118 protein-coding genes, 2 tRNA genes, 1 other RNA gene and 2 pseudogenes (2 of these 123 cut by a window edge) are annotated in these 112468 nt (G+C 63.4%); 51 read left to right on the plus strand and 72 right to left on the minus strand.

The annotated features are described in order from the left end of the window. From I6A82_RS10925 to I6A82_RS11020, 20 genes are all read left to right on the plus strand, one after another. Positions 1 to 2124, plus strand: the 3' portion of a protein-coding gene (locus I6A82_RS10925) for a TonB-dependent receptor domain-containing protein (RefSeq protein ID WP_198094895.1). The gene continues 669 nt to the left of window position 1, outside the view; 2124 of the gene's 2793 nt are visible here — the last part of the coding sequence; the start codon falls outside the window, past its left edge; its stop codon occupies positions 2122 to 2124. Between the two features lie 190 nt (positions 2125 to 2314). Then, entirely contained in the window at positions 2315 to 3181 is an 867-nt protein-coding gene (locus I6A82_RS10930) for a type II secretion system protein N (RefSeq protein ID WP_198094896.1), read from the plus strand. Continuing rightward, complete coding sequence (gene gspD / locus I6A82_RS10935; protein ID WP_332310964.1) at positions 3182 to 5425, plus strand: type II secretion system secretin GspD; 2244 nt, start codon at positions 3182 to 3184, stop codon at positions 5423 to 5425. 65 nt (positions 5426 to 5490) lie between these two features. Then, complete coding sequence (gspE, locus tag I6A82_RS10940) at positions 5491 to 6996, plus strand: type II secretion system ATPase GspE (RefSeq protein ID WP_198095599.1); 1506 nt, start codon at positions 5491 to 5493, stop codon at positions 6994 to 6996. Further along, positions 6989 to 8206: a type II secretion system inner membrane protein GspF gene (gene gspF / locus I6A82_RS10945; protein ID WP_198094897.1), complete on the plus strand. Its 1218-nt coding sequence runs from the start codon at positions 6989 to 6991 to the stop codon at positions 8204 to 8206. The genes gspE and gspF overlap by 8 nt, the downstream gene beginning before the upstream one ends. Before the next feature lie 11 nt (positions 8207 to 8217). Beyond that, positions 8218 to 8688 carry a type II secretion system major pseudopilin GspG gene (gene gspG, locus I6A82_RS10950; RefSeq protein WP_187336335.1) on the plus strand — a complete coding sequence of 157 codons (471 nt, stop codon included), beginning with the start codon at positions 8218 to 8220 and terminating at the stop codon, positions 8686 to 8688. A gap of 23 nt (positions 8689 to 8711) precedes the next feature. Further along, entirely contained in the window at positions 8712 to 9191 is a 480-nt protein-coding gene (locus I6A82_RS10955; RefSeq protein WP_332310965.1) for a GspH/FimT family pseudopilin, read from the plus strand. Between the two features lie 22 nt (positions 9192 to 9213). Then, positions 9214 to 9597, plus strand: coding sequence for a type II secretion system minor pseudopilin GspI (gene gspI / locus I6A82_RS10960; RefSeq protein WP_332310966.1), 384 nt, complete (start codon positions 9214 to 9216; stop codon positions 9595 to 9597). Continuing rightward, positions 9594 to 10262, plus strand: a complete 669-nt coding sequence (gene gspJ, locus I6A82_RS10965) for a type II secretion system minor pseudopilin GspJ (protein ID WP_198094898.1) — start codon at positions 9594 to 9596, stop codon at positions 10260 to 10262. The genes gspI and gspJ overlap by 4 nt, the downstream gene beginning before the upstream one ends. After that, complete coding sequence (gene gspK, locus I6A82_RS10970) at positions 10259 to 11263, plus strand: type II secretion system minor pseudopilin GspK (RefSeq protein WP_198094899.1); 1005 nt, start codon at positions 10259 to 10261, stop codon at positions 11261 to 11263. The genes gspJ and gspK overlap by 4 nt, the downstream gene beginning before the upstream one ends. After that, positions 11260 to 12390, plus strand: a complete 1131-nt coding sequence (gene gspL / locus I6A82_RS10975; protein WP_198094900.1) for a type II secretion system protein GspL — start codon at positions 11260 to 11262, stop codon at positions 12388 to 12390. The genes gspK and gspL overlap by 4 nt, the downstream gene beginning before the upstream one ends. Further along, positions 12387 to 12869, plus strand: coding sequence for a type II secretion system protein GspM (gspM, locus tag I6A82_RS10980; RefSeq protein WP_198094901.1), 483 nt, complete (start codon positions 12387 to 12389; stop codon positions 12867 to 12869). Before gspL ends, gspM begins: the two co-directional genes overlap by 4 nt. Positions 12870 to 12940: 71 nt before the next feature. Next, the gene (gene gspN / locus I6A82_RS10985) at positions 12941 to 13636 is read left to right on the plus strand and encodes a type II secretion system protein N (protein ID WP_198094902.1); all 696 of its coding nucleotides are present in this window, start codon (positions 12941 to 12943) and stop codon (positions 13634 to 13636) included. A gap of 50 nt (positions 13637 to 13686) precedes the next feature. After that, on the plus strand, positions 13687 to 14403 hold the full coding sequence (locus I6A82_RS10990) for a prepilin peptidase (protein ID WP_198094903.1): 717 nt from the start codon (positions 13687 to 13689) through the stop codon (positions 14401 to 14403). A gap of 66 nt (positions 14404 to 14469) precedes the next feature. Further along, complete coding sequence (locus I6A82_RS10995; RefSeq protein WP_198094904.1) at positions 14470 to 14733, plus strand: hypothetical protein; 264 nt, start codon at positions 14470 to 14472, stop codon at positions 14731 to 14733. 27 nt (positions 14734 to 14760) lie between these two features. Then, entirely contained in the window at positions 14761 to 15333 is a 573-nt protein-coding gene (locus I6A82_RS11000) for a helix-turn-helix domain-containing protein (RefSeq protein ID WP_269750377.1), read from the plus strand. A 52-nt stretch (positions 15334 to 15385) separates the two neighbouring features. Then, entirely contained in the window at positions 15386 to 15733 is a 348-nt protein-coding gene (locus I6A82_RS11005) for a hypothetical protein (RefSeq protein WP_198094906.1), read from the plus strand. Between the two features lie 53 nt (positions 15734 to 15786). Then, on the plus strand, positions 15787 to 16215 hold the full coding sequence (locus tag I6A82_RS11010) for a hypothetical protein (protein WP_198094907.1): 429 nt from the start codon (positions 15787 to 15789) through the stop codon (positions 16213 to 16215). Between the two features lie 41 nt (positions 16216 to 16256). Beyond that, entirely contained in the window at positions 16257 to 16778 is a 522-nt protein-coding gene (locus I6A82_RS11015; protein ID WP_198094908.1) for a JAB domain-containing protein, read from the plus strand. A gap of 542 nt (positions 16779 to 17320) precedes the next feature. Next, positions 17321 to 18190 (plus strand): alpha/beta fold hydrolase, encoded by an 870-nt coding sequence (locus I6A82_RS11020; RefSeq protein WP_198094909.1) that lies wholly within the window; start codon positions 17321 to 17323, stop codon positions 18188 to 18190. A 12-nt stretch (positions 18191 to 18202) separates the two neighbouring features. Here the strand turns inward: I6A82_RS11020 and I6A82_RS11025 are convergent, their stop codons facing one another. From I6A82_RS11025 to rsmI, 4 genes are read right to left on the minus strand one after another with little or no spacing between them, the layout of a single operon-like run. After that, positions 18203 to 18808 carry a DedA family protein gene (locus I6A82_RS11025; RefSeq protein WP_198094910.1) on the minus strand — a complete coding sequence of 202 codons (606 nt, stop codon included), beginning with the start codon at positions 18806 to 18808 and terminating at the stop codon, positions 18203 to 18205. Continuing rightward, on the minus strand, positions 18805 to 19776 hold the full coding sequence (gene gshB / locus I6A82_RS11030) for a glutathione synthase (protein WP_198094911.1): 972 nt from the start codon (positions 19774 to 19776) through the stop codon (positions 18805 to 18807). The genes I6A82_RS11025 and gshB overlap by 4 nt, the downstream gene beginning before the upstream one ends. Before the next feature lie 24 nt (positions 19777 to 19800). Continuing rightward, the gene (locus I6A82_RS11035; RefSeq protein ID WP_198094912.1) at positions 19801 to 20154 is read right to left on the minus strand and encodes a YraN family protein; all 354 of its coding nucleotides are present in this window, start codon (positions 20152 to 20154) and stop codon (positions 19801 to 19803) included. After that, on the minus strand, positions 20151 to 20999 hold the full coding sequence (gene rsmI, locus I6A82_RS11040; RefSeq protein WP_198094913.1) for a 16S rRNA (cytidine(1402)-2'-O)-methyltransferase: 849 nt from the start codon (positions 20997 to 20999) through the stop codon (positions 20151 to 20153). The genes I6A82_RS11035 and rsmI overlap by 4 nt, the downstream gene beginning before the upstream one ends. 11 nt (positions 21000 to 21010) lie before the next feature. Between rsmI and I6A82_RS11045 the strand changes: the two genes are divergently transcribed. Both I6A82_RS11045 and I6A82_RS11050 read left to right on the plus strand, forming a co-directional pair. Then, positions 21011 to 22234 carry a penicillin-binding protein activator gene (locus I6A82_RS11045; RefSeq protein WP_198094914.1) on the plus strand — a complete coding sequence of 408 codons (1224 nt, stop codon included), beginning with the start codon at positions 21011 to 21013 and terminating at the stop codon, positions 22232 to 22234. Positions 22235 to 22327: 93 nt separating this feature from the next. Further along, on the plus strand, positions 22328 to 22726 hold the full coding sequence (locus I6A82_RS11050; RefSeq protein WP_198094915.1) for a four-helix bundle copper-binding protein: 399 nt from the start codon (positions 22328 to 22330) through the stop codon (positions 22724 to 22726). A 96-nt stretch (positions 22727 to 22822) separates the two neighbouring features. On the opposite strand, the gene I6A82_RS11055 is transcribed toward I6A82_RS11050, so the two are convergent. Beyond that, on the minus strand, positions 22823 to 23392 hold the full coding sequence (locus tag I6A82_RS11055; protein WP_198094916.1) for a peptide deformylase: 570 nt from the start codon (positions 23390 to 23392) through the stop codon (positions 22823 to 22825). Between the two features lie 48 nt (positions 23393 to 23440). Next, a complete protein-coding gene (gene recR / locus I6A82_RS11060) occupies positions 23441 to 24037 on the minus strand; it encodes a recombination mediator RecR (RefSeq protein ID WP_187336356.1) in 597 nt (198 codons plus the stop codon). 67 nt (positions 24038 to 24104) lie between these two features. Between recR and fmt the strand changes: the two genes are divergently transcribed. Together fmt and truA are read left to right on the plus strand one after the other, a co-directional pair. Further along, entirely contained in the window at positions 24105 to 25007 is a 903-nt protein-coding gene (gene fmt / locus I6A82_RS11065) for a methionyl-tRNA formyltransferase (RefSeq protein WP_198094917.1), read from the plus strand. 8 nt (positions 25008 to 25015) lie between these two features. Next, positions 25016 to 25756: a tRNA pseudouridine(38-40) synthase TruA gene (gene truA / locus I6A82_RS11070; RefSeq protein ID WP_198094918.1), complete on the plus strand. Its 741-nt coding sequence runs from the start codon at positions 25016 to 25018 to the stop codon at positions 25754 to 25756. A gap of 129 nt (positions 25757 to 25885) precedes the next feature. On the opposite strand, the gene I6A82_RS11075 is transcribed toward truA, so the two are convergent. The 12 genes from I6A82_RS11075 to I6A82_RS11130 form a co-directional block, all read right to left on the minus strand. After that, on the minus strand, positions 25886 to 27781 hold the full coding sequence (locus I6A82_RS11075) for an XrtA/PEP-CTERM system amidotransferase (protein ID WP_198094919.1): 1896 nt from the start codon (positions 27779 to 27781) through the stop codon (positions 25886 to 25888). 11 nt (positions 27782 to 27792) lie between these two features. Then, positions 27793 to 28767 carry an exosortase A gene (xrtA, locus tag I6A82_RS11080; protein WP_198094920.1) on the minus strand — a complete coding sequence of 325 codons (975 nt, stop codon included), beginning with the start codon at positions 28765 to 28767 and terminating at the stop codon, positions 27793 to 27795. Next, complete coding sequence (locus I6A82_RS11085; RefSeq protein WP_198094921.1) at positions 28764 to 29984, minus strand: TIGR03087 family PEP-CTERM/XrtA system glycosyltransferase; 1221 nt, start codon at positions 29982 to 29984, stop codon at positions 28764 to 28766. Before I6A82_RS11085 ends, xrtA begins: the two co-directional genes overlap by 4 nt. Next, a complete protein-coding gene (locus I6A82_RS11090) occupies positions 29981 to 31051 on the minus strand; it encodes a FemAB family XrtA/PEP-CTERM system-associated protein (protein WP_198094922.1) in 1071 nt (356 codons plus the stop codon). Before I6A82_RS11090 ends, I6A82_RS11085 begins: the two co-directional genes overlap by 4 nt. Next, positions 31048 to 31878, minus strand: a complete 831-nt coding sequence (locus I6A82_RS11095; protein WP_198094923.1) for an XrtA system polysaccharide deacetylase — start codon at positions 31876 to 31878, stop codon at positions 31048 to 31050. Before I6A82_RS11095 ends, I6A82_RS11090 begins: the two co-directional genes overlap by 4 nt. Before the next feature lie 58 nt (positions 31879 to 31936). Beyond that, on the minus strand, positions 31937 to 33268 hold the full coding sequence (locus tag I6A82_RS11100) for an XrtA/PEP-CTERM system-associated ATPase (protein ID WP_198094924.1): 1332 nt from the start codon (positions 33266 to 33268) through the stop codon (positions 31937 to 31939). A 21-nt stretch (positions 33269 to 33289) separates the two neighbouring features. Then, positions 33290 to 34999, minus strand: a complete 1710-nt coding sequence (locus tag I6A82_RS11105; protein ID WP_198094925.1) for a hypothetical protein — start codon at positions 34997 to 34999, stop codon at positions 33290 to 33292. Then, positions 34996 to 35988, minus strand: coding sequence for an AAA family ATPase (locus tag I6A82_RS11110; RefSeq protein WP_198094926.1), 993 nt, complete (start codon positions 35986 to 35988; stop codon positions 34996 to 34998). Before I6A82_RS11110 ends, I6A82_RS11105 begins: the two co-directional genes overlap by 4 nt. 11 nt (positions 35989 to 35999) lie before the next feature. Next, positions 36000 to 37523, minus strand: a complete 1524-nt coding sequence (locus I6A82_RS11115) for an XrtA system polysaccharide chain length determinant (RefSeq protein ID WP_198094927.1) — start codon at positions 37521 to 37523, stop codon at positions 36000 to 36002. 34 nt (positions 37524 to 37557) lie between these two features. Continuing rightward, a complete protein-coding gene (locus I6A82_RS11120) occupies positions 37558 to 38196 on the minus strand; it encodes an XrtA/PEP-CTERM system exopolysaccharide export protein (RefSeq protein ID WP_198094928.1) in 639 nt (212 codons plus the stop codon). A 187-nt stretch (positions 38197 to 38383) separates the two neighbouring features. Next, a complete protein-coding gene (locus I6A82_RS11125) occupies positions 38384 to 39610 on the minus strand; it encodes a pyridoxal-dependent decarboxylase, exosortase A system-associated (RefSeq protein ID WP_198094929.1) in 1227 nt (408 codons plus the stop codon). Next, on the minus strand, positions 39607 to 41106 hold the full coding sequence (locus I6A82_RS11130; RefSeq protein ID WP_198094930.1) for an acyl-CoA ligase (AMP-forming), exosortase A system-associated: 1500 nt from the start codon (positions 41104 to 41106) through the stop codon (positions 39607 to 39609). The genes I6A82_RS11125 and I6A82_RS11130 overlap by 4 nt, the downstream gene beginning before the upstream one ends. Positions 41107 to 41154: 48 nt before the next feature. Between I6A82_RS11130 and I6A82_RS11135 the strand changes: the two genes are divergently transcribed. The 4 genes from I6A82_RS11135 to I6A82_RS11150 are packed head-to-tail and all read left to right on the plus strand — an operon-like array spanning position 41155 to position 43980. Beyond that, the gene (locus tag I6A82_RS11135) at positions 41155 to 42177 is read left to right on the plus strand and encodes a GNAT family N-acetyltransferase (RefSeq protein ID WP_198094931.1); all 1023 of its coding nucleotides are present in this window, start codon (positions 41155 to 41157) and stop codon (positions 42175 to 42177) included. Positions 42178 to 42227: 50 nt separating this feature from the next. After that, complete coding sequence (locus tag I6A82_RS11140; RefSeq protein ID WP_198095601.1) at positions 42228 to 42479, plus strand: phosphopantetheine-binding protein; 252 nt, start codon at positions 42228 to 42230, stop codon at positions 42477 to 42479. After that, positions 42479 to 43165 carry a hypothetical protein gene (locus I6A82_RS11145; RefSeq protein ID WP_232343422.1) on the plus strand — a complete coding sequence of 229 codons (687 nt, stop codon included), beginning with the start codon at positions 42479 to 42481 and terminating at the stop codon, positions 43163 to 43165. The genes I6A82_RS11140 and I6A82_RS11145 overlap by 1 nt, the downstream gene beginning before the upstream one ends. Then, complete coding sequence (locus I6A82_RS11150; protein WP_198094932.1) at positions 43162 to 43980, plus strand: hydrolase 1, exosortase A system-associated; 819 nt, start codon at positions 43162 to 43164, stop codon at positions 43978 to 43980. Before I6A82_RS11145 ends, I6A82_RS11150 begins: the two co-directional genes overlap by 4 nt. 58 nt (positions 43981 to 44038) lie before the next feature. Here the strand turns inward: I6A82_RS11150 and I6A82_RS11155 are convergent, their stop codons facing one another. After that, positions 44039 to 44476 (minus strand): ferritin-like domain-containing protein, encoded by a 438-nt coding sequence (locus I6A82_RS11155; protein ID WP_198094933.1) that lies wholly within the window; start codon positions 44474 to 44476, stop codon positions 44039 to 44041. Between the two features lie 171 nt (positions 44477 to 44647). Next, a tRNA-Met gene (locus I6A82_RS11160) sits at positions 44648 to 44724 on the minus strand. Between the two features lie 119 nt (positions 44725 to 44843). Between I6A82_RS11160 and I6A82_RS11165 the strand changes: the two genes are divergently transcribed. Next, positions 44844 to 46094: an NAD(P)/FAD-dependent oxidoreductase gene (locus I6A82_RS11165; RefSeq protein ID WP_198094934.1), complete on the plus strand. Its 1251-nt coding sequence runs from the start codon at positions 44844 to 44846 to the stop codon at positions 46092 to 46094. Here the strand turns inward: I6A82_RS11165 and I6A82_RS11170 are convergent. The 12 genes from I6A82_RS11170 to I6A82_RS11225 form a co-directional block, all read right to left on the minus strand. Further along, positions 46091 to 46570 carry a 2'-5' RNA ligase family protein gene (locus I6A82_RS11170; protein ID WP_198095603.1) on the minus strand — a complete coding sequence of 160 codons (480 nt, stop codon included), beginning with the start codon at positions 46568 to 46570 and terminating at the stop codon, positions 46091 to 46093. The genes I6A82_RS11165 and I6A82_RS11170 overlap by 4 nt on opposite strands. 49 nt (positions 46571 to 46619) lie before the next feature. Continuing rightward, positions 46620 to 47591: an endolytic transglycosylase MltG gene (gene mltG / locus I6A82_RS11175; RefSeq protein WP_198094935.1), complete on the minus strand. Its 972-nt coding sequence runs from the start codon at positions 47589 to 47591 to the stop codon at positions 46620 to 46622. Between the two features lie 84 nt (positions 47592 to 47675). Continuing rightward, on the minus strand, positions 47676 to 48932 hold the full coding sequence (gene fabF, locus I6A82_RS11180) for a beta-ketoacyl-ACP synthase II (protein ID WP_187336987.1): 1257 nt from the start codon (positions 48930 to 48932) through the stop codon (positions 47676 to 47678). 132 nt (positions 48933 to 49064) lie between these two features. Then, positions 49065 to 49307, minus strand: coding sequence for an acyl carrier protein (locus I6A82_RS11185; protein WP_187336440.1), 243 nt, complete (start codon positions 49305 to 49307; stop codon positions 49065 to 49067). A 158-nt stretch (positions 49308 to 49465) separates the two neighbouring features. Next, complete coding sequence (fabG, locus tag I6A82_RS11190) at positions 49466 to 50206, minus strand: 3-oxoacyl-ACP reductase FabG (protein WP_198094936.1); 741 nt, start codon at positions 50204 to 50206, stop codon at positions 49466 to 49468. A 48-nt stretch (positions 50207 to 50254) separates the two neighbouring features. Next, positions 50255 to 51193, minus strand: coding sequence for an ACP S-malonyltransferase (gene fabD / locus I6A82_RS11195; RefSeq protein WP_198094937.1), 939 nt, complete (start codon positions 51191 to 51193; stop codon positions 50255 to 50257). Positions 51194 to 51300: 107 nt separating this feature from the next. Further along, entirely contained in the window at positions 51301 to 53088 is a 1788-nt protein-coding gene (locus tag I6A82_RS11200) for an acyl-CoA dehydrogenase C-terminal domain-containing protein (RefSeq protein WP_198094938.1), read from the minus strand. A gap of 38 nt (positions 53089 to 53126) precedes the next feature. After that, complete coding sequence (locus I6A82_RS11205; RefSeq protein WP_187336444.1) at positions 53127 to 53579, minus strand: MerR family transcriptional regulator; 453 nt, start codon at positions 53577 to 53579, stop codon at positions 53127 to 53129. A gap of 236 nt (positions 53580 to 53815) precedes the next feature. Then, positions 53816 to 54343 (minus strand): hypothetical protein, encoded by a 528-nt coding sequence (locus I6A82_RS11210; protein ID WP_198094939.1) that lies wholly within the window; start codon positions 54341 to 54343, stop codon positions 53816 to 53818. After that, positions 54340 to 54702 carry a phosphoribosyl-AMP cyclohydrolase gene (gene hisI, locus I6A82_RS11215; protein WP_198094940.1) on the minus strand — a complete coding sequence of 121 codons (363 nt, stop codon included), beginning with the start codon at positions 54700 to 54702 and terminating at the stop codon, positions 54340 to 54342. The genes I6A82_RS11210 and hisI overlap by 4 nt, the downstream gene beginning before the upstream one ends. Before the next feature lie 158 nt (positions 54703 to 54860). Then, on the minus strand, positions 54861 to 55721 hold the full coding sequence (locus I6A82_RS11220; protein ID WP_198094941.1) for a hypothetical protein: 861 nt from the start codon (positions 55719 to 55721) through the stop codon (positions 54861 to 54863). Between the two features lie 198 nt (positions 55722 to 55919). Continuing rightward, entirely contained in the window at positions 55920 to 56174 is a 255-nt protein-coding gene (locus I6A82_RS11225) for a Rho termination factor N-terminal domain-containing protein (protein ID WP_198094942.1), read from the minus strand. Positions 56175 to 56315: 141 nt separating this feature from the next. On the opposite strand from I6A82_RS11225, the gene purF reads away from it, so the two are divergent. Both purF and I6A82_RS11235 read left to right on the plus strand, forming a co-directional pair. Continuing rightward, positions 56316 to 57776 carry an amidophosphoribosyltransferase gene (purF, locus tag I6A82_RS11230; protein WP_198094943.1) on the plus strand — a complete coding sequence of 487 codons (1461 nt, stop codon included), beginning with the start codon at positions 56316 to 56318 and terminating at the stop codon, positions 57774 to 57776. Between the two features lie 56 nt (positions 57777 to 57832). Continuing rightward, entirely contained in the window at positions 57833 to 58540 is a 708-nt protein-coding gene (locus tag I6A82_RS11235; protein WP_198094944.1) for an SDR family NAD(P)-dependent oxidoreductase, read from the plus strand. A gap of 104 nt (positions 58541 to 58644) precedes the next feature. On the opposite strand, the gene I6A82_RS11240 is transcribed toward I6A82_RS11235, so the two are convergent. The 3 genes and pseudogenes from I6A82_RS11240 to I6A82_RS14700 all read right to left on the minus strand — a co-directional run. After that, positions 58645 to 59037, minus strand: coding sequence for a response regulator (locus tag I6A82_RS11240; RefSeq protein WP_198094945.1), 393 nt, complete (start codon positions 59035 to 59037; stop codon positions 58645 to 58647). Further along, complete coding sequence (locus tag I6A82_RS14585) at positions 58998 to 60026, minus strand: sensor histidine kinase (RefSeq protein ID WP_232343638.1); 1029 nt, start codon at positions 60024 to 60026, stop codon at positions 58998 to 59000. The genes I6A82_RS11240 and I6A82_RS14585 overlap by 40 nt, the downstream gene beginning before the upstream one ends. 36 nt (positions 60027 to 60062) lie before the next feature. Further along, positions 60063 to 60923 (minus strand): annotated as a pseudogene (locus I6A82_RS14700) (GAF domain-containing protein); the annotation flags it as partial. A gap of 223 nt (positions 60924 to 61146) precedes the next feature. On the opposite strand from I6A82_RS14700, the gene I6A82_RS11250 reads away from it, so the two are divergent. Then, positions 61147 to 62355: a carbohydrate porin gene (locus I6A82_RS11250; protein ID WP_198094947.1), complete on the plus strand. Its 1209-nt coding sequence runs from the start codon at positions 61147 to 61149 to the stop codon at positions 62353 to 62355. 36 nt (positions 62356 to 62391) lie between these two features. Here the strand turns inward: I6A82_RS11250 and I6A82_RS11255 are convergent, their stop codons facing one another. The 7 genes from I6A82_RS11255 to I6A82_RS11285 all read right to left on the minus strand — a co-directional run bounded on the left by I6A82_RS11255 (position 62392) and on the right by I6A82_RS11285 (position 72238). Next, positions 62392 to 63795, minus strand: a complete 1404-nt coding sequence (locus I6A82_RS11255) for a DUF2252 domain-containing protein (RefSeq protein ID WP_198094948.1) — start codon at positions 63793 to 63795, stop codon at positions 62392 to 62394. A 104-nt stretch (positions 63796 to 63899) separates the two neighbouring features. Continuing rightward, entirely contained in the window at positions 63900 to 66089 is a 2190-nt protein-coding gene (locus I6A82_RS11260) for a TonB-dependent receptor (protein WP_232343423.1), read from the minus strand. Between the two features lie 415 nt (positions 66090 to 66504). Then, positions 66505 to 68625, minus strand: a complete 2121-nt coding sequence (locus I6A82_RS11265) for a TonB-dependent receptor (RefSeq protein WP_198094949.1) — start codon at positions 68623 to 68625, stop codon at positions 66505 to 66507. After that, positions 68622 to 68843 carry a hypothetical protein gene (locus tag I6A82_RS11270; protein ID WP_187336454.1) on the minus strand — a complete coding sequence of 74 codons (222 nt, stop codon included), beginning with the start codon at positions 68841 to 68843 and terminating at the stop codon, positions 68622 to 68624. Before I6A82_RS11270 ends, I6A82_RS11265 begins: the two co-directional genes overlap by 4 nt. Beyond that, a complete protein-coding gene (locus I6A82_RS11275) occupies positions 68840 to 69994 on the minus strand; it encodes a PepSY-associated TM helix domain-containing protein (RefSeq protein ID WP_198094950.1) in 1155 nt (384 codons plus the stop codon). The genes I6A82_RS11270 and I6A82_RS11275 overlap by 4 nt, the downstream gene beginning before the upstream one ends. A gap of 76 nt (positions 69995 to 70070) precedes the next feature. Further along, on the minus strand, positions 70071 to 72125 hold the full coding sequence (locus I6A82_RS11280) for a TonB-dependent receptor (RefSeq protein ID WP_198094951.1): 2055 nt from the start codon (positions 72123 to 72125) through the stop codon (positions 70071 to 70073). A gap of 23 nt (positions 72126 to 72148) precedes the next feature. Next, positions 72149 to 72238: transfer RNA gene (locus tag I6A82_RS11285), tRNA-Ser, on the minus strand. A gap of 151 nt (positions 72239 to 72389) precedes the next feature. Here I6A82_RS11285 and hspQ point away from each other — a divergent pair. Then, positions 72390 to 72731 (plus strand): heat shock protein HspQ, encoded by a 342-nt coding sequence (hspQ, locus tag I6A82_RS11290; RefSeq protein WP_246449710.1) that lies wholly within the window; start codon positions 72390 to 72392, stop codon positions 72729 to 72731. Positions 72732 to 72740: 9 nt separating this feature from the next. On the opposite strand, the gene I6A82_RS11295 is transcribed toward hspQ, so the two are convergent. Then, entirely contained in the window at positions 72741 to 73583 is an 843-nt protein-coding gene (locus tag I6A82_RS11295; protein ID WP_198094953.1) for an ABC transporter permease, read from the minus strand. Positions 73584 to 73665: 82 nt separating this feature from the next. On the opposite strand from I6A82_RS11295, the gene I6A82_RS11300 reads away from it, so the two are divergent. Next, a complete protein-coding gene (locus I6A82_RS11300) occupies positions 73666 to 74313 on the plus strand; it encodes a GcrA family cell cycle regulator (RefSeq protein WP_198094954.1) in 648 nt (215 codons plus the stop codon). Between the two features lie 128 nt (positions 74314 to 74441). On the opposite strand, the gene I6A82_RS11305 is transcribed toward I6A82_RS11300, so the two are convergent. Beyond that, positions 74442 to 74885, minus strand: coding sequence for a hypothetical protein (locus I6A82_RS11305; protein ID WP_198094955.1), 444 nt, complete (start codon positions 74883 to 74885; stop codon positions 74442 to 74444). Positions 74886 to 75000: 115 nt separating this feature from the next. Between I6A82_RS11305 and parE the strand changes: the two genes are divergently transcribed. Next, positions 75001 to 76989, plus strand: coding sequence for a DNA topoisomerase IV subunit B (gene parE, locus I6A82_RS11310; protein WP_198094956.1), 1989 nt, complete (start codon positions 75001 to 75003; stop codon positions 76987 to 76989). Then, positions 76982 to 78277, plus strand: a complete 1296-nt coding sequence (locus I6A82_RS11315; protein ID WP_198094957.1) for a serine hydrolase — start codon at positions 76982 to 76984, stop codon at positions 78275 to 78277. The genes parE and I6A82_RS11315 overlap by 8 nt, the downstream gene beginning before the upstream one ends. Positions 78278 to 78293: 16 nt before the next feature. Here the strand turns inward: I6A82_RS11315 and I6A82_RS11320 are convergent, their stop codons facing one another. The 3 genes from I6A82_RS11320 to I6A82_RS11330 form a co-directional block, all read right to left on the minus strand. Next, positions 78294 to 79049, minus strand: a complete 756-nt coding sequence (locus tag I6A82_RS11320) for a LysR family transcriptional regulator (RefSeq protein WP_198094958.1) — start codon at positions 79047 to 79049, stop codon at positions 78294 to 78296. 115 nt (positions 79050 to 79164) lie between these two features. Continuing rightward, on the minus strand, positions 79165 to 79563 hold the full coding sequence (gene apaG, locus I6A82_RS11325) for a Co2+/Mg2+ efflux protein ApaG (RefSeq protein ID WP_198095605.1): 399 nt from the start codon (positions 79561 to 79563) through the stop codon (positions 79165 to 79167). Beyond that, complete coding sequence (locus I6A82_RS11330; protein ID WP_198094959.1) at positions 79563 to 80771, minus strand: trans-sulfuration enzyme family protein; 1209 nt, start codon at positions 80769 to 80771, stop codon at positions 79563 to 79565. The genes apaG and I6A82_RS11330 overlap by 1 nt, the downstream gene beginning before the upstream one ends. A 95-nt stretch (positions 80772 to 80866) precedes the next feature. Between I6A82_RS11330 and I6A82_RS11335 the strand changes: the two genes are divergently transcribed. Next, positions 80867 to 82180 carry a glycosyltransferase family 39 protein gene (locus tag I6A82_RS11335; RefSeq protein WP_198094960.1) on the plus strand — a complete coding sequence of 438 codons (1314 nt, stop codon included), beginning with the start codon at positions 80867 to 80869 and terminating at the stop codon, positions 82178 to 82180. Between the two features lie 137 nt (positions 82181 to 82317). On the opposite strand, the gene I6A82_RS11340 is transcribed toward I6A82_RS11335, so the two are convergent. From I6A82_RS11340 to I6A82_RS11390, 11 genes are all read right to left on the minus strand, one after another. After that, positions 82318 to 83439, minus strand: coding sequence for a glycosyltransferase family 2 protein (locus I6A82_RS11340; RefSeq protein ID WP_198094961.1), 1122 nt, complete (start codon positions 83437 to 83439; stop codon positions 82318 to 82320). A gap of 28 nt (positions 83440 to 83467) precedes the next feature. Beyond that, positions 83468 to 84202 carry a DNA repair protein RecO gene (recO, locus tag I6A82_RS11345; protein ID WP_198094962.1) on the minus strand — a complete coding sequence of 245 codons (735 nt, stop codon included), beginning with the start codon at positions 84200 to 84202 and terminating at the stop codon, positions 83468 to 83470. Positions 84203 to 84230: 28 nt separating this feature from the next. Next, positions 84231 to 86195, minus strand: coding sequence for an excinuclease ABC subunit UvrC (gene uvrC / locus I6A82_RS11350; protein ID WP_198094963.1), 1965 nt, complete (start codon positions 86193 to 86195; stop codon positions 84231 to 84233). A gap of 78 nt (positions 86196 to 86273) precedes the next feature. After that, entirely contained in the window at positions 86274 to 86936 is a 663-nt protein-coding gene (locus I6A82_RS11355; RefSeq protein WP_232343424.1) for a F0F1 ATP synthase subunit B family protein, read from the minus strand. Then, complete coding sequence (locus tag I6A82_RS11360) at positions 86923 to 87420, minus strand: F0F1 ATP synthase subunit B family protein (protein WP_198094964.1); 498 nt, start codon at positions 87418 to 87420, stop codon at positions 86923 to 86925. The genes I6A82_RS11355 and I6A82_RS11360 overlap by 14 nt, the downstream gene beginning before the upstream one ends. 62 nt (positions 87421 to 87482) lie before the next feature. Continuing rightward, on the minus strand, positions 87483 to 87710 hold the full coding sequence (locus I6A82_RS11365; protein ID WP_022672292.1) for a F0F1 ATP synthase subunit C: 228 nt from the start codon (positions 87708 to 87710) through the stop codon (positions 87483 to 87485). Between the two features lie 25 nt (positions 87711 to 87735). Continuing rightward, positions 87736 to 88506, minus strand: coding sequence for a F0F1 ATP synthase subunit A (locus I6A82_RS11370; protein WP_198095607.1), 771 nt, complete (start codon positions 88504 to 88506; stop codon positions 87736 to 87738). Positions 88507 to 88595: 89 nt separating this feature from the next. Next, positions 88596 to 88913, minus strand: coding sequence for an AtpZ/AtpI family protein (locus I6A82_RS11375; RefSeq protein ID WP_198094965.1), 318 nt, complete (start codon positions 88911 to 88913; stop codon positions 88596 to 88598). Positions 88914 to 89083: 170 nt separating this feature from the next. Then, positions 89084 to 89464, minus strand: a complete 381-nt coding sequence (locus I6A82_RS11380; protein ID WP_198094966.1) for a YdbL family protein — start codon at positions 89462 to 89464, stop codon at positions 89084 to 89086. 1 nt (position 89465) lies between these two features. Then, the gene (locus tag I6A82_RS11385) at positions 89466 to 89666 is read right to left on the minus strand and encodes a YnbE family lipoprotein (RefSeq protein ID WP_232343425.1); all 201 of its coding nucleotides are present in this window, start codon (positions 89664 to 89666) and stop codon (positions 89466 to 89468) included. Further along, positions 89663 to 92839: an intermembrane phospholipid transport protein YdbH family protein gene (locus I6A82_RS11390; RefSeq protein ID WP_198094967.1), complete on the minus strand. Its 3177-nt coding sequence runs from the start codon at positions 92837 to 92839 to the stop codon at positions 89663 to 89665. The genes I6A82_RS11385 and I6A82_RS11390 overlap by 4 nt, the downstream gene beginning before the upstream one ends. 103 nt (positions 92840 to 92942) lie before the next feature. On the opposite strand from I6A82_RS11390, the gene radC reads away from it, so the two are divergent. Continuing rightward, entirely contained in the window at positions 92943 to 93629 is a 687-nt protein-coding gene (gene radC / locus I6A82_RS11395) for a RadC family protein (RefSeq protein WP_198094968.1), read from the plus strand. A 2-nt stretch (positions 93630 to 93631) separates the two neighbouring features. Here radC and I6A82_RS11400 read toward each other — a convergent pair whose 3' ends face one another. Together I6A82_RS11400 and I6A82_RS11405 are read right to left on the minus strand one after the other, a co-directional pair. Then, entirely contained in the window at positions 93632 to 93931 is a 300-nt protein-coding gene (locus tag I6A82_RS11400) for a CcdB family protein (RefSeq protein WP_187336484.1), read from the minus strand. Beyond that, positions 93931 to 94164, minus strand: coding sequence for a type II toxin-antitoxin system CcdA family antitoxin (locus I6A82_RS11405; protein ID WP_198094969.1), 234 nt, complete (start codon positions 94162 to 94164; stop codon positions 93931 to 93933). The genes I6A82_RS11400 and I6A82_RS11405 overlap by 1 nt, the downstream gene beginning before the upstream one ends. A gap of 133 nt (positions 94165 to 94297) precedes the next feature. On the opposite strand from I6A82_RS11405, the gene purB reads away from it, so the two are divergent. Then, entirely contained in the window at positions 94298 to 95599 is a 1302-nt protein-coding gene (gene purB / locus I6A82_RS11410) for an adenylosuccinate lyase (protein ID WP_198094970.1), read from the plus strand. A 29-nt stretch (positions 95600 to 95628) separates the two neighbouring features. Here the strand turns inward: purB and pspF are convergent, their stop codons facing one another. Continuing rightward, entirely contained in the window at positions 95629 to 96663 is a 1035-nt protein-coding gene (pspF, locus tag I6A82_RS11415) for a phage shock protein operon transcriptional activator (protein WP_198094971.1), read from the minus strand. A 163-nt stretch (positions 96664 to 96826) separates the two neighbouring features. Between pspF and I6A82_RS11420 the strand changes: the two genes are divergently transcribed. The 8 genes from I6A82_RS11420 (at position 96827) to I6A82_RS11455 (ending at position 99886) form a co-directional block, all read left to right on the plus strand. After that, a complete protein-coding gene (locus I6A82_RS11420) occupies positions 96827 to 96979 on the plus strand; it encodes a hypothetical protein (protein ID WP_198094972.1) in 153 nt (50 codons plus the stop codon). A 38-nt stretch (positions 96980 to 97017) separates the two neighbouring features. Then, a complete protein-coding gene (pspA, locus tag I6A82_RS11425; RefSeq protein ID WP_198094973.1) occupies positions 97018 to 97689 on the plus strand; it encodes a phage shock protein PspA in 672 nt (223 codons plus the stop codon). Between the two features lie 4 nt (positions 97690 to 97693). Further along, positions 97694 to 97984 (plus strand): envelope stress response membrane protein PspB, encoded by a 291-nt coding sequence (gene pspB, locus I6A82_RS11430; protein WP_187336490.1) that lies wholly within the window; start codon positions 97694 to 97696, stop codon positions 97982 to 97984. 1 nt (position 97985) lies between these two features. Further along, positions 97986 to 98366 carry an envelope stress response membrane protein PspC gene (gene pspC / locus I6A82_RS11435; protein WP_198094974.1) on the plus strand — a complete coding sequence of 127 codons (381 nt, stop codon included), beginning with the start codon at positions 97986 to 97988 and terminating at the stop codon, positions 98364 to 98366. 30 nt (positions 98367 to 98396) lie between these two features. Next, entirely contained in the window at positions 98397 to 98717 is a 321-nt protein-coding gene (locus I6A82_RS11440) for a hypothetical protein (RefSeq protein WP_198094975.1), read from the plus strand. Positions 98718 to 98767: 50 nt separating this feature from the next. Next, a complete protein-coding gene (locus tag I6A82_RS11445; RefSeq protein ID WP_187336493.1) occupies positions 98768 to 99034 on the plus strand; it encodes a hypothetical protein in 267 nt (88 codons plus the stop codon). A gap of 37 nt (positions 99035 to 99071) precedes the next feature. Continuing rightward, a complete protein-coding gene (locus tag I6A82_RS11450; RefSeq protein WP_198094976.1) occupies positions 99072 to 99311 on the plus strand; it encodes a hypothetical protein in 240 nt (79 codons plus the stop codon). Between the two features lie 158 nt (positions 99312 to 99469). Then, the gene (locus I6A82_RS11455) at positions 99470 to 99886 is read left to right on the plus strand and encodes a SufE family protein (RefSeq protein WP_198094977.1); all 417 of its coding nucleotides are present in this window, start codon (positions 99470 to 99472) and stop codon (positions 99884 to 99886) included. A 9-nt stretch (positions 99887 to 99895) separates the two neighbouring features. On the opposite strand, the gene I6A82_RS11460 is transcribed toward I6A82_RS11455, so the two are convergent. Together I6A82_RS11460 and I6A82_RS11465 are read right to left on the minus strand one after the other, a co-directional pair. Then, entirely contained in the window at positions 99896 to 100210 is a 315-nt protein-coding gene (locus tag I6A82_RS11460) for a (2Fe-2S) ferredoxin domain-containing protein (RefSeq protein WP_332310967.1), read from the minus strand. Then, entirely contained in the window at positions 100195 to 100731 is a 537-nt protein-coding gene (locus I6A82_RS11465) for a J domain-containing protein (protein WP_198094978.1), read from the minus strand. Before I6A82_RS11465 ends, I6A82_RS11460 begins: the two co-directional genes overlap by 16 nt. A gap of 214 nt (positions 100732 to 100945) precedes the next feature. Between I6A82_RS11465 and I6A82_RS11470 the strand changes: the two genes are divergently transcribed. Beyond that, positions 100946 to 102526, plus strand: coding sequence for a SulP family inorganic anion transporter (locus I6A82_RS11470; protein ID WP_198094979.1), 1581 nt, complete (start codon positions 100946 to 100948; stop codon positions 102524 to 102526). Then, positions 102523 to 103176 (plus strand): carbonic anhydrase, encoded by a 654-nt coding sequence (locus I6A82_RS11475; protein WP_198094980.1) that lies wholly within the window; start codon positions 102523 to 102525, stop codon positions 103174 to 103176. Before I6A82_RS11470 ends, I6A82_RS11475 begins: the two co-directional genes overlap by 4 nt. A gap of 57 nt (positions 103177 to 103233) precedes the next feature. Here I6A82_RS11475 and rnpB read toward each other — a convergent pair. The 9 genes and pseudogenes from rnpB to I6A82_RS11520 form a co-directional block, all read right to left on the minus strand. After that, positions 103234 to 103635, minus strand: an RNA gene (gene rnpB, locus I6A82_RS11480) — RNase P RNA component class A. A 5-nt stretch (positions 103636 to 103640) separates the two neighbouring features. Then, positions 103641 to 104330: an N-acetylmuramoyl-L-alanine amidase gene (locus I6A82_RS11485; RefSeq protein WP_198094981.1), complete on the minus strand. Its 690-nt coding sequence runs from the start codon at positions 104328 to 104330 to the stop codon at positions 103641 to 103643. A 47-nt stretch (positions 104331 to 104377) separates the two neighbouring features. Next, positions 104378 to 105226, minus strand: coding sequence for a CheR family methyltransferase (locus I6A82_RS11490; RefSeq protein ID WP_198094982.1), 849 nt, complete (start codon positions 105224 to 105226; stop codon positions 104378 to 104380). Then, positions 105223 to 106311, minus strand: a complete 1089-nt coding sequence (locus I6A82_RS11495; protein ID WP_198094983.1) for a chemotaxis protein CheB — start codon at positions 106309 to 106311, stop codon at positions 105223 to 105225. Before I6A82_RS11495 ends, I6A82_RS11490 begins: the two co-directional genes overlap by 4 nt. 6 nt (positions 106312 to 106317) lie before the next feature. Further along, positions 106318 to 106677 (minus strand): response regulator, encoded by a 360-nt coding sequence (locus tag I6A82_RS11500; RefSeq protein WP_198094984.1) that lies wholly within the window; start codon positions 106675 to 106677, stop codon positions 106318 to 106320. A gap of 62 nt (positions 106678 to 106739) precedes the next feature. Then, entirely contained in the window at positions 106740 to 107174 is a 435-nt protein-coding gene (locus I6A82_RS11505) for a chemotaxis protein CheW (RefSeq protein WP_198094985.1), read from the minus strand. After that, a complete protein-coding gene (locus tag I6A82_RS11510) occupies positions 107171 to 109549 on the minus strand; it encodes a chemotaxis protein CheA (protein WP_198094986.1) in 2379 nt (792 codons plus the stop codon). The genes I6A82_RS11505 and I6A82_RS11510 overlap by 4 nt, the downstream gene beginning before the upstream one ends. Positions 109550 to 109650: 101 nt before the next feature. After that, positions 109651 to 110292 carry a histidine phosphotransferase family protein gene (locus tag I6A82_RS11515; protein ID WP_198095610.1) on the minus strand — a complete coding sequence of 214 codons (642 nt, stop codon included), beginning with the start codon at positions 110290 to 110292 and terminating at the stop codon, positions 109651 to 109653. Between the two features lie 150 nt (positions 110293 to 110442). Then, positions 110443 to 110757 (minus strand): annotated as a pseudogene (locus I6A82_RS11520) (Mov34/MPN/PAD-1 family protein); the annotation flags it as partial. 18 nt (positions 110758 to 110775) lie between these two features. On the opposite strand from I6A82_RS11520, the gene I6A82_RS11525 reads away from it, so the two are divergent. Further along, positions 110776 to 111714: an RluA family pseudouridine synthase gene (locus I6A82_RS11525; protein WP_198094987.1), complete on the plus strand. Its 939-nt coding sequence runs from the start codon at positions 110776 to 110778 to the stop codon at positions 111712 to 111714. Between the two features lie 74 nt (positions 111715 to 111788). Continuing rightward, positions 111789 to 112468, plus strand: the 5' portion of a protein-coding gene (gene rpoH, locus I6A82_RS11530; RefSeq protein ID WP_187336507.1) for an RNA polymerase sigma factor RpoH. 235 nt of this gene lie beyond the right edge of the window; only the first 680 of its 915 coding nucleotides appear in the window; it begins with the start codon at positions 111789 to 111791; its stop codon lies beyond the right edge, outside the window.

The raw sequence follows: 112468 nt of genomic DNA on the forward strand, positions 1-112468 counted from the left end.
CAGTTCGGCTATACCTATTATGGCAGCGATCTGGACGTCATCGGCTATGATGACGGCACGCGCAGCCGCGATCTCGGTTCGCTGCGCAACGCGCTCGATACGCGCAGCCCGATCACGCAGCAAACCTATAGCGAGGGGGACCTCTCCTCGCTTGCCAAGCTGGTGCCGGTTTCGGCCACCGGCGTGCTGCAGCGCAATTTCGAAATTCCGGCCAATGCGAGCTTCGATGCCAGCGGCGGCTTTTCCTTTTATGCCGGTGATACGCGCATCGGGGTGATCGCCAATGCCGGGCTCAGTAATGGCTGGCGCACGCGGGAAGCAACGCAGCAGATTGCCGACGGCCCGACGTTCAATCGTAACACGCAGGTAGTGCGGACCGAAAACAGGATTGTCGCAAACGGACTGCTCGGCATCGGCGCCGAGTTCGACAGCTACAACAAGATCCGGTTCACGAACCTTTACATTCACGACACGTCCAAGTTGGCCCGCCGCTCGGGTGCCTACACCTTCAACACGGGGGATGTGCTGACCCGCGTGGGCGATCCGTTCGATGTGATCGAAAGCCAGACCAGCTACATCCAGCGCCAGCTGATCAATTCGCAGATCGTGGGCGAATTCCGGTACGGCGACATCTCGGTTGATGCGCGGGCGTCCTACGCCAATTCCAAGCGCAATTCGCCGCTTGAATGGACCATCCCCTACTTCTTCCGCGCCAGCCAGTTTGCTTATGTGAACGATCTGCGTGCGTCCCCGCCTAGCATCGGTTTCAGCGATCTGAACGAGGACGTCTGGAACGGCGGGTTCGACGTTTCCTATCCGCTACCGACCGCATTGAACATCGTGCTGTCCGCGGGATATAACTACACCGACACGAAGCGTGATTTCGTCAATCGCACCCTGGAGTTCCGCGATGGCGGAAACCAGATCGCAAACGAGACGATCCTGCCGTTCGTGCAATTGCCGATCCAGTATCTGCTCTCGCCCGGCTCGATCGATTACAACAATATCTATCTGAACGAGACGTCGGTCGATACGCTCAACATCCAGTATCGCGGCGATCTGACCGTCAATGGCGTCTATGCCAAGGCGGAGGTCGAGCCGGCCCAGGGTGTGCGCATCGAAGCAGGCGTTCGCTATGAAGATGGCAAGCAGGCGATCACGCTGGTCGATTATTTCGGCACCAATGCCAGCGGCGATTTCGTGCGCGAGCTTAACAACGATTACTTCCTGCCCGCCGCGACGCTGACCTGGAATTTTGCGGACAACTACCAGTTCCGGCTGAGCGGTTCGAAAACCATTGCCCGCCCGCAATTCCGTGAACTGGCACCCATTCCCTATCAGGATGTCGAATCCGATCGCCGTTTCTCGGGCAATCCCTTCCTGATCGACAGCCAGCTCTACAACGCCGAAGGGCGTGTGGAATATTATCCCGGGCGCGGAGAGCGTGTTTCGATTGCCGGTTTCTACAAGAAGATCGACAACCCGATCGAAACCATTGCGGACGTGAACGAAAACCGGCTGAGCGCCACCTTCGCCAACGCACCGAGCGCCAATCTTTACGGCGCGGAGTTCGAGCTGGTGAAATTCTTCCCACTTGAATTCCTTGGCGGTGATATCTTTGCCACCAAGCGCCTCGTGCTGTCCGCCAATTACACCTACAGCAAGTCAAACATTCAGGCGAACGAGAGCGACACGGTGCTGGTCTATCGCCCGCCAAACAACTCGCTCGCGCTGCCTTCGAACCAGGTGTTCGTCGACGGGCGGCCGATCACTGGGCAGTCCGAGCATCTGGCCAATGTGCAGTTCGGTTTCGAAGACACCGACATGCTGCAACAGCTCACCTTCCTGCTAACCTATGCGAGCGACCGGGTGAGCAATCGTGGCCCGCGCAATACCGGCGGCGGCATCGATCCCGACATCGTGGAGAGCCCCGGCCTGCGCCTGGACATCGTCGCCCGTCAGGGTTTCGATATCTGGGGCCAGCAGTTCGAGATGAAGTTCGAGGCGCGCAACATCACCGGGCGCGATTTCTACGAACGGCAGTTCGGCGATGGCTACACCGTGCTGAACAACGTGTATGAAGTGGGCACCACCTTCGCGGCAAGCCTGTCTGCACGCTTCTGATCCTGAAGGCGGCCGGCCATCGTGTCCGGCCGCCAGAAAACGACATAGCGTGGATCCTTAAGACGCAACGGGCCGTAACAATCATTACTTTTGCCTGTCATGGCTCTGTCATGCTAGAGGCATAGCGCGGAAGGCGTGGAGGATGGGTGCGATGCCGGGGGGCGTTGCTCGAAACGGGCTGGGAGTATCCGTGCGAAGTTTGTTCGACACCGGTTTTCGCACAGATCGTCTGCGCTCGCTGCCGCGACCCAGTCCTTTCGCGCTGTTGTTCAGTATCGCGCTGCTTGCTTTTCTGGTCCAGCTTGCGCGGCTCGTGTGGGCCATCGTGACGCCGGTTTCGCCGGTCGGCGATTGGAGGCCGGCAAGCGCGGTCGTGCTGCCGCTCGCCACGCGCCAGGCGCTGTTCAGCGGCTTCAATCCGTTCGCCCGCGCCAGCGCTGCCGATCAGGGGCCCGCCATCATTACCTCGCTGCAGATCGAGCTGTTCGGCATCTTGCTGAACGGAAGTTCCGGGCTCGGCTCTGCGATCATCGCGGGAAGCGACGGCGTGCAGAACAGTTATGCCGTAGGCGAGGAAATCCAGCCCGGCGTCACGCTGGCGGGCGTTGCCTTCGATCATGTCATCATCAGTCGGGGCGGCGCGCAAGAGCGCGTCTATCTCGATCAGTCCGTGCCGGCGGAGGTTGTCGGCTCCGGCGATCCGCCCGGCACCAGTGCAAGCCCAGCTGCCCAGCCCAGCCCGTCCGGGGCAACGGTATCGGGCGCAGGCAATCCTGCGCGCACCGCAGAAAACCTACAGAAGTTCGTGGCGCTGAGCCCGCGCACCGTAAACGGAAAGATTACCGGCGTGGTCGCCGCGCCCAAGGGTGACGCCGCCGGATATCGCGCCATGGGCTTTCTGCCAGGCGACATCATCACGTCGGTCAATGGCCGCAAGATCACCTCCGCGTCGGACGCCGCCTTCGCCCAATCGCAGATCAAACCCGGCGCGCGCCTTTCGCTCATGGTTGAGCGCGGCGCGCAGACCGTCCCTGTTGCCCTGAATCTGGAGCAGTAATTGCTACGCAAGTTTTCCTTGATTGCCGCCGCGTTCATGATGGTGGTCGCCGAGCCGGTCTCCGCGCAATATGTCATGAACGTGCGCGATGCCGATATCCGCGCCTTCGTGCAGGAGGCCGCGCGGGTGACGGGGCGCACCTTCATCGTCGACAGCAAGGTTCAGGGCACCGTCTCGGTCGTGACCGAGCGGCCTTTGAGCCGTTCCGAATATTTCGAAATCTTCCTGTCCACCCTGCGCGCCAACGGCCTGGTCGCCGTGCCGACCAGCGGCGGTGCTTATCGCATCCAGCAGTCCGAAGGGGCGGCAACGCAGCCGAGCCGCGTCGGCAGCCGCGCGCGCTCGGCCAGCGAGTTCGTGACCGAGGTGTTCCGCCTGCGCTCGATCGATGCGGCGCAGGCCGTCGAGACGCTCCGCCCGCTGGTCAGCCGGGAAGGTTCGATCACCGCCAACCGCAGCGCAAACAGCCTGATCGTCGCCGATTATGCCGACAATGTCCGGCGCATGCGCGAACTGATCGGCCGGATCGACCGGGACAATAGCGCCACGCGCGTCGTCAACCTGCAGAACGCGGACGCCAATGAAATTGCCCAGTCCCTGCAGGCGCTCGCCACGCAGGGCGTATCGGGCGAGGGCGCAGTGGCCCCGGTTTCGGTGGTGCCCTTCCCCACCAGCAACTCCATCGCGCTGCGCGGAGACCCCACGGCGGTGGCCGAGTTTGTGCGGATCGCGCGGGATCTGGACCAGCGTTCGCGCAGCAACAGCGAGGTGAAGATCTACCGGCTCGATTATGCCGATGCCGAGACGCTTCTGCCAGTGCTCCAACAGCTCGTCGGGCAGCAGCAGAGCGCAACGGTAACCGCGCCAAGCGCGGACATCCCCGCGCTCGCGAGCCGGGTGACCGAAGGATCACCCACCGTCTCTTCTGGCCGCGCAGCAGCCGTCAGCACGGTCACGACCAGCAGCGGCGCATCGGGCAACGGCGTCGCCGGGCGGCGCCCCGCGATCGTCACCCGTTACGAGGGCACCAACGCCATCATCGTTGCCGCCGATCCCGATACGCAGCGCACGCTGGGCGAGGTTATCCGTCAGCTGGACGTGCGGCAGGACCAGATCCAGGTCGAAGCGATCATCGTGGAAATCTCGGATTCGCTGGCGAAGGAGCTCGGCGTCCAGTTCCTCTTCGGCGACAATAATGTCGGCTATGGCGTCACCAATTTCTCGAACATCAATCCCAACATCCTGGATATCGCGGGCGGCGTGCTGGCCAACCAGCTCGATCAGCAAACGACGGTCATCAACGGTGATGTCGTCACCACCAGTAACGGCAGCGCCACCGGCAATCTGCTGCGCCAGAATGCCGCGCAGGCGGTGCTGGGCGCACGCGGCGGCTTCCTCGGCCTCGGCATTCCGCTCGGCGGCGGGGGCATTCTCGGCGCGCTGATCAACGCGGTGCGCGCGGACACCGAGTCAAACGTGCTCTCAACCCCCTCGCTCACCGTGAACGATGGTCTGGAGGGATCCATCCTGTTCGGTCAGGAAATTCCGGTTTCCACCGGCGAAGCGCTGTCCAACAATTTCGACAACGCCTTCCGCACCATCCAGCGCCAGAATGTCGGCATCGAACTGATCGTGACGCCGCAGGTGAATGCGGGCGACGAGGTGCGGCTCGATCTGAAGCAGGAGGTCAGCTCGATCGCCGGGCCGGTGTCCGACAATTTCAACGAACTCATCATCAACAAGCGTGAAATCAAGACGACGCTGACCGTCGGCAATGGGGAAATTGCCGTGCTGGGCGGCCTGCTCGATGACAATGAACGCCGCACGATCGAGAAGATTCCCTTCCTTGGTGATATTCCCATCATCGGGGAACTGTTCAAATCGCGCGGGCGCACGCGGGTGAAGACGAACCTTCTCGTGTTCATCCGCCCGACCATCCTGCGCAGCCGCGCCGACCAGGCGAAGATCGCCGCACAGCGTTACGGCTATCTGCGTGCACAGCAGCTCCTGCGCCGCCCAGACGAGGAGCCTTCACTCGATCAGCTGGTCCGCGACTATCTGAATACGGTGCCGCCCGGCGGGCCCTATCTGTATCAGCAGGGCGATCAGCTTTACGGGGCAGCCGGTCCGCTGCCGCCCCCGCCTGTCGGCACGGTGGTGGTTCCGGTCGAGGTACCGGCATCGACCGCGCCGGGCAGCGAACTGCCTGCGGTGGAAACCTATACCGCGGAGCCGGGGCAGTGAGGATCGGGCGCGGCAAACCGGCGGATGATGCGGCGGAGCCTGTCCCCGCCAGCGGGATTCCGGATATGCCGCTGACAGACAATGCGGGCGAGACCGCGTCGCACGCGCCGCTGCTCGACATTCCCTATGGGTTTGCGCGTGAACATGGCGTGGTGCTGCTGAAGCAGGAGGACAAACGCCTTTCCGTCGCGCTGCGCGAGGGTGCCGATCCGATGATTCTCCTCGAGGTGCGCCGACACCTCGCCATGCCGTTCGACGTGGATTTCGTGAACCAGCAGGCCTTCGACAAACATCTGAGCGACCATTACGCGATGGATGGCAGCGCTGCCGAAATGGCGGGATCGCTCGATATCGGTTCGGACGGGATCGGCGATCTGCCCACCGCCGACGATCTGCTGGACAGCGCGGACGATGCCCCCGCGATCCGCCTCATCAACGGCATCATTGCCGAGGCCGCGCGCCAGGGCGTGTCGGACATCCATATCGAGCCCTATGAGACCGGCCTTGTCGTGCGCATGCGGATCGACGGCATGTTGCAGGAAAAGCTGCGCATGCCGCCTCACGTCGCGCCCGTGGTGGTCAGCCGGATCAAGGTGATGGCGCGGCTCGATATTGCCGAGCGGCGCATCCCGCAGGACGGCCGCATCGGCCTGACGCTGGGCGGCAAGCTGCTCGACGTGCGTGTCTCCACCCTCCCCAGCCGCGCGGGCGAGCGGGTGGTGCTGCGTATCCTCGATAAGGACAATGCCGGGATCGATCTCGATCTGCTCGGCATGTCCGAAAATGCCGAGGAAATCCTGCGCGAGGCGCTGGCCGAGCCCAATGGCATCATCCTCGTCACCGGCCCCACCGGTTCGGGCAAGACGACCACGCTCTACGCAAGCCTCAAGCAGCTGAACGACGGCAGCCGCAATATCCTGACGGTCGAGGATCCGGTGGAATATGCGGTCGATGGTGTCGGTCAGACGCAGGTCAATCCAAAGGTCGGCATGAGCTTTGCCGCGGGGCTGCGCGCCATCCTGCGGCAGGACCCGGACGTCGTGATGATCGGCGAAATCCGCGACCGCGAGACGGCGGACATCGCCGTGCAGGCCTCGCTCACCGGCCACCTCGTTCTTTCCACCGTGCACACCAATGACGCGATCGGCGCGATCACGCGTATGCGCGACATGAAGGTAGAGCCGTTCCTCCTTGCCTCCACTCTGCGCGCCGTCCTGGCACAGCGGCTGGTGCGGCGACTGTGCCCGGAATGCCGCAAGCCGGTGGAGGCCAGCGGCAGCGTCGCCTCGCTGCTCGGCTTCGACAGCGGCACCATCGTTTATGAGCCCGTCGGCTGCCCATCGTGCAACAATACGGGCTTTGCCGGACGTATCGGTGTGTTCGAGGCGGTGCGTGTCGATGAGACGATCCGCCGCCTGATTAACGATAATGGAGACGAGGCGATTATTGCGCGGCATGCCTTTCTGAAACAGCCGAATCTGTCGAGCGCCGCGCGCAAGCTCGTCGCCAGCGGCCAGACCACGCCCGAAGAAGCGATCCGCATTTCGCGGCGCGAGGATGTGGATGCCTGATTTCGCTTATGTCGCGCTCGATCCGGCAGGCAAGGAACGCCGCGGAAGGATCAGCGCGGCAAACGACGATGCCGCGCGTGAGCGCTTGACCGGCCGCAGCTTCTACGTCGTCAGCTGTGAGCCGGCGCAGGCCAAGACCGCTGGACAATCGCTCAATCTCAATTTCGGCGGCCGCAAGCTCGGCACCAAACAACTCACGCTGTTCACCCGCCAGCTCAGCTCGCTGATCCAGGTCAGCCCGCTCGAAGAGGCGCTGCGCACGATCAGCCGCCAGAACGAGAAGGAACAGGTCCGCGACATTCTCGGTAACGTCCATTCCGGCGTACTAGAGGGCCAGCGGCTGTCCGAGGCCATGAAGCGCGAGCCAAAGAGCTTTCCGCCGCTCTACCGCGCGATGGTTTCGGCCGGCGAGACCTCCGGATCGCTGCCGCAGATCGCCGAGCGGCTCGCCAACCTGCTCGAACGGCAGGCGGAGATGCGCGGCAAGTTGATCGGCGCGCTTGCTTACCCCATCGTACTCGCGATCGTCGCCATGCTGGTGGTGGTCGGGCTGATGGTCTCTGTCGTGCCGCGCGTGGTCGAGCAGTTCGACAATGTCGATCAGCAATTGCCGCTGATCACCCGGATCGTGATCGGTATATCCGCTTTTCTCGCCGCCTATTGGTGGGTGATCGCGCTCCTCATGGTGGCGCTCGGCGTGCTCCTCTGGCGGATGCTGAAGGAGCCGAAATTCCGCTACGGCTTCGATGCGATGCTCCTGCGCCTTCCGCTGCTCGGGCGTCTGCTGCGCGATCTGCACGCCGCGCGCATGGCGCGCACGATGAGTACGATGGTCGCCTCCCGCCTCCCCGTCCTCGAAGGTCTGCGTCTGACATCGCAAACCGTGCGCAACAGTGTCCTCAAGGAAGCGACCGAAGGCATTGTCGAGGCGATCCGCGGCGGCGGCAGCTTGTCGGGCGCCATGCGCAGTGCAGGCGTATTTCCGCCACTGCTCGTGTACCTCGCGGCGAGCGGCGAAAGCAGCGGCCAGCTCGATACGATGCTGGAGCGTGCCGCCGATTATCTGGAGCGGGAATTCGACAACTTCACCTCCACCGCGCTATCGCTACTCGAGCCGCTGATCATCGTGGTGATGGGCGGCATGGTCGCCGTCATCATCCTGTCCATCCTGCTGCCTATTCTGCAGCTTCAGAATTTTACCGGAGCCTAGAGGTCCCCCTTATGTTCAAGTCCTTCCTCAAGCGCGCCCTCGCCGCCCGCCGCCGCAAGCTGCTGGGCCCAGAAGCGAATGGCTTCACCCTGGTGGAGCTGATGGTGGTGATCTTCATCATCGGCCTGCTCGCCACCGTCGTCATCATCAACGTGTTGCCCAGCCAGGACCGCGCCATGGTAACGAAAGCGCAGGCGGACATCGCGATCCTGGGTCAGGCGCTCGAACAATATCGGCTCGACAATCTCACCTATCCTTCGGCCGGGGATGGCCTTCAGGCGCTGGTTTCCGCTCCCGCAGGCCTCGCCCAGCCCGCGCGCTACCGCCGCGGCGGCTATATTCAGCGTTTGCCGGAGGATCCCTGGGGCCGCCCCTATCAGTATCAGAACCCCGGACCGGACGGCGGCCCGGCAGTGTTCTCCTTCGGCGCGGACGGCGCGCCTGGCGGCAGCGATCTGGACGCCGACATTTATCAGAAGTGATCAGGCGCCGGAAAAGCCGGGACGTGACAAACACCGCTCCGCCTGCAGTGCCCGGTAGCGGCAGCGAACGCGGCTTCACGCTAGTCGAACTGATGGTGGTGATCTTCATCATCGGTCTCGGCGCCGCCGCGGTGGTGCTGAACCTGCCGGGCGACGAGCGTGCCATCAGCGACGATTCCAGCCGGTTCGCTGCGCGCGTCGCCGCCATTCGCGACGAGGCGATCCTGCAATCGCGCGGCATGGCTGTGTGGGTTGCGCCATCGGGCTACGGCTTCGAACAGCGCGTGAACGGGGCGTGGGAGCCGGTGAACGATCATGCGATGCGCAGCACGAATTGGAGCTCGGGCACGCAGGCGGTCACTGGCGAGAGTGACGGTCAAGCGCGCATCAGCTTTGACAGCACTGGCCTTCCCAGCGGCCCACTCGACGTCAAACTGGTGCGCGGAGACCGGGAGACGTTGGTGCGTGTCGATGGCGCCGGAGAGGTAAGCGTCGGTGGGTAAGCGCCGCCCCTTACAATCTGAAGTGTCTGCGAAGCCATCTCATCGGAACTCCGAACAAGGCTTTACGCTGCTCGAGATGATGGTCGCGCTCGCTGTCTTCTCTCTGGCAGCGCTCGCGCTCATCAGGCTGCAGGCCTACACGATCCGCACGGCAAGCGATGTCGAGCGCGTGACCATGGAGCGGATCGTCGCGCAGAATATCGCCACCGATCTGCTCACCGATCCGTCACCGCCATCGCTCGGCACCGAGCAAGGTGTACAAACCAATGGCGGCGTTCCCTGGGCTTGGCAGACCGAGACCAGCATGACCGCCGATGCGCGCATCATGCGGATCGATATCGGCGTGGCCAGTCCGGACGGCGGATCGCCCTACATCCTCACGGTCGTGCGACCGCTCCAGCTGTGACAGCGCGCCCGGCCCGCCCCAATGGCTTCACGCTGATCGAGCTTCTTGTCGCGCTGTTCATCTTCGCGCTGCTGTCGACCGCCGGGCTGACGCTGCTGCGTACCAGCACGACCGGACAGGAAGTGCTGCAGAACCGTCTGGAGCAATTGTCGATCGTGAACCGCACCGTCGGCGCCTTGTCGGCAGATCTTTTGCAGGCGGTGCCGCGCATGGCGCGCAACGATCTGGGCGATCCCCTGCCCGCTTTCACCGCGGGCGGCAGCGCGGTGCCGGGCGAACTGTTTGCCTTTACGCGCGCAGGGTGGAGCAATTACGATCAGAGCCCGCGCTCCTCATTACAGCGGGTCGCCTACAGCCTGCAGGACGGCGCGCTGCGCCGCACGGGCTGGCCGATGCTCGATGGCGCCGCGCCGGGTCCGCCCGCGACGCTGATGAATGGCGTCGAGACCGCGACGCTGCGCTATCGCGGCTATGACGGCAGCTGGCGCACCGACTGGACGCCCGCCGACCCTGCCGAGATGCCGCGCGCGGTAGAGCTGATCGTCAAGCCCACGGGCATGGCCGAGATACGCCTCAGCCTGATGGTCGGCCCGCAAGGCCGCACCGATCCCAATCAGCAGAACGCGGATTTTACACCCGAAAGTCCGGCGGATTTCTTCCGATGAGCGCGCCAGATGCCCCGCCGCCGCGTCCGCCCGAAAATGGCGTGGCCCTGCTCACCGTGCTGCTGCTCGTCGCGGTGATGGCCGTGATTGCGGCGACCGCGCTCGACCGGTTGCAGCTTTCCACCCGGCTTGCCGCCAACGCCGGTTCGGTGACACAGGCCCGCGCTTTCGCCCTTGCCGCCGAACAGATCGCCACCGCGCGGATCGAGGATCTGGTGGCGGCAGACGCGGCGCAGACCACGCTGCAAGGCGGCTGGATGGGCACCCCGCGCGAGCTACCGATCCCCGGCGGTACAGCGGTGGCCACCGTGCGTGACGGGGGCAATTGCTTCAACCTCAACAGCCTGGTGAAGGAAGATCGCAGCGGGGCATACATCTCCGCGCCCTTCGCCTTGCAACAGTTCGTGAAGCTAATGGAAACCGTCGGGATCGGACGCGACGCGGCTTATGTCATCGCCACCTCTGCCGCCGACTGGATCGATAGCGATCAGGCGCCGATCCCCGGCGGCGCGGAGGACAGCTATTATCAGGGACTGGAGACGCCGTATCGCCCGCCCAACCATCTGATGCAGAGCGCCAGTGAACTGCGCGCGGTGAACGGGGTGACGCCGGAATATTGGCAGCTTCTGAAACCCTGGGTCTGCGCGCTGCCGGTGGCCGAGCTGTCGCCGATCAACGTCAACACCCTGTTGCCCGATCAGGCGCCTTTGCTCGCCATGCTGATCCCGCAAGGCAATCTCGATCTACGTGCCGCGAGCGCCTATCTCGCGCGGCGGCCGGAGGGCGGATGGGGCAGTAAGCCGAATTTCTGGTCCGCCCCCTTCCTGAAAGAACTCGACCCGCGAAACGAAGCGACCACCCAGACGAAGCTTAAAACGGAATGGTTTACCCTCGACGCCGTGATCTCCTTAGGCAATAGCGAGGTAAGGGAGCGGGCGCTGATCGATGCGCGGCAGGCACCCGTCCGGGTTCTTTGGCGCGATTGGGGGGAAGATACATGAGCGGCGCTGACGGCCTGATCGTCACCCTTCCGCTCGGCGGGGACGAAGCGCTGCATTGGTGGCGGCTCGACGACGGCATCATTACGCAGCGCGGCCAGAACGAGGACGTGCGCGATGCCGCAGGCCTGCCGTCCGCCACGCCTGGCGAACGTATCATGGCGATCGCCCCGACAGAGCTTACCTTCGTGAACTGGCTCGCCTTCCCCGATCTCAAACCGAGGCAGGCCGAGGGCGCTGCACGGGTCGAAGCGGCGCGCCGGGGCATCGGCGGAGCGGACGCCAATCATGCCGCCACCCGCGCGATGGAGGATAAGGACGGCACGGTGCTTACCGCAACCATCGCGCCTGCAGCCTTGTCGGGCGGCCTCGCGCACCTTCAGGCCATAGGGATCGATCCGGATTTCGTGACACCCGTCGGCCTCCTCGTCCAGCCGGGTGACGAGGACGACTGGCTGGAAGCCGAAATCGGCGGCGAACGTTTTCTGCGCTCTTCACGCCTGGTGCTACCCGCCGAGGACGCGCTGGTTGCCGCGGTGGCCGGGAATATCCAGCCCGTCGTGCTGAACGATGAGGAGGCGGATGCGGCTCTGGAGATCGCCTTTTCCGATCCGCCGCTCAACCTTCGTCAAGGACGTTTTGCCAAGCGCCGCCGCGCGCAGGGAATGGGCAAGCGGCAATGGCAGCTGATCGCTATCACTCTGGCGCTGGCCGTCCTCGCAACGCTCCTGATCGCGCTGGTCACGCTCGCCAAGTACAGCTTCGGCGCAGATCAGCAGGACGCCGCCGCGCTTGCGCAAGCGCGCACGATCGTTCCCGAGGCGAACGATCTGGAAAGTGCCGAACGCGCGCTTGATGCATTGCTGATCGGACGCGGCGGCGGAGCCAGCTTCGGCGCCTCCGCCGCTGCGCTGTTCCAGGCGGTGCAGAGCGCACCGGACGTCACCATCCAACGCGTCGCTTACGGCCCGGACGGCACGCTCAGCGCGACGCTCGCGGCACCGCAGCCCGATCAGTTGAACCAAGTGCTCGTCCCGCTGCAAACCAGCATGGGCTATGTCATCACGCAGGCACCGCATCAGGGCGCCGAGGGAGGAACGGTGATCGACATCACCGTACGCGCGCCATGATAACCCGATCACGCGACTGGTATCTCGGACGCACCCGGCGCGAACAGGTGCTACTCGCAGCCGCCGGCGCGATCAGCGCGATCGTGATTGCGGTCTTCCTGATCGCGATCCCGCTGAACAATGGCATCGATAGCGCGAAAGGCCGCTATGAAGAGGCGGTGGTCCGCCATGGACGGATCGCGGCCAAGGTCGATCTGCTTGCCGGGGAGGACGAGGCGACGGGCCGTCCGCCAAGCGGTCCGCTGGTCGATTTCATCCGGCAAAGCGCCGAGGCTGCGGGCTTCACCCTCGATGCCGCTGATCCCGCAGGGGCCGGCCAGGTATCAATCCGGATCGCATCGGCAACGCCCGAGGCCCTGTTCGGCTGGCTCAGCCGCCTCGAGACGCGCGGCATCGCCGTTCAGAATTTGACCGTCGATCCCGTAGAGGGGGCTCCCGGCACCATCAGCGTCAGTGCAACCTTGCGGGGGGCATCGTGAAACTACCACGGCTGGTGAGCAGAACAACGACGAAGAAAACGGGCGATGCTACGCGAGAGCGCCCCAGGCTCGTGCTGACCTCCGTCGTCCTGTTCCTGCTTCTCCTCATCATCTTCATGCCGCTGCGCGCGGCGCTGGGCGCTGCCGATCTGGGGTCGCGCGGTATCGGCGCGCGGGAGGCAGGCGGCCTGGTGTGGAACGGCTATATCAACGACCTGACCGTGGGTGATACCACCATCGGCGGGGTCGGTGCCGCGCTTCGCCCGCTGCCTTTGTTCATCGGCCAGTTGCGTTTCCATCTGGAGCGCCCCGGAGCGATCGGACGCCCGGCCATCAACGCGGACTTTATCAGCGGCATCGGCCGCTTCGGCGTGGAGAATGCGAACATGACGCTGCCGGCGGCCAGCCTGTTCGGCGCGCTTCCTCTCGGCGAGCTCAACCTTCAGGATGTTGAGATCAGCTTTGTCGGCAATCGTTGCAACCACGCGGAAGGCACCGTGCGGGCCAGCGTAACGGCGGTACTGCCGGGGCTCGACCTGCCGGGTGGGATGGTCGGCACCTTGCGCTGCGATGGCGGCGCCCTGTTGGTCCCGCTGGCCAGCCAGACCGGCATGGAGATGCTGGATCTGCGTATCTTTGGCGATGGTCACTATACCACCAGGTTGAAACTGGGCGGCGACCGGGCGGCGATGGCCGGCGCCCTGGCCGCTGCCGGATTGCAGGATAATGGAGACGGCTTCGTGCTCGAGAGCGAGGGGCAGTTCTGAGCAGCCTTACCACGACGCTTTCCACGATTCCGCCCTGGATCTGCGCACTGATGTTCGGCGTGCTCGGCGCGATTTTCGGCAGTTTTCTGGCAACGCTTTGCCTTCGCTGGCCGCAAGGACGCAGCGTGCTGACAGGGCGTTCGGCGTGCGACCATTGCGGGCGAGTTCTGGGAGCGGCGGATCTGGTGCCACTGCTCTCTGCCCTTATCGCCCGCGAGCGCTGCCGAAGCTGCGGCACGCCCATCGACACCACGCATATGCAGATCGAATTTGCCGCACTGCTAGCGGGCGCGGGAGCCTTTCTGCTACTCCCTCCCGAGGCCGCCGCTGCCTGGGCGGTGATGACATGGCTGCTGATCCCGCTGATCTGGCTGGACCATCGCTATCTCTGGTTGCCGAACCCGCTTGTGCTGCTTCTCGCTGCCGCAGGGGCATCGCTGGGCGGCTTCCTCAGCGATCTCGGGCTGGCCGACAGGATCATCGGCGGCGTGGCAGGTTGGGCGGTGCTCGCCACGATTGCCGCCCTCTATCGCCACGCGCGGGGTCAGGAAGGCCTCGGCCAGGGCGATCCCAAGCTGCTCGGGGCGCTGGGTCTATGGCTCGGCTGGCAGGCGCTTCCGTTTCTCCTGCTTCTCGCCAGCGGTTTCGGTCTCGGGCTTGCGTTGCTGCGCGCCCGCACGCAGCCATTGGCGCAGCAGAAAATTCCGCTCGGCAGCGCGCTGGGGATGGGGGCCATGCTGATCGCCCTGATGCCCGGCATCGTCTGAGGGCCGGTCCAAAACGGATCAGACAGCGCTGGTTCGCCGGTCGGGGCGCACCTAATGGCACGATTGATGAAAATCGAAGACTCTGCCCCGCATTTCCCTCCCAGCGGCGTCCGCTATGACCCGTTCGATCTGCTCGACAGCACCGGGGAGTTGCTGGTCCATTCCATGCGGCTTGCGATCCGGCAACACGCGCGCGATGAGGATATCCCTGCCCTTCTGCGTGAGCTCGCCGATCTGCTGGATGCTCATGTCGACGGCAGCGGACAGGACATCATGCTCTATTATCTTGCGGCACGCCTGCGCGAACGCGCGGACAAGCCCCTCGACTAGGCAGGCGGGGACGGTAATGTCCGCGCGATGACAACGCGACTCAGCGAAAAGGAAATCGATTGCCTGCGCGGCGTGGCCGAGCTGAAAAGCTCGAAGCAGATCGCGCGTGAGCTGGATGTCTCTTCGCACACCGTGGATGCGCGGTTGAAGCGAGCGATTGCGAAACTCGGCGCTTCAGATCGCTTCGATGCGGCCAGAATGTTCCAGGCGATCGAAGATTCCGAAAATTCCAGCGGACCCCAGAATGCACGCTCCGCCGCAGCATTCGGGGCTCCGGATGCCTCTGAGGAGGAGGTCCGGACTTTGGTATATCAGACCCCGGATGTTCCGGATTCCGCGGGTTTTGGACCACAAGCATTCCCGTCACCCGATGGGGCCGGCGGCGACGGAAACGATGCCACCAGACTTCGCGACAGCGCGTTCGCGGCGGACTGGGCAGATCATTCTTCCTACCTGCCGATCCCGCGTCATCGGGGGGAGCGCAACGAGCTCACCGCTCTGCAGCGCCTCGGCTGGATCGTATCGATCGCTGTCGGGAGCGTGATCATTTTCGGTGGTCTCATGGGTGGCCTCAGCGCTCTCTCCACGCTGTTCAGCTGAACGGCGCGTAGCGATGATGCGTCCATGCGGCGCATCGGTGGGAGTAGAAGCGATGAGGAACCAGAGAATTGCAGCCGCCCGCGACGTGGCCGAAAAACTGCATGCGGCAGAAGCGGCGATCGACGAGGCCTTCGCCCGCGTGGCCCAGCTGAACATGGCGCTGCCGGAAGCGCGCCGTTCGGCCAATCTTTCGGCAGTGGTCGCGCAAGATGTATTCTCCCGCGCCGCAGGCAGCATGCAGCATCTTGCCGCTGCCCGGCAGGAGATGGTTTCGGCGCATGAGGGACTTTTCGAGGCGCAGACCGATATCGGGCTGGCGCGCATGAACTTCGGCGGTGGTGGAGAGAAAACTCTCACCGGCGCCAGCAACGGACTTCAGGTGGTTTCGGACGCCGCCTGAGGGGGGAGGCCACGGGATTGACTGGACTCACCCCAAATGGTTCGGTCGGTCCCGTGGTACTTCAAACACTCTACGACGTAACGCTCGTCCTATGCTGCCTCTACGCCTTTATCGCGGGTGGGCGCACCGAAAAGTTAGGCAGCCTGCTGACGCTTACGGCCAGCATTGTTTCGGTGCTGATATGGTACCGACCGCTGGAATGGAGGGCAGTCCATTGGAACATGTTCGCAGTGGACCTCGTCACCTTTCTTCTGGCGACATGGCTCGCGATCCGCAGCGATCGGTTTTGGCCGATGTGGTTCGCCGGGTTTTGCTTGGTCGGAGTGATGACGCATCTGGCCGTAGCCGCAATGCCGAATTTCGCTTCGATGGCTTATTCGCTAAGCCAGGGTTTCTGGGCCTATCCGGCGATGTTGGCGCTGGTGATCGGCACCTGGACTCATCGGCGCCGGATGCGGGGCTACGGGCTCTCTGCGTCCTGATCGCCGATCTCTCTGCCGATCCTGAGGCGACTGCGGCTTTATTGCTCACGCGTTTCGGATCGCTCGCCAACACGCTGGATGCCAGCTGCGAAGCCCTAACAGCCTGCGCCTCTCCGGCGATTGCCAATCGTATTCTAGCTGCCCGCGCGACCCATCTTGCCGCGGAAACAGACCATATCGGCAGACGACCGCTGATGTCTGATCCAGATCGGCTCGATAGCTACCTGCGCAAACGCCTCGCTCATCGCGGGAAAGAGCAGATCCGTACGCTCTTCCTCGACCGGATCGGGCGCCTCATCGCGGATGAATGCGTCTGCGACGGCACGGTAGACGAATCCGCCATCTTCCCGCGCGAGCTGGTACGCAGGGCACTTGAGCTCGACGCCAGCGGCCTGGTGCTGGCGCATAATCACCCCTCGCTCGATCCCCGCCCAAGCAGTGCCGACATCCGCGTCACTCACCGATTGGCAGAGGCGGCGGCTTCTCTCGACATCACTCTCGTCGACCATATCATTGTCGGCGCTTCCAATTTTTCCATGCGCGCAGCAGGTCTGTTGCGATAATCCAGCGATCAGACCTACGAATGCTCCGCTCCTTGGTTGACGCTTTCAGCAAGCAGTGATTGAGCGCGCGGGATGGTGCTCAAGACGTTCTACTTCTGCTTCCTCGGCACCTGCTGCACTTACGCTTGGGCGCTTGGAGGCCGAGACTAGCGGCTGGGGGTTCTCATCGTTCTCGGCGCGAAAGTGTTTTCACTCGATCCGGTACTGGGCGGAGTAGACTGGAGCCGTCATGACGTCGATCTGTCAATAGTGGACAGCCTTACTTTTCTCGCCGCTGCCACGCTTGCTTTGTTCAGCACGCGATTCTGGCCATTATGGATGGCCGGGTTCTGCTGTGTCGGCGCCGCAGTAAATATCGCGGTCGCCATGTCGCCTGGGCTGGCACCCAAGGCCTATGCATATACCGAAGGATTCTGGGCTTACCCGGCAATTGCCGCAATCGCGATCGGCGCTTTCGGCAGGCGACAAGCGAGTATGCGGACGCTACCGCATCGGCCAAAGACGGTTGAATGTTTGCGCGGACGCGGTGATAGCTTGTAGGTATGAACCTGACCGGCCCGACCTCGCAGAGTATCATTTCGCAGCGCACGCGGTTGCATTATGTCGACTGGGGAAATCCCGACAAACCGCCGCTGATCCTGCTCCATGGCGGGCGCGATCATGCGCGCAGTTGGGACTGGACGGCGATGCAGCTGCGCGAGGATTGGCATGTCATCTGCCCCGATCTTCGCGGTCATGGCGACAGCGAGTGGAACATGCCCGGCAATTATCCGATCATCGGCTATGTCTATGATCTGGCGCAGTTGGTGCACCAGCTTGGCCTCGCCCCCGTCACCATCGTCGCGCATTCGTTAGGCGGCAATATCGCCCTGCGCTTCACCGGCCTTTACCCTGATCAGGTACGGCGCCTCGTCGCGATCGAAGGCCTCGGCCCGTCGCCCGCGATGCAGGAAAAGCGGCTCGAGGTCTCGTTCGACGAGCGGATGCGCCGCTGGATCCACGACAAGCGCGCGGCGGCGGCGCGGCTACCCAAACGCTATGCAAGTTTCGAAGAAGCCTATGCCCGGATGATGGAGGCGAACACCTATCTATCGACCGAACAGGGCCACCATCTCACCCTCCATGCCGTGATGCGCAACGAGGACGGCAGTTACAGCTGGAAGTTCGATCCCTATGTCCATGTCTGGCCGACGATCGATCTTCCTTATGAGGAGATCGAGACCCTGTGGGGACAGATCGACTGTCCGACGCGGCTGATCTACGGGCAGGACAGCTGGGCCTCCGATCCCCAGGAGGATGGCCGGATCAGCCATTTCCGCAATGCCAGCGTCTCCTCCTACGAAAAGGCCGGACATTGGGTACATCATGACCAGTTCGACCGGTTCATCGCAGAGCTGCAGGAATTTCTTTGAGCCAGCGTTCGCTCAACGCTGTGCGCGCGGTTTCCAGGTGATGACGCGATAAATATAGAACAGGACGATCGCGGCGATGGCAGCGGTCGATATCGGGCCGACATAATCGTCGATCTTGCTGAAGTTGCGGCCCAGATAATAGCCCGCACCCGTCAGGATGACGTTCCAGATCATCGCGCCCGCAAAGGTGGCGATCAGAAAGCGGAGATGCCCCATCCGGAACAGGCCCGCGGGCAGCGACACGATAGTGCGGAAGGCGGGCATGAAGCGCAGGACGAAAACGATCTTCCCGCCATGGCGGGTGAACAGGCGGTTGATCTTCTGGATATCCTCCCACTCCAGCGTCAGCCAGCGGCCCCAGCGATTGACGAAACCTTCAAGGCGCCGAAATCCGTAGAAGCGTCCCAGCAGATACCAGGCGTAATTGCCCAGCGTCGAGCCGACCGTCCCGGCAAAGACCACCGCCTCGAAATTCATCTGCCCCTGGCCCACCTCGATGCCAGCAAGCCCCATGATGATCTCCGACGGAATTGGCGGAAATACATTCTCCAGAAACATCAGAAAAGCGATGCCGATATAGCCGCCATTGGCGACCAGATGGACGATCCATTGGCTCACCTTTCGGTGCGATCATTCTGGCTGCGCTCTTTCAGACGCCGCTCGATAGCATCCCAGATCATCCCGGCACTGTCGGTACCGTTGAATTTATCGATTGCGACAATGCCGGTGGGGGATGTCACGTTGATCTCGGTCAGCCATTTGCCGCCGATCACGTCGATGCCGACAAATACAAGGCCCAAGCGGCGCAGTTCCAGCCCCATCGCATCGCAGATCTCGCGCTCGGTTTCAGTCAGGTCCGCCGCTTCGGCATAGCCACCCTGCGCCAGGTTGGAACGGAACTCGCCTTCGCCTGGCTTGCGGTTGATCGCGCCGGCAAACTCGCCATCGATCAGCACGATGCGCTTATCGCCCTTCTCGATATCCGGAAGGAAGGGCTGCACCATATGCGGCTCTTTCCAGGTCTGATTGAACATCTCGACCAGTGCGGACAGATTGTCGCCATCCTCGCCGATCCGGAACACCGCCTTGCCGCCATTGCCGTGCAGCGGTTTTATGACGATCCGCTTGTGGCGGTCATGAAAATCGCGAATTTCGTCGAGGCGGCGCGTGATGAGCGTTTCGGGCATGTAGCGCCGATAATCGAGCACGTAGACCTTCTCCGGCGCATCGCGCACCGCCTTGGGATCGTTCACCACCAGCGTCTCGTCTGCAATGCGCTCCAGCAGCCAGGTGCCGGTCAGATATCCTGTGTCAAACGGCGGATCCTGCCGCATCAGCACCACATCGATATCGCTGCCCAGATCGATCTTCACCGGATCGCCAAGCTTGTAGTGGTCGCCCGCAACGCGCTGCACCGTCACTGGAAAAGCCCGCGTGGTCAGTCGTCCATCCCGCCACGTCAGATCGCGCACGTCATAATAGAACTGCTGATAACCGCGCTCCTGCCCCTTCAGGAGGATGGCAAAACTCGAATCGCCGTTGATGTTGATCCCTTCGAGCGAATCCATTTGGATGGCGGCTTTCATGGCGTTCCTTGCTGTTTGAGCCTTCTAGCGGGCGTGCCAGACATTGCGCATATGGCGCGGCAGGCGGCCGGGTGCCACCAGGATGATATCGAACCGCGCATCGAAGCGTTCCCCGCAATAATGGGGAATGGCCACTTCCGCCGCAGCCGCGACCCGGCGAAACCGATAATCATCGATCGCGCTGTCCAGCCCTTGCGTGCTGGCACGCGCCTTCACCTCCACGAAAGCAACGACGCCTCCACGCCGCGCCACGATGTCGATCTCCCCGCGCGGATTGCGCACCCGCTGGCTCAGAATGCGATAGCCATGCAAGCGCAGCCACCAAGCCGCGATCGTCTCCGCCCGCCGTCCACGTGCTTCGGCGGCACGGCGGTTCATCCCCGCGCCTTCAGTTCGGTTGCAAGATCGAACAGCGCCTTGCGATCACGCCCGAAGCGCTTCGCCACCTCGCCCGCTGCCTTGGACGCCGGCAGACGCTCCATCGCCTCGATCAGCGCGGCTTCGATCGCGCCCTCATCCGCCTCCTGTGTTTTGTCGTCTGAGGGCGGACCGACCAGCAGTACGATTTCCCCCTTCGGTGCCTCGTCGGCATAGCGTTCGGCAAGTTCGGCGATCGAGCCGGTCACCACTTCCTCATGACGCTTCGTCAGTTCGCGCGCGACCGCGGCTTCCCGCGCGCCGCCCAGATGCGCCGTCATCGTTGCCAGCGTTTTACCCAGCCTTGGCCCGCTTTCGTAGAAAACCAGCGTGGCGCGCAATGCCCTCACTTCATCCAGCATATCGCCCCGCGCTTTTTCCTTGGGCGGCAGGAAGCCGGCGAACAGGAAGCGGTCGGTTGGCAGGCCGCTAATCGAAAGCGCCATCACGGCGGCGCTTGGCCCCGGCGCGCTGGTCACCATCACCCCGGCTTCCCGCGCGGCGCGCACTAGCTTGTAGCCGGGATCGGAGATCAGCGGCGTTCCGGCATCGCTGACCAGCGCCACCACCCCGGCCCGCGCCGCCTCCACCAGCGCATCGCGATCGGCCTCCCCGCTATGATCGTGATAGGGCCGCATGGGCTTCTTCAGTTCCAGATGCCGCAGCAACTTCGCGGTGACGCGGCTGTCCTCCACCGCGATCAGATCGGCAGCTTCCAGGATCGCGGCAGCGCGCGCGCTCACATCTCCCAGGTTGCCGATCGGCGTGGCGACGATATAGATGCCGGAAGGAAAATCGGTTTGCATGAGGGTAGGTCATGACAGAAGCAGTTGCGGCGCGGCAAGCCGCCTTGGACTTTGGGCGGACACGCAGTCGCACGGCGACATGGCTGAAACGCTGCAGCGTTGCCGCCGGACTGACCTTGCTGGCAGGGTGTAACACGCTACTGCCCAGTGGCGGACGGCGCCCGCCGCCACGGACCGACAGCGCCCCCGTTTCCGCGCCCGCACCCACCGAAAATGTGGTGAGTGCGGACGACAGCCGTCACAAGATCGCGTTGCTGCTGCCGACTTCGGGCGAGAATGCCGATATCGGACAGTCGATTGCTAACGCGACCACGCTGGCGCTCTTGGACATCAACGCCTCCAACATCCGCATGACAACTTACGATACCGCGCGCGACCCGCGCGGCGCGGCGCAGCGTGCTGTGGCGGACGGCAACAGCCTAATCCTCGGCCCGCTGCTGGGCGACAATGTCGTGACGGTCGCCGGCGTCGCGCAGCAGCGTAATGTACCGATCATCAGCTTTTCCAACGACTCGGGGGTGGCGGGCCGAAATGTCTTCATCCTCGGTCATCTGCCGAGCCAGTCGATCGACCGCGTCGTCCGCTACGCTGTGAACCATGGCAAAAAGCGGATTGCCGGACTGGTGCCGCAAAATGTTTACGGTCAGCGCGCCACCGGATCGCTTACGTCCGCGGTGCGCGCGGCAGGTGGTACGTTGACGGCGATCCAGCCCTATGATCGCACCAGCCAGTCGGTCGACGCCGCCACCAAGGCGCTCGCCCAGGCGGGACCTTATGATGCGGTGCTGATTGCCGACACCGGCCGCGCCGCCATGGCCGCCGCGCCGCTGCTGCGCCGCAACGGCGCAGGCACAGCGCAGTTTCTCGGCACAGAGCTGTGGAATACGGAGAGCGCGCTCGCCGGATCGATCCCGATGCGCGGCGCGATTTTCGCCAGCGTCTCGGACGATCTCTACCGTCAATATGCGCAGAAATATCAAACCCGCTTCGGTAAGATGCCCTTCCGCCTTTCCAGCCTGGGCTATGATGCCGTGCTGCTCGTCGCCAACATCGCCAAGGACTGGCGCGTGGGCACGCCCTTCCCCGTCCAGCGGCTGACCGACCCACAGGGCTTCATCGGCATCGACGGCAGTTTCCGACTGCTCCCGAACGGCCTCAACCAACGCAATCTGGAGGTCCAGGAGATCGAGGACGGCAAGTTCGTGACGATCGATCCGGCCCCACGCGGTTTTTGAGCGGACCACAATTTAGCGCTATTTCGGGCGGCGGTGGGAACGAAGACCCGCCCCGCCCGCTTGCCCTCCTGAACGCAACAGCAGGAGAGACGCATGTCCATCGCCGAAATGATCGCCGACCATCCGCAGGTGAAAGAGGAAGACCCCGCGCTGGGTCAGGCCGTCCGCCATGCCATGTATTGCGCGGCCATCTGCAACAGCTGCGCCGATGCGTGCAGCGCCGAGGAAGCGGACATGCGACAGTGCATCCGCAGTTGCTCGGACTGTTCGGACATCTGCACCGCCACCTACCGCACGGCAAGCCGCCGCACCGCGGGCAATGTCCTTCTAATCATGGGAATGTTCGAGCTGTGCATTCAGGCCTGCGAACAATGCGCCGAGGAATGCGAAAAGCATGACGATCCACACTGCAAGCGCTGCGCCAAGATGTGCCGCGAGACGATCGAGGATTGCCGCAAGGCGCTCGAATTCATGAAGAAAGACAACGGATAAGAAAAAAGGCGAGCCTTGAAGGCTCGCCTTTTCATTCCATCGGCCATTGCGAGAACAGCGCCTAACGGCGCCCTCGCAATGGCAATGTTTCGCAGTTCAAGCCGCTTCTTTGCGCATCTTGTTGAGCTTCTTCAGCACCATCTGCCGCTTCAGGCGCGACAGATGATCGATGAAGAGAATGCCTTCGAGATGATCCATCTCGTGCTGAAGGCAAGTGGCCCAGAGGCCGTCCATCTCTTCCTCATGCACGTTCCCGTCCAGATCCTGCCAGCGAGCGCGGATCGTCGCCGGGCGCTCGACATCGGCAAACTGTTCGGGGACCGATAGGCAGCCCTCCTGATAGACGCTGAGATCGTCCGACGGGTCCAGAATTTCCGGATTGATGAAGATGCGCGGATCGCGCTTCACCGGCTGATGCGTATGTTCATGCCCGCCATGGTTGCACACCTCCGGCTCCGCGTCCGGATCAGGCTCCTGCAAATCGATCACGAGAACGCGCTTCGGCACACCTACCTGGATCGCCGCAAGGCCGATGCCCGGCGCGTCATACATCGTGTCGAACATGTCTTCGACGAGCGTGCGGAGTTCGTCATCGAACTCGGTCACGGGCGTGGAAACGGTTTTAAGCCGGGGGTCCGGCACTTCGAGGATCGGTCTGATAGCCATAGCGCGGAGATAAGATCGGCAGCGATGCCGGTCAAGCGGCGGCCTGCCTCAGCCGATCGGCCGCCGGGCGCGCAACGCCTGCGCGAGCGTGCCTTCGTCGAGATAGTCCATCTCCCCGCCCACCGGCATGCCGTGGGCGAGCTGGGTGAGCCGCACCGGCTTGTCCTCCAGCCGCTCGGCGATGAAATGCGCAGTCGTCTGCCCTTCCAGCGTGGCGTTCATCGCGAGGACCACCTCGTCGATCCCCCCTTCGGCCACGCGGGCAACCAGCTTGTCGATCGACAGATCCTCCGGCCGCACGCCCTCCAGCGCGCTGAGGCGCCCGCCGAGCACATGATAGCGCCCGGGAAACAAGCGAGAGCGATCGAGCGCCCACAGGTCCGACACTTCTTCCACCACGCAGAGCGACTTGGGATCGCGTCGCGGATCGGCACAGATCGCACAAGGGTCGCTGGTATCGACATTGCCGCAGACCGAGCATGTGGCGAGACGCTCGCTTACCGTCTTGAGCGCGGAAAGCAGCGGCATAAGCGCCCCCTCCCGCTTCTTCATCAGATGCAGCACCGCGCGCCTGGCCGAACGGGGGCCAAGCCCCGGAAGCCGCGCCAGCGCCTGCGTCAGCGCGTCGATTTCTTGCGATGCCATGGGGGGATAGGTAGGGGCAGCTTTGGCTTTTTGGAAGCGCCCACACCGACCTGATGGAGTAGAGCCTTTGCGCATCGCCTTTATGGGAACGCCGGATTTCGCGGTGCCGACGCTGAACGCGCTGCACGAGGCGGGTCATGAAATCGCGATGGTCTTTTCGCAGCCGCCGCGCCGCGCGGGGCGGGGCAAGAAGTTGACGCCCACGCCGGTGGATTCGCGCGCTCAAGAGCTTGGATTGGAGGTGCGCACGCCCGTTTCGCTCAAGAGCGCGGACGAACATGCCTATTTCGCAGGTCTTGACCTCGATGTCGCGGTGGTGGCGGCCTATGGGCTGATCCTGCCACAAGCGATCCTGGATGCGCCGCGGCTTGGCTGTCTCAATGTCCACGCCTCGCTGCTGCCGCGCTGGCGCGGCGCTGCCCCTGTGCAGCGCGCGATCCTGGCGGGAGATGAAGAAACCGGCGTCACCATCATGCAGATGGAAGCCGGGCTCGACACCGGCCCGATGTTGGCCATGGCCGCCACCCCGATCGCCGATCGCACTGCGGGCGAACTGACCGACGAACTCGCCGTGCGCGGCGCTGCGCTCATGGCCGAAGTTCTCGCCGCACCGGACGATTTTCCCCGCGAAAAGCAGCCCGACCACGGCGCCACCTATGCCAGCAAGATCGACAAAGCTGAAGCGCGGCTCGATTTTTCAGCGCCAGCCGATGCCGTGGAGCGGCAGGTGCGCGCGTTCAATCCGGTGCCCGGAGCCTTCTTTGAACATGAGGGCGAGCGCTACCGTGTCCATGCCGCCAAGCAGGTCGACCGGGGCGGCGCGCCGGGAACGGTACTCGACGATAAGCTGAGTATTGGATGTGGGGATGGCGCAATCCGCCCCACGCTAATCCAGCGCGCGGGCAAGCCGATCATGGCGCTGAACGATTTCCTGCGCGGCAATGCGATTCCGGCGGGCACGCAGCTCTAGCTCTCCTCATGCCGCGCTTCGCCTTCACCATCGAATTTGACGGCCGCCCCTTCATGGGCTGGCAGCGGCAGGACCACGGACCGAGCGTGCAGGAAGCAATGGAGCGCGCGATCCACGCGATCACCGGGGAGGACGCGGTCGTCCACGCCGCGGGCCGCACCGATGCCGGCGTCCATGCGCTCGCCATGCGCGCCCATGCCGATATAGATACCGCCATCCCCGCGTTCCGGCTGAAGGAGGGCATCAACGCCAAGCTGCGCCCCGATCCGGTGGCAGTGCTGGCCTGCGAAGAAGTGGACGAGGACTGGCATGCGCGCTTCAGCTGCACGGGCCGGTCCTATGTCTATCGCATCGTCAACCGCCGCGCGCCGCTGACGTTCGAGGCGGGGCTGGCCTGGCGCGTGGTGCCGGAACTGGACGCCGCCGCGATGCATGAGGCGGCACAAGGGCTGGTCGGCCAGCATGATTTCACCACCTTTCGCTCCGCGCATTGCCAGTCCGCCAGCCCGCTGAAGACGCTGGACCGGCTCGATGTGGTGCAGAAGGGTGAGCGGATCGAGGTTCACGCGGCCGCCCGCTCCTTTCTGCATCATCAGGTGCGATCGATGGTGGGATGCTTGAAGCTGGTCGGCGAAGGGAAATGGAGCGTCGCGGACATGCGCGATGCGCTCAAAGCCGCAGACCGTGCCGCGCTGGGCTATAACGCGCCGCCGGACGGGCTGTATTTTGTCAACGCCAGCTATCCCTAGCGTCCGTAAGTCCTGGGCGTGCAGCAGCCGCTTGGCCTCTCGGACCGTAAGTCCTGAGCTTGTCGAAGGACGTTTATCGTCGAGGCGAAACGCCCTTCGACAGGCTCAGGGCTGCGGACTTCAACACGATCAAACCGGAAACAGCCGCCCCACCGCCTTGTCGAGCATCAGCATCTGCCAGATCAGCCTCCCATGGTCGCGGCGACCGGCGATATGCTCCTCGGCGATCAGACTGAGCGCTTCGCCGTCGAACCAGCCAGTGCGCGCCAGCGCTGAACGGCTTCCCATCGCTCTCGCCTCGCCCGCCAGGGGCCCGCGGAACCAGGCGCTGATCGGCGTGACGAAGCCCATTTTGGGGCGGTACAGAATATCGCGCGGCAGATAGGGCTCCATCGCCCGCTTCATCAGCCATTTGCCCTGCCCGCCGCGCACCCGATATTTGTCCGGCAGCCGCGCGGCGAATTCGATGAGGCGATGGTCGAGCAGCGGCTCGCGCGCTTCCAGCCCTACCGCCATGCTCGCGCGGTCGGTCTTGGTAAGGATATCGCCCGGCAGCCAGAAAGTGAGATCGGCATATTGCGCCCGGTCCAGCCCGGTGCGCGTCGGAGCCCGTCGCATCAATTCGATCAGCCGATCCTCGGCGCGGTAATTGCCAAGCGTCCCGCGCATCGCATCCGAATAGAGCGCGCCGCGCGCATCGGGACCGGTGACGCTGAGTGCATCGGCATAGCCCGCCTCCCCGCTTCCTGCGAGCGAGAGCAGCGTCGTCTTGGCACGCAGCGGCCGCGGTGCCCAATCGGCCTTCGGATAAAGCTTGCCCAGCGTACCCAGCAGCGGACCGCGCACAGTCTGCGGGATCAGGGCGCGCACCCGCTCTTCGCCCGCATGGAAAACCTGCCGCCGATACCCCGCCAGCGCCTCATCCGCACCGTCGCCGGACAACGCCACGGTGACATGTTCGCGCGCGAGTTCGCAGACCGAGAGCGTCGGTAGCGCGGACGCATCGGCAAAGGGTTCGTCATAGATTTCGGCCAGCCGGTCGATCTGTTCGAATTGGTCCGCGCCCACCGTCCGGCTGTGGTGATCGGTGGCGAAACGGTCTGCTATGGTGCGCGCATGGCTGCTTTCGTCCAGCGCCGCCTCGTCGAAGCCGATTGAGCAGGTGGTGACCGCGCGGCGGGACTGTTCGGCCATCAGCGCAACCACGCTGCTGCTGTCCACGCCGCCGGAGAGGAAGGCGCCGAGCGGCACGTCGGCCACCATACGGCTGGAAACCGCCTCGCGCATGATCGCGCGGAGCTCTTCCTCCAGCGCGCCTTGCCCGGCCGTCGATCGCTGGCTGAAATCCACATCCCACCAGCGCTGCGGCTCGGCCAGCCCGCCCTCGCTGCGCAAGCTAATGTGATGCGCCGCGGGAAGCTTACGTACGCCTTTCACGATCGACCGATCGTCGGGCACGTAGCCGAAGGCGAAATAGTCTTCGACCGCGCGTTCGTCCGGCACGCGGCGCAGCAGCGGGTGGACTAGCAGCGCCTTCAATTCCGATGCAAACGCCACCGATCCGTCGGATAGAGCTGCGTAGAAGAGCGGTTTGACGCCCAGCCGGTCGCGCGCGAGAAACAGGCGCCGGTCGGCCTGATCATAGATCGCGAAGGCAAACATGCCGTTCAGCCTGGATAGGCACGCCTCACCCCATTGGGCGTAGGCCGCCAGGATCACCTCGGTATCGCCTTCGGTTGCGAAGACATGGCCCTTGGCTTCCAGCTCGCTACGCAGCGCCTGAAAATTATAGATCTCGCCATTAAATACGATCTGAAACCGGCCATCGGCATAGCCCATGGGCTGCAGGCTACCCTCCAGATCGATGATCGAAAGACGGCGATGCCCCAGCCCGACGCCGGGCGCGGTCCATACGCCCGATCCGTCCGGACCGCGATGGGAGATGGCGTCCGTCATCGTCCGAACGCGCGCGGGATCGACCGGCTTGGCCGTGCCGATATGGAAGATGCCCGCAATGCCGCACATGGCGCTGCCCCCTAGAGCAGCAAGGCGGCGAAGGCGAGAGCCAGCGCCGGGATAACGACCGTTGCAACGGCCACCGGAAGCAGCTCGATCCGCCCCGCGAAGGATCCCTGCAATCGCGCCGGATCAAAGGCCGGTGCGTCGGCAGCTTTGTCGAAAAAAGGCCATGCCGCCGCCAGGATCAGTGCGATGACGATGCCAAAGAAAATCCAGCCGTAGAAAATGTGATCAAACCCGGCGGCGAAATCCAGCCCGCGATAATGCGCGATGATCATGGTCCCCCAGGCGCGGATGCCGTTGGCGATGATCGGCACGATCACGCAGGCGGCCAGCAGCACGGCGCGGCGGCGCCAGCTTTCGAAACACAGATTGGCGACCAGCGCGCCGAGCGCGAGCATCGCGATGAGGAATTTGACGCCCGAGCACGCTTCGGCGACGTGAAACAGTCCGGCAGGCGTGGAAATGTAGAGGCCGTTCAAATGCGCAGGGACGCCGCTCCATCCGAGCAGCACCATGCTCATATCCGCCGTCAGCACCTGCAGCGGATAGATCAGCTCATCGCCGAAGGGGACGAGGAAGAAGGAAAAGAACAGCGGGAAGGCCAGCCCGCGCGCCACCATCGGCCCGCACAATGCCAGGACCGCGCTCTGTAGCATCATCGCCAGCGCGAGATGCCGCGCGAAGTTGATATCGAACGCATCGCCTATCAGCCAGAAAAGCGCAGCGAGCGCACTCCAGGCGAGGCCCGGCCACCAGGCGGCGGGGGTGAGCGCGGCGACCTCCTGCTGGCGCTGCCAGACCAGCCAGCCGAGAATCGGCAAGATCAGCAGGCAGTGATTATAGGTGGAGATGTTCCACCAGATATCGAACATCTGCGCCGCATCACGCCAGAACAGCGCGAGGATAGCCAGCCAAACACCGCCAAGCAAAGGCAGAGTGCGACCCCAGGCGGTCTCGCTGCACGAGAAGGAGGCGCTAAGCGCGGTCATGCCGGGGCCTCCACTGCGCGCGCTTCTGACAGACCCAGCAGTTCGCCCAGCGGCGCGAGCTGCGTATCCCAGCGATAGCGCTGTGCGACATGCGCGCGCGCGGCGCGGCCCATCGCGGCGCGGCGCGCAGGATCGGCCAGCAGCCCGGCGGCCAGCTCTTCTTCTTCGGCTGGGGTTTTCGCCACTTCCAGATGCGTTCCGGCGTCGGCATCGATCCCCTCGAACGCGGCTGCGCTGGCGAGCACCGGGCGGCCCATCGCCATCGCCTCCAGCACCTTGTTTTGAACACCGCGCGCGATGCGCAGCGGCGCCACCACAAAATCGGCGGCGGCAAGCCAGCTGCGCGTGTCGGGCACTTCGCCCGTCACGATCACGCCGTCATGTTTCGCAAGCGCCTTCACCTCCGGCGCGGGCGCGCGGCCGACAATGGCGAAGGAGACATGCGGGAACTGCGTGCGCAGCTGCGGCATCACGGCTGCCGTAAAACTTTCGACCGCCTCGATATTCGGCCGGTAATCCATCTGTCCCGTGAAGACGATCAGCGGGCCGGCCGGTCGGTCGGTCAGCGGCGCGATGTCTACCGCCTCCGGATCGAAGCGATCGAGATCGATGCCGTTGCCAACCGCCTTTACCCGCTCCGCCCCGCTGCGCCGGCGGAACAGCGCCGCTTCCGCCGCGCTCACGAACAGGCTGGCGTTCGCACGTTGCGCTACAGTTCGCTCGTAATCTGCGAGCAGCCGCGCCTCTCTCCTGTTGATCCAGGCCATCGGCCCACTTCCCTCGGCGCCGTAACGCTCAAACTTCGCGCTATCGACGTCGACGAAGTCCATTACGACGCGGCCCGAAAAGCGCTTGGGCACATATTGCGCCATCTGGCTGGAAAAGACGTAGATCGTCTCGATCCGCTCACGTTTCACCAGCCGCGCGATCCTGCGTTTCATCGACGGCGAATCGAACGCCGCGAGCGAAACCGGGCGTCCGCGCGCCAGCGCTCGCAATCCCGCCTTCCACATCGGCACCGTGCGGGGTTCGAGAATCGTGGACGCGGTCACTGCCTCCAGCGCTTCCGCATATTTCCAGTCGTCCAGCTGATCCACGAACGCCGCGACATGGACGGGCGCACGCTCCGCCATCCAGCGCAGCATATGGTAAGACCGGATTTTGTCACCGCGATCGGGCGGCCAGGGCATGCGGTGCGCAATGTAGAGGACGCTCATCCCAGCCCCTTGGCGATCCACGGTCCGATCAGATTGGCCACCGGCAGCGGCAGCTTCTGCCAGGTTTCCACCATCATGCGATATTTCGGGCTGGTTGGGTTCACATCGCGCCCCTGCCCGTCCACACTCCAGCTGGCATAGCGCAGCGGCTGCGGTTCGAAGCCCCAGTTCTTTTTGTAGCTCCACGGGCCGGTGCCGGTCTTGGAACGGCCGAAATCAAAACGGGTGCAGCCGCGCCGCGCCGCATGGTTCATCAGCGCAAAGTACATCATCTCATTGGCGCGTAAACTGCGGGCTGCATGCAGCCCCCCGCCCCAATAGGGCATCACCGTGCCGCGGTGGTACAGGCTGAGCACACTCGCCACCGGCTCGCCGCGGTGCAGCACCGTCAGAATGTCGGCATCGTCGCCAAACCTGTCCAGCATCGCGGAGAACAGCTTTCGCGGGAATACCGGCGTACCCAGATTGCGAACGCTTTCCGAATAGATGCGGTAATGCCACTCGCGGTCGCATCGCGCGCTGCCGACCTCCACCACCAGATCGGATGCCAGCGCCTTGCGGATTTCCGCCCGCTGCTTGCGCGGCACCGCCTTCAGCCGCGCATCCTCATCATCCGCCAGATGGGCGGAGAATCCGCAATAGGTGCTGTCATCGATCGACCAGCCCTGTCCTGCCGGATCGGTCCCGCCGCGCAGCTCCAGCGTCGCAAATCCACCTGCTTTGGCCTGCGACAGCGCTTGCTCGGTCAGTCCGCGCCGCGTGGCATGGTCGTCCGCGATGATGCCGCCGCCCACCGCAAAACCCGAGGAAACGAGCGCCTTGCCGAACAGCGCAGAGCGGATCTCGGTAAGCGGGACGAGGCCGCATATCCCAGCCACTCGGCGCGCGACGAGATAATGGCCGCGCTGTCCGCAACCGTCCTGCACCGCCTGCAACCAGGCAGGCCGATGGAAAGGCGTCGTATCGTCACGCTGAGCAAGAAACGCATCGATCTGCGCCACTGCCTGCTGGTCACTCAGCGAGACGCGCGCAATATTAGGCGCATGCTCGGTAAACGGCGCGCTCATGCCAGCCGCGCCTTTTCGGCAGCAGCCACCGCATCGACCCGGCCCCATGAAAATTCGCGCAGCATCCGCTCCAGCTTCCCCTCCATGGCGGACAGCTTCGTATAATGACGCAGCTTCGATTTCAGCGGGGCATCAGCAACGCGCGGCTGATCCGGATCAATCTCCCACGGGTGGAAATAGAAAATACCGGGATGGCTTTCCCGATTAACCTGCCCGAACGCCCAGCGAGAGAAGGCATAGGGGAACATCCGAAACCAACCCCCGCCCCCGGCGGCGAGCCGTTTGCCTGCGAAAACCGCAGTGGTGACCGGCAGCTCGATCAGGTCCGCGCCTGCCACGGGGCGAAAGGCGAAGCGGCCCGCTTCGGGCCAGCCGTAATGATCGTTCTGGATCGGCGCGACGCTGGAGGAATAGGCGTAGCCCTTCTCCGCCAGGATTTCGTGCGCCCAGGGCGTGCGCTTGTCGATCGAAAAGCTGGGCGCGCGGTATCCGGTGACGGCTGAGCCGCTGGCATCCTCCAGCAGCTTTTTCGCGCGATCGATATTCGCGGCGAAATCCTGGCGATCCAGCGTGAACACCCGTTCATGGGCATAGCCGTGGCTGGCGAGTTCATGGCCCGCCTCGACAATCCGCCGCATCAAAGCGGGATGGCGCTCGGCCACCCAGCCGAGGGTGAAGAAGGTTGCCGAAACACCGGCGCGTGCGAACAGATCGATCACCGCATCGGTATTGCGTTCGACGCGCCGCGCCAGCCCGTCCCAGTCGGCACGGTCGATCACATTCTCGAACGCGCCCACCTGAAACCAGTCTTCGATGTCGACGGACATCGCGTTGAGGACGGTGCCTTGAAGGATCGGACCCTGCTTCACGATTGGGGCTGGCCGTTCAGGCGGCGCGGCGGGCGGTCAGCTCATCGCCGCGCTCGACATGGTCCAGCAGCATCGCGACGAGCCGCTTGATCGTGGCTTCCTGACTGTCAATCCGCTCTTCCAGCCGTTCAATCTGCTCGGCCAGTTCGGCAACGCGGTCGTCGTCCGGCGCTTCGCCGTGCGGCGCGCTGTCAGGCACGGTTTCGAAAACGGGGGGCGTGGTGCCGGGGCGGAAGAAACCATGGATCACCGGACGGCTCTCCTCGGCCTGCTCATCTTCCGGCTTTGCGTCCGGCTCGTCCTCTTCGATCACGATCGAATCGGAAATGTTTTCCATGGGTGCCACTTCCGCGTCCGGCTCGTCTTCTTCAACAGCGGCCATTTCAGCAGTGGCTTCCGTCATCATTGGCGCCGGTTCCGGTTCGGCCGTGTCAGAAGTGGCCTGCAATTTTTGCTCTGGCCCACCGGCTTGCGTATCCTCAGCATCAGGCGCTTCAGCCGGCGTGGCGGGAACCGCGATCTGTACGGGCACCTCGCGGTCGCCTTCGATGTCGGCCAACACGTCTTCGATCAGCCCAACCTCGATCCGATCGATCTTCTCTACCGCGCCCATCAGAAGGACACGCGTCATCAACGAATTGAGCTTGCGCGGCACGCCGCCGCTCGCCTCGTAAAGCTTGTCGATCGCTTCCATCGTGAAGTCGGGGCGCCCGTTCCAGCCCACCTTGCCCAAGCGGTGCAGAATATAGGGCTCCATCTCCTCGGGCTGCATCGCCTCCAGATGATGCGTCGCGATGACGCGCTGGCGGAGCTGCTCCAGCCCCGGATCGGTCTTCAGCTGGTCACGAAATTCGGGCTGGCCGAGCAGGAAAATCTGCAGCAGCGCCTGATTGCCCAACTGAAAGTTGGAGAGCATGCGTAGCTCCTCCAGCGTTGCCGTAGGCAGGTTCTGCGCTTCGTCTACCACCAGCAGGCAACGGCGGCCTTGGCGCGCCTCGGCATGGAGGAACTGCTCGATCGCGCTCAGCGCATCACTCTTGGCATCGCCCGCCACCGCGACGCCGAAAGCTTCGGCGACCATATGAAGCAGATCGCCGCCTTCCAGCTGCGTCGTGACGATATTGGCGGCGTTCAGCCGGCCGGGATCCACCGTTTCCATAAGATGCCGCACCAGCGTGGTCTTGCCCGCGCCGATTTCGCCGGTGATGACGATGAAGCCCTCGCCCTGCGCCAGGCCATAGCCGAGATAGCTGAGCGCCTTCCGGTGCGTCCCGCTTTCGAAGTAAAAACGCGGATCGGGGGTGAGCTGAAAGGGCCTGCCGCTAAGCTCATAATATTGATCGTACATAGGCTGTCCTCTCCCCGCCGCTCAGAAGCTGTACCGCAGACCCAAAAGGGCCGAGGCGGTGACATCTTCGTTATTCAGACTGAAATCGTTCGTATCGAAATAATCCACGCCGAGGGCTGCCGTGGCATCCAGCCCGCGCCACAGGCTGCGATTGTAACCGGCATTGGCGCCCACCGCGAACACTTCCCCGCCGACATAGCCCGGATCATAATAATTCGCGTAAAGATTGGCGGTGACGCTGGACAGCGCGTCCAGATCACGCGCGACAAAGACGTTGGCGAAGTAATTCTGGTCCGAGATGCCGTCGATCTGCGCCTGAACGCCATCATTCGCCGTCAGGAAGGTACGCCGGTTGTAGCCGAGCGCGATGCCGGTCTTCCATCCGGACATGTCGGTCGAATAGCTCGCCGTCACGCCGCGGGAACGGAAGGCGGCGCCGTCTGCGGACTGCAGCACATCGTCGAAACAGATGCCGCCTTTGCTGGTGAACCCGCAGCTGCCGATGTCTCCGGTCAGCGGGTTGCTATACGCTTGGAAATCCGGCGTCAGGCCGCCCAAGCGATTGCGTAGCAAGCTGCCGTAATTGGTGACCGTGTCATAAACCGCGACGCCTACGGCGGAGCGATCGTCAAGCTGCCAGGAGAAGCTGCCCGTCAGGATCTCGCTGCCGTAACGCTGGCCGAAACGGGCCTCGAGAGAGGTACGGCGGCTCGGCCGCCACATCACGCCGACATCCCAGATGAACCCGTCCTGCTCGTAAGCGAGGAGCCGCGGGCTGGATTTATCGACCACGAGGCGTCCGTCATCGCCTGTCACCAGGGTGCCGTCCGCGGCCCGCACGACGTCGCGTTCGGAAATACGGATGCGCTCATAGCCCGCGCCGCCCACGGCTGCGAGGGTCGGGCTGACTGGGACGGTAAGATCGACCCTGCCGTAATAGTCCTCGAAACGGTTATCGAGCGCCCCGCCGTCGGCCCTTTCATAGCCGCCGCCGACCGACCAGCCGATAGGAAGATAGCCGCCTGGCTGCTGTCCGACTGAAGCGGTGACCGAATGGCTGGTGTTTTCGTCAAAGGGCACCGCGCCTACACCGGCAAAGGCAGGGTCGATGCCCTCATCCTCCACCTTGGTATAGCCGGCGCGGTACGCCGCACCGATGGTGACGCCGCCGGTCTGGATGCCCAGCGTCGGCCCGGCATATACCGAGTAAATCTGGCTGGTGTTCGCTGGATTGCCGACCAGATTGCTCGGCGCAGCGCCCCCGGCGTTGATCCGGCTGCGCGCGGCCAGCGCTCCGGCGTCGACCGAAAGGCCGCGGGCCAGCTGTACGCTGCCCGCGGCAAGGCCGGTTAGATAGTCGCTGTCGGCGGTATTATCGTCATAGGTAATCAGCCGCTCATAGCGGGCACTGATCCCGGCCTCGACGCGGCGCTGGCTGATGCGCGCTTCCACGCCCGCCGCCACCGTGGTGTAGGTGACGACATCGTTGTCCGCGCCCGTTCCGGTGAAGACCACCTGATTGAGCTCGACATAGGGCTGGATATCGGTGCGGACAGCCGAGCCACCTGCGCGGGCAGCGGGCGGAACCTCACCCGGCACATCCTGCGGTAGGAGCGGCGGCGCTTCCTGCGACGGCGGCGCATCGTAGCTCGCGCCATAATCCTGCGCAGCTGCGGGAGCGGTCAGTGCCATTACGGACAGTCCGGCGAGAAGCCATTTACGGACAGTCATTTCTGCCCTCCATTTCCATAATAGGAGCCGAATTTGCGGCCCGTTGGAGAAAATTGCGTGCCGTTCAGCAGCAGCTTGATGTCATCGCAGCCACTCAAGAGACCGATCGCATCGCGGAGCGCCGCTTCGCTGGTCTCGTCCGCCTTCACGACAAGCAGAACCTGCCCGGCATGAAGCGCCAGAACGCTGGCGGGCGAGGCTGCCAGAGCCGGCGGGCTATCGAAGATCACAATGCGGTGGGGGTCTGCCGCCTCGAGCCGCTGGAACACTGTCTCGGTGCGGTTCGAGGCGAGATATTCGGTGTCGGATTTGCTGCGCATGCCAGACGGAAGCAAGGTGAAGCCTGGAATATCGGTGCCCAGGATCAGGCTTTCGACATCGCGCGCGGGATCGGCCAGCGTATCCATCAGGCCGGGCAGCGTCTCGCCCTCCTCCTCGCCATCCTGAATGCCGAGCGTCGGCAGGATCGAGGGACGCGCGAAATCGGCATCGACCAGCAGCACGCGGTTGTCGCGTTCATTGGCGAGCGCCAGCGCCAGGTTGATGGCGCAGAAGGTCTTGCCCTCGTCCGGATTGGCCGAGCAGACAAGGATACGGCGGCCATGCGGAGAAGCCTCCACACCCTTCCCGCCCGTCGCCGACAGCAGAAGCTGCCGTTTGACGATGCGAAATTCCTCGACGAGCATGCCGACTGCGGCTTCCGGCACGATCAGATTGTTCTCGCGCAGCCGCGCCCGATCGATTGCGACATGGAAGCCGGGCTGGCGCGGAGCGGGCGCCATCGTCTCGCGGATCGGCACGGGTTGCGGCGCGGGGCGCTGCGGCTGAGGAGCTGCGGATTGCGAAGCCTCGGACTCGCGCTCGGGCTCCGCCTGGGATGACGCGGGCGGGGTTCCTTCCGGACGCCGCAAGGCCGCGCCGAAATCATAAACCTCGGCGGCGCGTTCGAGCAGCGATGGCTGCCGGCGGATCGGATCGTGCTTGCTCATTGCCATCCCCCTCAGGCGACCGTGCCGCGCTGGATGAACTCAACCATCATCAACAGCAGGAACACGCCCGCCAGCGCCCCCGTCCCCCCGAAGAACAGCTTCAGCTTGCGTTTGCGCGCGGCGCGCTGCGCCTCGGTCAACATTTCAGAGATCGAGCCGATGACCGGCAGGCCGCTCGCTTTCTCCAGCGATCCGGCGGTCGGGAAGCTGGTGCGCAGCTGCGACAGCGCAAAGGCCGCTCCGGCACCGCCCGCGAGGCCCAGGACCAATACTGCTGCAAGGAGCAGTGGACGGTTAGGCGCGGCGGGCACGCGGCTCATGCTCGGCGGATTGACCACACGGAACTGCGTGAGATCGGTTTCTTCCTCAACCTCACCCTTCAGGCGCATATTCTCGCGCTCGGCCAGCAGCTTGTCATATTGCTGCTTGAGCACGTCATAATCCTGGCTGATTCGCTCATATTCGGCCTGTACGCCGGGTTCGGCGGACTGCTTGCCGATCAGGCGGCTGACATCAGCCTCCAGCGCGGATTTGCGCGCGCGCAGCGCCGAAACGGTCGCCGCCCGCTCGGCCTGCATGGACTGGAGAGAGGAGTAAGCGGGGTTCGGCGTCTTGAAGCTGCCGCCGCCCGATTCGCCCGCGCCGGAAGCACGCAGGCTCGCAATCTGTTCCTTCAGCGCGATGACATCCGGATGGCTGTCCGTCCAGCCGCGCGCTCTTGCCGAAGCAAGCTGGCCCTGAAGCTGCGAAATCTGGCTGCCGCCGCCGCTGGGATTGGGCGTGGAGAGCATGGCCGGCGTACCGGCAAGCTGGCCGTTCAGCGCGGCGAGCGAGCTTTGCGCGGATGCCAGCTGGCTATCGATCTGGCTGAGCTCCGCGCGTGCGGAAAGGAGCTGCTGGCTGGCCGATCCGGCACCAGGCAAAAGCCCGAGATTCTGCGTCTCGAACGCCACGCGCTTCTGCTCTGCGTCCTGCAATTCTTTTTGCCGATCGGCGAGCTGTTGATCCAGGAAGCGCAGCGCCTGGCTGGTGCGCCCGGCACCGCCGGCGATGTTCTCCTCCTGGAAAATGTCGATGATCTTCTGCGCGATATCGCGGGCCAGTGCCGCCGCCTCGCCGTCCGAGCGGCCCGCGCCGGACTGCTTCACCGTGATGTTAAACACATTCGGCTGATCCGACTTAACCTCGATATTCTCGCGCAGGGAGACGATCTTGGTCGCCATTTCGCGATCCGAGGAAATATTGTCGCCCAGCTTGGTGGCGCGGATCACCTTTTCCAGATTGTCCGCAGACAGCAGCGTCTGCTGAATCTGGTCCATCTGCTGACGCTGATCGTTGCGATCGTCGATCATGCTGGTGGACAGCATGGCCTGCTGTCCCACGAACAGCTTGGCCTCCGAGGCATAGGTGTTGGGGATCAGCGCGACGACCAGCCAGCCCAGCAGGCAGATGCCCCAGGCCACGGCCAGCGCCAGCCAGCGCCGGTTCCAGACGCGGTACAGCGCGATGCGGATTTCGTCATAGAGACCGTTCAAGGCTGGATATCCTTCATCAAGGAGCGGGCGCGCTTCAGAACATGCTTTCGGGGATGATGATCACATCGCCGGGCTGCAGCAGCACGTTCGCCTTGCTGTCGCCGCGCTTCAGCAGATCATCGATCCGCACCGAATATTCGCGCTGCACGCCCGAATCGGTGTCCGCGCGAATGAGGCGCGCCTTGTTGCCCGCCGCATATTCGCTGAGGCCGCCGACCGCGATCATCGCATCCAGCAGCGTCATGTTCGCGCGGTAAGGGATGGAGGCAGGCTTCTCCGTCGCACCGACGATGCGGATCTGCTGGCTGAAAGTACCGGCGAAGGACTTCACGATCACCGATACGATGGGATCGTTGATATATTCCGCTAGCCGCACCTTGATGTCGTCGGACAGCTGTTTTGGCGTTTTGCCCACAGCGGGCAGATCGGTGATCAGCGGCGTGGTGATACGCCCGTCCGGCCTAACCTGCACCGTCGCCCCCAGCTCCGGATTGCGCCAGACGAAGATCTGCAATTCATCGAGTGGGCCGATCACATATTGTGCGCTCGGTGCTTCCGTCTTTGAAACATAGGTTGCTGGCGGCAGCTGCGGCCCAGTCGGTCCACCCGCACAGGCGGAGAGCAGAGTGAGGCCGGAGAGCATCGCCAGCTTCGCGATTTCAGAGCTTCGCATCGATCGTTCACCTTAAAGCGCGCAGTCCACATGGAGCGCGAACAAATTTCCGCATCTGGCATGCCGGAAAAGGGTGAACAGACCGTTAGGATTGAATGATATGCCGGGCGCTCACCACGATTATCGCCACTTTAACCGCGCAGCCGATCACAATGGTTCAATTTGATACAGCAGCGCTTCCGGCCGTTTAGATCAGCATCTCTCGCGCAGGACCCTGCCCCAGGAAATTGGCCGGAGAGGCGCTGGCCCCATAGGCCCCAGCGCAGAAGATCGCGACCAGATCACCGACATCGGCGCGGGGCAACATTGCGCTGTCGCTCAAGCGATCGAGCGGCGTGCAGAGGCACCCGACCACGCTCTGCACCTCATCCGCAGGCGCATCGAAACGGTTGGCGATGCCAACGGGATAGTTGCGGCGGATGACCGTGCCAAAATTGCCGCTGGCGGCGAGCTGATGATGCAGCCCGCCATCGGTGATCAGGAATATCTCGCCATGGCTTTCCTTGCGGTCGACAATACGCGTCAGATATACGCCCGCCTCGCCTACCAGATAGCGGCCAAGCTCGATGGCGAAATGGGTATCCGCCAGCGATGGGGGCAGGTTCGCGAGCTCATCGCCCAGCGCATCGCCCACGGCGGCGGTGTCCAGCGCGACATCGCCCGGAAAATAGGGAATGCCGAAGCCCCCGCCCAGATTGACATGGGGTGGGTTCGCACCGGCTTCTTCCGCCAGCCTGGCGGCCAGCGCAATCGTCTGCCCTTGCGTCTCGATCAGAGCCTCGGCCTTCAGCGCCTGGCTGCCCGCATAGATGTGAAAACCGCGCCAGTCCGCACCCGCTTCGATCAACCGGCGTACGAGGTCGGGAACGCGGCCTTCGTCGATCCCGAATTGTTTGGCACCGCCGCCCATTTTCATGCCCGATCCCTTAAGATCGAAGCTGGGATTCACGCGGATTGCAATCCTGAGCGGCTTGCTTAACCGATCCGCGATGGCGAGCGCGCGATCCGCCTCTCCTTCGGATTCGCAATTGAGCGTCACGCCCTGCCGGATGGCCGCTTCCAACTCGCGATCGCGCTTGCCCGGTCCTGCAAAGCTAATGCGGGCGGGATCGACACCGGCGGCCAGCGCCAGTTCAAGCTCGCCGCCGCTGGCGATATCGAACCCGTCGACAAGACCGTTCATATGCTCCAGCAACGGACCGAACGGATTGGCCTTCATCGCATAATGGATCGCCAGCCGCTCCGGCATCGCCGCCCGAAGGTCCTCGAATTTCTGAGTCAGCAACGCGCGCGAATAAACGAACAGCGGCGTCTCGCCCGCCTCAGCCGCCACATCGGTGAGCTTTGCGCCATCAACCGAGAGCACGCCGTCCAGCGCCTCCCATCCGGGTGGGATCGGGCCGATCGGTTTCATAGCTGATCCTTCAGCGCGGTACGGTCGATCTTGCCGTTTGCGTTCTTCGGGAACTGGTCCAGCCAGATGATCTCCGCCGGTTGCATGAAGTTGGGAAGCGTCGCTTTCAGATGCATGCGCAAAGCCGCCTCGTCCCCGGAACCGCGCGCGAACAGCACGATCGCTTCGCCAAGCGCCGCGTCCTTTCGGCCCATGGCACAGCTTTCGTTCACCGCATCGCTGGCGTCGGCGGCCTCCTCGATCTCCTGCGGAGACACGCGGTTCCCGCTCGTCTTGATCATCGCATCGTCGCGCCCCACGAAATACAGCAAGCCATCAGCCCCTCGCTTCACCGTATCGCCGGACCAGACGGCGGTGCCGCCATAGCGGGAAAAGGCGGGCGCGGGCTTGAAGCGCTGCGCCGTCCGTTCGGTATCGCGCCAGTAACCCTGCGCAACGAGCGGCCCGGCATGCACCAGTTCTCCCGGTGCATCGGGCGCGGCTTCGGAACCGTCCGGTGCCACCACCATGATTTCGGCATGCGGGATGGCCTTGCCCATCGATGTCGGATTGCCGTCGATCAGCGCCGGATCGAGATAGGTCGATCGAAAAGCCTCGGTCAGCCCGTACATAGCATAGAGATCGGCGTCCGGAAAAATGCCGCGCAGCTTCGCGACCAGCCCCGGCGTCAGCGCACCCCCGCTGTTCGTCAGCCGCCGCATCGGCGCTGCCGCCTCTTCGGTCCAGGCCTGCTCAACCAGCTGCACCCATAATGGCGGCACCGCGGCGAGTGTCGTGACACGATGCTTCGCACAAGCCTTCACCACGTCCTTGGGCGTCAGATAATCGAGCGGCGCGACCGATCCGCCCGCCGCCCAGGTGCTGAGCAGCTGGTTCTGGCCATAATCGAAGCTCAGCGGCAGCACGGCGAGCGTTACATCGTCGGCAGAAAGCTTCAGATATTGCGCCACGCTCAGCGCGCCCAGCCACATATTGGCGTGGCTCAGCATCACGCCCTTGGGCCGACCGGTCGATCCTGAAGTATAAAGGATGGCGGCGAGGTCGTCCGTGTCGCGGCTCTCCGGGGAAGGCTCCATTGCCTCGCCAGTATCGAGCGCCGCTTCCGCTTCATGCTCTTCCATCGCCTTCGCGTCCGAAAGGTCGCCAGGCTCCAGCGTCCCGAGCCGCGCCTTGCCCGCGATCAGCAGCCGCGCACCGCTGTCGGACAGGATGTGCGCCACCTGTGCGCGCTTCAGCAGCGGATTGACCGGCACGTGGACTAACCCCGCGCGCGCTGCAGCCAAGGGCATCAGGCAGGCGATCTCCGTCTTTCCCATCCAGCTCGCCGCGCGGTCCCCCGCCACCAAGCCTTGCGCCAGCAGCCAGGAAGCGATCCTGCCGATACGGAGATTTAACGCCTCGTGGTTAATCGTGCCGCCACGCAGGCGCAAAGCCGGCGCGTCGCGCCTGCCGCGAAGCGCCAGATGATCAAGCGGAAGGACGGCGGGATGCGGCATGAAGTGGTAAAGTCTCACTCGCTGAAACAACGGGATTGGGCGGATGTGGTGACTTCGAAAGGTGAATATCACGATAATTTTGCCGAGGCGAGCGCCGCCCGTGCCTTTGCGCGGGCGAGCCAAACCCGCCTGTTCGACCGCGCCGAATATCTTGCCCCGCTCCGCGCCGCCGCGTTCGCAGACAGGGCGCTGAAGCTGCTCCGCGTGGCCGAGGGGGGCGCCGAACTCTGGCTGCCGCTGGTGGAGGAAAGCCCGGGCGATCTGAAAGCGCTGTCGAACTGGTACAGCTTCCGCTGGTCGCCCGTATTTACAGGCGCGCCCGGCGCGATCGAGCGTGATCTGCTGATGCGCACCGCGGCCCGCGCGCTTGGGAAGCAAGCCCGCGCCGTCACGCTTTCGCCGCTCGCAGAAGACGATGCGCAGGATCTGCGCGTCGCTCTGGCGGCCGAAGGCTGGCACGTGACCGTGGAGCAATGCGACGAAAACCACATCCTGCGCCTGAAGGGCCGCGGTTTCGAGGAGTATTGGGCCGCCCGTCCCGGCCGCCTGCGCAGCACCGTAAAGCGCAAGAGCAAGTCCGGTGCGGTCGAAATCCGCATCCTTGACCACTATGACGAAGCCGCATGGAATGATTATCGGACGGTCTATGCACGCAGCTGGAAACCCGAAGAGGGTAGCCCGGACTTCCTGAAGGGGCTGGCCCAAAGCGAAGGCGCGGGCGGATCGCTGCGCCTCGGCCTTGCCTATATCGACGGGCAATGCGTCGCCGCGCAGTTCTGGACATCCGAGCACGGCGAAGCGCTGATCCACAAGCTGGCTTATGATGAGCGCTATGCCAAGGCATCCGCCGGCACGCTGCTGACCCACGCCTTGTTCCGCCATGTGATCGAACAGGACGGCGTCGATCTGGTTGATTACGGGACCGGATCGGACGCCTATAAGCACGACTGGATGGAGGAAATACGCCCGCGTTTCCGATTGATCGCGAGGCGGCCCGGCCATCCCGCCAACTGGCCAGGCCTCGCCAGAGCAAAGCTCGCACAGCTTGTGCGGCGGCGCAGCAGCGTCTAGGGGCGGCGTGAGCGCTTAATTCAGGGGATTTCGAGCTGGTGGCAGAGAATATGCAAGCCGATCTGGCGGTTCGTTCCTTGCTGGTCGACGTACTCGGCCTGGACGCAGAGCGCGTCGCGCGTTTCGATGCGGATACGGAGCTCTTCGGTGCAATTCCGGAGCTCGATTCGATGGCCGTTGCCGGGCTCCTGACCGAGCTGGAAGACCGCCTGGATATCGAGATCGACGACGATGACGTCGACGCGGAAATCTTTGAAAACTTCGGCAATCTGGTCGCTTTCGCCGAGGCGAAGCAGGACTGATGCCCGGCGCGCTGCGCCACCTCTCCTATCATTTCGACGGGCGGGCCGAGCAGCTGCTGACCATCGGCAGCGGCGATCCCGTCATCCTGTTCGTGCCGCCGCTGTTCGATGAGATGAACCGTATGCGCCGCACGCTGGTGCTGGCCATGCATGCGCTGGCTGAGCGCGACATTGCGAGCACGCTCATGGACCTGCCGGGTGCCAATGAAAGCCTGGCGCCGCTGGAAGAACAGAGCCTAACGCGCTGGCGGGAAGCCGTTGAAGCGGCAGCAGGCCAATTACAGCCGCGCTGCATAGCCTCGGTGCGCGGCGGCTGTCTGATCGACGACGGAGCGTCAGCAGAATTGCGCTGGCGTTTGTCGCCCGCAAAGGGATCCAGCCTGCTCAAAACGCTGCTACGCACCCGCATCGCCGGAGAGCGCGAGGACGGACGCACCGTGACCGCCGGCGAACTGATGGAGCAGGCCAGGTCTGCGCCGATCGAGCTGGCCGGCAATTGGCTTGGCCCTGCGATGATTGCAGAGCTCGACGCTGCCCGTCCAGCGGATGTGCCCGCACGCGAAGTGATGCCCGGCCAAGGCGAAGGCGCAATCACCGGCTCCGCGCTCTGGCTGCGCGCCGAGCCGGGCGAGGACGCCGTCATGGCGAAGGCAATCGCGGACGATCTGGCGGAATTGCTGGCATGAGGCGGTTCGTCTCGTTCGACTGCGGTGACGACCGGCTGGCCGCGACGCTCGATGAGGCGGATGGAAAAACCGGCCTGCTGATCGTGAGCGGGGGCAATGAAATCCGCGCAGGCGGTCATGCTAACCAGTCGCGCCTCGCAGCCTGGGCGGCAGCCCAGGGTTATCCCGCCTTTCGCTACGATCGGCCCGGCATCGGTGACAGCGAAGGGGATAATCGCGGCTTCCTGCATGGCGGCGAGCCCCTAAGGGCGGCTCTCGCCGCATTCCGCCGGGAGGCACCGCAGCTGAGCCGCATCGTCGCCTTCGGCAATTGTGACGCCGCCACCACCTTGCTGTTCACGCAAGCCGATATCGACCGGCTGGTCATCGCCAATCCTTGGCTGATCGAAGCTGCAGACGATGCTGAGGAGGAAGAGGCTGACGCCTTGCCCTCCAGCGCCGCGATCCGGGCGCGGTACATCGCCCGGCTCAAAAATCCCGGTCGCCTCGCGCGCGATCTGTTTGGCGGCGCAATCGACCTCAAAAAGTTCGCGCGCGGCCTATCGCGCCTGCGCGCGCCCGAGCCGCCGTCCGCCCTCGCAAACCGTGCCGCTGCCGCCATAGCCGAACGGACTACGCCTACCGATATTCTGATCGCGAAGGGCGATACCACGGCGCTTGCTTTTCAAGCCGCTTGGAAATCCGCCGCCTTCGTAAAAGCACGTGCGAATCCGCGCATCCTGCTGATCGAGCATGGAACCAGCTCACACAGTTTTTCGGATGATGCCGCACAAAGCTGGCTGCGAGAACAGTTGCTGGCGGCTTTAGCAGAATGAAAAAACGCCCGCCGGTCCACGCAGAACCGACGGGCGCATTCCATTCACGGTAGCCCGATCAGTCGAACTGCTCTTCCAATCGATCAGTCAGCTTTTCGCCTTCGCTGATTTCGCGGTGGGCGTTTTGCACGACGGCGCGCGTTTCCGGCGTGAAATCATCCTTGTCGAGCGCTTCGCGGAACTTCTTCTCGATATAATCCTCGCCCTCTTCGACGCGCTCGGCAGCGCGTTCGTTCGAATCACCGAAGGCATCGGCGAGGGTAGTAAAGGCACGGTGAGCAGCACCTGCGGTGCTGCCATTGGTGCGGGCCTCGCCGCCAAGACGGCGAATTTCTGCATTGAGCTCCTCAACCGTGTTGCGACGCTTGGACGCCTGCGCGGTCAGCGTGCCTTTAAGGCCGGCGTTGGTAGCCTTCTCGGCCGCCTTTTCATAACCAAGCGCGCTGTCGATCGCGGTGTCGGTGAGGGTTTCAAGAAGCGAAAGTCCATCGGCCATGTCAAATCTCCATACTGTGGGAGCTTGGCAAACGGGTGCAGCGGGCATTGGATGCAGGCGCAACGACTAATCTGATAAAAATCAAGTGAAGGAACTCAGGGGGAAAGACCCGATGCAGTCAGCTTCAGCCACAAAAATACCCCGGATATCGCGAGAAATCCGGGGTTCTGTTGGTAGCGGAGGAGGGACTTGAACCCCCGACACGCGGATTATGATTCCGCTGCTCTAACCACCTGAGCTACTCCGCCCCATCGGGCTTCCGGCGGGTCTGCCCGCTGGATCGCGGCGCTATAAGGCGGGGTTTTGACGGCGTCAATAACCCCCTGCCGTATTGCATCGCGCCGCAGTACGAGCCACCAATACGCCCATGGATAGCGAAAATTCGAGCGAACAGTACGACGTCCTCATTGTTGGGGCAGGCCATGCCGGCGCGCAGGCCGCCATCAACCTGCGACAGGGCAAGTTTGAAGGCACGATCGGGCTCTTCGGGGACGAGCGGGCGCATCCTTATGAACGCCCGCCCCTCAGCAAGGAATATCTCGCCGGGGACAAGCCGTTCGAGCGCATTTTGTTGCGTCCGGAGGATTTCTGGGGCGAGCGCGGCATCGATTTTCAGTCCGGCGCGCGGGTGGCCTCGGTCGACCCGCTGGCGAAAACGCTGCGGCTTGCAAATGATCGGGAAGTGGCGTTCGGCAAACTGATCTGGGCGGCGGGCGGCAGCCCCCGCATGCTGCCCTGCCCCGGCGCGGGCGCAGCGAACATCCACGCCATCCGCCGCAAGCGCGATGTCGATCTGATCCGCGAGCAGCTGGACGTTGCGCAGCGGATCGTCATCGTCGGTGGCGGTTATATCGGGCTGGAGGCAGCCGCGGTAATGCGCAAAATGGGCAAGCAGGTCACCGTCCTGGAGGCGCTGGACCGCGTGCTCGCCCGCGTCGCCGGGCCGCAACTGTCGCGCTTCTACGAAGGCGAGCATCGCGAGCAGGGCGTCGACATCCGCCTCGAATCGATGGTGGAGCTGTTCGAAACCGATGAGCGCGGGCGCGCCGTTGCCGCAGTGCTAACCAGCGGCGAATCCCTTCCGATGGACATGGGGCTTATCGGTATCGGAATCGTTCCCGAAGTCGGCCCGCTGGTGAGCGCGGGCGCGGCCGGCGGCAACGGTGTCGATATCGACAGCCAGTGCCGCACCAGCCTGCCCGATGTGTACGCAATCGGCGACTGCGCGGCGCACGGCAATCCCTATGCCGACGGCGCGCATATCCGGCTGGAATCGGTGCAGAACGCCAATGACATGGCGCGCGTGGCCGCGATGCACATCTTGGGCAAGCCGATGGATTACGACGCCGTGCCCTGGTTCTGGTCCAACCAATATGATCTGAAGCTGCAGACCGTGGGGCTGTCGACCGGCTTCGACGATTGCGTGCTGCGCGGCGATCCGGCGGAGCGCAGCTTCTCGCTCGCTTATCTGCGCGATGGGCAGTTGATCGCGCTCGATTGCGTCAACAAAACCAAGGATTATGCGCAAGGGCGTGCGCTGATCACGGCAAAGGTACGTCCCGATCGCGAGCAACTGGCCGATGCGGGCCTGACGCTGAAGGAAGTTGCGCTCGTCTAGCGCCCGCGAAAGCTGTGGCGGCCGGTCTTTTCCCACGGCCCGCCGCGATAATAGAAGCTGCCGAGCCCGGTGATGGCAAAGGGCCGCGGCTCGAAGCTTTCCTTCAGCTCCGCGAACAGTTCCTTCGATTCGGCCGGCGTCACCTTGTTCTGCACTGTAACATGGAGCCGTGGGCGCGCCTGATCCTGCGGCGTCAGCATGCCGTGGAAACGCTCCGCCAGTTCGTCACGCATCGCCAGCAGGTCCGGGCTTTCGATCCGGTAGGCCACGCCCTTGCCCAGATGCATCACCTCGCTGAGCCGTGCGCGCGGCGGCGGATGATCCGCGGCCAGCCGGGCGAGCGCTTGTTCCACTTCCCGCGTGCAGGATGGCGGCAAGTGGTGAAAGAGCGTCACATGCGCGTCGAGAAAATTGCGTTCCGGCGGGAAATGCCGCTGGCGCAGGCCGTTGGCCCAGGCGAAATCCTCCGGCCCCATCAGGGCGGTAACGATGATCGGCGCGGGATCGCTCACCGGCCCCGCCTCCTCACATCTCTCCCCGCTGGCGGCGGATCGCGTACCATTTGGCGACGTTGGCGTTGTGCTCCGCCAGCGTGTTGGCAAAGACATGGCCGCCCTTCCCATTCGCTACGAAATATAGCGCGGGGCTGTCCGCCGGATGCAGCACCGCCTCGATCGAGGCACGGCCGGGATTGGCGATCGGCCCTTTGGGCAGACCGGTCATGGAATAGGTGTTGTAATCGTTCACATCCGCGATCTCGGACTGGCGGATGCGGCGGCCCAGCGGCTTGCCCTTCGTGATCGGGTAGATGATCGTCGGATCGGCCTGCAGCATCATATTTTGGCGCAGGCGGTTGGAATAGACCGCGGCGACCGTCGTGCGCTCGGAAGGCACAGCCGTTTCCTTTTCGACGATCGATGCCAGCGCGAGGGCTTCTTGCGGTGTTTTCACCACGATGTTGGGATCACGCTTCGGCCAAAGCTCGGCCATCGTCTTCTGCATCGCGGCCTGCATGCGGCCCAGTACGGCCTGACGCGTTTCGCCGCGCTGGAAGCTGTAGCTTTCGGGCAGGACGGAGCCCTCGGCGGGCACTTCCACATCACCGGTTAGCAGCGGCTCGGCCATCAGCGTGTCGCGCACCATGACGGACGGCATGCCTTCGGGGATGGTCACCAGCCGGGAAATGGTATCCCCGCCCTGCAGGATGTCCATGACGTCCGAATTGCTGGCCCCGGCGGGAATGAAGAACTCGCCTGCCTTGATGTTGGCACCGCCGCCCAGCAGGCGCGCGCGGTTCAGGAACGCCTGCGCGGACTTGATCGCGCCCGCCTCTTGCAGGGTTTCCGCCGCCTTGGTGAGAGTGGAGCCTTCCTTGATCACCACCGTTAGGTCCTTCGGGGCCGGTCCTGCTGCGGTCCAGCCATAGACGAAGTTTCCGCCCACGAAGAGCGCCGCGCCGATGGCGATGACAAGGATGAAGAGACCGATCTTACGCACGCGCCATGCTGTAGCGCGCACGCAGGCGGGCGGGAAGAGCGCATGTGCCCTTCCCGCCGAAGCCTTCTCGTTGTCAGCGCAAGATCAGATCTTCTTCATCACCAGGCTGGCATTGGTGCCGCCGAAGCCGAAGCTGTTGTTCAGCACCGCGCGCACTTCACGCTCGCGCGCCTTATGGGGGACAAGGTCCACGCCCTCGGTTCCTTCATCCGGGTTGTCCAGATTGAGCGTGGGCGGGACGATCTGATCGCGCAGCGCCAAGATACAGAAGATGCTCTCCACCGCGCCCGCGCCGCCGAGCAGATGGCCGATCGCCGACTTGGTAGACGACATCGATGCGCCGGACAAATCGTCGCCGAACACGCGCTTGGCCGCGGCCAGTTCGATCGTGTCCGCCATGGTCGAGGTTCCGTGAGCGTTGATATAATCGATGTCCGAAGGCTCCATTCCCGCCTTGCGCAGCGCCATGCGCATCGCAAGCTCGGCGCCCTTGCCTTCGGGATGGGGAGCCGTGACATGATAGGCATCGCCCGACAGGCCGTAACCGACGACCTCGGCGTAGATCTTCGCGCCGCGCGCCTTGGCATGCTCATATTCTTCCAGGCACACCACGCCCGCGCCCTCGCCCATTACGAAGCCGTCGCGGTCCTTGTCGTAAGGACGGCTGGCCTCGGTCGGGCGATCGTTCATGCTCATGTTGAGAGCGCGCGCCTGAGCAAAGCCGGCAACGCCAAGCGGGTTGATCGTGCTTTCCGCACCGCCTGCCAGCATCACGTCCGCATCGCCATCACGGATCATGCGCGCAGCATCACCGATCGAGTGCGCGCCCGTGGAGCAGGCGGTGACGACCGCATGGTTCGGCCCCATCAGGCCATATTTGATCGAAACCTGACCGCTGATGAGGTTGATAAGGCGGCCGTGCACGAAGTGCGGGCTGACCCGGCCCGGCCCGCGTTCGTGCAGATTGACCGATTCGATCTCGATGCCCGGCAGCCCGCCGATGCCCGAACCAATCGAAACGCCGGTGCGCAGCTTCAGATCATCGTCCATATCGGCAAGGCCCGCGTCCTCGAGCGCCTGACCGGCGGCATCGATGCCATAGACGATGAACGGATCGACCTGCCGCTGGACCTTGTGGTCCACGCGCTTGTCCGGATCAAAACCGAATTCGTGATCCTTAGGTTTTACCTCGCACGCGATCTGGCATTTCTGATTGCTCGCGTCGAAACGCGTGATCGGCCCCGCGCCCGATTTGGAGGCGAGGATGTTCTTCCAGGCGGTTTCCACGTCCGCACCCAGCGGCGTCACCAGCCCGAGCCCCGTTACCACGATCCGACGCATGTCTTGTCCCTCAACCTTCAATCTTGCCATGCGGCCCGCCTCCGGGCCTCAAACGCAAACGGCCCTCCGCCCGCTAACCGGACCGGAGGGCCGCCTGAAATCAATCACCGGCCCTAACGGCCAGCCGTCCGATCAACCGGCCTTTACGTTCCGGATATAATCGATCGCGTCCTTCACGGTCGTGATCTTCTCAGCGGCATCGTCCGGAATCTCGACGTTGAATTCTTCTTCGAACGCCATGACCAGCTCGACGATATCGAGGCTGTCCGCGCCGAGGTCGTCGATGAAGCTCGCATCCTCGGTCACCTTGTCGGATTCCACGCCGAGATGTTCAACAACGATCTTCTTTACGCGTTCCGCAATATCATCACTCATGAGATGAGCCCCTTTTATGGTCTAGAAACTGTTTGTCGTCCGCTGCCCTACTTGGGCCTTGCCTTATAGGCAAGAGGGCCCGCGCGGGCGGTGTTGGCTGTATAACGGCTGAACCCGCCAGCGGCTCCGCCGGGCGCGGGCTGCCGCGACGCTCGGCGTCAGAGCATCGCCATGCCGCCGTTCACGTGCAGCGTCTCGCCGGTCACATAACCCGCTTCGCGCGATGCGAGATAGGTGACGGCCGCCGCGATGTCCTTGCCCTCACCCAGATCGCCTACGGGGATCCGGCCGAGCAGCGCCTGCTTCTGCGCATCCGGCAGCGCGTCGGTCATGTCCGAACGGATGAAACCGGGCGCCACGCAGTTCACGGTGATGCCGCGGCTCGCCAGTTCCTGCGCCAGCGCCTTGGACATACCGACGAGGCCCGCCTTGGCAGCGGCATAATTCGCCTGGCCCGGATTGCCGGTGGCTCCCACGATGCTGGTGATCGAAACGATCCGCCCGAACCGCGCCTTCATCATCGGCCGCGCGGCAGCCCGCGATAAGCGAAAAGCGGCCTCCAAGTTCACCTTGATCACATCGCTCCACTCCTCGTCCTTCATCCGCATGGCGAGGTTGTCGCGGGTTATGCCGGCATTGTTGACGAGGATATCGAGCTTGCCGAGCTTTTCGATGGCGGACGGCACCAATGCATCCACCGCTTCCGGATCGGACAGGTTGCACGGCAGGCAGACGTGATTCTCGCCCGCCAGCGTCGCCTTCACTTCATCCAGCTTGCCCTCGCGCGTGCCGGACAGTGCGATCGTCGCACCCTGTTCTGCCAGCGCCGCGGCGATCGCGGATCCGATCCCGCCGCTGGCGCCGGTTACGAGCGCGGTCATGCCTGAAAGGTCGAACATTGGTCTCTCCATGAATTACAGTTTGCCCGTGTCCGGGCTGTTTAACTCTCAAAGGCTTTTGATCAGCGCCTCGATGTCGTCCATCGACTGTACGCTCATGACTTCGGCGTCGGTGACGGTACGGCCGACCATCGGGCCGACGACCTTGCCGCCAATTTCGATGAAGCGCTCGGCCCCGCCCTGGTGCATCGCGAGCACACTCTCGCGCCAGCGCACGCGGCCGGTGACCTGATCGACCAGCAGTTCGCGGATCACGTCCGGATCGCTCACCGCCTCGGCAGTGACGTTGGCGTAAAGCGGTACCGATGGCGCGCGGATCGCGGTTTCGGCGAGCGCCTTTTCCATTTCTTCGGCAGCGGGCTTCATCAGCGGGCAGTGGAAGGGCGCGGACACGGGCAGCAGCACGCCGCGCTTGATGCCGTGATCCTTCACCATCGCCACGGCGCGGTCGATCGCCGCCTTGTGGCCGGAAATGACGACCTGACCCGGATCATTATCGTTCGCGACGGTGCAGATTTCGCCGTCCGCTTCGGCGGCTTCGGCCAAGTCTTCGGCCTTGGCGACATCGGCGCCTAGCAGCGCGGCCATCGCGCCCTCGCCCACCGGCACCGCGCGCTGCATCGCCTGCCCGCGCAGTTTCAGGAGGCGCGCCGTCTCCGCCACGGGGATCGCGCCCGCGGCGCACAGCGCGCTATATTCGCCCAAGGAATGCCCGGCGACATAGCCCGCCACATCGGCCAGCTTCACGCCGCCTTCCTTCTCCAGCACGCGGATCACCGCCATGGACAGCGCCATGATTGCGGGCTGTGCGTTTTCGGTGAGGGTCAGTTCCTCGGCCGGGCCGTCCTTCATCAGCTGGAACAGCTTCTGGCCGAGCGCGTCGTCGACTTCCTCGAACAGTTCGCGCGCATGCACGCTCGCTTCGGCGAGATCGGCGCCCATGCCGACCTTCTGGCTGCCTTGTCCGGGAAAAATGAATGCACGCATGCCAAGTCCTGTCCGCTGTTGAATTCGGGCGGCGGGTTAGGACGGTGGGCGGGCGAGCGCAAGACTGCGCCCGCCCCACTCCTGTTCGGTACGGATGCTCCCGGCTGTTACGCCGAGGCGAACATCTCCGGCTCCAGCGCCATCAGGCTTTCGCCGCCCGCTTCGATCTTGCGGCGGAGCGCGCCGGCGTCGGGCATGATCCGCTCAGCGAAGAAGCGCGCGGTGACGAGCTTGGCTTCGGCAAAGCTGTCGCCTTCCATGCCAGCCGCAGCGCGCGCCATGCGCAGCCACATCAGGCCCAGCGCCACGATGCCCATGATATGCATGTAGCTGTGCGCGCCCGCGCCGACATTGTTGGGGTTCTGCATGCCATTCTGCATGAACCACATGGTCGCCGCCTTCAGCTCGCCATTGGCCTTTTCCAGACGCTCTGCGAAGTCCTTCACCTTCTCGTCCGACTTGGCATCGGCGCATTCCTCGTCGACCAGCTTGAAGAACGCCTGGATCGCGCGGCCGTTGTTCTGGGCCAGCTTGCGGCCGACCAGATCCATCGCCTGCACGCCGTTGGTGCCTTCGTAGATCATGGCGATGCGCGCGTCGCGGACATATTGCTCCATGCCCCATTCGGCGATGTAACCATGGCCGCCATAGACCTGCTGCATATTGGTGGCGATGTCATAACCCTTGTCGGTGCCATAGCCCTTGATGACGGGGGTCAGCAGGCTGATGAGGTCGTCCGCCATCTGCTTCTCATCGTCATCGGTGGATTTCACCGTAAGGTCCACCTGCAAGGCGCCCCAGATGCACAGCGCGCGCAGGCCCTCGGTCAGCGCTTTGCCCTCCATCAACATACGGCGCACATCCGGGTGAACGAACAGCGTGTCGGCCTTCTCGTCCGTGTCCTTCGGGCCGGTGAGCGCGCGCCCCTGGCGGCGATCGGCGGCATATTGCACGCCGTTCTGATAGGCGACTTCGGCAACGCCGAGACCCTGCAGCCCGACGCCCAGGCGCGCCGCGTTCATCATGATGAACATGGCGGCCAGGCCCTTATTCTCCTCGCCGACCATATAGCCGGTGGCGCCGTCATAGTTCATGACGCAGGTGGAATTGCCGTGGATGCCCATCTTGTGCTCGATCGAGCCGCAGGTCACGGCATTCCGATCGCCAAGCGAACCGTCGTCGTTCACCATCATCTTGGGCACGATGAACAGGCTGATGCCCTTCACATTGTCCGGCGCGTCCGGCGTCTTGGCGAGGACGAGGTGGATGATATTGTCGGTCAGGTCATGCTCGCCCGACGAGATGAAGATCTTGGTGCCGGTGATGGCATAGCTGCCGTCTTCGTTCGGCACCGCCTTGGTGCGGATAAGGCCGAGGTCCGTGCCGCACTGCGGCTCCGTCAGGTTCATGGTGCCGCCCCATTCGCCCGACACCATCTTGGGAACATATTTTTCCTTCTGCTCCTGGCTGCCCTTGGCGAGGATCGCGGAAACCGCGCCATGGGTCAGGCCCGGATACATGGCGAAGGCCATGTTCGCGCTGGTCATATATTCCTCGAACGCCATCGCCATCACGTGCGGCAGCTCCTGGCCGCCGAACTCTTCCGGCGCGGCCAGCGTGCCCCAGCCGCCCTCGCGGAACTGGGCATAAGCCTCTTTGAAGCCCTTTGGCGTCGTCACGCTGCCATCCTCATGGCGCGTGCAGCCTTCCTGATCGCCGCTCTGGTTGAGCGGAAAGAGGACTTCGGCAACGAACTTGCCGCCTTCGTTCAGGATCGCCTCGACCATGTCGGAAGACGCGTTCTCGAAACCGGGCAGGTTCGAATAGCGATCAAGGCCGATCACATGATCCAGGATGAAGCGGGTGTCGCGGACGGGGGCACGATATTGGGGCATTGCGAGTCCTTAGGCTGTCGGTTTTTGTCGGTATGAATTCAGGCGCGGCGGGCGGTGCGGGTTTCGCGCATCTCTTCACGCTCCACCTCTTCCACCTGCGCCACGAAATCGATGAGTTCGTCGATCGCGCTCTCGATATCCGCCTTCTGGCGGGTCAGGCTGTCGATCCGTTCACGGCATTTCTCAATGGTAACGCGGCGCTGCTTGTTCCGGCCGTCGTCCACATCGTAGAGATCGATCATCTCACGAATTTCCGAGAGGCTGAAACCGACGCGCTTGGCGCGCAGGATCCAGGCAAGGCGGGCGCGATCCCGCTTGGAATAGATGCGCGACAGGCCCGAACGCTCGGGCGCGATCAACCCCTGGTCCTCATAGAACCGGAGCGCGCGCGGCGTGACGTCGAACTCTCGGCTGAGATCGGAGATGCCATACCGCTCACGCCCGTCGCCCGGCGTGTCGATCGTGGCGTTTCCGGAAATGGGCTGCGGCATGACGGGCTCCTTGGATGCACGGAACGGAGCGCAATGTACTTTACGTTTGCGTAAACGTCAAGTTCGATGCGTCATCGCAGGATGGAATGTGCCAAGTGCCCGCGACCTCCGTTCGCCGTGAGCTTGTCGAAGGGCCGTACTTTTTGTCGGCGCTTGCAGGCTAAGCAGTACGATGCTTCGACAAGCTCAGCATGAACGGGTTTAGAAACGGACCTTTTGCTTACTCGCAAAGTTTATCACCCGCACAACCGCTCCACCTGCGCGCCCACGGTTCGCCGCGCCGCCTTCGCGCCCGGTTCGACGAGATAATAGCTCGTCCCCGCTAGGCTGGCGCGAGAATCGCAGAGAGCCGAGCAGGCTTCGGGCACCGCGCCGTCGATGCGCAGTTCGTCGCCGTCGAAGCTGGCGTGAAGCTCGCAACCTTCCGCTTCCTCGAAGCGCAGCGCAAAACCGTCTCCGTCGGGCCGCGCCTTGCCCTGCCCTTCGCAGGTGCTGCCGGGGCCGAAGCTGGCCAGGATACCGATGCGGTAGCGATCGTCCTCCGCGCGCACCGCGCAGAACTTATCGGTGCCGAGGTCGCTACGTCGTTCGTAGCGGCCTTCCAGCTCGATGCTGTTTGGATCGGGGATCACGCCGCGCGCGATAGCGCTCTTTTCCAGCGCCGCACCCGCACCGGTGGGATCGGGCGGCGTTTCGGGGGCTGCCGTTTCGCTGCCGCAAGCCGGAAGGCCCAGCAGCAGCAGCGCCGGAGCGAACCGCCTCACAGGCGTTCCAGCGCCCCGTCCGCATTTACACGGCGATAAAAGCAGCTGCGTGTGCCGGTGTGACATGTCGGCCCGGCGGGCCGCGCGATTACCTGCACCGCGTCCTGATCGCAATCGATCCGCACCTCTTCGACGCTCAGCACATTGCCGCTGCTCTCGCCCTTCTTCCACAGCTTCAGGCGGCTGCGCGAAAAGAACCACGTCTCGCCAGTTTCCAGCGTCAGGTTCAGCGCCTCGCGGTTCATATGGCCGACCATCAGGACCGTGCCATCGGCAACATCGGTCACCACCGCCGTCAGCAGCCCGTCGGGGCCGAATTTGGGATCGAGCACCAGCCCGGTTTCGCGCGCATTGTCCATGAAACGAGGGCTAGCGGCGCGAGGGCTACGCTTCAACTGCCGAGGTGGCGAGGAGCGCTGAAGGAATCAGCCTGAAATCGGTAGAAGCCGCCTGTCTGCAATTGACCTCATTGCGGACCTTCGAATTATTGCAAGGCTAGCCAAAAGCGGACCTTCGTCTAACTCTCTCCAGCCAAATCGGGGTGCTGCCAATCTTTACCCACATATGCACCCCAAACGCGGAGTATGGAACGAGCAGCGTTCGAAATATTCGCAACTTGCTTGTCACCGCTCAGAACACCTTCAAAGAAAGTGCCCACAGCGGCTAGCTGCAGATCGATGGCATCGTTCACGCGCTTTTCGACTTTCTTGCCACGGCCTGCACCATCACCAATCCATGCGAGCGTATGGATGAGTACGCATAGCGAGTAGCGGAAGCCGAACATACTTATCGCATCTTTGACCTTCATGGGATTCGAACCTTGCTTCTGCTGGTTAACGATCATGAAGTTTCGGGTGGCTCCAAGCAGCAGGTCGATCATCTTGCGCCCCGTCGCATCAGAGGGCTTCTGCCGCATCGCAATCGCCCGCCGTTCCTCTCGCGTGAAGACCCCGACTGCACTCACCAGCGCATCCTCCCAGTCAGCGACTTCGTCACGCAGGCGTTCGATCATTGCGCTTGCATAAGCCTCTGCCTCTTTGACGAATGGCACAAGATGCTCCGGCGGCGGATCACGCCTCAGGTCAGTCGCGAGTTGCCGCAGTCTTACGCTCTCTTCGTAGTCGATCAGCTTTATTGCGTCGCCCTTGCTTCGAATCTGGTCTTCGAGAATGTCACCGACAGGCCTCAATGCGAACACTTGGTTCGGGAATTTGGCCGCAATCGCCAACGACTCCCTCGAGGTCGTTAGCGCGTTCTTCTTTTGCATCTCAATGATCGTCCAATCAGAGAACGCGACCGCATGATTCCGGTCTATCGCCAGAAACTCTTCCATTGCCGGCGCTCGCATTAGGTTTTTGTCGAAGACGATAATGATCATGTGTTCGAAGTGATGCTGAACGCCCAAGATAACAATACAAGGACTCAGAGTTCGTCGCGTTCTGGCCGAGCGCCCATCAACGGCGCAATGCGCTCTTCACCCCAGTTTGATCCAAAAACCAGACAGACCGCTTCCCAATCCACCCTTCGCCGTTCCACCCGCCTGCCAAAAGCGACCGTTCACAGAGCCAGCGCCCGATCAACTGTTCCGAATCGCCTCGATCAGCTCATCCTTGGTCATATCGGACCGGCCTTCGATTCCGATCTCCTGCGCTTCCTCGTAAAGCTCGTCCTTCGTGCGATCTTCCAGCTTGCGGCTGTCGTGATCGATCGAATCGTTCGCCTGCGCATTGGCGATCCGCGCTGCCTTCTGCTTGGACGCGCCGTCCTCGCGCAGCGCCTCATAGGTTTCCTTGTCCTTCACGGACGGGCCGGGGTCGTTCTTCGCGGGCATGGCTTCACTCCTTTTCCCCAGCAAAACGGCGTGTCGCGCCGGAGTGTTCCGCCGGATTGATGACAAAAGGGAGACAAGCCGCCCCGGCCCCCCTATATGCGCCCCATCAGGCCCCGCCCCCCGCTTCGATCAGGATCGCCCATGTTGACGACCCACCCCTATGACGACGACAAATTGCGCGAAGAGTGCGGCGTTTTCGGCGTCGCCGGCGCCAATGACGCTGCCGCCATGGCCGCGCTCGGCCTCCACGCGCTGCAACATCGCGGACAGGAGGGCGCAGGCATCGTCAGTTTCGACGGCGCCGAATTCCACAGTCACCGCGCCGCCGGCCATATCGCCGGCAATTTCGACCGGGAGGACGTGATCGCCGCGCTGCCCGGCGGATCGGCGATCGGCCACACCCGCTATTCCACGCACGGCGAATCGGGCCTGCGCAACGTGCAGCCCTTGTTCGCCGAGCTGGCGAGCGGCGGCTTTGCCATCGCGCACAACGGCAATATCTCCAACGCCATGGCGCTGCGGCGGGAACTGGTGAGCAACGGCTCGATCTTCCAGTCGACCTCCGACACCGAAGTCATCATCCACCTCGTCGCCACCTCGCAGTTCCGCACCATGCTGGACCGGTTCATCGACGCGCTGAAGCAGGTGGAGGGTGCCTATTCGCTCATCTGCATGACGCCGCGCGGCATGGTCGCCTGCCGCGATCCGCTGGGCATCCGCCCCCTCGTCATGGGCAAGCTGGGCGACAGCATCATCTTCGCGAGCGAAACCGTGGCACTCGATATCGTCGGTGCGGACTATGTCCGCTCGGTCGAGCCGGGCGAGATGGTCGAGGTGGAAAATGGCGAGATCCGCTCCCACCGCCCGTTCGGCAACAATCGCCCGCGCCCGTGCATTTTCGAACATGTCTATTTCTCCCGCCCCGACAGCATCGTCGACGGCAGCTCGGTCTATTCCGTCCGCAAGGCGATCGGCGCGGAACTGGCGCGCGAGAACCCGGTGGAGGCGGACATCGTCATCCCCGTGCCAGACAGCGGCACGCCCGCGGCGATCGGTTATGCGGAGGAGAGCGGCATTCCGTTCGAACTCGGCATCATCCGATCCCACTATATCGGGCGCACCTTCATCCAGCCGGGCGACGGCGTGCGCCATCTGGGTGTCAAGCTGAAGCACAATGCCAACAAGCCGCTCGTCAACGGCAAGCGCATCATCCTGGTGGATGACAGCATCGTGCGCGGCACCACGTCGCTCAAGATCGTGCAGATGATGCGCGATGCCGGCGCGCGCGAAGTGCATATGCGCATCGCCAGCCCGCCTACGCGCCATAGCTGCTTCTACGGCGTCGACACGCCCGAACGCTCCAAGCTGCTCGCCAGCCGCATGGGCATCGAGGAAATGCGCGACTTCATCCACGCCGACAGCCTGGATTTCCTCACCATCGACGGTCTCTACCGCGCGCTGGGCGAGGCCCGCCGCGACGATCCGCGCCCGCAATATTGCGATGCGTGCTTCACCGGCGATTACCCCACGCGCCTGACCGATCACGACGCGCTGGAACGGCCCGATCAGCTGACCCTGCTGAACGTAGAGGCGGCGGAGTAACCCTTCCCCTCTCCCGAGGCGAGAGGGCTATCGAAGCGCCATTTCGAGGACCGAGTATGACCGACACCCCCCAGAAAACCGCCCTCGTTACCGGGGCAAGCCGCGGCATCGGCGCGGCGCTGGCGAAGCGGCTGGCGGCGGACGGCTATCATGTCGTGCTGACCGCCCGCACCTCCGACGCGCTGGAGAAGGTGGAGGACGAGATCTTCGAGAGCGGCGGCCACGCCACCATCGCGCCGATGGACCTGACGGAGGGGGACAGCATCGCCCGCCTCGCCAGCGCGATCTCGCAGCGCTGGAACAAGCTGGACCTCTTGGTGCTGAACGCCGCGATGCTTGGAAATCTCGGCCCCGTCACCGCGATCGACGGCAAGGAGTTCAACAAGCTCCTCACGCTCAACATCGTGGCGCAGCAGGCGCTGATCGCCAATTTCGATCCGCTGCTACGGAAGAGCGACGCCGGCCGCCTGATCGCGGTCACCAGCAGCGTCGGCCAGACCCCGCGCCCCTATTGGGGAGCTTACGGCGCCAGCAAGGCCGCGCTGGAGGTGATGGTCCAAGCCTATGCCCAGGAAGTCAAACGCCTCAGCAATGTCCGCGCCGCCATCCTGGACCCCGGCGCCACCCGCACCAAAATGCGCGAGAACGCCTATCCCGGCGAAGACCCCGAGAGCGTCAAACCCCCCGAAGCGGTCGCGGACGCGGTAGCGAAGCTGCTGGCGAGTGATTTCGAGACGGGACACCGGATGCGGGTCAAGGCGTAGAAATAACCCCCTGGCCGGTTGCCGTCAGACGCTTTCTGGATTCCCGCACATGGAAAGCCGCCAATCGGCTTCCCGCTACCGCGCCCCTATTTCGACCGATTGTGTCAGACCGGGAGTATAGTGCGAATACCGCTTTCGAGATTTTCTGAGCTGAACGGCTTATTGATCAAGATTGCGTCGGGAAACGGCGTTTTTTGATCGGAATAACCCGTAGCGAACAGAAACGGGATCGATCGTTCGGCAAGACGTTCGGCGATCGGAAAGCTTTTCTCGCCGTTCAGGTTGATATCGAGCACAGCTAGATCGATTGAGAATGCGGCAAGTGCTTCAACCGCGCGACGGACTCCTCCCACCACCACGATATTGACGAAACCGAGCGCAGACAAAAGGTCCTCGGTGTGCATCGCCACGATCGGTTCATCTTCAACGACAAGAACGGTCTTGTCTGCGAACGCACTCATATCGCAGTTTTCGGAATTGAAGCGCGCATTTTGCAAATTACTCCTTCAGGCGGAAACTCAATCCTCACCGAACCGTCGAGTTCCGCCGCCAGCCCGCGCTCCAGCATTTTGCTGCCAAAACCGCGCTTCGTCGGGGCGACGACTTCGGGGCCTGCGAATTCCTGCCATTGAAAATTCAGGTCGTCACCGTCCACCTCCCATTGCACTTCCACGCGTCCATCAGGCACGGACAGGCTTCCATATTTAACGGCGTTCGTCGCGAGCTCGTGCATGGCCAAGACCATCGATATCGCCGTCTTGGAAGGGAGCATCAATTCAGGCCCTTCTATGCTGATGACATGGCCGGCGACGTGCGGAGCGATAGCATCATTCACGAGCTGCCTCAGCGGAGCAGGCTCCCAATTCTTCTTTGTTAGCAGGCTGTGCGCCGCGGCCAGCGCCATCAACCGTCCTTCGAGCGCTTTGCGGATTTCGGGATCGGACGAAGTCATCGTCTGCGCGACTATCCCCTGAACGATCGCCAACAGGTTTTTTGCGCGGTGATTTAGCTCGTCGATCAAAAGCACTTGATGCTCTTGGAAACGCTTCTCTTCCGCTATGTTCCGCGCTTCGATTACCGTGCCGATCGGATTTCCATCATCGTCGAGAACCGGGCTCGCCGTGAAACCGACGGGATAGAAAGTTCCGTCCGGCGCGACGAACAATTCCTCGCCGGTGGTCTGCGCGCGTTCGGGAAAGGCGCGATCGATGGGGCATTCCTCGATCGGATAATGCGATCCATCCGGCTTTTTATGGTGAACGACATCGTGCAGCGGGCGCCCTCGCATGTCCTCGAAGGAATAGCCGGTCAATTGTTCCGCAGCGATGTTGGCGTAGATGCAAATCTGCTGCTCATCCATAAGGAACACAGCCTCTCGCGTGTTACTGAGGATAGCGTTCAATCGACGGCTTGTTTCGCGAAGCGTGCGCTCAACCCGGACGCGTTCGATATGCGCCCATGACCGTTCCACCACCTCGCGGATCAAACTCAGCTCTACATCGGTCCATATCCGCGGCGTCGCGCTATGAACCGCCATCAGGGCAGTCAGCCTGTCTTCCTTCACGAGGGGAAGGCAGATCGTCGCAGCGATCCCTATGCTCTGAAATGTCTTGGCAGCAGCGGTTGGGAGCTGCGCGATCACATCGTCCACAACGAGGGGAAGGTTCGAACTGAGATTGGAGACCGCAGTGTCGCCGAAATCGGCCAGTTCGTACGTGCCGACGATGCTGGCCGATCCGGGCGCCGTCCAGTCTCCCGTGATCGTGAAGCCGTTTTCATCTTCATGCATGTCGGCATAGGCACAGATGGAAACATCGAGAAATTCGCCAGTCAGTCGTGCGACCGTCCGCATGATCGCGGAGGCATCTTCAAGCTCTTGCGTCGCGGTGGCCAGCCGGTCGAAGAAGGACAACCGGTCCATCATCTCGGCCTGCATGGCTTGTGAGTGCCGCAGCTCAAGCTGCGTCACGGCCTGCGCGCAAATCGCCTCGAATGCGCTGTGCTGCTCATCGGTGATCCCGGCCGGGCGCGCTTTTGAGTCAGCGACGATGAGTGTGACACTCGCATGCTCGCTCGCGAGCTTCTCACGAATGCCTGCGACAAACCCGATTGGTTCGGTGCCGGCCTTGAATATATCCTCAGCCTGCAGATAAGGGAGCACGAAAAATTGGCGTTCTTCGAACCTGGCTCGCAAATCTGCTTCATAAGCCGAGCGGATCGGTTGCTCGTCCCCGACACAAGCGGCCAAGCGCTCCCTACCCCCCTCCTCGACCCAGAAGGCCGCGGCAGGAACGTCGAAGAGGAGTCGCGCCAAGCGCAATAGGCCGATGAGGGCAGCGTCGACCGATCCCCGACCGGCGGGTCTTGCTTCGACTGTCTGCATGTACGCTCCGACCACAATCGCCTCACTGGCATTGCAATCCTTGCCATCAGTGGAGTTAATTCGTCAATTTTTCAGTATCACAACCGCTTGACCCTAGATCGATCGGTGCACCCGGGATGATCTTGGAGCGCGCACCCTCATCCTTTTTAAACCATCCTCCTAAACTCTGTTCGAGGGGCTTCTCGCTACGCTGGCCGCAGCTTCAACGCATAAGGCCGCGCCCATGTCGGGATCTTTCGTTCGCACCATGCTCTTCATGGTTACCGCAGCCGCTCTGTTTTGCGGTGCGGACGTCGCTCAGGCGCAGGAACAGCCGCGCCCGCCTGAAACGCAGGCGGAAGAAGGCGCCCCGCTCACGCTGGAAGTCATCTATACGGGCGATGTCATCGGGGTGGCCAGCGGTGGGCTGGAGCGCGGCGTGCGTTATCTCGACAATCTGTTCGTCACCGCCGACGGCGATCTGGAGCGGCTCGCGGGCTGGGACGGCGCGGTTTTCCAGGTGGATGTGCTCAACAATCTGGGCGGGCGGCCCAATGATCTGGCCGGATCGCTGCAGGGCATCGATAATATCGAAGTGCCGCAGCCGCGGCTGAAACTCTACGAGGCGTGGATCGAGCAGCAGTTCGGCGATGCAGGATCGCTGCGGGTCGGCCTCTACGATCTGAACAGCGAATTCTACGTCAACGAATCTGCCGCGCTTCTGATTTCGCCGTCTTTCGGCATCGGATCGGAGCTGGCGGCGACGGGCACCAACGGCCCGTCCATCTTTCCCTCCACCGCACTGGCCGCCCGGTTGCGGTGGAATTTCGACGATCTGTACGCGCAGGCGGTCGTCATCAATGCGAAGGCGGGCACGCTGGGCGATGCGGGGGGCATCGATCTGTCCGGCCGCGAAGGCGTGCTGTTCGTGGGAGAAGGCGGCTGGGCGGAAGGAAACGGAAAGATCGCCGCCGGGGCCTGGCAATATAGCAAGAAACAGCCCGAGATTGTTCCACCCGGCCTCACCGAAACGGGACGGGATGTCCCATCGCGCGGCGTCTATGCCGTGCTGGAACATGATCTGCTCGGCACGCCCGGGGAGCCCGGCAATATGACAGGGTTTCTGCGGATCGGCTTTTCCGACGGCAAGACCACGCCGTTCAGCGCCGGCTGGCAGGCGGGCGTGCTGGTAACGCATGTTCTGGAATCGCGCCCCGCCAGCGCCTTTTCGCTGGGCGCTGCCAGCGCCATCCTCTCCGAGCACTACCGTGTGGGTGCCCCGTCCCTGCTGAACGCCGAGACAGCGATCGAGGCGACCTATAGCGACGAGATCGTGCCCGGCGTGTCTGTGCAGCCGGACGTGCAGTACATCGTCAATACCGGCGCGGATCGATCGATCGAGGACGCGCTGGTGCTCGGCCTGCGGCTGATCGTGGCCTGGTCTTCGGACTAAGGCCGCGCCGCAGCAGGGCCAGCCCATATTTCACCCCTATCCCAGTGCGTAGGGCAGTCGTTCAAATGCACCGCGCTTGTGATCCCGCTTGTAGGCCTTGTGGTCATGACGCAGGCGCTCGGCCGCCTCGCAGGCGAAGCAGGTGACGTCGTCGATGAAGACATGGCGGGGTTCCATCGCTTCCAGGATCGCCGGCTCGACATCGTAATCGATATCGCCGACCTCGTCCGATCGCGCATGGGCGCGGGCCAGCGCACGGCCGCAGATATCGGCATAATCCTTCCACTCGCCATAATCGAGATCGTCCAGATCGATATCGTCGCGGAAAGGCGCTCTCTCGCGTGTCAGAAAGCTTATTCCGTCGATCGTAACGCTACCATAGAACGGATCGCCGTCCGGTAGATGCACCCGCTGGCCGTGGACGATGCGCGCAGCCTCGTCGTCGAAATCGCGACGCGGCGAGGGAACCAGGCCATCCATCGCGCTGCGGCGGGCGCGCTTGAACTCCACGATCCAGTCGTCCGTCGTGTCTTCCGAGGGGCCTTCCAGCAGCACATAATAGCGGTCCAGCCCCAGCGACGCCGTGCCCTGCCCATGCCGCATGGCGACGTCCTTGACGCGCAGCGATCCGTGCAGCCCGTCCGGCTCCAGCCCCCGAGCTTCGGCCAGATCGTCGATCAGCTTCTGGAACTCGTCGCGGCGCGAACTGATCGGCGTCAGCTCATCACTGGTGCGAAAGCCGTCGCCCTTTTCGTTCTGATAGCGATCCTTCAGCCAGCTCTTGCGGTCGGTCAGTGCATTCTCGAACAGCCTGGCGATCAGCGGCGGGCTGTTGTCCATTCGGTAGACATGCGTCGTCTCGATCTCGTCGCGCGCACATTCCTCCATGCCTGCGGCATAGCCTTTGACGAAGGCCTTCGCGATCTTGCGGCGCTTCTTGTCGCCGAAGCCGCCGATCTCCCGCGCGGCGATCACGAAGCCGGTGGCGCCGCGCTTGATGTCCCAGCTGAACGGGCCGTAGCCCGCCTCGTCGAAATCGTTCACCGAGAAGATCGGCGCGTGATCGATATTGGGCATGATCCCGAAATTTTCCGGATGCACATCACCCAGCAGCAGCACCTCGGGCATCGCGCCGTCGGTGCCCGCCATGTCGCGGTAGAAGACGAGCGCCGTGCCGCGAAAGAAGGCGAACAGCGATTTGGCGAGCAAGTCGAACTTCGCGCGTGTCCCTTCGGCACGGTGATCGATCCGCTCGACATGGTCTTCCAGGATCGTGGCACGCACATGCTCGCGCCGCGCTTGGCCGGTCAGGAAAGTCGGCAGAGGCACCGCGGCCTCGGCGGCGAAGCGTTCGGCAAGCCGCTCATATGCCTCCCGCCGATTGCCCCGCTCCGCCTCGCGCCGCTCACTGCCTTTGGTCCACCGATCCTTGCTCGACATGCCCGCGCGCTTCCTGTGTCCGTTGCCTCGCCGATACCGGATACCAAATGCACGGATATGGCAATCAGTTCTGACAGGCGGTTCTTTAGGGGCAGGCGTGCCGTTCAAGGAAAGCGGGTGGAGAGCGTTATCCTGAAATTGCGGGGGGCGCCCGGGGTGGTCCAGACATTGGCGTAGGAGCTGCTGATGTAATAGCTATCGAACAGATTATCCAAATCGGCACGGATGGTGACTTCGGGCGCGATATCGTAGCTCAGATTGGCGCGCGCCACGGTGTAGGCCGGCAGGCGATAGTCGGCGCCGAACGGATCGCCCGCACGGCTGCCGACATAGGTGACGCCCCCGCCGATGCCCCAGGGGCCGAGCTGTTTGAGCACGAATAGGCTGCCGGCATGGGCGGGCACGTTCGATAGCGGGCTGCCGATCAGCGCGGCATTGGCATCGTTGCGGATTTCGGCATCGATATAGGTGTAGGTTCCGGTGGCGTAGAGGCTGCCGGGCATGGACCAAGTGGCCGAAACCTCCGCCCCGCGCGATCGCTGGCGGCCGATCTGCGTCTTCACGAAGGGATCGGCGGCATTGGGGTTCAGCACATTGCGCTTTTCCATATCGAACAGCGCCCCCTGCCCCGTCAGCGCGCCGTCCAGCAGGCTGAACTTCAGCCCCACCTCCGTCGAACGGCTCCGCTCCGCCGAGAAGGTGGCGAAACCATCCGATGGGTTCTGGCGCAGCGAGCGGCCCCAGCTGGTGTAGAGGGTGAGGTTGTCCGACGCGCGCCAGGACAAGGCGGCACGCGGCGTCACGCCGCTGTCGCGCGTATCGAGCGCGTCGTTGCCGGTCAGCCGGTTGTCGACATCTTCGCGAAAACTGTTCCAGCGCGCGCCGAGCAGCAGCGTGAACGCACCGGCGCGGATAACGTCCTGCGCATAGATACTCTCGCTGCGGAAGGAGGCGGTGCGGCTGAGCGCGATGGGCGGTTCGGGCAACGGCTGGCCGTAGACCGGATCGAACAGATCAATCAGCAGGATGGGGTTGGCGGGCGTGCCCCGCGCGCGGCCCAGGCGGAAATCGAGCGCGTGGCGCACCCGGTCCACCCCGATGCGCACATCATGCTCGATGCCCAGCCAATAGGGCGTGGCCGTCAGTTCGGCGCGCAGCGACAGATCGTTCCAGGCAAAGTTGTGACGACGCCGGTCGCGCCCTGCCACCTGCCCGCCGGGCTGCACGCCGCGCCCGCCGAAATCGACCATCGTGCCGAGCCCGCGCAGCGATCCGTCGCGGTGGCTGCCGCCCATCTCCAGCCCGATGCCGCCCCCCAGATCGGCGAACAGGCTGCCCTGCTGCCAGAAGATTTTCTGCATGATCGCACCGTCCGCCGGTTCACCCAGAAAGGTGCTGCGGTCCAGCGCGCGGGCATCGCCGTTTACGCCCACGACGCCACGGTCCAGCACATTGTCGTTGCGCATATATTGCGCCTGATACAGCGCGCGCACCGTGGGCGACGGCGTCCAGGACAGCGACGGGGCGATCAGCACGCGCTCACCGTCCACAAAATCGCGGAAGCTGTCATGACGCTCGGCAGCGCCGATCAAGCGCACCGCGAGTGTGTCGGTGATCGGCCCGGTAACATCCGCCGTCGCCCGCACTCGGTTGAAGCTGCCGAGACTGAACTGCGTTTCAGCTTGCACATGTTCCAGCGGCGCCTTGGTCACGATATTGATCGATCCGCCCGGCTCTCCCCGGCCGGAAAGCGCGGCGCTGGCGCCTTTCAGCACCTCGACGCGCTCGATGGTCGCGGAATCGATCGGCGCGTTATAGCCCAGATTACTGCCGAAGCGGTTGATCAGGATATCGGGTCCGGAATTCTCGTCGCCCGCAAAGCCGCGAATGGCATATTTGTCCCACAGGCCGCCGAAATCATTCTGACGCGTCACCCCGCCTGCCAGATCGAGCACGTCGTTCATGCGCGTGGCGTTCAGCGCATTGAGCGCCTGACCGTCGAAGATCCGGATCGATTGGGGATAAAGCTGCAGCGCGGTGTCGCTGCCCAGAATGCTGGCACTGGCCAGCCGGGCGGTGACGACGATGTCCGGATGGGCGGCGGTTTTCGCCCCTGCTCCGCGATCGTCTTGGCCCCCTTTTCGATCCTGATCGCCGTTTCGATCCGGATGACTGGCGGCATTCTGCGCGCTTGCAGGCGACGTCGTTTGCGCGGCGAGCGGCATGGCCGCGGTGGACAGCAAGACGAAGACGAGCGGCGTTCGCATCCAAGTGCGACCGGTATCGAGCGGCATGAGAGACAGCCCCCTTTTGGCAGATTTATCCCGTGCGCGGCTATGTCTGCCGCGTTCTGCTGGGGGCCTTAGTTCTATTGAGATTGCGTTGCAATAGAACCGCATAATCTCTTGGTGGAGATTAAGTGGATCGGCTCGGCGCGGCCTCTCGCCGCGCCCCGGCTTGCAATGTAGGACATGCGCTGCCCTATGCTGTCCGATGGGGAACGGACCGCGTACAAACCATGCTCTGCGCCGGGGCGAAAGCGTGCCGGTACGCCGCTGCCTTGCGGTCTGCCGGGTCACCATCCACCTTGCCGCCACGCACCGTTCCGGCCGCGCTGCGTTGCGGCGCGTCTTTCCGCCTCTGGACAGTGTGAAGCTGTGTGAAGCAGGCCGGGACAGCAGCGATTGCTGGTGCCCCGGCCTGCCCCGGTCAGAAGCCCGCGGTGATCGACGCCTTCACGGTACGCGGGCCGCCCTGCAGCAGCGCGCTGGAGAAGCTGTCGAACGCAGACGCCCAGTAGCGCTCGTTCGCCACGTTCTCGACCGAGAGCCGCAGCGTCAGCGGTACGTCGGCGGCGGCCAGCACGTAGCGCGCACCGGCGTCGAAGCGGGTCCAGCTGTCCAGCTTCAGCGTGTTGGCCGGGTCCACCCACTGCTCGCCCGTATGGATCACGCGGCCGGTCAGCGTCACGCCCGGCACGAAGGCGAGGTCCCACTCGACATCGGCATTGGCGGTCCACTCCGGCACGCCCGCCACCTGGTTGCCGCCGATCAGCTCGGCATCGGTATAGGCCGCGCCGCCGATGAGCCGCAGGCCCGGCGCAAGCTGGCCGTTCACGGTGAACTCCAGACCGCGATGGCGCTGATCGCCCAGATAGCCGAAGCTGCCATCGTCCTGAATGCCCTCGCCCGGACGCTCGATGGTGTAGGCGGCCAAGCCCAGGAAGACGGTGCTCAGCTGCAGCTTGCCGCCCAGCTCATACTGGACCGAGCGGCGGGGGGCGAGCACGGCGCCGGGGTTGGTGACGAGGTTCGGATCGAGCGGCGCTACCGGACCCTGCTGCAATGCCTCGATCCGGTTGGCGTAGAGCGAGAGGCCGCGCACGGGCTTCACCACCAGCCCGGCGACGGGCGTCACCGCATCCTCGCGATACTCGGTGTCGAGATCGCCGCTGAAGTAGCTGTAGCTCTCTACATCGATCCGCTGAAGGCGCAGGCCGCCGGTCAGCAGGATGCGGTCCTCCCACAGGCCCATCGTGTCGGACGCAAAGGCGCTGAACAGCCGCGTGCGCGCGATCGGGAACGGATCGTCCAGATCACCGCCGACCAGCGTGGAGCTTGGCAGCGGCACCTGCACCGGATCGTATAGGTTGGTGGCGAAACCCGCAAAGCCCGGCCCATAGCGGAAGTCGTAGGCGTTGCGGTTCACCTGCCAGCTGGCATTGGCGCCGACGTTGAACTCATGCGTCACCGCCCGGCCCAGCTTCACGCGGATGCCCGCCTCCACCGCCTCGTTGTTGTCGGTGCGCGGTACGAACAGCGCATTGCCGTTGGCCGCGCCGGTCGCGGCGTCGTTGACAGTGATGTTGCCGTAGATGCCGTCCTCGCGCCCATCGCGCGCGCCCGCCTTGGCGTAGAGCATGGCGTTGTCCGCCACGTCATACTCCAGGCTCAGCGTGCCGAACAGGTCGCGCAGCTCGGTATAGGTGAAGTCCTGCGCGTAATTCGCATCGGCCTCCGGCACGGCGGGCACGGCGGCGCTGGCGATGGTGACCTTGGGCCGCAGCCGATCGATGCGGATGTTCTGCCAGGCAAGGTCCAGCGCCGCGCGGAAGGGGCCGCCGTCATAGTCGATCGCGCCGCCGATCACGGCGGTGCGGCGGCTCTCGCGGTCCACGGCAGTCTCGCCGTCGCGATAGGCGGCGTTGACGCGGACGCCCCACTCCCCGTTCGCCCCGAAGCGGCGCGAGACGTCCGCGCTGCCACCGAAGCGGCTCTTCTGCTCGTAGCTCGCCGTGGCGCGGGTAACGTCGCTGGCTTCGGCGCGCTTCAGGATCAGGTTGACGTTGCCGCCCAGGCCCGATCCGCCCGGTGCCGCGCCGTTCAGGAAGGCGCTCGCCCCGTTCAGCACCTGCACGCTGCCGAGCAGCTCGGGCGCGACCAGCTGGCGCGGGGTAACGCCGTAGAGGCCGTTCAGTCCGATATCGTCGCCGAACAGCGCAAACCCGCGGATCACGAACAGCTCGGCCGCATTGCCGAAGCCGTAGCTGAGGCGGATCGTCGGATCGTTCTCCAGCACGTCGCCCAGCGTCTGCGGCTGCTGGTTCAGGATCAGCGTCTCGTCATAGGAACGGATCGCGAAGGGCAGATCCTCCGCCGGCTTGTCGCCGAGTACGCCCGCGCTGCCGCCGTTCACGATCTGGGTCGCGTTCTCGCGCTGCGCGGTGACGACGATATCGTCCATATCGTCGGGCTGTGTCTGCGCGCGCGCCTCGGCGGCAAGCGCGAGGGAAAGGGCGGCGAGCGAAATGGTGGCAAAAGGCCTGATCATGGATTGTCTTTTCTGATGGTTGTCGTCGAATTGGCGGTGGTCCGGGCACGCCAGAGCGCAGCCAGGATCATGAGCGGGGCGATGCCGGTCAGCGTCCAGGCCGCGACATCACGGCCGCCGTCTCCGGTCAGCCCGAGAACGAGGCCGGCAATCGTTGCCAGTGCAATCAGGAGCGGCGCGGCGAAGATACGCAGAAGCGACTGGCGAGCGGTCTTCATGCCGGTGCCGTTTCCAGGCCGCTGCGGTAGATCTCCTCCACGCGGCGGTCCACATAGCCGCGCCGCCGCTTCCACCACAGCAGCAGGCCCGTCCAGAGCACCCAGATCGTGGCAAGGGTCAGCACGGCCCAGACGATCTTCAGCGGCAGGCCGCCATAATCGCCGAAATGAAGCGGCTTCGACATCATCAGCGCCTGGTTGAGCGCTGGCATGGTGGCGGCATCGGTCAACCGCCCGGTGGCGGCATCGACCAGCGCCGGGGTCAGCAGGTTCTGCGTCAGCGGCGTGTCGCCCTGGAAGAAGATCGCGTAGTGATGGCCGGTGGACCAATCGCCGCCGGGGAAGCCAATAAACTGCGGGCTGCGCCCCGGCAGCGCCGTCTGCGCCGATGCCATCGCCGCATCGATCGAGCCGTAGCGCGCCGGATCAAGCGGGGGCTGTCCGGCATAGGCCGCGGTCATCTGGGCCAATTCACCGTCGCGCCAGCTGTCGGTGAGCGGATCGGCAAAGGCGTTGATCGCGCCGGTGACGCCGATCACGAGCATCCAGGCCAGCGCTACGATACCGAAGAGATTATGCTGATCGAGCCGGCGAACCCGCTCACTGCGGCCCTGCCGAACGGTGCCAAAGCGCAGCCGCCGCATGAACGGCGTATAAAGCACAACCCCGGATATGAGAGCGAGCACAAAGCCAAGGCCCATGACGCCCAGGACCAGCATGCCGGCAAGACCGAGGAACATGTCCGTATGCAGCTCCAGAAGGAAGTCCATGACCGGACTGACCGGCACCGGACCAAGCGATTCGCCGGTGCTGCGATCGAACAGGAGCAATGTCATGTCCTTCGCCGCCGCATCGGGCGCTGGTCCGGTGGTAATGGTCAGGATCGGATCGTCCTGACTGAATGCCATGAACAAGGGCACTTCACCCGGCCGTTCGGCGAGCGCCCTGGCAAGAAGGCCATCAAGCGGAAGGCCGCTCTGCGCAGATGGGGGGCCTGCAAACGCCTGCGCTCCGCTCTCGGTCGCCGCGTCGATTTCATCATGAAAAATCAGCGGCAGGCCGGTGACACACAGCATGAGGAGAAACGCCATCGGGATGAGGCTGCTCCATTTGTGGATCAGGAACCAGATTCGGATTGCACGGCGAGTCACGCGTCGCGGCCTAGGGAACCAAGCTCACGCCGTCAATGCGAATGGTTTTCAATAGCACGCCTCCCTCTTGCGTGCGCTATCGCCCAAATCCCGCGCGTAGACCGATCCACAGCGTGCGGGGTACGCCCAGATCGATCGAGCCCCCCTGGTTGCGGGTGACGATGGTTTCATCGAGCATATTCTCGCCGCGAAGGAGCACCGACACCCCTTTCATCAGCCCGAGCTCCGCAAACAGGTCGACCGTCGTAGCGGCCGGCAGCACATCGCTATTGCGATCATCCTCGAACTGCGCGCCGATGTGACGCACCGTTGCAGAGAGGGTGAAGCGTTCGGACGGTTGGACTGCGACCGTACCGCTAGCCGAAAATTTCGGCGTCTGGGCCGGGCGGAAGCCATCGAGCGCAGCTGCGGCGCCTCTACCGCGTACTCTGGCATCGGTATAGGCTGCCGAACCCAAGAACTGGAACAGGCCCATTTGTGCCCGTCCCGTCGCCTCGATACCGCGCGATCGCACTGCATCGATGTTGCGACGCTGGCGCAGATCAGGCCCGATCGTGACATTGGCTATCGCATCGCGCAGTTCATTGGAGAATGCCGTCATCGAAAGGCGCGTCTGGGGGCTTGGCGCAAAATCAAACCCGATCTCGGCTCCGCGCAGATGCTCATTGTTGAGCGCCTCGTTTGCCTGTGTCGTGACCGGAAAGACCACGAACGGACGGTAAAGTTCGTTCAGCGTGGGCACCCGGAAACCGGTATAAGCCGCGCCGCGAACGGCAAGTCCGCCGCCCATATCAAACAGCGCCCCGGCGCGGAAACTGCCTTCCCAGCCGCTGCGATCCGTATAGCTGTTATCGATGACAAACTGCTGCGCAGCATTCCGTTCACGGAAAAAGCCGTCGGCAATGCTCCAGCGATCGACGCGCGCTCCTCCGGTCAGGGTTAGCCGCCCTAGGACGAGATCATCTTCCAGATAAAAGCCGACATCGCCGTTACGTCCGCCTGCATTGCGCCGCGCTGTGATTTTGCCGCTGAACGCGCTGATCGCATCCTCGAACAATTGCCCTTGCGAAATGCGCCAGTCGCTGCCGACGCGCAGCGTATTGGCATTGCCGGTTGGAGGCCGCAGCTCGATCTTCCCTCCGATACCGGTCGATGGAGTACTGCGCTGGTCAAGCACCGGTACGAAGCGTGTGGAGCTGACCACGATGTTGGAGAAGTTGCGTGCCTGGACATAAGCCAGCACATCGAACTGCCAGCGCCCACGGCCGATGAGCCGAACGCTTGCATCCTGCCCGCTGCTGGAACTGTCCGCTCCTTCGAAACGCAAAGTGCGATGATCGGCAAAGCCAAGCCCGCGGGCCTGCAGTTCGATATCCTCTGAAAGCGGCGCCGCGCCGCGAAGCCCGACCGAGTAACTATCGAAGGACGCCCGCGCGCTGGCAGGCACGCGTTGATCGGCCGGCGTTGTGTAGAACCCCCGGCCCCGGTCCCAGCGCGCGGACACGCTCGCAAAACCCGAACCCAGATGCGGGGTAAGAATGCCGGTCAGCTGGGTTTCCGCACGATCATCGATCAGCGCGCTGCCTTCCGCCAGTCCGAGGATATCCGGACCGGCACTTTCCAGCTCGATAGTGCCGGCGACCGCGCCGGCCCCGAAGGCACCGCTGCCGCCGCCGCGGGTAATCCGCGCCGACGCAAGCCGCTCCGGCACGATGGCGTTGAACGGGATATAGCCGAAGAACGGATCCGCCATGGGCACCCCGTCAAGCAACACCAGCGCCCGGCTCGTCGCGTTGCCGCCGAGCGCCCGCAGCGTCACGCCCTGCGCCGAGGGATTGGACGAGCGGCTGTCCGATCGGCGAAACTGCTGAAACCCCGCGACGTTCGACAAGGCATCCTCAATCCGCCCGGACGCCGTGGAGACCAGCGTTTCGCGGCCCAGCAAGACAGAGCCGTAAGCAGGCGTTCCGGGTGTTTCTTGAAGCCCCTTGCCCGTCACGACGATTACCGGTTCAGCCTTCTCAGCTAGCCCCTTGCCCTCCCCCACCTCCGATTGCGCCCAAAGCGCTGCCGGACTTGAAACCGAAGCTAAGAGGGTTGCCGCAGCGGCGGCGAAACGGGCCGTCTTCATCACAGGGCTGTCACTCGATCAAATGGCGGAGAGGGTGGGATTCGAACCCACGGTACCCGTAAGAGCACAACAGTTTTCGAGACTGCCCCGTTCGACCACTCCGGCACCTCTCCGCGAGGCGAACGGGGCAATGGTCGAAGGGCGAAAGCCCCGGCTCCGTTCGGCAAGGCGCGCCCTCTAGCGCACTCCCTTTGGCTTGCCAAGCCCCGTATCTGAAGCGGATCGGTTGTATTTGCCACGCATTGGGCCGATATGAGTTCTGTCATGAACCAGACTGTTTCCATCCGTCAGGCACGCTTCGGCATCGGCGATGTCGTGCGCCACCGTTTCCTCGATTTTCGCGGCGTCGTTTTCGATGTCGATGCCGAATTCTCCAATAGCGAAGACTGGTACGAAGCCATTCCGGAGGACATCCGCCCCGCCCGCGATCAGCCCTTCTATCACCTGTTCGCTGAGAACGAGGATTCCAGCTACATCGCCTATGTCAGCCAGGGCAATCTCCTGGACGATCATGATGGTGGTCCGGTCGACCACCCCGAGATCCGGCAGTACTTTGCGGCATGGTCGGGCGAAAAATACGCCCTTCCCGCGCACCGCCGCAATTAAGCCGGCCGCTCAACTACGGATTTTCCACCCCGAGCGCAGCAGCAGATAGACCAGCGTGCCGCCGATCAGGTTGAGCGCGAACACTACCAGCGCGCCGATCAGCACTGGCGAATCGGCAACGCCAAGGAAGCCGTAGCGAAAGCCCGAAATGATGTAGAAGAAGGGGTTCGCATGGCTGATCGCCTGAAAGGTCGGCGCCAGTCGCTCAACCGAATAGAAGGTGCCGGACAGCAGGGCGAGCGGCGCGATCACGAAATTGGTGACTGCTGCGGCATGATCGAACTTTTCCGCCCAGATCGACGTGACGAGCCCCAGGATCGCGAGAAAGACCGCGCCGTTGAGGCCGAACCAGAAGACCGCCCACGGTTCGCGAATCGCAACCGACACGCCCGGCCACAGCAGCATCGCCAGCCATACGGCGAAACCTACCGCGAAGGCGCGCGTCACCGATCCTGCGATCAGCGCGAACATAAGCTCGGCATAGCTGAGCGGAGGCATCAGATAATCGACGATGGTGCCCTGGATCTTGCCGACCAACAGCGAGAAACTGGCATTGGCGAAGCTGTTCTGCAGCATGCCCATGATGATGAGGCCGGGCGCCAGAAAGTCCACGAACGGCATGCCGAGCGCGGTGCGGCCGCCGCGCGCCAGCGCCACGGTGAAGATGATTAGGTAGAGCAGCGTCGTGATGCCCGGCGCCCACACGGTCTGCAGCTGCACGCGCATGAAGCGGCGCACCTCTTTGACGTAGAGCGTCTTGAGCCCTGCCCAATTCACGCCGGAAATGGTGGGAACGCCGAAGCCCGGTTGCGCCGGGCCGGCCTGTTTCCTAAATTCGTTGTTGGACGCCATGCGGCAATCGCCTAACGCCTGCCGCTTATTGCCGCAACCACCGCGCTCTCCCGCGCGCTGTCAAATCAACGAGAAAGTTTTTATGGCCTGGACCGACGATCGGATCGACCTGCTCAAGAAGCTCTGGGAAAAAGGCCTCACCGCCAGCCAGATCGCCGAGGAACTGGGCGAGGTCAGCCGCAATGCCGTAATTGGCAAGGCGCATCGCCTGGGCCTGAAATCGCGCCCCTCTCCGGTAAAATCCAATGAGGCGGAGAAAAAGGCCGAGCCGGAGCCTGCGCCCAAAGCAGCTGAGCCTGCACCGGCACCGACACCGGAGGCAAAGGAAGAAGCGCCCGCCACCACCGATAGCGCGCCCGAGGAGCAGGAACAGAAGGCCGACAGCAAGCCGCAACAAAAGGTGGTGTCGATTGGCCCCGGCGGCTTCATGCGCCAAGGCCCGGGCGATCAGCAACCGCCGATCCCCCCGGCCCCGCCGCGCCGCCTGGTGCCGGCCAAGCCGAGCCCCGAGATCGCCGACAAGACCAGTCTGCTCGATCTGAACGAGCGCGTCTGCCGCTGGCCGATGGGCCATCCGGGCGAAGCGGACTTCCATTTCTGCGGCGAGACGGTGAACCCCGGCTTCCCCTATTGCGTGGAACATTGCGGCCGGGCCTATCAGGCGCAGCTGCCGCGCGGTGCCCGCCGTCCCCCGCCGCCGCTGCCCTTCGGCGGTCCGCGCGTGCGCTGAGGCCGTTACAAACGAAATTGAGGAAGGCGCGCCCCCGCCCGGGCGCGCCTTTTTTGTGCCTGCTACCGGTCGTCGGGTGCAATCTGAAAGGTCGCACGGGTCCGAGGCCCCCCCCCTCGCAATTCGGTTCAAACGTTCTCTCCCGTCGATGAACCGCTGCACCCCGCGGGGCGCTTTTCCAGCCGGTCGAGCCGTTGCAAAAGCGCAGCGCTGTCATCTTTCGTCACCACCCCGCGTTGCAGATTGCCATAGAAATAGGGCTTCGATCGCCGCCACTCGGCTTGCACGCGTTGCTCTTCGATCCTGCGTGCGCAGGCATGGTCCAGCGCGCGGTCCCACGCCTTGGAAAAAGATGCAGCATCGTCCCGGCGTTTCAGCCGATACGCAGACCGTGCGCTGATGCCGACGCTTGCAGCGGCGCGGCTGACCGATCCCAGATCGGCCAAGGCAGCGATAAACGCCTGTTGGCGAGCAAGCGTCCAGCCATCGTGGCGGTCACGCGTGCGTACGGGTCGGAACGGAATGCGGACCGAAGGGCGCGCGGCGAAGTGGAGCGATAGTTTGTTCCTCATCCAACAGCTTATGCCGACGGCGGGCGCTGTAGGACAGAACGAAGGACGAACATTTATCGCCGATCCATCCGGCGCCGCTTGCCAGCGCGACTTTTAGGCTCCTATACCGCTTCCTATGGCCGACGATCTTTTCGGTGCCTCCGGAGGCACAAGCAGCGACAATAGCGGATATGACGCTAGCTCGATCGAAGTGCTCGAGGGGCTGGAGCCGGTGCGCCGCCGCCCGGGCATGTATATCGGCGGGACGGACGAGCGCGCGCTGCACCACCTCGCCGCCGAAGTGCTCGACAATGCCATGGACGAGGCGGTGGCCGGCCATGCCACACGCATCGAGGTGGAACTGGACGAAGGCAATCGGCTGACGATCGTCGATAACGGCCGCGGCATTCCGGTCGATCCGCATCCCAAATATCCCGAGAAATCCGCGCTCGAGGTGATCCTCACCACGCTGCATTCGGGCGGCAAGTTTTCGGACAAAGCCTACGCCACCTCCGGCGGTCTGCACGGTGTGGGCGTATCTGTAGTGAATGCGCTTTCCGTCGAAACGATCGTAGAAGTGGCCCGCAACCGCACGCTATATCGGCAAACTTTTTCGAAAGGTGCGCCGCAAACCGGGCTCGAGGAAATAGGCAATACGCCCAACCGGCGCGGCACTTCGATCAGTTTCGTGCCCGATCGCGAGATTTTCGGGCCTACGGCGATGTTCAAGCCCAAGCGGTTGTTCAAGCTGGTGCGGTCCAAAGCTTATCTGTTCGCAGGCGTCGAAATCCGCTGGAAATGTGCAGCTGCGCTTGCCAGCGAAGAGGTGCCAGAGGAAGCGGTGTTCCAGTTTCCGGGTGGTCTTTCGGATCATCTTTCAGAGCAGTTGCAGGGACGTGAGTGCGCAACTTCGGAGTTTTTCTCAGGAAGCCAGGATTTTCCCGACAATCAAGGCCGCGTCGAATGGGCGATCGCCTGGCCGCTCTGGTCCGAGGGATCGACCGACTGGTATTGCAACACCATTCCCACCCCCGCCGGCGGCACGCACGAGCAGGGTCTGCGCGCCGCACTGACCAAGGGCCTGCGCGCCTTCGCCGAGCTCGCGGGCAACAAGAAAGCCTCGCAGCTCACCGCGGACGATGTGATGGGCGGGTGCGAGCTGATGCTGTCCGTCTTCATCCGCGAGCCACAGTTCCAGTCCCAGACCAAGGACCGCCTGACCTCGCCCGAAGCGGCCAAGCTGGTCGAGAATGCGGTCCGCGATCATTTCGACCATTATCTTACCGGCAATATGGAGCGCGGACGGGCGCTTCTGGGCTTCATCCAGGAGAAGATGGAGGAGCGCCTGAAGCGCAAGGCGGAGCGCGAGGTGAAGCGCAAGACCGCCACCAGCTCTCGCAAGCTGCGCCTGCCGGGCAAGCTGACCGACTGTTCCGAGGCCGGCCCGGACGGCACCGAACTGTTCATCGTCGAGGGCGACAGCGCCGGCGGCAGCGCCAAGCAGGCGCGCGACCGCAAGACGCAGGCGATCCTGCCCATCCGCGGCAAGATCCTGAACGTGGCGTCGGCCACCGTGGCCAAGATCATCGCCAATCAGGAAATCGCGGACCTGATCCAGGCGCTCGGTTGCGGCACGCGCAAGGACTGCGATGCCGACAATCTGCGCTATGAACGTATCGTCATCATGACCGACGCCGATGTCGACGGCGCGCATATCGCGACGTTGCTGATGACCTTCTTCTTCCAGGAAATGCCGGATGTGGTGAAAAAGGGGCATTTGTTCCTCGCCCGTCCGCCGCTCTATCGCCTGACCAGTGGCGGCACGAGCGTGTATGCCGCCAACGATGCGCACCGCGCCGAAATCGAGGCGACGGTGTTCAAGGGCAAGAAGGTCGAGGTCGGGCGCTTCAAGGGCCTGGGCGAAATGAACCCCTCGCAGCTGCGCGAAACGACGATGGACCCGAAGACGCGCTCCCTGATCCGCATCACCCTGCCGCATGAATATGAACAGCGCGCGGGCGTATCGCAGCTGGTCGATCGACTGATGGGCAAGAAGCCGGAAGAACGCTTCGCCTTCATTCAGGAAAATGCTTCAAGTTTGGAGGAGGATGCGATCGATGCCTAAGATTGTTTCGCAATTGCTTTTGCTTGCCGCATTGCTGTTCTGCGTGGCGGCTCCTGCGGGCGCGCAAAGTGTAGAGCCGAGCGATGGTTTCCGGCAACGAGCCGCTCAGCTGACCGAGATCGTAAATGGCGCCGGCGACGTTGAGGATATGTTCGCCCCAAGCTTTCTGGCGCAGGTGCCCGAGGCGCAGCTCCGCGGCCTGTTCGCGCAGGTCGTCGCACAGCAAGGCGAGGCCGGGGCCGCAAGCAACTTCACTATGGTAACGCCCGATCAGGGTCAGTTCGATCTGGCCTTTGACAAGGCGATCGGCGAAATTCGCATGACGGTGGCAAGTGATGCGCCGCACCGCGTGATCGGCCTGCTACTGACCGGCTTCCGTACCGAGAATGACAGCCTGGATAAGGTCCGCGCGGAATTTGAGGCACTTCCGGGCCGTTCAGGCTATATGATCGCGCGTCTTACCGACGACGGTCCGATCACCGTGGCGGACTATCAGGGCAACCGGCTGCTCGCACTCGGCTCCGCGTTCAAGCTGTACATCCTTGCCGAACTGGCCGATCAGATCGCCAACGGGGATCGGCAATGGTCCGATGTAGTGGCGCTGAACCTCACCAGTTTTCCCAGCGGCGTGATGCAAAGCTGGCCGAAGGATATGCCGGTTACGCTTGCCACGCTCGCCACGCAGATGATCTCGATCAGCGATAATACGGCCACGGATATCCTGCTTCACACTCTGGGGCGCGAGCGGGTGGAAGCGCGGCTCGCCAAGATCGGTCATAGCGATCCCTCCGCGATCCTGCCTTTCCTGAGCACCGTTGAGGCGTTCGCGCTGAAAATGGACGGCAATGCGGAGCTGCGCGATCGCTTCCTTGCCGCCAGCGAAGCCGAACAGCGCGATATTCTGGAACAGAACCGCGATCGGCTGGACATCTCGCAGGTGGACGTCACCCAGCTCGCGGGCGCCCCGCGCTTCGTCGATACCATCGAATGGCCTGCCGCGCCTCGCGATATGGTCGCGCTGCTCGATTATCTGCGCACCGTGAAAGCTCCGCTGGCGCGCGAGATCATGGCCGTAAACCACGGCGTTCCGGACAGCGGCCGTTGGGATTATCTCGGGTTCAAGGGCGGTTCGGAACCGGGCGTGATCCAGATGGACTGGCTCGCCTGCACCAAGGACGCCGAATGCTATGCCGTCGTCGGCGGCTGGGCCGATCCGGACGAGGAAATCGACCAGATGAAATTCCTGTCGCTGATGCAGCGACTGCTCAAGCTGGCCTACCCCGACTGATCGTTAAGCGCGTCGCTCAAGCGTTAAGCGCCTCAACCAGCGCGCGGACCTTCGCCTGGCGCCATTGCGGCAGCGGGGCGACCAGCCAGTAGCGGCGGCGGGCGGTTTCGGCGTCATGCCAGTCCGCCCCCGCCGCTTCCGCCAGCATATGCGGGATGCGCGCCCGGCCGATCCCGGCGCGGGCCGCCTCCAGCGCCAGCCCGGCATCGGCGACTGACAGGCGGATATCCCCGCCCGCGCCGCCTTCCCAGCACACGCGCTCGCCCTCGCCCACCCAGACGGCCTGCTGCTCACCCAGCGGCAGGCATTCGATATCGCCCGGATCGGCGGTGTAGCGCACCGCAAGGTCGACATTGGCTTCGGTGAAATCGAGCGGTTCGTCCGCTGCGATCAGCTGAAAGCGAAAATCCTCGTCGCTCTTCGCATAGTCGGCGAGACGCGGGAGCAGCCAGTAGCGGCTGATGTCGCGCGGCGCGGCGATGGTCAGGCGCTTGGAGCCCTGCCCCTGCTGCATCGCGCGCACGCTGTCCTCGAACTGCAGGAAGCCGGCGCGCAGCGCTTCGAGCCCGCGCGTTCCTTCGGGCGTGAGTTCCAGCCCCTTGGGCGCGCGGCGGAATAGGACCACGCCGAGCACATCTTCCAGCGCGCGGATCTGCTGGCCGACGGCGGCGGGGGTGACCGCGAGTTCATCCGCGGCGCGGGTGAAGCTAAGATGGCGCGCGGCCGCATCGAACACGCGCAGACCATTGAGGGGGAGAAGCGTGCGTTTCATGAGAGCTCTTTTTCGCCCAATTTGCGTGAGTGCTGAGCGTGTCGAAGCACGGTTTTCGGGGGAGAGGCACCCTTCGACAGGCTCAGGGCTACGGATTCCACAGGCGTATCGATCGTCACCGTGCGCTCGCCGGGGCTTCGAGACGGAATAGCGGGATCGCGGCCATGATGGAGCCTTCGCCTTCATGCGCCATCATATAATGGCCCTGCATCGAGCCGTCCGGAGTGGGCAGCGGACAGCCGCTCACATAATCATGCGCGCTGCCCGGCTTGATCACCGGCTGCTCACCGACCACGCCCGCGCCTTCGACGGTGCTGGTGACGCCCATGCCGTCGGTGATCTGCCAGTGGCGCGTCAGAAGCTGCACCGGCCCGTCGCGATGGTTCTCGATCCGGATGTGATAGGCCCAGAACCAGCGATTGTGATCGGGGCTGGATTGCTCCTCCAGATAGTTGACCGCCACGCGCACGGTGATCCCGTCCGTGGTTTCGGCCAGCGGGAACATCAGCTCCATCACAGGCCCGCATCCTCGCAGGCCCGGTCCAGATCCGCGATCACATCGCGCACGTCTTCCAGGCCGACATTCAGGCGCAGCATGTCTTCGGTAATGCCCACCTCCTCGCGCGCCTCGGCCGTCATGCCGGCATGGGTGGTGCTGGACGGGTGACACATCAGGCTGCGCGAATCGCCGATATTGTTGCTGATATCCACAAGCTGCAGTGCATCGAGCAGCGCATGCGCGCGTTCACGCCCGCCGCCGACATGGATGGACATGATCGATCCGCATGCCTCCATCTGCTTCATCGCCAAATCGTGGCCGGGGCTGGAGGCGAGGCCGGGATAGTTCACCCGCGCGACGCGGCCTTCAAGAAATTCGGCGACCTTCATGGCGTTCTCGCTCTGGCGACGAATCCGCAGGTCCAGCGTTTCGAGCGATTTCATCACCACCCATGCGTTGAAGGGGGCGAGCGTGGGGCCGGTATTGCGGGTGAAGGCGAGCAACGTTTCCTCGATAAATTCCTCGCTGCCGCACACGGCACCCGCCATCACACGCCCCTGCCCGTCCATCATCTTGGTGGCGCTGTAGGCGACAACATCCGCTCCAAATTCCATCGGACGCTGCAGCACGGACGTGGCAAAAGCGTTATCGATCACGCTGGTGATGCCATGCGATTTGGCGAGCCCGCAGATCGCGGCGAGATCGAGCACCTCCATCGTGGGGTTGGCCGGCGTTTCGAAGAAGAAAACCTTGGTCTCCGGACGGATCGCCTCTTCCCAGTTTTTGAGATCGCGCCCGTCGACCACGCTCGTCGCGATGCCGAATTTGGGCAGCAGCGTGTCGGTGAGCCAGCGACAGCTGCCGAAAAGCGCGCGGCTCGCCACCACATGATCGCCCGCCTGTAGCTGACACAGCAAACTAGCCGTCATCGCCGCCATGCCGCTCGCCATCGTGCGGCAGGCGTCCGCGCCCTCCATCAGCGCGATACGCTTTTCCAGCATCTGCACGGTGGGGTTCTGCAGGCGCGAATAGGTCATGCCCTCCTGCTCGCCCGCAAAGCGCGCCGCGGCATCGCCCGCGCAATCATAGGAATAGCCGGAGGTGAGGAACAGCGCCTCGGACGTTTCGCCCCATTCGCTGCGCGCGGTGCCGCCGCGCACCGCCAATGTTGCGGGGTGCCAGTTTTTGGTAACGTCCGGGTTCTGACCGCTATCTCTTTTCATGGCCCCGCTTTGCGATTTACGCGGCCCCGCGTCAATGCGGGCGCTTGCCGCTTCAACGGCGATTTCCTATCGGGCGCGCGAGGGAGTTTTGCGAAATGGCCGAGCAAATGCGACGTTGGAGCGAGTGGGCTGACCGGCTGAGCGTCCAGAGCTGGGCCGCGCTGGCAGGGGCGCTGGCCACCTGCTTCTTCCTGATCAATATCCAGCATCCTTCGGCGATGTTCTTCGATGAAATCTATTATGTGCCCGCCGCCCGGCACTTCATCGATTTCAGCGTTCCCCTAAATGATGAGCATCCGCCTCTAGCCAAGTGCATCATTGCGCTTGGCATCACGATCTTCGGGGACAATCACTGGGGTTGGCGCGATTTCAGCGCCATCTTCGGCGGCCTGGCACTGTTCGGCGCGCTGATGTTCGTGTGGGAGCTGTATCGCAGCGGCCGCCTCATGATCCTTACCGGCATCCTGCTGATTGCGGGCCATCTGCTCTTCATCCAGTCGCGCATCGCGATGCTCGATATCTTCATGGCGGCATTCCTGATGCTGGGGCTGTGGCAGCTCGCGGCGGCGGTGCGCGCGCAGAAGGATGGATGCAAGCGCCTGGCCTGGGCCGGTGCCATGCTGGGGCTGTCGATCGCCTGCAAATGGACCTCCGCGCCCTATCTGCTGTTGGCGGGCTTGAGCTTTCTCGTCTGGCGCGCGGGGGCATTGGGCAAGCGCGCCTGGAAGCCCGCGACCTTGCTGCTGGACCGCGCTGCGGCGCCCGTGCGCGGCGTTTCGCTGTTGGAGGCGGGACTGCTCCTCGGGCTGCTGCCCGCAATCCTTTACCTCGCCACCTTCATTCCGATGGCGTTCTTTGCCGAGAAGGCGGTGCCGATCCAGCATCTGATTGTCTATCAATGGGAAATCGCCAAGCACCAAGCAGGGTATATGGCACCGCATCCCTATGCCAGCCATTGGTGGCAGTGGATCATCGACGAGCGGCCGATCTGGTATCTCTACGAACAGGCGGAAGGCGCGATCCGCGGCGTGGTGCTGCTCGGCAATCCCATCATCATGTGGACAGGCCTGCCTGCTCTGATCCTGAGCGTGGTGCTGGGCGTGCGGATGAAGAATTGGGCGCTGACGGTGCCCACCGCCTTATGGATCACGGGCATGGCGATGTGGGTCATCGTCCCCAAAAAGGTGACCTTCTATCATCATTATTTCCTGCCGAGCTTTTTCCTGATCATCGCGCTGGCGGTGACGCTGGACTATCTCTGGCTGCGCGACCGCAAATATCTTGCGCCCGCACTGATCATGCTGGCGGCGGTCGGCGTCTTCATCGACTTCTACCCGATCCTGGCGGCGCTACCGCTCGATGGACCGCAGGCGTTCAACCACTGGATGTGGCTCGATAGCTGGAGGTAGGTGGCCCCCTGCGCGACGCAAAACCGCTTAAATCCGTGAGCCCTGAGCTTGTCGAAGGGCCTTTCTCCTCATCGAAAGACGCCCTTCGACAGGCTCAGGGCTACGGCTGAGTCGAACCAGGTGGCTGCCGCCGTGCCTCAGTAGCGGCCCCAGACGAAGCGGCTCGACAGCGCGAAATTCCACACCGCCCCGACCAGAATGCCCGCGAGCGCAGACAGCGTCAGCCCGGCCATGGATTCGTCGTACAGGAAGGCGGCAATGCCGACATTGGCGATCGCGCCGACGCTGCAGAAAAGGCAGAAGCTGATCCATCCGCGCAGCATCGGCAGGAAGCCGGCGAGCCTTTTGTCACGATAGGTCAGCGCATTGTTCAGGAAGAAGTTGAACGTCATCGCGCCGATGGTCGCGGCGGATTGCGCGACGATGAAGCCGCTTCCCAGTCCTTCGAACAGGCTGGTCAGGATCGCGAAATGCACCGCGATGCCAAGTACGCCGATGGTGGCGAACAGGGCAAAGCGGACCGGCAGGATGCGGCCGAACAGCCGATCATACAGCGCCAGCAGATATTCGAAGGCCACCACCCGGTCGAGCTTGCTCTCGCCCTCTTCGCGCACGTTGAACGTGTAGGGTAGCTCTGCGATCTTCATCGGCTCGCGCGCCACGGTGACGATGTCTAGCAGGATCTTGAAGCCGATGCCCGAAAGCTTCGGCGCGACGCGGCGGAAGCGTTCGGAGCGGATCATGAAGAAGCCGCTCATGGGATCGCTCAGCGTCAGGTTGAGCAGCTTCGTGCCCAGGCGCGTGGCGAATTGCGATTTGCGCAGGCGCGCCTCGTCCCAATCCCCGGTGCCGCCGCCTTCGACGAAGCGGGAACCGACGACCAGATCGAGCTCGGGCTCCGCATGGAGTTTCTCGACCATCTGCGGCAGCAGGTTCGCGTCATGCTGCAGATCGGCATCCATCACCGCGACGAGCGGTGCACCGGTGGCCATCATCCCCTCGATACAGGCAGAGCTGAGGCCGCGCCGCCCGAGCCGTTCGATCACGCGGATGCGCCGGTCCTCGCGCGAGCGATCACGCAGCATCTGCGCGGTGTGATCGGGGCTGTTATCATCCACGAACACCGCCTCCCAGACGATGCCCTGCAGCACGCGGTCCAGCGTAGCGATCACGCGGTCGATGTTCGACGCTTCATTGAAGGTCGGCAGAACGACGGCGAGTTCGATCGCGTCTTCGTGCTGGAGTTCCCCCTGATTCATGGGCGCTCCCTTGCCCTGCAACCCTCGCTCAATCAAGCATCCGCTGGAGCCGCGCAATCATTTGCCGGCGTCCTCCCATCACGTCGGCGCGCCTTTCCGCGAACAGCTGCCGTTCCAGAAAATGACCGGTGAGCGCGAAGCCACCAACTATGTCCTCCCAGCCGGGGCGGTCGTCCACCAGCAGAAAACGCGGGAGAGGCAGAAGCTGCGCCTTGTACCCCTCGCCTGCCGCACGCGAGACAGCGCGGGCGCTGCGCGGGCTGACATAGATGAGGTCTTCGGTCCCGCCAGTTGCTGCGCAGCTCGCCAGGTCCAGCCCGAAGCCGAGTTCCGCGAGCAGTAAAAGCTCATAACGCACCATCGCTGCCGCCCATCCGCGAGCCGAAGGCGCGTGGCAGATCGCCTCCAACAACCCCGAAAGCGCGAGATAAAGGCGCGGATAGGCATTTTCTTCGGGCAAGGTCGCAGCCGTCAGCGTGGTCGCCCAGTCGAGCGCCGCGGCGGGCAAGGGCTCGGCAAGCCAGGGCGCACGGCTGACGATTAGCTCGACCGTGAGCGAGGCGAGCTGATCGGCGGTGCGGGCGCGAAACTCCGCCTGCACGTGGTTGGCCGGGATCAGAATCGGGCGCATCCGGCGCGATCGCCCGCCCCGCACATAGCCCGCCACCAGCCCGTCATCCGGCGTCAGCAGCCGCGCGATGGCGCCATGTTCGCCATGATGACGGACGGAGCAGACGATGCCTTCGGTGGACAGCTGGGGCATTCAGCCAGCCAACCGTCCAACGTTTTCCTCACCGCGCATGGAAGAAATCGTAGACCGTCTGCGCCACGCTGTCGTTGATGCCGGGCGCGCGCTTGAGGTCCGCAAGGCTGGCGCTTTTCACGGCGCGCGCGGTGCCGAAATGCATCAGCAGCGCGCGTTTGCGGGCGGGGCCGATGCCCGGAACCTCGTCCAGCGGGCTGGTGCCCATCGCCTTGGATCGCTTCTGCCGGTGTGCGCCGATGGCAAAGCGGTGCGCTTCGTCGCGCAGGCGCTGGAGATAGAACATCGCCGGGGCATTGGGCGGCAGCGTCAGTTCGCGCCCGTCGGGCATGTGGAATATCTCACGCCCTTCGCGCCCGTGATGAGGGCCTTTGGCGACGCCCACCAGCGGCACATCCTCGATCCCGAGCTCTTCCAGGGCTTCCATCGCGGCGGAAACCTGCCCCTTGCCGCCATCAATCAGGACGAGGTCCGGCCATTCAGCGAACTTGCCCCCTCCCTCACGATCCGGATCTTCCTTCTGCGAGCGGGCGAAACGGCGTTCCAGTACCTCGCGCATCATCGCGAAATCGTCGCCCGGCGCGGTCTCCTTCCGTTTGATGTTGAACTTGCGATAGGCGTTCTTGCGGAAGCCCTCCGGCCCGGCGACGACCATGGCGCCCAGCGCGTTGGTGCCCTGAATATGGCTGTTGTCGTAAACTTCGATGCGCTCCGGCGGGCCTTCCAGATCGAACAGCTCGGCCACCTCGGCGAGCAGCCGCGTCTGGCTGGCTCCCTCGGCGAGCTTGCGGTCTAAGGCTTCCGCCGCGTTGCGTTCTGCCTGCTCGACGAGCCGCCGCCGGTCACCGCGCTGCGGCACCGCGATCGATATCTTGAACCCCGCCCGCTCGGACAGCGCCTCACAGAATAGCTCCGGCTCGGCCAGCTCGCGGTCCAGCAGCAACTGGCGCGAAGGTGGCACCTCTTCGTAAAATTGCGCCAGGAAGCTCGCCAGCACCTCCTCTTCCGGCACGTCCTTCACATGCCGGGGGAAGAAACTGCGATGGCCCCAATTCTGCCCGGCGCGGATGAAGAAGGCCTGGATGCAGACCTGCCCGCCCTTGCTCGCCAGCGCGAAAATGTCCGCGTCCGACAGGCCCTGCGCGCTGATCGCCTGGCTGCCCTGAATGAAGGTGAGCGCCTTCAGCCGGTCGCGGTAAAGCGCGGCCATCTCGAAATCGAGATTTTCTGCGGCTTTCTCCATCTGCTCGCCCAGCTTCTTCTGCACGCCGGTGGATTTACCCGCGAGGAAGCTTTCGGCATCGCCGACCAGCTCGGCATAATTCTCTTCGCTGATCCGCCCCACGCAGGGCGCCGAGCAGCGATGGATTTGGTAAAGCAGGCAAGGCCGCGAGCGGTTGTTGAAGAAACTGTCCGTGCAGCTTCTGAGCAGGAACATCTTCTGCAGCGCGTTCAGCGTTCGACCAACAGAGCCGGCGCTGGCGAACGGGCCGTAATATTGCCCCTTCGCCTTGCGCGCGCCCCGATGCTTCTGGATGCGCGGAAACGCATGGTCCTGCCGCAGCAGGATGTAGGGGAAACTTTTGTCGTCGCGCAGCAGGACGTTGTACGGGGGCCGATAGCGCTTGATCAGCTGCGCCTCGAGCAGCAACGCCTCCGCCTCGCTTTGCGTCGTGACGATCGTCATGCTGCGCGTCTGGGACACCATGCGCTGCAGCCGCGCGGGAAGCTGCGCCCATTGCGTGTAGTTCACGACGCGCGATTTCAGACTGCGCGCCTTGCCGACATATAGCACCTCCCCCCCGCTATCGTGCATGCGGTACACGCCGGGCCGCGTCGGCAGCGTTTTCCAGACGGTGCGAATCGCTTCCACGCCAGCCTCAAGGTCGGGCTGGTCGGAACCGCGAACGGTATAAGCGGACTTTTCCTCGTTAAACCGGCTCGGCGCATTGGGTTGATCCGGACGGCCGGCTTTGCTGTCGGATGGCGGCATGGGGCCAACATAGGAGCGGCGCGCTCCCCGGGGAAGGGAGCGCGCCGCCCATATATCGTAAATTCGAAAAGCGGCGTCTTAGTGGACGCTGCCGCCGATCTGTCGAATGGACCGGTCGATCATCTCACGATCGGCCGACGCATCGTGCTTGTCCGCGATGAGGCGGCGAGCGGCTTCCACGGCCGCCTTGGCCGCGGTCTCGCGAAGTTCAGCGATAGCAGCCCGTTCCTCGACCGCGATCTGCTCCTCGGCGAGGCGCTTACGGCGGCGAACCAACGCAGCACTGTCTTCTTCCGCCTTCTCCACGATCGCCGCGGCCTGATGTTCGGCCAGTTCGCGAATGTCCGCGGCTTCCTTCTGCGCATCGGCGAGCTGCTTCTCATACTGGGCACGAAGCTTTTCGGCCTCGGCCCGCAGTTCGGACGCTTCAGCGAGCTGGCGACGAATCGCATCGATCCGCCCATCCAGCGACCTGCCGAGGGCTGCTGGCACCTTCTTCCAAAGTACCAGCGCGATCAGAACCAGCATCGCCACCGAAACCCAGGCGGTGGCCGTCATGCCGAGCGCGGACGGCTCCTCATGAACAACCGTATGTCCGGCCTCGATCGCCTCGATACCGGTCTGCGGCATGCCTTCGCTGGCAATGGGGCTGCCCGAATGGGTTGCAGACCCACCGTCGGTCACGACCGCGCCGTCATTGCCGGTCACGTCGAACTGCGAAGCGGGATTAGTCTGTGCCATGCATGATCTCCCTTACTTCGCGGGCGGCCTCGCCCGGTTCCGGCTGGATGCCGGAAAGCTTGGCCACGAGCTCGCGAGCCGCCTCGACGGCGACATCCTCGATCTCCTGCCGTGCGCTCTTGCGACGCTCCGCAAGATCGGCCTTGGCGGACTGAAGAAGAGCATCATTTTCCTCACCTGCGACGGCCAGCTTTCGCTCGGTTTCGCGGGCGGCTTCGGCGCGGGCCTTTTCGATGGCCTGATGCGCCGCGGCATGCTCTTCGTTCATCTTCTTGCGATAATCTTCTTCCAGCTGGTCCGCCGCCTCATTGGCACGGCGGGCCTCGGCCAGATCGTCCTCGATCTTGCGATCGCGGGCGATCACGGTGCCCTGGATCTTCGGATACATGCCAAGTCCGATGACGACGAAAATCGTGCCGAACACCAGCAGCAGCCAGAACAGCTGCGATGCATAGGTAGCGGCAATCTGGGCTATCTGTGGCATGTCATGCTCCGGTCAGTACCCGGCGGGAACGGTCCGAAGGCCGGTCCCGCCAGAACTTGGGTTCAGGCAACGAAGATCAGGATGATCGCGATGACGAACGACAGCAGGCCGAGAAGTTCGGCAGCCGCGAAGCCGATGAACAGACGGCCCTGCTCCTGATCGGCCGCACCCGGATTGCGCAGCGCGCCTTCAAGGAACTTGGCGAACACATTGCCCACACCGAGCGAGGCAAGGCCCGCACCGATCGCCGCGAGGCCGGCACCGATCAATTTTGCTGCTTCTGGATCCATGATAATACTCCCTAGATTTCGGCCTTTAGCCGATGGTTTCATGCGAGTGCAGATGCACCGCATCGTTGATGTAAAGCGAGGTCAACAGCGCGAAGACATAGGCCTGCACACCGGCCACCAGCAGTTCCAGCGCGGTGATGCCGAGCATCAGGGTGAAGCTGGGAATACCGACCAGCAGACCATAGCCGGCACCGGCATTGGTGCTGTTGATGATGAAGCCTGCCAGAACCTTCAAGAGGATGTGACCGGCGGTCATGGCGACGAACAGACGCAGCGCGAGGCTGAACGGGCGCACCATGAAAGAGAAGAATTCGATCGGCGGGATCAGCCACAGCAGCCACGCCGGCGTGCCGGTGGGCACGAACAGGCCGAAGAACTTGAAGCCGTGCTTGGCAAAGCCCACGATCAGCACGATCGAGAAGCTGATGATGGCAAGGATGCCGGTGACCGTCAGATGGCTGGTAACGGTAAAGGGATGGAGGCCGAACACGCCGACCGGCGCCATGCCAACCAGGTTCGCCACCAGAATGAACATGAATAGCGAGAAGATATAGGGCGCATATTTGCGACCTTCGGGGCCGATATTGGTCATCACCATGCTGTCGATGAAGCTGGTGAAGCTCTCCACCGCCATCTGCCAGCGACCGGGCACGAGCGAACGGCGCATGCCGCCCCACATGAACAGGCCGAGGCACACGAGCGCCACGATCATCCACAGCGCACTGTTGGTAAACCCGATTTCATGACCACCGATGCTGAAACCATCGAAAATGGTCTGCACCTCGAACTGGTGCATCGGATCGATCGTACCTGCTTCTGCCACTTGCGAACCCTTATCCGATCTTCACGCCGGCGGACCGGCGAAACGAGCTTGCCCCGAACCGCTCAACGCTGCTTCTGCGTCGCGATCCGATATACATTCCTGAACGCCACTCCGATGCCCAGAAAAAGGCATAGAAGCAGCAACCAAGGTGACGTTCCGATCAGCCGGTCCAAGGTCCACCCGATCAATCCGCCCCCACCGATCCCGCCAACCAGATAGGAAAGGACACGGCTGCCGAGCTGATAATTGGCATCAGCATGCGTGTCTTTCCGCCCCGACCGGTTCAGCTCTTCGCGTTCGGCTGCATCGATCCGCTGTTGAAGCGAATCGATCCGCTTATCCTCTTCGAGCCTGGTTCGGGCGGGTCGTTTCTCATCCATGGAAGCGTCACCCGCTCAGAAGAACCGGACGCGTCCATTGGTAACGAGGAACGCCCCGCAAAAGTGGGCGCCGTTTAGGAAAGGCGCGGGGGCAAGTCAACACAGTGCCAGAGGCGCTTTAGACCTCTGGCTAGGTTACCCTAGGGAAGGGTGCCTTTATGCCGCCCGGATCAGGGGCAGCGCGGATCGCGCGTGGGCGGGCCGCTATCGCGCGTGACCCACTGCCCGCCGGGCGTTTGATATTTCTCGCCAGGCGAGGTCTGCAGGATCAGGCGGCAACCGGTGGTGAAGGCAAATTGCTCCACGGTTGATCCGGCGTTCGCCGCGCTGCTCGTATAGGCCGCTTTGCGCTTGATATTGATGTCATCCACCAGCGCGCGGATCGCCGGCGACGGCGAGGATACGAAACCGAGATAACCGTCCGGCTTTTCGCCGATCAGCCCCTGGGTGCGGGCCTGCTGATAGGCAGGATCGCGCTGCGCGTGCGCGGCGGGCGTCACCAGGACGAGCGCCGCCGCCGTCATCGCCACCGTTGCAAACCGCTTGAACATCTTAAAAAATCTCCGCCTGCTTCTGGATCAGCTGCTGTGCGTCGCTGTCCAGTCTATACACTACTTCCTGCTGAATGTTGATATTCAGCTCGATAACGATCGGCTTCGTGGGCGCCTCCACACTGACGCATGCGCCCAACGAAAATACACCGCCTAACATGGCAATGGCTCCGAACCGATCGTGAACCTTTGGGATCGTCATGGCACATTCTCGCTTTCGCTGGGCTGAACATCGGCTGCCTTCTCCGGGTTTAGCGCATTCCGGATATCCGGATCGGATTGGGTGTCGAGCCGGTTCTCGACCTCGTTCAGGCTGCGCTGCTGCTTGATCAGGCTGGGCAGATTCTGTTTGATGAGCAGACTGGGATCGTAATAGCTTTTGATCGAGCTGATGATTTGCAGGAAGGGTCCGCGGATATTCACGTTGAACTGGATCGGCAGCTTCGCGATCTCCCGGCTGATGATGTTGCGCTTGGCGCCCTCACCCTGCTGCAGACCGGCAAATTTTACCTGCGTCACCATCTCGCCCCCCAGATCCCCGTCCAGCGCGATTGTCAGCTCGCGGTAGCGGATCGATTTCAGCATGTCGAAGGCGAGATTGGCGAAAGGCGAAAGGTCTTTATAGGTCAACTCGCCCAGATAGGCGATGGTGCCCCCGCCCTCACGGGAGACCAGCCTGCCGCCATCGATGCGCCCGCCCGACTGATCGAACGTCATCGGCAGCACGCCGTCGAACACGCCGGTCGCCTGCAGATTGTCGAACCCGAAGCGTTCCAAGAAAATGGCCATGTCCATGCCGGTTACCTCGAAGCGCAGCTCCTTGGCATTGTCTCCGCCCAGATCGAGGATCGTGGGATCGAGATGGATGGTGCCGCCCGCAAAAGGCCAGTCGGCCCCCTCGATCTTCACGCGCTGGCCGGGCAGCAGCTGATAGGTGAGCAGGCCGTCGAACACCTCGAAACCCGGATTGACCGTGCCGATCGCCAGCTGCTGGCCCGGCGCTGTCTCCAATCCCAGCAGATCGTTGAAGCGGATCGTGCCGGACAACTTCTGCACCGGACCGAAGGGTGCAGCGAGATCGAGGCCCGCCGTGCTGAACGCGCCGTCACTGGTCACCGAATCGCCGGACCAGCGGATTTGCCCGGTGCCGGAAATGCTGCCTTCCACATTGGCCACGGTGCCCAGCGTCAGCCGCGTCAGCGCATCGGGCTGCAAGGCGTCGCCGAACGTCAGATTGTCGACGGTAAGATCGGCCCGGCCGCTGGCATCGGCGAAGTTGTGAAAAAGATCGACCGCCGCGACGCGCGTGCCTGTCTTCGGTTCGTACAACAGGCCCTCGGCGGTAATCCGGTTGCCCGCGAAGCGCAGCGAGACATCGCGCGCGTCCATCGGCTCGAACCGATCCGGCGTGGCAGCGTCGGCAACCTTCAGCCCGCCGCCAAGATCGAAGACACCGTCCTTGAGCGTCCAATCCCCCTCCGCCTCGCTCAGGAGGAGCGGCACATTGCCGATACGGCCCGAACCGCCCGCCATCGTGCCAGACAGCCCGGCCTTGCCGAAGCGGCCGGTGAAGCGATCGGCATCGAAGATCGTCCGGCTCTCCGGGGTGCCCAGCCGCACCTTGAGCCTGTCCGCATCAAATCCGGCAAGAGTCACACCGATCGCCTGCGACGCAATCGTGATCGGCGTAGTGCCGAGCTGCCCGGAAAGGTCCGGCGAAATTACCTGCGCATTCGCTTTGGCCCCGCCCCGTCCCACGGTAAGCAGAGAGCCTGATGCAGGGCATACACGCAGGCTGTCCTTATCCAGTTCAAGGCTCGACAGTCGAAACGCCTCGAAACCCACCGCCTGACATGTATTCCATAAAGAGAGCTGACCGCCACGGCCCCACAGGCCGCTTATCGGAAGGTCGAGCCCGGTGACATAACCGCCAAAAAGAGGCCCCGTCATCCGCGCCCGGCCATCCAACGCAGTGCCGCCGCGCACGGGGCGGAAAGCGAGCTCGGGAAGCGCGAGCCGCGCATCGGCGGTGCCATAATCGGCCAGGCGAAGCTGCCCTGCAAAGCCGCCACCGGACGGTTTCAGATCGAGCACAGCCTGCGGCAATCCTCCGCCGGCGAGCCGGATTTCTCCGTCCAGCTGCGGACGCCAGCCGGCCTGCGCCTTAACGATGCGCAGATCGTTGACGAGCCTTGCCCCCGCACCTGAAGCCGCGTCCGCGCGAAGGCCCGAAAGCCGCAGATATTGCTCGCCCTTCCCTCCCAGAACCGCCTCCAGCCCGGCAGACAGATCGACGGATCGCAGCGCCTGCCGCCCCGCCGCCGCCAGCTTCTCAAGAACCGGCTTCAGGGGCGTCGAACCAAGGCTGCGCGCAGCTTTATCGACCGGATCGAGATAGGAGCCGGACAGGCGAAGCGCGCGGATCTGCGGATCGCCCGTCAACACCGCCCGCATGCCCTGCGCCGTCTGGGCGAGCCGCAGATCACCCTCGAACGCCGCCGAACGCGCGGCAAGGTCCGGTCCGCGAAGTCCGTTCGCGGCGATATTGAGGGCGATCTGGTTGCGCCGCGCATTGCCGTAAAAATCGATACTGCCTTGCACCGAGGCTGCGCGATATCCGGCGGCGCTGGCACCATTGGCGGTAAATTCGCTCTTGCCGGTCCAGCTCTTTAGCGTGTCCGAGAAGGTGACGTCGAGACGCTGCTCCGTGCCGCCTACCGAGAAGCCGTCACAGGCAAGGCCGCCGCTGCGAAGTGGGCCTTCCAGATGCGGCCGGCCGCTCTGGATCGCGATGTCTCCGAAGAAGGTGGACTGCGCCGCCCGGCATCCTCCGAGTGACAAGCCATCGGTGACTGCCGCCACCTGCCCTTCAAAACCATTGGCGAGATTGCCCTGCCCCACCAGCTTGATCCCGGCATTGCCGTACGGTGTCGCCAGCCGCACGCGTGCGTCGGTGAGCGTCGCGAAGATTTCGGGCAGCGAAAAAGGCGCGGTGCTGCTGGGATCGCGGAACTTGTCGATTTCCCCGAAACTAAGGCCGTTCGGGGTCAGCTTCCCGTAGATACGCACCCCGTCGGCGCGAATTCGCGCCACCCGCGCGCCGAGCCCGTTCGGCACCACATCGATTTCCACCCAGTTGGCGGTCAGATCGGGCCGCGTCGGATCACCGATGACCACATCCTCGATCCGCTGCGTCTTCAGGCCGATTTTGGCGATACGGTAACTGGCACGCACATCGCGCTTGGCCAGCTCATCCCGAACGAAGCCGTCAGCAATCTGCGTGCGCTGGAACCAAACATAAGCCAGCAATCCGACGAACAGGATTAGTGCGCCGTAGAATATGTAGCGACGCCGAAAACGCCGGCGTCTGGGCATGGGCTCGTCCGCGACTTCCACGGGCTGCGCTTTGCGGCAAAGCCGCCGGGGTTTCAATCATATTGGCTTGCGCTAATCCTCCACGCGGGGGGCCAAGCGAATCATGGACGGGAAAGCAGAGCATCACGGGCGCGGCCATCGCGAGCGGTTGCGAGAGCGTTTGCTGCGCGGGGGGCCGGACGCGCTGGCCGATCATGAGCTAATCGAATATCTGCTGGCACTCGCCATCCCGCGCCGTGACACCAAGGCGCTCGCCAAGGATCTGATCGCCGAATTCGGCGGCTTTTCAGCGCTACTGTCCGCCGATGCGGAAGCCATTGCCAAGCAGCCCGGCATGGGAGACACCAGCACCGCCGCGCTCAAGATCGTGCAGGCGGCAGCGCTTCGCCTTGTCAGCGAGCCTGCTCGCACTCGCCCGATTCTGTCGAGTTGGCAGGCGCTGTCCGATTATCTGCATGCCGACATGGCTCACCGCGCCACAGAGCGCGTGCGGGTGCTGCATCTGGACGGCAAGAACCGGCTGATCCGCGACGAGCTGGCAAGCGAAGGGTCGATCGACGAGGCGGCGGTATACACGCGTGAGATTATTCGCCGCGCGCTGGACCTCGGCACATCTGCGCTGATCCTTGTTCACAACCACCCCAGCGGAGACGCCACCCCCAGCCGCGCGGACATCGCCCTCACCCGCGAGATTCTGGAGGCAGGCAAGCGGCTCAATATTCAGGTACACGACCACATCATCGTCGGCCGCGAGGGCCACACCAGCCTGCGCAGCGCGGGGTTGATCTGAGGTCAGACGCCCTGAAGCAACATATCGACCGCCCCGCTGATCTGAAAATGATGCTCGGCAAGATTGGCGACCACTTCGCCGAGCGCCTCAACCGGTACCGTGCTCAGGAATTGGGTGACCAAGATCTGTGCTTCACCGAGAATATCGAACGAAGGATTGAGACGCTGGGCTGGAAGCGGGGCAAGTCCGGGCGGCTGTACTGGAATGACGACGCGATTGACCAGGTGCGACATCAAATCCGATTGAATATTGAGCAGTAGCGTTCCGTCAATATCGCTGCGGTGTAAGTCGTACTGAGCCATCAGAACTGGCGGTAGCGCGCGAGCGGAAGGCCGTGCTTTCGGACATATTCGTTCGAACTTTCAATCGCCGTGCGGTTCTCTTCCTGCCAGCGGCGGCCTTTTTCTACGGCGACGGCTTTTCTAAGCCCCTCCTCCACAGCCTCCGGCAAATCGATGCCGAACTCCTGCGCCTCATCGACCAACTCAGCGTCGAGCGAGAGATTGATAGACTTGCGGGGCGACAACGCGTTCATAAGGCGTCTCCTTTGCGAACCACGGTCACTATAGCGTAGGCTCTTCGGTATCGCCACGTCATAAGCTTTGCCCCCCGCCCGCCCCTCTGCTAGCCGCGCGGGCGACTCCTCACCGCCGACAGAAGGACAGCCGATGGTCCCCCGCTACGCCCGCCCCGCCATGACCGCGATCTGGGAGCCGGAATCGAAATTCCAGATCTGGTTCGAAATCGAGGCGCACGCGACCGATGCGCTTGCCGATCTCGGCGTCGTGCCGAAGGAAGCGGCGAAGGCAATCTGGGAAAAGGGCGCGTTCGAGGTCGATCGGATCGACGCGATCGAGGCCGAGGTGAAACACGACGTCATCGCCTTCCTGACGAACGTCGCCGAGCATGTCGGCCCCGAAGCGCGCTTCATGCATCAGGGTATGACCAGTTCGGACGTGCTCGACACCTGCCTGGCGGTGCAGCTCGCCCGCGCCACCGACATTCTGCTGGAAGATATGGACGCGCTTCTCGAGGCGCTGAAGCGGCGCGCGCTGGAGCACAAGTTCACGCCCACCATCGGTCGCAGCCACGGCATCCACGCCGAACCGCTTACCTTCGGCATGAAGTTGGCGCAGGCCTATGCCGAGTTCGATCGCGGGCGCGAGCGGCTGAAGGCGGCGCGCGCGGAAATCGCCACCTGCGCCATTTCCGGCGCGGTCGGCACCTTTGCGAACATCGATCCACGCGTCGAAGAGCATGTTGCCGAAAAAATGGGCCTGACGCCCGAGCCCGTCTCCACGCAAGTGATCCCGCGCGATCGGCACGCAATGTATTTCGCGACGCTCGCCGTCATCGCCAGCTCGATCGAGCGGCTGGCCACCGAGGTCCGCCATCTGCAGCGCACCGAAGTGCTGGAGGCGGAGGAATATTTCTCGCCGGGCCAGAAGGGCTCCAGCGCCATGCCTCACAAGCGCAATCCCGTGCTGACCGAAAACCTGACCGGCCTTGCCCGCATGGTGCGCAGCTATGCGATGCCCGCGATGGAGAATGTCGCGCTGTGGCATGAGCGGGACATTTCGCACAGCTCGGTCGAGCGCTATATCGGCCCGGACGCCACGATCACGCTCGATTTCGCGCTCGCCCGCCTCACCGGCGTCATCGACAAGCTGGTGGTGTACCCGGCGCGCATGCAGGCCAATCTCGACAAGATGGGCGGCCTCGTCCACTCGCAGCGCGTGCTGCTGGCGCTGACGCAGGCGGGCATCAGCCGGGAGGACGCCTATCGCATCGTCCAGCGCAACGCGATGCAGGTGTGGGAATCGGACGGCGAGAAGCGCCTGCTCGATCTGCTGAAGGCCGATCCGGATGTGACCGCAAAGCTGAGCAACGAGGAAATCGAAGAGCGCTTCGACCTCGACTATCACTTCAAGGGCATCGACCGGATTTTCGAACGCGTCTTCGGCGAATAAGCCGCCCTAAAACGGAAAAGGCGTGCCGCTCAGCCCGCCAGATCGTGCTTCTTAATGCAGTGCCTGAGCTGATCGTAGCTGAGGCCCAGCGCCTTCGCCGTCTGCCGCTGATTATAGCGGTTGGCGGCCAGCGCATATTCGACGATCGAGCGTTCATAGGCCTCGGTCGCCGCCTTGAGGTCGTCGATCCCTTCGAAATCGATGGAGGATGAGGTCTGCGGCTCGGGCACGCTGTCCGCCAGATCCTTGCGCGAACGCCCTTCCTCGCTCGCCGCTTCCGGCTTGGGCCGCCAGGGGGATGCGAACGGATCGAAGATGATGTGGTCCACCGGGCCGTCCTCGGCGCTCCACCGATAGACCGCACGCTCGACCACATTGCGCAGTTCGCGCACATTGCCGGGCCATTCATGCCGCTCGAGCGCGGCGCTCGCCAGCGCACCGAAGCCTGGCCAGCTCTCCCAGCCGATTTCCGCGGCCATACGCCGTCCGAAATAATCGGCGAGCACGCCGATGTCGCCTTCGCGCGCGCGCAGCGGCGGCAGCGTCACCACCTCGAAACTCAGCCGGTCCAGCAAGTCGGCGCGAAACTCGTTGCGCTCCACCATAGAGGGCAGATGCGCGTTGGTCGCCGCTACGATGCGCACGTCGACCTTCACGGGACGCGAGGCGCCGATGCGCGTCACCTCGCCATATTCCACCGCGCGCAGCAGACGCTCTTGCGCGGCCATGGACAGCGTGCCGAGTTCGTCGAGAAACAGCGTGCCGCCGTCGGCTTCCTCGAACCGTCCTTCGCGCGCACGCGTCGCGCCGGTAAAGGCACCGGCCTCATGTCCGAACAGCTCCGCCTCGATCAGCGTTTCGGGGAGCGCGGCGCAGTTCATCACGATCAGCGGCCCGCCCCAGCGCGGGGACAGGCGGTGGAGACGCTCGGCAATCAGTTCTTTGCCCGTCCCGCGCTCTCCGATCACCAGCACCGGACGGTTCAGTTCGGCCGCTTTTGAGGCGCGCTCGACCGCGTCCAGAAAGGCACCGGACTGACCGATAAATTGATTGTCGCGTTCCATGCCCAAAACTTGGCATATTTTACCAAGTCTCGGCAATAGAAACCTGCGACGGGTGCCAGTCTAGGTTCGAAAAAGCCCGGAATTCCGGCATTTCCGGCGGTTTGGCACGCTTCTCGCAATGTGTGGTACAAGATGGAAAACAATCACATTCAGGGAGCGTATCATGCGCCAACGCAAGTCCAACCAGCTCGCAGCGGGAGCACTGGCCGCCATGTTGCTCTTGTCGGTTCTTCTGCTGAACGCGCTCGGCCCGTCGCTGATGGCGGCCGCCGCGCAGAACCACGCTGGTGGGCCGACCGCGAGCATTCTGGCGTAAGCGCCCCCGCCCGAAACAGTAACCACGGAGTATCCTTGATGAGCATCTTCTCCCGCACAAGAGACATCGTCGCTGCGAACGTCACCGAAATCCTCGACCGGTCGGAAGACCCCGCCAAGATGATCCGCATGATCATCCTGGAGATGGAAGAGACGCTGGTGGAAGTGCGCGCCTCCGCGGCCCGCACCATCGCCGACCAGAAGGAACTGCGCCGCCATATCGACAAGCTCGATACGCTGCAGCAGGACTGGACGGAAAAGGCGCAGCTCGCGCTGTCCAAGGACCGCGAGGATCTGGCCAAGGCCGCGCTCGTCGAAAAGCGCAAGGCCAGCGACATGGCCGAACAGCTGCGCGCCGAGATCGGCGTCCTGGAAGATGCGCTGAAGGCGTCTGAACAGGACATTCAGAACCTGCAGAACAAGCTGCAGGATGCCCGCGCCCGTCAGAACAACATCATGACGCGGCTGGAAAGCGCCGAAAACCGCGTGCGTCTGCGCTCCATGTACAATGGCGACAAGGTGAAGGATGCCTTCTCGCGCTTCGACATCCTGGAGCGCCGCGTGGACGAGGCCGAGGGCCGCGCCGACGCGCTGCGCCTGGGGAGCGAAGGACCGAAGTCGCTCGGCGACGAGATTGCCGCGCTGGAGACGAACGATCAGGTCGATGAAGAGCTAGAGGCCATGAAGCGCTCCATGAAGAAGGAGGACTGAGGCCATGGAAGGCATTTTCGCAATCGCGGCCATCTTCATCGGGCTGCCCTGGCTGATCTTCCATTACGTCACGAAATGGAAATCCACCGCCACCCTGACGAACGACGACGAGAAGCTGCTGTCCGACCTCTATGAGACCGCCCGCCGCTTTGAAGATCGCATCGAAACCATCGAGCGCATCATCGCCGCCGACAACCCCCAATGGCGCCCCAGCCGGCTGGAAGACAGCCGCCCGGGCGAGGACGATCCCCGCCGCGCCATCGACAACATTCGCTCGCTGGAAAGGAACCGCTGACATGGCCGGAACGCACACCAAATTCTATCTCGACAAGCAAAATGCCAAGTGGAAGGGCGTTTGCTCGGGGATCGCGGACTATACCGGCGTGGACGTTGTCTGGGTTCGCATTGCCACGGTGATCCTGACCCTTGCGGGCGGCTTTCCCTGGACGCTGATCGCCTACTTCGCCGCCGCCTGGGCCGCGCCGAAGAAGCCGATCGATCTTTACATCAATCAGGACGATCAGAAGTTCTGGCAGGGCGTGCGCCAGTCGCCGGCCCGCACCGCCCGCGAAGTCCGCTCACGCTTCCGCGACATCGACCGCCGGCTTGCGGACATGGAAGTCTACTACACCAGCAATAACACGCGGCTGGCTGACGAAATCGAGAGCCTGCGCTGACGCGCGGTGGAACTGAACAGGGGAAATACAATGCAAGATATTATCTACAGTCCAGACTTCGTACCCATGATGGTCGCGATCGTGCTAATCACTACCGCAGCCTGGATCGGAACGACGTGGATCAAAGTTAAAAACGGCTATCCGCTTACCGGCAGCTGGGGGCAGAGCATTTACCCGAAGAACAACGAAGAGACGGTGGAGCGCGTCAAACTGATTAGCCAGGAGAACGCCCAGCTGCGCGCCGAACTCAGTTCCGTGAAGGAACGCCTCGCCACGGTCGAACGCATCGTGACCGACGGCAGCAACCGCCTGAGCGATGAGATCGAGAGCCTGCGCGGCCGCGCCAACTGAGCGGCCCCCGCCCCTCTTCCCTAATTCTCCAGACCAAGAAGGATTTCATTATGCCCTGGAGCATTACCGTAATGGTGCTCGGTATCATTCTCATCGTCAATCTCGCGATCGTGATGAAAGCGCGCTACAAGGCCCAGAACGGGATTTACGAGGACGAACATGGCAATGACGTCCGCCTGCGCGACCCCAATGAGCAAATCATTTCCGGCGAAGTGAAGCAGCTGAAAGAGCGCATCGCCGTGCTGGAGCGCGTGATTACCGACGAACGCGGCAGCCGCGAGCTGGACCGCGAGATCGAGAAACTGCGCGACCGCTGATCCGCGGCGCCGCGCCTATCGCCTAAGGAGATTGCTCATGCCGAACGATCCCACCACCGTTCTGACGATCGCAGGCTTTACCTTTGCCGCCCTGCTCACCCTCTCTCTCATCGGCCTGCGCGGCTGGCGCGACTGGCTTCAACTGAAGCGCGACGAACTAGAAATCGCCCGGCCCGAGGGCCTCGACAGCCGCGCCGGCGGCAGCCGGATTGAAGTGGCGGACCTGAAGGAACGCATCCGCAAGCTGGAAGCGATCGCGAGCGGGATCGAGCTTTAGATCGTTCCAGCAAAATCCGTTGGGGCTGAGCTTGTCGAAGCCCCGTCCTTCTTTTCCGCTGAGAAGCGCAGCCCTTCGACAGGCTCAGGGCGAACGGCATGGAAGCGATCGCTCAACCCGCTTCCAATTCCCCGCCCCCCGCTGCTACAGCGCGCCGCATGACCGAACGCAGCCTCTCCGACATTCGCGAGGAATATGAGTTTCTCGACCCCGATGACCGCTATCGCCTACTAATTGAACTGGGCCGCGACCTTGAGCCCATGCCTGATGCCCTGAAAACCGATGCCACCTTGGTGCGAGGTTGTTCGGCGGCGGTGTGGGTCTATCCTACGCGGCGCGACGACGGACGGCTGCATTTTCTGGCCGACAGCAATGCGGCGATCACGAAGGGCATCATCGCGCTGGTATTGAAGACGGTGCAGGACGGAGAGCCGGAAGCGGTCGCCAAAGCCGACATCGAAGAGGCGCTTGCTCCGTTCGATCTGCAGAATCAGCTCAGCAGCAACCGCACGCAAGGCATTCCCAATATGATCGCGCTGATCCGCGAAACCGCAGGGCGGCTCGCGGCGGAGTAGCCGGGCGCGTCAGTCGGCCACTGCCAATTCCCCTGCCAGCGCATCCAGATCGGCATCGGGCCTGACGATCCGCCAAACGCCGGGATGGCGACTATCGACCAGCATCACCGCCTTTTTCGGGCACACATCCAGGCAGCCGACCTCGATCACGCCGAGATGGCCCTTGCGTCCCTTTTTGGAGCCGAGCCGGGCCTTCAACTCCTTGGAGAGCTTCTGCGAACCGTCCGGGCCAAAACCACCCTTCAGCTTCTTTGAGCATTTTTTGCAGACGAGGACGGCATGGCTCCAGTTCGCATCGACATGATGCTTCATCCGGGCTGCCACTGCTTGCGTTCTTCGGCTGCTTTCAGCACGTCGAACGCCGCCTGCCCCGCCTGGAACTCGGCCGCCGCCTCGGCATCGCCGGGTTTCACGTCGGGATGGGTGCGCTTGGCAAGATCGCGCCAAGCCTTCTTCACCGCATCGAAATCTGCATCGGCTTCCAGCCCCAGCAGCTCCAGCGCGTGCATCTCATCGCGGCTACGGCTGCCATCGCCAGGTCCGGCCCAGGCATAATGCGCCGATTCCTGATAGCCCGAGCTATCACGCCGCTCTTCCTTGGCGCGTTTGGCCGCCTCTTCCTTGCTAAGCCCGGCGAAATAATCCCAATTGCGATTATATTCGGCCGCATGCTCGGCACAGAAGTACCAGCGCTCTGGACTATTGGGAGATTTTGGCGCCGGACAATCGCCCTTCTTGTCGCACCCCACACGGTCGCAAAGTCGCACTGCCTCCGCCTCGCGGCCCTCTTCATAGCCGCGCCAGCGCGGAAATCCCCAGTCGTTCGATCGTCTTGCTCTGGCCATAGTGCCCCTAGTTAGGCGCTGGGCGTTGCGATTTCCATAAGCGTCGTTAGGGTAGCCGGGGACCGATCGGGTCAGCGGTAGAAACACTCCGTTCGCCGCGCACGCCCCGCCTTAGCATTTGTGGCAAGGGCCGGACTTCTGTAAGAACATCGCCAACGTCACAAATGACAGGCCACCCAAAGCCGCCGTGAACTCTCTCTCGGTTAGGATATCTGTGACCAAAAAGCCTGAATTCCTTGCCCATTTGTGGCAGGACATCCCCGCGTCCATTGTGGTCGCGCTTGTCGCCCTGCCGCTCTGCCTTGGCATTGCGCTCGCTTCCGGCGCTCCGCTTTTCTCCGGCATCATTGCCGGTATTGCCGGCGGTATCGTCGTCGGTTTCCTATCCAAATCGCAGCTTTCGGTCAGCGGACCTGCGGCCGGTCTTACCGTCATCGTGCTCGCCGCGATCGAAAGCATGCCAAGCTATGAGGCGTTTCTCGTGGCTGTGTGCCTGGGCGGTGTCATGCAGATGCTGTTCTCCCTCACCCGCTCGGGCGTGCTTGCGGAGTTCGTGCCGTCGTCGGTCATCACCGGCATGCTAGCGGCCATCGGCCTCATCCTGATCCTGAAGCAAATCCCGCATGCCGTCGGTTATGACGGCAATTTCGAGGGCAGCCTCAGCTTCAATCAGGAGGACGGGCTAAACACCCTGACGGCCCTGCCTTATTCGATCGCCAACTCGCTGACCGCAGGGCCGCTGATCATTGCATCGATCAGCCTCGTCTTCCTGTTCTGGTGGGACAAGGCACGGCCGAAGGAAGGCCCGATCCGCTTCGTGCCCGGCCCGCTGGTGGTCGTGATCTTCGGCGTAATCATGAACGAGCTGTTCAAGCTGGTTTCGCCGGACCTCGCGATCGGCGCGACCCACCTGGTGCAGGTGCCGGTCTCCGATGGTCTGCGTGATTTTGCCGGTCAGTTCGCAACACCGGATTTCAGCGTGATCGGCATGCCGCTGGTGTGGACCACGGGCCTGACGCTCGCCATCGTCGCCAGCCTCGAGTCGCTACTCAGCGTGAAGGCGATCGACGAGATTGACCCGCGCCGGCGCACGACCGACAAGAACCGCGAACTGTTTGCGCAGGGCGGCGGTAACCTCGTCTCCGGTCTGATCGGGGGCCTGCCGCTCACCTCGGTCATCATCCGCTCCTCCGCCAATGTGGAAGCGGGCGCCGTCACTAAGACCTCCACCATCCTGCACGGTTTCTGGCTGCTGCTCAGCGTGCTGTTGATCCCGGTTGTGTTGAACCTGATCCCGCTCGCCGCTTTGGCCGCCATCCTGCTGCACATCGGGTACAAGCTGACCCGCTACGAGCTATATCGTGACCGCTGGAAGCAGGGTTACCACCAGTTCGTGCCGTTCGTGGTGACCGTCGGTGCCATCCTGCTGACCGATCTTCTGATCGGCATCGTGATTGGCCTGATCGTCGGCTTCATCTTCGTGGTTGCCCGCAACTTCCGCCCCGCGATCAGCGTGGCGCATGACGGCGAGGATTATCTCGTGAGCGCACGGCGCAACCTGTACTTCATCCATAAGTACGAACTGCAGAAGAAGCTGAGCGACATTCCCGAAGGCTCCACCGTGGTCATCAACCTCAACCGCGCGGAATTTGTCGATCCGGACAATTTCGGAATCATCAACGCTTTTGCCCGCAACGCCGAGTTCCGCGACATCGATGTTTCGATACGCGGCCAGTTCGGCACCAAGATCGACAGCCTGATCGAAGCACCCCGCAAGAAGGTGGTCTACCAATGAGAAGCTATAAGGAACTGCTCCTGTCCAACCGGGCGTGGAGCGAGGAAATGCGTGAGCGTGACGAGAATTACTTCACGCAGCAGACCGTGGGGCAGAAACCGGAAATCCTCTGGATCGGCTGTTCGGACAGCCGGGTGAGCCCCGATCAGATCACGCAGACCAATCCCGGTGAGATTTTCATCCATCGCAACGTGGCCAATATCGTCCATCCGGACGACACCAATCTGATGGCCGTGCTGCAATTCGCCGTGGACGTGCTTCAAGTGAAGCACATTGTGCTGTGCGGCCATCATGGCTGCGGCGGGATCGAGGCGACGCTGAAGGGCGGCGCGGAAGGCCCGATCCACGAATGGCTGGAAGATACCCGGCGCGTCTACGCCAACCACAAGGCCGAAGTGGACGGCGCGGGCGACATGACGGCGCGGATCGACCGCCTGGTCGAATGCAATGTGCGCGATCAGCTGTTCGACCTTGCCCAGTCCAAAACGGTGAAGGCGGCGTTCGACCGCGGCCAGCCGCTGCTGCTGCACGGCTGGGTTTACGACATTCGCGACGGCCTGCTGAAGCCGCTGATGGAGATCGACAAAGATACCGATCTCAATCCCGATAAAGCACCTGACACGGTGCTGCTGAAGGAAAAAGAAAGCTGACGATCAAGGGGGCTGCGGCCCCCTTTTTCATGGGCTTTCATCGCCTGCGAAAAGGCAATTGTCAGGGGGCCTGTAAGCCGGGTTTTGTCCACCCTTCGAAAAGGGATGGGCGACCATTCCTCTAGGCGGCGGATTGCTCCGCCGCTCAAGCGACCAACCCGGGCGGCCTTCCGGAAAGAAGCGGGCATCAAAGCCCTTAGCCGCCCCTATTCGGTCTTGCTCCCGGTGGGGTTTACCGTGCCGTGGCCGTTGCCGGCCGACGCGGTGCGCTTTTACCGCACCCTTTCACTGTCGCGGGACCGAAGCCTGCGCGACCTGCTTTCTGTTGCACTGTCCCTTGATCCGCCGCCGAAACGGCGGACCCGCCGGACGTTATCCGGCACCGTTTTCCGTGGAGCCCGGACTTTCCTCGCGCCTCCGCCCATATGAGCGGCGGCCCGCGGTCGCCCGGCCCCCTGACAATTTCAGGCGCTAGCCGCTTCGGGCCCGCGTTCCAAGAGCAATGCGAGCAGGATCGCACGCAGTTGCCCGTCCGGCTCTCCGGTGATCCGGTCCGGCCGGAAGCGCCGTTCGAACGCACGGATCGCGGCAGGCGCGTCCGTCACGTCATAGCCGTAGCGATTGAGGGCAAGGAGGAAGTTCGCATCCGCCCAGCCCGGATCGACATGCGCTTTATCGGGCCGAGGCATCGCCAGCCCCAGCTTGGCAAGCCTCTCCCACGGAAACAGCTCGCCGGGATCTTCCTTGCGCGCGGGCGCGATGTCGCTGTGGCCGACGACATGGCACGGCTCGATCCCGTAAAGCTGTACGATTTCGGAAACGAGCGGCACCAGCGCCTCTATCTGCGCTTGGGGAAACGGTCGATAACCCCATTCATGGCCCGGATTGACCAACTCGATCCCGATGCTGGCGCTGTTCACATCGGTGATCTCGCACCAATAGCTTTTGCCCGCGTGCCAGGCGCGGTCTTCCTCGCGCACCATCTGCACGATCGTACCGTCCTCATCGATGCAATAATGGGCGGACACTCCGCCTTCCTCGCTCGTCATCCGCTCGATCGCAGAGGCCGCATCCTTCATGCCGGTATAGTGCAGCACCAGCATGCTGACCGGCAGGGCGCGCTCGTTGAAATTGGGCGAAGGCTTCCACTGCATGGAAACCGCTTTAGCCCGGCCTTGCGGTCTTGCCTAGCAAGCGCGGTTCAGGCGGCCGAGCGCATGTCCTCCGCGGACTTGCGCTCATACAGACCGCGATAGTCCTTGCTGGACTGGAACCGCTTGGTTTGGCCGATCACCGTCTCGGCGGCGCCCAGCATCAGAAACCCATCGCCCGCAATCGACCGGGCGAGATGGTCGAACACGGTGGAGCGGTGTTCGGCCTGAAGATACATGATCATATTGCGGCACAGGATGGCGTCGAATTCCCCTGTCATCGGCACCGGATCGAGCAAATTGTGCTGGCGGAAACGCACCATCGAGCGGATTTCCTCCTTGGCCACCCAGTCCTCGCCGTCCCGGCCGAAATAGCGCAGCATCAGCGAGATCGGCATGCCGCGCTGAATCTCGAACTGCGAATAGCGTCCTTCCCGCGCGCGCTCCACCACCGTCATGGAGATGTCGCTGCCGATAATTTCGATATCCCAGCCCTGCCAATTGGCGCGGTCCTCGCGCAGCGCCATGGCGATCGAATAGGCCTCCTGCCCCGTGGAGCTCGCCGCAGACCAGATGCGCAGGCGGCGATGGCCTGTACGCGCCTGTCGCAGCGCGGCAAATGCCGGCCCGGTCAGCAGGGACATGGTCGCCTGATCGCGGAAAAAGCTGGTCTCGTTATTCAGCATCGCCTCGACCGCCTGCCGTTCGAGCACGCGGTTGCCGCCCGTCGACAGCGCGGTGACGAGCGCGTTGAGATCCGCCAGGCCATGCACACGCATGATCGGCTTCAGCGCCGTCTCGATCCGCCAATAGCGGTTGGGCGCCAGTTCCTGCCCCGTACGCTTCTCCAGAAGATCGGTGAGAAAGCTGAAAATATGCTCGGGCGGGGCTTCGTTCATGCAGCTGCGCTCCGTTCGTAAATATAAAGACCCATATCGGCAGGCCGCATAATGGCGTCTGCAAGGCCGGATTTTGCAATGTGGCCCGGCATGCCCCAGACGACCGAGCTATCCTCATCCTGGACGATGACCGTGCCGCCGCGGCGCCGTACTTCGCGTGCGCCTTCCAGCCCATCAATACCCATTCCGCTGAGCACGATCGCCACCGCAGCCTCGCCATAAGTCTGCGCAGCCGCGCTGAGCATTGGATCAACGGCAGGAGCGTAATGCGCGGCGAAGTCTCCTTCCACGCGCGTCGCAACCACGGCCGAACCCTGACGGGTGCAGCCCAGATGGCCATCGCCCGGTGCCAGATAGATATGATTTTTCACCAGCGAGGTTCCGGGGGTGCAGACCTGAACGTTGCGCGAAACCCGCCCCGCCAACTGTCCCGCGAAATAGGGAATGAATGTCCTTGGCAGATGCTGGGTAATAAGGATCGGACAATCGATGGTGGCGGGAAGAGCGGAGAGGAATTGCTGGATGCCGACAATCCCGCCGGTCGATGCACCGATCGCGATACAGCCCGGCCTGGGAATTGGTGCGCGCGCCCCCCGATCAGGAGAACATGGTTCGTCGCCGTGCCGGGTAGGCGAAGGGGCCAAGCCGCTTGCGCGCTGCGCGGCGATCGATTCGATCTTCGCGACGAGATTTTCAGCGAAATGCCCGCCAACGCCGGCTCCCCCCGGCTTTGCCAGCGTATCGCATGCGCCCAAGGACACCGCCTCAATCATGCGCGCGCTATTCTGTTCAACAGTTGAGGAAACGACGATTACCGCCGCGCCATCTGCACGTTGCAGTATCTCGGGCAGTGCATCGAGGCCGCTTCGGCCGGGCATTTCAATATCGAGAAGGACGATATCGACCGTCTCACGGCCCAGAAAGCGTAGCGCCTCATCGACCGAAGAACAGGTGCCTGATACGATGAAATTCGCCTGGCGCATCAGGATACGTTCGAAGATCGAACGGACGACCTGACTGTCGTCGACGATCAGCAGCCTGACCGGTCTGACCTCGGTAGATGGAAAGGTCGCAGGCGCGTTCATCGACGTTCAGACAGCCCCAACCATCTGCAGCTTGCTTTGCAGCATGTCGCGATCGAACGGCTTCATCACGAATTCGTCCGCCCCTGCGGCAATTGCTGCTTCAATCTGCGGAATGCCGTTTTCGGTAGTGCAGAAAATGACCTTGGATTTCTTACCCTCGCCGCGCAGGGCGCGCAGGAAATCCATGCCGCCCATAACCGGCATGTTCCAGTCCAGCAGTACCACATCGGGCTCGCTACTCTGGCATTGTTCCAGGGCGTCGGACCCGTCCACCGCCTCGACAACCTCAAACTCCAGCGATTCGAGAATGTGCCTGGCAACCTTTCGGATTACCTTACTGTCATCGACGACGAGGCAGGTGGGCATACAAATCTCTCCTGAATAACGGAGGCTACGCCGTAACCGGAAGGCGTTAGCGCCGGGTTAAATCAGGCAGCCAATCGGCGGGGCGCGGTGATAAAATTCTCCAGGCGGACGACGAGGAGGGTTCTGTCTTCCATCGTCGCAACGCCGACGGCAAGATCGCTCCAACCACTGGCAATTCCGCCAGCTTCCCGGATCCAATCGGTCGGGATCGTCACCACATCTTCCACCGCTTCGGCGATGAACCCATACACGTGGCCACCAACTTCAGCGACGATCGCGGTTGCGCCTTCCTCCGCCCGGCTGTGCTTACCCGTCACCATCCACGTGGGATCGATCAGGGTCACGACACGGCTGCGCAGCGCAAACATGCCGGCAACGCGCCTGGGTGCAGCCGGGATCGGCACGACTTCCCCGACGGAGACGACCGATTCGACTTCTTGGGTGCAGATAGCGACCTGCGTCCCCGCGATATGCGCGACAAGGTAAAGATCCCTCATGCGGCCTGCTCCTTCGCGTCGCGCCGCCGGGCAAGCGCTTCCAATATGGCCTGTCTATCATAGCGGTAGACGCTATCGCCGCCGCGCCGACCCGGCATATCATGCAGATAGATCGCGCGGTCCGTCCGTCCGGAACGCCCGTCCTCGGCACTGAGCAGTTCGGCAATGGCCGGTCCGCGGTCTTGGGGATCATGGCTGACGCGGTAGCCCGCCGCCTCGATCAAGGGTTTCAGGACCTTTTCCATCCAGCCGCTTTTGTCGCGTTCCAGATAGCAGAGCGGTGCATCGGCCAGGTCCGCATCACCGGCAAAGGCTGCTGCCTCGGCAAGAAACGCATGGGCCTCGATCAATTCGATCTGGCTGCCTTCATGATCGATGACACCTTCGATATTGGCCACCCCGCGTGACGGGAGGACGCGGCCCAGATCGACGATGTCGAGCATGTCCGCCACGGCAATATAGGCGTCCAGCCGCCCGTCGGTCAGGCGAAGAAGCTTGACCGGTTCCGCTTCGGGATCGGGTTCGGTTTGAAGCCCCAGCACGATGCCGTGACGCCCTTTATGCGAAAGTCGCATCGCGCCGCCGCGGTTGCGGACGGCCGCCGCCGGCACCTCCTCCATCCGATCCAGCACCGAAAGGCGGATCGCCTTCAGTACGCCGGTCAGGCAGCGGAATATCAGCGCGCGCGTCACGGGCGCAGCGGCAGCGCCTTCGGCATTGGCCAAATGTTCCTCGAACCGGTCGGTCACGCCGGCGACCTCCGCGATGCCCGCGGCATCGAGAAGCATGATCGGCCGGCCGCTGTCGGGCAAAGTCAGCCCGCCAAAGATGCCGCTGCCCATCAGTAGGGGCGGCGCTGGCTTCACCACCAGTTCCTCATGATCCAGCACCGCACCGATGCCCAGTGCATAGCGACGCCCGGCCGCTGGCCGCACCACGATCACCGATTTCGCTTCCTCTTCGGCACAGCCCATCACGCGCGTCAGGCGCACGAAAGGCATGCGGGCTCCGCGGACGGCGGCGGTTTCGGCGCCGCCGCTTTCATCGATCCGTACCTGGCCGCTCTTGACGCTGAGAATTTCCACGACCGCGCTGCGCGGTATGGCAAAAAGCATGTTGGCCGCGCGCACGATCAGTCCGGCCATGATGCTGAGCGTAAGCGGCAGACGCAGTTGGACGCGCAGTCCCTGACCCAGCCGGCTGCGAAGTTCGATCGTGCCGCCCATCTGTTCGATCCCATGGCGCACGATATCCATGCCGACGCCGCGGCCGGACAAATCCGTCACCTTGTTCGCGGTCGACAGGCCGGGCGCGAAGATCAGCTCCAGCTTCTGGCGCTGGCTCATCGTCGCCACGTCTTCGGCGGTGGTGACACCGCTGCCGATGGCCTTTGCGGCCAGTTTGGCGGTATCAATGCCGCGCCCGTCATCGATCACTTCGATGACGATCTGATTGCCGGCTTGTTGGGCCGACAAGGCGATCGTCGCGCGCGGCGTCTTGCCAGCCGCGGCACGTTCCGCCTTGTTCTCGATCCCGTGATCCACCGCGTTGCGCAGGATGTGGGTGAGCGGATCACGGACGAGTTCGATCATCTCGCGGTCGATCTCCACATCGCCGCCTTCCAACTCCAGCACGATGTCCTTATCCAGATCCTGCCCCAGATCGCGCACCAGGCGCGGGAAGCTGGCGAACAGGCGCTCCATCGGCTGCAGGCGAACGAGCCCGATCGAATCGCGCATTTCCGCGATGCTGGAAGAAAGACGTGAGAACAGCTGGTCGAGCTCCAGACCGGCATCGGTTTCGCGCAGGCGGCGGGCCATTTCGTTTCGGGCGAGCACCATGTCGGACACGCCGCTCATCAGATGGTCCAGCAAATCCAGCGACAGGCGAACCGAACGGTTCCGCCCCGCCCCGCCCCGCGCCTCGCTGCGCCGCTCGCGCGGTTCGCTGGCCACATTGCTGGGCTGGGATTTCGGCACCACACCGCTTTGGGGGTCCACCGTGCCGTCGCAAATCATTTTAAGCGCGGTAATCAGCTCGGCATCGTCATCGATCACAGCCTCGTCAGTATCCAGCGCATCGGTAACCGCTGCGATACGATCGACAATAGCGAGCACCGCGGTAACGAACGCGCTGGTCGGCTCCAGCTTCCCTTGCCGAACGGCATCGAGCGCATCCTCCGCTGCGTGGCTGAGGCGCGTGAGCCGCGGCAGGTCCAGAAAACCGCAGCTACCCTTTACCGTGTGCACGAAGCGGAAAATACCGTCGAGCGTCTCGCGATCACCCGGGTGTCTTTCCCAGGCAATCAGCTCGCCTTCGATGGCCTGCAGCGTCTCGCGCGTTTCGGCGATAAAGTCGTCGAGAAGTTCTTTCATGGCTCCGCCGGATCGTTTCCCGACCGGCTTAGTCCGCCATGGTTAAGAAGCGCTTAGCTTTCCGATGCGGTTTTTTGCCGACCCTCGGCGGGTCAGCAAATTCATGCAGATTTGATGAGCGCGCCCATCAGAAGCGGTTCGTCGCGCCCGCCGGCCAGCTGCACCATGCCGCCGCCGCGGGTGGAAAGGCTGCGCACCATATGCGCCGCCGCCGTCCGCGAATCGATCTGCGCGGGATCGAGCTCCCCGGCCAGGGCCTTCTTCACCTGCTCATCCAGCACCAGCTTGGGCCCTTCCGCACGGACCACCATTTCGGTCTCGCCGTCACGGCTTTCCGCGCCCACCGCCAATATTCCGCCGCGCACCAGAGCTTCACGCGCGATCAGGATCAGGTTCAGCAGAATTTTGACGGCCGCCTTCGGCAAGGGCGATGAAGGCACGTCCCAAACCAATTTGGTGCGCGCATCCTCCACCAAACCGGTCGCGACCGCCTTGGCATCGGACGGATCGACAGTGGGGCCAAAGCCGCCCGCCGCACCGAAGGCCAAGCGGAAGAATTTCAGCTTATTCGCCGCCGCAGCCGCGCTCTCGCCGAGCAAATCAATGCACCGTTCACGCATCGCCGGGTCCGTCTCATCGGCCAGCAATTCCAGGCCGTTGTTCATTGCGCCCACCGGGCTCAACAAATCGTGGCAGAGGCGTGAACAAAGCAATGCGGCGAGGTCGACATCGGTGTCTGACATGGAGAAGTTCCCGGAAACTAACTGGCCACGCACATGGCCACTCCCCGTGCGCGAAGCAAGGCCGCGCTTGCCGATGGAAAGCTCCTCCTCCCGAAATTCATCGCCTTCGCTCCCCGGCGCCCGGAACAAGGCCATCTGTCCTTGCGCGACGATCAGCCACCACCTGCCGTCCGGCGGTGCCATCGCCCTGTCCGTGGCAGAAGGTTCGGGGAGACCGTCGGGGTGCGAATGATAATATCCCAGCACCGCGGGGCCGCCCTCACGCGCACCCCGCTCAGCCGCGATCAAGACTGCGGGGTCGATCTCGAAATGGCGCGCCGGATCGGGCGCGACATTGGCAGCGGGCCGCGCTTCCTCGATCCAATTATCCGTACCCAGCAGCAGTCCGCAGCATTCATCCGGATGCGCCGCGCGCACATGAGCCAGGATCGCGTAAGCCGCATCGCTTGCCAATCGCACCGTCATCGCGCACCCCCCTGCACCATGTCCGCGGGAAAAAACAGCATTGAAGGCATCGTCCCCGCCGGTCGGCTGGATGCCGCGATCGCCGAGGCCGCGCCCGATCTCTCACGAGAGCGGGTGAAGGCGCTGATTGCCGAAGGGCGGCTTCGTATCAACGGCCTTGAGGTGACGAGCGGATCGAGCCGCAAGCATGAAGGTCGCGCCTTCACGCTGGAACTGCCGCCGCCGGTCGATGTCTCCTTGAGGCCGGAGGCCATCCCGCTGAGTGTGGTGTTCGAGGACGATCATCTGATCGTGATCGACAAACCCGCAGGGCTGGTGGTCCACCCCGCCCCCGGCCACCCCGGCGGCACCCTGGTGAACGCGCTGCTGCACCACTGCGCCGGCTCCCTCTCGGGCATCGGCGGGGAACGCCGCCCCGGCATCGTCCACCGGATCGACAAGGACACATCCGGCCTGATGGTCGCGGCGAAATCGGACCTGGCGCATCGCGGCCTCGCGGCTCTGTTCAAGGCCCATGATATTGACCGGCACTATCTGGCGATTGTGGACGGCGTTCCCATGCCGCTTTCCGGGCGGATCGAAGGCGCGGTGGGCCGGGCGAGCGGCGATCGCAAGAAGATGGCGGTGGTGTCGCCCGGTCAGGGCAAGCACGCCGTCACCCATTATGCCGTGCGCGAGGTGCTGGACCAGGCGGCGTTGGTCGATTGCACGCTGGAGACGGGCCGCACCCATCAGGTGCGCGTGCATATGGCGCATATCGGCCATCCGCTGATCGGTGATCCGCTTTACGGGCGGCGGCAAAAGAAAAGCGTGGCGACCGTCAGGAAAGCCTTTTCCCGGCAGGCCTTGCACGCCGCAGTGCTGGGCTTTACGCATCCCATAACCGCGGAAAAACTGCGGTTCGAAAGCCCGATTCCCGCAGATATGCAGGAACTGTTCAGGGCTCTTCGCGTATAAGAGTATCGAAGTGAAACCGTCTGTTCCGCGGTGCTTGATGAGGCCGCCGGAAAGACACCGAAGGATACGTTACCATGGCCACTACAACGAACAAAAAGGCGGTCGTTCCTGCCCTTGGGGGGGAAAACAGCCTGAATCGCTATCTCAGCGAGATACGCAAATTTCCGATTCTGAAGCCCGAGCAGGAATATATGCTCGCCAAGCGCTATGCCGAACATCAGGACAGTGATGCGGCCGCGCAGCTCGTCACCTCGCATCTGCGGCTCGTCGCCAAAATCGCGATGGGGTACCGCGGCTACGGCCTGCCGGTCAGCGAGCTGATCAGCGAAGGCAATATCGGCCTGATGCAGGGCGTGAAGAAATTCGATGCCGAGCGCGGTTTCCGCCTCGCCACCTATGCGATGTGGTGGATCCGCGCCTCGATCCAGGAATATATCCTGCGGTCCTGGAGCCTCGTGAAGATCGGCACCACCGCCGCACAGAAAAAGCTCTTCTTCAACCTGCGCCGCATGAAGAACCAGTTGCAGGCGTTCGAGGACGGCGATCTGCGCCCCGAGGATGTCAACAAGATCGCGACCGATCTCGGCGTGACCGAGGACGAGGTTCACTCGATGAACCGCCGCATGGCGATGGGCGGCGATGCCTCGCTCAACACGCCGATGCGCGGGGACGAGGAAGGCTCGGGCCAGTGGCAGGACTGGCTGACCGACGAGACGCCGCTGCAGGACAAGGTCGTCGCCGACGCGCAGGAAGC

It is taken from the genome of Novosphingopyxis sp. YJ-S2-01 (assembly GCF_016093175.1).
Classification (GTDB): Bacteria; Pseudomonadota; Alphaproteobacteria; order Sphingomonadales; family Sphingomonadaceae; genus Novosphingopyxis; species Novosphingopyxis iocasae.

Bases quoted from the DNA above. Each gene is read 5' to 3' on its own strand.
- I6A82_RS11020 (WP_198094909.1), top strand. From the start codon at position 17,321: ATGAACCTGACCGGCCCGACCTCGCAGAGTATCATTTCGCAGCGCACG.
- I6A82_RS11455 (WP_198094977.1), top strand. From the start codon at position 99,470: ATGACCGAACGCAGCCTCTCCGACATTCGCGAGGAATATGAGTTTCTC.
- I6A82_RS11405 (WP_198094969.1), bottom strand. From the start codon at position 94,164: ATGAACGCGTTGTCGCCCCGCAAGTCTATCAATCTCTCGCTCGACGCT.
- I6A82_RS11485 (WP_198094981.1), bottom strand. From the start codon at position 104,330: ATGCAGTGGAAGCCTTCGCCCAATTTCAACGAGCGCGCCCTGCCGGTC.
- I6A82_RS11385 (WP_232343425.1), bottom strand. From the start codon at position 89,666: ATGACGATCCCAAAGGTTCACGATCGGTTCGGAGCCATTGCCATGTTA.
- I6A82_RS11400 (WP_187336484.1), bottom strand. From the start codon at position 93,931: ATGGCTCAGTACGACTTACACCGCAGCGATATTGACGGAACGCTACTG.
- gspF (WP_198094897.1), top strand. From the start codon at position 6,989: ATGCCTGATTTCGCTTATGTCGCGCTCGATCCGGCAGGCAAGGAACGC.
- recR (WP_187336356.1), bottom strand. From the start codon at position 24,037: ATGGCATCGCAAGAAATCGACGCGCTGACGCAGGCGCTGGCGCGGCTT.
- I6A82_RS11250 (WP_198094947.1), top strand. From the start codon at position 61,147: ATGTCGGGATCTTTCGTTCGCACCATGCTCTTCATGGTTACCGCAGCC.
- I6A82_RS11225 (WP_198094942.1), bottom strand. From the start codon at position 56,174: ATGCCCGCGAAGAACGACCCCGGCCCGTCCGTGAAGGACAAGGAAACC.
- I6A82_RS11170 (WP_198095603.1), bottom strand. From the start codon at position 46,570: ATGGGGCCGGAGGATTTCGCCTGGGCCAACGGCCTGCGCCAGCGGCAT.
- I6A82_RS11220 (WP_198094941.1), bottom strand. From the start codon at position 55,721: ATGATCATTATCGTCTTCGACAAAAACCTAATGCGAGCGCCGGCAATG.
- gspK (WP_198094899.1), top strand. From the start codon at position 10,259: ATGAGCGCGCCAGATGCCCCGCCGCCGCGTCCGCCCGAAAATGGCGTG.
- I6A82_RS11300 (WP_198094954.1), top strand. From the start codon at position 73,666: ATGGCCTGGACCGACGATCGGATCGACCTGCTCAAGAAGCTCTGGGAA.
- I6A82_RS11130 (WP_198094930.1), bottom strand. From the start codon at position 41,106: ATGCCGCATCCCGCCGTCCTTCCGCTTGATCATCTGGCGCTTCGCGGC.
- hisI (WP_198094940.1), bottom strand. From the start codon at position 54,702: ATGGACAATGCGCGCGAAACCGGGCTGGTGCTCGATCCCAAATTCGGC.
- I6A82_RS11335 (WP_198094960.1), top strand. From the start codon at position 80,867: ATGGCCGAGCAAATGCGACGTTGGAGCGAGTGGGCTGACCGGCTGAGC.
- I6A82_RS11420 (WP_198094972.1), top strand. From the start codon at position 96,827: ATGCGCCAACGCAAGTCCAACCAGCTCGCAGCGGGAGCACTGGCCGCC.
- gspM (WP_198094901.1), top strand. From the start codon at position 12,387: ATGATAACCCGATCACGCGACTGGTATCTCGGACGCACCCGGCGCGAA.
- I6A82_RS11140 (WP_198095601.1), top strand. From the start codon at position 42,228: ATGCAAGCCGATCTGGCGGTTCGTTCCTTGCTGGTCGACGTACTCGGC.
- I6A82_RS11495 (WP_198094983.1), bottom strand. From the start codon at position 106,311: ATGAACGCGCCTGCGACCTTTCCATCTACCGAGGTCAGACCGGTCAGG.
- rsmI (WP_198094913.1), bottom strand. From the start codon at position 20,999: ATGCAAACCGATTTTCCTTCCGGCATCTATATCGTCGCCACGCCGATC.
- purF (WP_198094943.1), top strand. From the start codon at position 56,316: ATGTTGACGACCCACCCCTATGACGACGACAAATTGCGCGAAGAGTGC.
- parE (WP_198094956.1), top strand. From the start codon at position 75,001: ATGGCCGACGATCTTTTCGGTGCCTCCGGAGGCACAAGCAGCGACAAT.
- uvrC (WP_198094963.1), bottom strand. From the start codon at position 86,195: ATGCCGCCATCCGACAGCAAAGCCGGCCGTCCGGATCAACCCAATGCG.
- gspL (WP_198094900.1), top strand. From the start codon at position 11,260: ATGAGCGGCGCTGACGGCCTGATCGTCACCCTTCCGCTCGGCGGGGAC.
- apaG (WP_198095605.1), bottom strand. From the start codon at position 79,563: ATGGAGCTGATGTTCCCGCTGGCCGAAACCACGGACGGGATCACCGTG.
- pspA (WP_198094973.1), top strand. From the start codon at position 97,018: ATGAGCATCTTCTCCCGCACAAGAGACATCGTCGCTGCGAACGTCACC.
- I6A82_RS10995 (WP_198094904.1), top strand. From the start codon at position 14,470: ATGAAAATCGAAGACTCTGCCCCGCATTTCCCTCCCAGCGGCGTCCGC.
- I6A82_RS11165 (WP_198094934.1), top strand. From the start codon at position 44,844: ATGGATAGCGAAAATTCGAGCGAACAGTACGACGTCCTCATTGTTGGG.
- I6A82_RS11475 (WP_198094980.1), top strand. From the start codon at position 102,523: ATGAGAAGCTATAAGGAACTGCTCCTGTCCAACCGGGCGTGGAGCGAG.
- I6A82_RS11280 (WP_198094951.1), bottom strand. From the start codon at position 72,125: ATGAAGACGGCCCGTTTCGCCGCCGCTGCGGCAACCCTCTTAGCTTCG.
- I6A82_RS11360 (WP_198094964.1), bottom strand. From the start codon at position 87,420: ATGCCACAGATAGCCCAGATTGCCGCTACCTATGCATCGCAGCTGTTC.
- I6A82_RS11255 (WP_198094948.1), bottom strand. From the start codon at position 63,795: ATGTCGAGCAAGGATCGGTGGACCAAAGGCAGTGAGCGGCGCGAGGCG.
- gshB (WP_198094911.1), bottom strand. From the start codon at position 19,776: ATGAAAGCCGCCATCCAAATGGATTCGCTCGAAGGGATCAACATCAAC.
- xrtA (WP_198094920.1), bottom strand. From the start codon at position 28,767: ATGACCGCGCTTAGCGCCTCCTTCTCGTGCAGCGAGACCGCCTGGGGT.
- pspF (WP_198094971.1), bottom strand. From the start codon at position 96,663: ATGGAACGCGACAATCAATTTATCGGTCAGTCCGGTGCCTTTCTGGAC.
- I6A82_RS11005 (WP_198094906.1), top strand. From the start codon at position 15,386: ATGAGGAACCAGAGAATTGCAGCCGCCCGCGACGTGGCCGAAAAACTG.
- I6A82_RS11055 (WP_198094916.1), bottom strand. From the start codon at position 23,392: ATGGCTATCAGACCGATCCTCGAAGTGCCGGACCCCCGGCTTAAAACC.
- I6A82_RS11515 (WP_198095610.1), bottom strand. From the start codon at position 110,292: ATGTCAGACACCGATGTCGACCTCGCCGCATTGCTTTGTTCACGCCTC.
- I6A82_RS11320 (WP_198094958.1), bottom strand. From the start codon at position 79,049: ATGAAACGCACGCTTCTCCCCCTCAATGGTCTGCGCGTGTTCGATGCG.
- I6A82_RS10990 (WP_198094903.1), top strand. From the start codon at position 13,687: ATGTTCGGCGTGCTCGGCGCGATTTTCGGCAGTTTTCTGGCAACGCTT.
- I6A82_RS11330 (WP_198094959.1), bottom strand. From the start codon at position 80,771: ATGAAAAGAGATAGCGGTCAGAACCCGGACGTTACCAAAAACTGGCAC.
- I6A82_RS11035 (WP_198094912.1), bottom strand. From the start codon at position 20,154: ATGAACCGCCGTGCCGCCGAAGCACGTGGACGGCGGGCGGAGACGATC.
- I6A82_RS11120 (WP_198094928.1), bottom strand. From the start codon at position 38,196: ATGCGAAGCTCTGAAATCGCGAAGCTGGCGATGCTCTCCGGCCTCACT.
- fabF (WP_187336987.1), bottom strand. From the start codon at position 48,932: ATGCGTCGGATCGTGGTAACGGGGCTCGGGCTGGTGACGCCGCTGGGT.
- I6A82_RS11125 (WP_198094929.1), bottom strand. From the start codon at position 39,610: ATGAAACCGATCGGCCCGATCCCACCCGGATGGGAGGCGCTGGACGGC.
- I6A82_RS11185 (WP_187336440.1), bottom strand. From the start codon at position 49,307: ATGAGTGATGATATTGCGGAACGCGTAAAGAAGATCGTTGTTGAACAT.
- I6A82_RS11380 (WP_198094966.1), bottom strand. From the start codon at position 89,464: ATGTTCAAGCGGTTTGCAACGGTGGCGATGACGGCGGCGGCGCTCGTC.
- gspG (WP_187336335.1), top strand. From the start codon at position 8,218: ATGTTCAAGTCCTTCCTCAAGCGCGCCCTCGCCGCCCGCCGCCGCAAG.
- I6A82_RS11490 (WP_198094982.1), bottom strand. From the start codon at position 105,226: ATGAACGAAGCCCCGCCCGAGCATATTTTCAGCTTTCTCACCGATCTT.
- I6A82_RS11205 (WP_187336444.1), bottom strand. From the start codon at position 53,579: ATGCCGCAGCCCATTTCCGGAAACGCCACGATCGACACGCCGGGCGAC.
- I6A82_RS11510 (WP_198094986.1), bottom strand. From the start codon at position 109,549: ATGAAAGAACTTCTCGACGACTTTATCGCCGAAACGCGCGAGACGCTG.
- I6A82_RS11315 (WP_198094957.1), top strand. From the start codon at position 76,982: ATGCCTAAGATTGTTTCGCAATTGCTTTTGCTTGCCGCATTGCTGTTC.
- I6A82_RS11150 (WP_198094932.1), top strand. From the start codon at position 43,162: ATGAGGCGGTTCGTCTCGTTCGACTGCGGTGACGACCGGCTGGCCGCG.
- recO (WP_198094962.1), bottom strand. From the start codon at position 84,202: ATGCCCCAGCTGTCCACCGAAGGCATCGTCTGCTCCGTCCGTCATCAT.
- I6A82_RS11500 (WP_198094984.1), bottom strand. From the start codon at position 106,677: ATGCCCACCTGCCTCGTCGTCGATGACAGTAAGGTAATCCGAAAGGTT.
- I6A82_RS11390 (WP_198094967.1), bottom strand. From the start codon at position 92,839: ATGCCCAGACGCCGGCGTTTTCGGCGTCGCTACATATTCTACGGCGCA.
- I6A82_RS11095 (WP_198094923.1), bottom strand. From the start codon at position 31,878: ATGTCCGTCGACATCGAAGACTGGTTTCAGGTGGGCGCGTTCGAGAAT.
- I6A82_RS11450 (WP_198094976.1), top strand. From the start codon at position 99,072: ATGCCGAACGATCCCACCACCGTTCTGACGATCGCAGGCTTTACCTTT.
- hspQ (WP_246449710.1), top strand. From the start codon at position 72,390: ATGAACCAGACTGTTTCCATCCGTCAGGCACGCTTCGGCATCGGCGAT.
- I6A82_RS11265 (WP_198094949.1), bottom strand. From the start codon at position 68,625: ATGATCAGGCCTTTTGCCACCATTTCGCTCGCCGCCCTTTCCCTCGCG.
- I6A82_RS11155 (WP_198094933.1), bottom strand. From the start codon at position 44,476: ATGGCCGATGGACTTTCGCTTCTTGAAACCCTCACCGACACCGCGATC.
- I6A82_RS11085 (WP_198094921.1), bottom strand. From the start codon at position 29,984: ATGAGCGTCCTCTACATTGCGCACCGCATGCCCTGGCCGCCCGATCGC.
- pspC (WP_198094974.1), top strand. From the start codon at position 97,986: ATGGCCGGAACGCACACCAAATTCTATCTCGACAAGCAAAATGCCAAG.
- I6A82_RS11045 (WP_198094914.1), top strand. From the start codon at position 21,011: ATGACAGAAGCAGTTGCGGCGCGGCAAGCCGCCTTGGACTTTGGGCGG.
- I6A82_RS11305 (WP_198094955.1), bottom strand. From the start codon at position 74,885: ATGAGGAACAAACTATCGCTCCACTTCGCCGCGCGCCCTTCGGTCCGC.
- I6A82_RS11260 (WP_232343423.1), bottom strand. From the start codon at position 66,089: ATGCCGCTCGATACCGGTCGCACTTGGATGCGAACGCCGCTCGTCTTC.
- I6A82_RS11105 (WP_198094925.1), bottom strand. From the start codon at position 34,999: ATGACTGTCCGTAAATGGCTTCTCGCCGGACTGTCCGTAATGGCACTG.
- I6A82_RS11075 (WP_198094919.1), bottom strand. From the start codon at position 27,781: ATGTGCGGCATTGCGGGCATCTTCCATATCGGCACGGCCAAGCCGGTC.
- pspB (WP_187336490.1), top strand. From the start codon at position 97,694: ATGGAAGGCATTTTCGCAATCGCGGCCATCTTCATCGGGCTGCCCTGG.
- fabG (WP_198094936.1), bottom strand. From the start codon at position 50,206: ATGTTCGACCTTTCAGGCATGACCGCGCTCGTAACCGGCGCCAGCGGC.
- I6A82_RS11235 (WP_198094944.1), top strand. From the start codon at position 57,833: ATGACCGACACCCCCCAGAAAACCGCCCTCGTTACCGGGGCAAGCCGC.
- I6A82_RS11445 (WP_187336493.1), top strand. From the start codon at position 98,768: ATGCCCTGGAGCATTACCGTAATGGTGCTCGGTATCATTCTCATCGTC.
- truA (WP_198094918.1), top strand. From the start codon at position 25,016: ATGCCGCGCTTCGCCTTCACCATCGAATTTGACGGCCGCCCCTTCATG.
- I6A82_RS11465 (WP_198094978.1), bottom strand. From the start codon at position 100,731: ATGGCCAGAGCAAGACGATCGAACGACTGGGGATTTCCGCGCTGGCGC.
- I6A82_RS11145 (WP_232343422.1), top strand. From the start codon at position 42,479: ATGCCCGGCGCGCTGCGCCACCTCTCCTATCATTTCGACGGGCGGGCC.
- I6A82_RS11100 (WP_198094924.1), bottom strand. From the start codon at position 33,268: ATGTACGATCAATATTATGAGCTTAGCGGCAGGCCCTTTCAGCTCACC.
- I6A82_RS11000 (WP_269750377.1), top strand. From the start codon at position 14,761: ATGACAACGCGACTCAGCGAAAAGGAAATCGATTGCCTGCGCGGCGTG.
- gspE (WP_198095599.1), top strand. From the start codon at position 5,491: ATGCCGCTGACAGACAATGCGGGCGAGACCGCGTCGCACGCGCCGCTG.
- fabD (WP_198094937.1), bottom strand. From the start codon at position 51,193: ATGCGTGCATTCATTTTTCCCGGACAAGGCAGCCAGAAGGTCGGCATG.
- I6A82_RS11090 (WP_198094922.1), bottom strand. From the start codon at position 31,051: ATGAGCGCGCCGTTTACCGAGCATGCGCCTAATATTGCGCGCGTCTCG.
- I6A82_RS11200 (WP_198094938.1), bottom strand. From the start codon at position 53,088: ATGCCCCAATATCGTGCCCCCGTCCGCGACACCCGCTTCATCCTGGAT.
- I6A82_RS11340 (WP_198094961.1), bottom strand. From the start codon at position 83,439: ATGAATCAGGGGGAACTCCAGCACGAAGACGCGATCGAACTCGCCGTC.
- I6A82_RS11505 (WP_198094985.1), bottom strand. From the start codon at position 107,174: ATGAGGGATCTTTACCTTGTCGCGCATATCGCGGGGACGCAGGTCGCT.
- I6A82_RS11525 (WP_198094987.1), top strand. From the start codon at position 110,776: ATGTCCGCGGGAAAAAACAGCATTGAAGGCATCGTCCCCGCCGGTCGG.
- I6A82_RS11370 (WP_198095607.1), bottom strand. From the start codon at position 88,506: ATGCACCAGTTCGAGGTGCAGACCATTTTCGATGGTTTCAGCATCGGT.
- I6A82_RS11355 (WP_232343424.1), bottom strand. From the start codon at position 86,936: ATGGCACAGACTAATCCCGCTTCGCAGTTCGACGTGACCGGCAATGAC.
- I6A82_RS11365 (WP_022672292.1), bottom strand. From the start codon at position 87,710: ATGGATCCAGAAGCAGCAAAATTGATCGGTGCCGGCCTCGCGGCGATC.
- I6A82_RS11375 (WP_198094965.1), bottom strand. From the start codon at position 88,913: ATGGATGAGAAACGACCCGCCCGAACCAGGCTCGAAGAGGATAAGCGG.
- I6A82_RS11050 (WP_198094915.1), top strand. From the start codon at position 22,328: ATGTCCATCGCCGAAATGATCGCCGACCATCCGCAGGTGAAAGAGGAA.
- I6A82_RS11440 (WP_198094975.1), top strand. From the start codon at position 98,397: ATGCAAGATATTATCTACAGTCCAGACTTCGTACCCATGATGGTCGCG.
- purB (WP_198094970.1), top strand. From the start codon at position 94,298: ATGGTCCCCCGCTACGCCCGCCCCGCCATGACCGCGATCTGGGAGCCG.
- I6A82_RS11295 (WP_198094953.1), bottom strand. From the start codon at position 73,583: ATGGCGTCCAACAACGAATTTAGGAAACAGGCCGGCCCGGCGCAACCG.
- radC (WP_198094968.1), top strand. From the start codon at position 92,943: ATGGACGGGAAAGCAGAGCATCACGGGCGCGGCCATCGCGAGCGGTTG.
- I6A82_RS11270 (WP_187336454.1), bottom strand. From the start codon at position 68,843: ATGAAGACCGCTCGCCAGTCGCTTCTGCGTATCTTCGCCGCGCCGCTC.
- I6A82_RS11110 (WP_198094926.1), bottom strand. From the start codon at position 35,988: ATGAGCAAGCACGATCCGATCCGCCGGCAGCCATCGCTGCTCGAACGC.